The sequence below is a fragment of the Modicisalibacter tunisiensis genome, from assembly GCF_020148005.1.
GTDB classification, from domain to species: domain Bacteria; phylum Pseudomonadota; class Gammaproteobacteria; order Pseudomonadales; family Halomonadaceae; genus Modicisalibacter; species Modicisalibacter tunisiensis.
In genome coordinates, this window is the sequence record NZ_JAGXFD010000001.1 from 1484556 (window position 1) to 1597509 (window position 112954).

The window sequence follows — 112954 nt, forward strand, 5'->3', positions numbered from 1 at the left end:
CCGAGCCCGAGCCCGAGCCCGAGCCCGAGCCCGAGCCCGAGCCCGAGCCCGAGCCCGAGCCCGAGCCCGAGCCCGAGCCCGAGCCCGAGCCGCGGGCGGACAGTGCCACCGCCGGCCGCGAGAAGCCGCGCGGCGAGAAGCGGGGCTGGCTGGCGCGCATCCGCGCCGGGCTCGGCAAGACCCGCGCCAACCTGACCGAGGGGCTGGCCGATCTGTTCCTGGGCAAGAAGCAGATCGACGACGATCTGATGGAGGAGATCGAGACCCAGCTGCTGATGGCGGACGTGGGCATCGAGGCCACCACCGAGATCATCGACAACCTGACCGAGCGCGTCTCGCGCAAGGAGCTCAATGATCCCCAGGCGCTGTATCGCGCCCTGCAGGAAGAGCTCGGCGCGCTGCTGGCGCCGGTGACCACGCCGCTGACCCTGCCGCCCAGGGGCGAGGGGCCGTTCGTCATCCTGATGGTCGGCGTCAACGGCGTGGGCAAGACCACCACCATCGGCAAGCTGACCCAGCGCTTCCAGAACGAGGGGCGCAGCGTGATGCTCGCCGCCGGAGACACCTTCCGCGCCGCGGCGGTGGAGCAGCTCAAGGTCTGGGGCGAGCGCAACTCGGTACCGGTGATCGCCCAGCACACCGGTGCCGACAGCGCCTCGGTGATCTACGATGCGCTGGCCGCCGCCAGGGCGCGGGGCGTCGACGTGCTGATCGCCGATACCGCCGGGCGCCTGCACAACAAGGGCCACCTGATGGAGGAGCTCAAGAAGGTGCAGCGGGTGATGGCCAAGCTCGATGCGCAGGCGCCGCACGAGGTGATGCTGGTGCTGGATGCCGGCACCGGCCAGAACGCCCTGGCCCAGGCCCAGACCTTCAACGAGGCGATCCCGGTCACCGGCATCACCCTGACCAAGCTCGACGGCACCGCCAAGGGCGGCATCATCTTCGCGCTGGCCAAGCAGCTGGCCACGCCGATCCGCTTCATCGGCGTCGGCGAGTCGCTCGACGACCTGCGGCCCTTCGCCGCCGACGACTTCGTGACGGCGCTGTTCGATCGCGACGAGCCGGCGGATTCGTGAACGCATGATCGCCTTCGAGCACGTCGGCAAGCGTTACGGCGGGCGCTACGAGGCGCTCGCCGACATCAACTTCCGCATCGCCCGCGGCGAAATGCTGTTCCTGACCGGCCACTCCGGGGCCGGCAAGAGTTCGCTGCTGCGGCTGATCATGCGCCTCGAGCGGCCGTCCCGGGGGCGGCTGCTGGTGGCCGGGCACGACATCGACCGCCTGCACGCCAGCCAGATCCCCTACTACCGGCGCCAGATCGGCGTGGTCTTCCAGGACCACCAGCTGCTGTTCGATCGCGATGTCTTCGCCAATGTCGCCCTGCCGCTGGCGATCCAGGGGGTCGAGCCGCACGAGTCGGCCCGGCGGGTCCGGGCGGCGCTCGACAAGGTGGGCCTGCTGCACCGCGAGCGGGCCCTGCCCATCGAGCTCTCCACGGGCGAGCAGCAGCGCGTGGGCATCGCCCGGGCGGTGGTCAACAAGCCGCCGCTGCTGCTCGCCGACGAGCCCACCGGCAATCTCGATCCCCAGCTGTCCGCCGATATCATGCGCCTGTTCGAGGAGTTCAATCGCATCGGTACCACGGTGCTGGTGGCCAGTCACGACCTGGCGCTGATCGCGCGGCTGCGGCATCGCGTGCTGCGTCTGCGCGAGGGGCGGCTGGTCAGCGATGAGCAGATCGGCGACGGGGAGGGCGCATGAAGGCATCGGGGTCTCGCCAGTCACCGCCGCGGCGCGGGGCGCGCAGCCGGCGAGCGGGTATCGACAGTCGCACCCGGGCCTGGCTGCGCCATCATCGGGCCGTGGGCCTCGACAGCGCCCGGCGCCTGCTGCGCCGCCCGCTGAGCAGCCTGCTGACCATGCTCGCCATCGGCATCGCCCTGGTGCTGCCGGCCGGACTGTGGCTGGCGCTGTCCGGCGCCGACGACATCGGCCGGCGGCTTCAGGACAGCGCCACGCTGACCGTCTATCTGTCGCCCGCGGTCAGCGAGAGCCGGTCCATGACGATCGCCGACACCCTGAGACGCCATCCGGACGTGGCGAGCGCCCGGCTGATCACCGCCGCCGAGGGGGCGGCCGAGTTCCAGCAGGCGCTGGGGCTCGAGGATGCCCTGGCCGAACTCGACGACAACCCGTTGCCGGCCAGCGTGGTGATCTCGCCCGTCGACACGTCTCCCGCGGCGGTACGCGACCTCGGCGACCAGCTCGAACGCGTCGACGGTGTCGACGAGGTGCGCGTCGACCTGGCCTGGCTCGAGCGCCTGCGGCAGCTGGCGGCGTTCGGCCGTCGGCTGACGCTGGCCCTGGGCGGGCTGTTCGGGCTTGGTGCCCTGCTGGTGGTGGGCAACACCATTCGTCTGGCGGTGGAGAGCCGTCGCCGGGAGATCGAGGTGGTGACGCTGATCGGTGCCACCCATGCCTTCGTGCGTCGGCCCTTCCTCTACAGCGGCGCCTGGTACGGCCTGGGGGGCGGGGTGGTCGCCTGGTTGCTGCTGGCGCTGGGCGGGCGCTGGCTGGCGGCGCCGCTGCATGACCTGGCCCAGAGCTACGGGGCGCACTTCGGCATGCCGGCGCTGGGCTGGCAGGGCTCGGCAATGCTGCTGGCTTCGAGTACACTGGTGGGCTGGCTGGGCGGCTGGATCGCCGTGCATCGTCATCTCGCCGATGCGCGCCCACGCTAGACGCGGATCAAGACACACCCTGTACAGGGGCCTCGGCGGCTTGCACGAAAGTTGAACTTCTTTCTACGCTGAGGGTCCGAGGTCAGGGAATCAAGGTTGGATAACGAAGAGTTACCGGATCGAGGTCATGCGGCATCGGTCCTTCAAGGGCAACATGGAGACATCTTGCATGAGCACCAGTCTTCAGCCTATTGGCCAGCTTTCACCCGGCCATGACCTGAACGGCTACATTCAGGCAGTCAACAGCATTTCGGTCCTGACCGCCGACGAGGAGCGCGAGCTCGCCTTCCGCCTGTACGACGAGAACGATCTCGAGGCGGCGCGTCGACTGGTCATGTCCCACCTGCGCTTCGTCGTGCACATCGCCCGCAGCTATTCCGGCTACGGCCTGCCCCAGGCCGACCTGATCCAGGAAGGCAACGTCGGGCTGATGAAGGCCGTCAAGCGCTTCGATCCCAATCAGGGCGTGCGGCTGGTGTCGTTCGCCGTGCACTGGATCAAGGCCGAGATTCACGAATTCGTGCTGCGCAACTGGCGCATCGTCAAGGTGGCGACCACCAAGGCGCAGCGCAAGCTGTTCTTCAACCTGCGCAGCGCCAAGAAGCGCCTGGCCTGGCTGAACAGCGACGAGGTCGATGCCATCGCCAGGGATCTCGACGTCAAGCCCGAGGTGGTGCGCGAGATGGAAGGCCGCCTGTCCGCGTTCGACGCCGGCTTCGATGCCTCGCCCAGCGAGGAGGAGGAGCAGGGCTACCAGGCGCCTGCCCACTACCTCGACGACGCCAGCTACGACCCGGCGACCCAGCTCGAGGACAGCGACTGGGAGGCCGACTCGACCCGCCGTCTGCAGGACGCGCTGGCCGGCCTCGACGGGCGTTCCCGCGACATCCTCCAGCGCCGCTGGCTGGCCGAGGACAAGGCGACGCTGCACGAGCTGGCGGAGGTCTACGGCGTGTCGGCGGAGCGTATCCGCCAGCTCGAGAAGAACGCCATGAAGAAGATTCGCCAGCAGCTGGGCGAGAGAATGGTGGCCTGATTCCCTGCGGGCCCCTCGCGCATGTTGCCCCTGGACCGAATGACACGACGCCCGGCTCGATGCCGGGCGTCGTCGTCTTCAGCAGGCCTGGGTTTGTGCGACCCCTCTCAGCAGCTCGCGGGACAGGTGGGCCCACTGGGTGTCCCACTGGTCGGTGGGGCGGCGCCGGAAGTCGCTGCGCACGTACTGGCCGATACGCCCCTCGGCATAGGCCAGCAGCAGGTTGGCGGCGGCGGGAACCGGCAGCGACGGGCGCAGCCCCTCGCGCAGCTCGGCTTCGCGCAGCACCTGCTTGAGCTGGGTTTCCAGGCGCTCGAAGAGCTGGCCCATGCGCACCCGCAGCCGGGCGGTCTCGCCGGTCAGGGCGTCGCCGTTGAGCAGTCGACACAGCCCCGGGTTCTTCTCGGCGAACCCCAGCAACAGCATCAGGATATGCTGACAGCGAGGCAGGGCCTCCTGGGTCTCGTCGAGGATCAGCCGGATGCGCTCGAACAGGGTCGACTCGATGAACTCGATCAGCCCCTCGAACATCCGCGCCTTGCTGGGGAAATGGCGGTACAGCGCGGCTTCGCTGACGCCGACCTGACGGGCCAGCGAGGCCGTGGTGATGCGCTTGCCGCTGTCCTCCTCGAGCATCAGCGCCAGCGCCTGGAGGATCTGCTCGCGGCGGTTCTGCTTGGTGGTTACCTGCGTCATGAGGATTCTTCTAATATTTTATGATGTCCCCAATCGTACTGTCGGGCCTGCCTGGTAGCAAACCGCGCTCATTCTATTTCGGCAGGCGCGACCGTCCTGTCGCCGGCCGGAGTCAGGCCGGGTCCTGGGGGGCCGGCTGATTCGAGATCAGCGTGCCGACCCCGGCGTTGGTGAAGATCTCCAGCAGGGTCGCGTGCGGCACGCGGCCGTCGATGATGTGCGAGCTGGCCACGCCGCCCTTCACCGCCTCCAGGGCGCAGCGGATCTTGGGCAGCATGCCGCCGTGGATGGTGCCGTCGGCGATCAGGGCGTCGACCTGCTCGGTGGTGAGCCCGGTGAGTACCTCGCCTCCGGCGTCCATCAGGCCGGCGACGTTGGTCAGCAGCATCAGCTTCTCGGCCTGGAGCGCCTCGGCGACCTTGCCGGCCACCAGGTCGGCGTTGATGTTGTAGCTGCGGCCCTCGGCGTCGACGCCGATCGGCGCGATGACCGGGATGAAGTCGCGGGCGGCGAGCATCTCGATCAGGTCCGTGGACACGTGCTCGACCTCGCCGACGTGGCCGATGTCGATGATTTCCGAGGCGGCCATCTCGGGCGTCTTGTGCTCGACCTTGAGCTGGCGGGCGCGGATCTGGGCGCCGTCCTTGCCGGTCAGGCCGATGGCCTTGCCGCCGCACTGGTTGATCAGGTTGACGATGCTCTTGTTGACCAGCCCGCCGAGCACCATCTCCACCACGTCCATGGTCTCGGCATCGGTGACCCGCATGCCGTTGACGAAGCGTGACTCGATCCGGAGCTTGGCGAGCAGCTCGCCGATCTGCGGGCCGCCGCCGTGGACCACCACCGGATTGATGCCGACTTCCTTCATCAGCACCATGTCGCGGGCGAAGGAGTCGATCAGGGTGTCCTCGGTCATGGCGTTGCCGCCGTACTTGACGACCACGGTCTTGCCGGAGAAGCGCTGGATGTAGGGCAGCGCCTCGGAGAGCACCTCGACGACGAGGCGGGGATCGCGGGGTTGTTCGCTCATGGGCGATCGGTCTCCTCAGGATGGAACGCCGCCGGCGCGAGTGCCGGCGGCGGGGGTGGGGTCAGAACGGCAGTTCGGCGTCCGGGGCGACCTGCTTCAGGGCATCGCGGAAGCGCGCCTGGACGCGCTCGAGCGCCTCCTGGCTCTTGCCCTCGAAGCGCAGCACCAGCACCGGCGTGGTGTTGGAGGCACGGCACAGGCCCCAGCCGTCGGGATAGTCGACGCGGATGCCGTCGAGGGTGGTCTTGACGCCCTCGTCGCCGAAGTCGCCCTCGCGGGCCAGCTTGTCGACGATCGCGAACTTGTTGTCGTCGGTGACCTTGACGTTGAGTTCCGGGGTGCCGAGATCCTGCGGGAAGTGGGCGAAGAAGGCGTCGGCGTCGTCGGCCTGCCTGGAGAGGATCTCCAGCAGCCGTGCGGCGCCGTAGAGGCCATCGTCGAAGCCGTACCAGCGCTCCTTGAAGAAGATGTGGCCGCTCATCTCGCCGGCGAGCTGCGCGCCGGTCTCCTTCATGCGCGCCTTGATCAGCGAGTGACCGGTGCGCCACATCTCCGGCTCGCCGCCAGCGTCATCGATCACCTTGGCGAGATTGCCGGTGCACTTGACGTCGAAGATGACACGGGCGCCGGGGTTGCGGGTGAGCATGTCCTCGGCGAAGGCCATCATCAGCCGGTCGGGATAGATCACTTCCCCCTTGGGGGTGACCACGCCGAGGCGGTCGCCGTCGCCGTCGAAGGCCAGGCCGATGTCGGCGCCGGTTTCCTTGACCGTGCGGATCAGGTCCTCGAGGTTCTCGAGCTTGCCCGGGTCCGGATGGTGGTTGGGGAAGTCGCCGTCGATCTCGTCGAATAGCGTCACGGTCTCGGCGCCGAGCCGCGCGACCAGCTGGGGCCCCAGTTCGCCGGCCACGCCGTTGCCGCAGTCGACCACCGCCTTGATCGGGCCGCCCAGCTTGACGTCGCCGAGGATGCGCTCGAGATAGGCGTCGCGCACGTCATGTTCACTGACCTTGCCCTCGCCGTGGGTCAGGTTGTCGTCGACGATGCGCTGGTACAGGGCGGTGATGGCGTCACCGGAGAGCGTCTCGCCGCCCAGCACGATCTTGAAGCCGTTGTACTCGGGCGGGTTGTGGCTGCCGGTGACCATCACCCCGGAAGTGCTGCCCTCGAGGGTATGCGTGGCGAAATAGAGCACCGGCGTGGGCACCATGCCGATGTCGATGACATCGCGGCCGGCGGCGGTCAGTCCCTTGATCAGTGCGGCCTGCAGGCGCGGCCCCGAGTGGCGGCCGTCGCGGGCGACGATGACGGTCTGCTCGCCGCGTTCGGCGGCCTCGCTGCCGATGGCCCGGCCGATCAGCTCGACATTGGCCTCGGTCAGGGTGTCATCGACGGTGCCGCGGATGTCGTAGGCCCGGAAGATGGATGGGGTGATATCGCTCATGGGTCCCTCCTTGGTCATGGGATGCAAAACGAACGGGGCGGGTGGTCATCCGCCGGTTGTCGGCCGCCGTCGGCGGCCCGTGCTGCTTTCTCAGGCTCGTCCGAAAAGCCGGCAGGCGCGGTCAGTTTTCGGTCGAGCCTGAGTGCTGCCTGAAAAGCCGACGAGCGAAGTCAGGACAAGGCAAAAATCGGTGAAAGAGCGGAGCTTACGGGGTGTAAATGAGCATCTTGAACCGATTTTCAACGTCGTATTGCCGAGCGTAGTCCTTTTCAGGCAGTGCTTAGTGGCGGCCGGAGTGGCCGAAGCCCCCTTCTCCGCGCTGGCTGGCGGCGAAGTCGTCGACGACCTCGATGTCGGCCTGCACCACCGGTACCAGCACGAACTGGGCCAGGCGTTCGCCGGGCTCGAGCACGAAGGGCTCGCGGCCGCGGTTCCAGACCGAGATCATCAGCTCGCCCTGGTAGTCGGAATCGATCAGCCCGACCAGGTTGCCCAGCACGATGCCGTGCCTGTGGCCCAGGCCCGAGCGGGGCAGGATCATGCCGGCGAGCCCGGGGTCGGCGATGTGCACGGCCAGGCCGGTGCGCACCAGCTCGCAGTCGCCCGGCGCCAGCTCGAGCGGCGCGTCGAGCAGGACGCGCAGGTCCATGCCGGCGCTGCCGGTGGTGGCGTAGTGCGGCAGCGGGTAGGCGTGGACGCGCTCGTCGAGCACCTTCACGGCCAGCGGCGGTCGGGTGGCTTGCGGGGTCGGGGAAAGGGTGTCGTTCATCGGCAGTCCTGTCGGGACACGGAAGCGTTCGTGGAAGCGCGCTCGCGAAAGCGCGCGATGACCTGGTCGATCACGGCCTCGGCCAGCGCGCTCTTGGACTGGGCCGGCAGCTCGCGGCGTCCCTCGCCGCCGAGGCCATCCCGCCACAGTACCAGTGCGGCGTTGTCGTCGGCGCCGAAACCCAGCCCGGGGCGCGAGACATCATTGGCGACGATCATGTCGAGGTTCTTGCGGGCGAGCTTGTCGCGGGCATAGGCCTCGAGATCGCGGGTCTCGGCCGCAAAGCCCACCACGAAGGGGCGCGGGGTCTCGGCGGCGATCGTGGCGATGATGTCGGGATTCTTGACCAGCTCCAGGGTCAGGGTGTCGGTCTCGTCGGTCTTCTTGATCTTGTGCTCGGCGGGGCGGGCGGCACGGTAGTCGGCGACCGCCGCGCAGCCGATGAAGACGTCGCTGTCGGCGACGGCCTCGCGGACGGCGGCGAGCATCTCGTCGGCCGAGGTGACGTCGACGCGCTCGACCCCGGCGGGCGTCCCCAGCGCCACCGGGCCGCTGATCAGGCGCACACGGGCGCCGCGGGCGGCGGCGGCGGCGGCCAGCGCATAGCCCATCTTGCCCGAACTGTGGTTCGAGAGATAGCGCACCGGGTCGAGCGCCTCGCGGGTCGGGCCGGCGGTCAGGGTCAGGGTCAGGCCCGCGGCATCGCCGGTGACCGGCTCGTGAGTCGCGGCAGGCGGCGCGGCTTCGGGCGCCCTGTCGGACGCGGCATTGGGTGCCATGAGAAGCTGCTCGACGATCGCCTCGGGCTCGAGCATGCGCCCGGCGCCGATGTCGCCGCAGGCCTGGTCGCCGCTGTCGGGACCCAGCAGGCGCCAGCCGTGGCCCTCGAGGCGGCGGGTATTGTCGCGGGTCGCCGGGTGTGCCCACATCGCCTGGTTCATCGCCGGAGCCAGCACGCACTCGGCGGTGGTGGCCAGGCACAGGGTGGTCAGGAGGTCATCGGCGTGGCCGTGGGCCAGGCGGGCCATCAGGTCGGCGGTGGCCGGGGCGATCAGCACCAGCTCGGCCCAGCGGGCCAGCTCGATGTGGCCCATGCCGGCTTCCGCCTCGGGGTCGAGCAGCGAGGTGCGCACGGCCTCGCCGGTCAGCGCCTGGAGGGTCAGCGGCGTGATGAAGGCCTGCGCGCCCTCGGTCATCACCACGCGCACCTCGGCGCCCGCCTTCTTGAGCAGGCGGGCGAGCATGGCGCTCTTGTAGGCGGCGATGCCGCCGCTGATGCCCAGCAGGATGCGCTTTCCGGCCAGGGGCGGCCCGAAACCCGACATGACGGTTCACCTTCGAGAATGAAAGGGCAACTTTACCATTTCGCGGGGCGCGGTGCGTAATGCCGGCGTCAGCCCGCCCGGCGGATCGCGGCTTCCACGCCGCTCTCGTTCAGTGCGCGGTAGGCATCGAGCACCGCCCCGGAAAAGCGGGCGTCCCCGGCCAGTTCGCGCGGGACGATGGCATCGAGGGCGAGAAAGGCCGCGATCAGTCCGGCCGGCTCCTGATGGGCCTCGTGCAGGGCGGCGAAGGTCTCGGCCATGGGGTCGTCCACCGGGTGGCTCTCGCCCGACAGGTTGCTGCCGGCAGTGTAGCGAATCCAGGCCGCCACGCCGAGCGCCGTGCAGACGAGGTCGCCGCCGGCGTCGAGCCGTGTGCGGGCGCCGGCGAGCCAGCGCTGGGGCAGCTTCTGCGAGCCGTCCATGGCGATCTGCTGCAGGCGGTGGCGCAGGCTGTCGTTGGCGAAGCGCGCGAGCAGGCTCGTGGCGTAGGCGTCGAGGTCGGTGCCCGTGGGCATGGTCAGTGTCGGCGCGGCTTCGTTGCCCATGTAGCGGCACAGCAGCGTGACGAATTCCGGGCGGCCGACGGCTTCCGCCACCGTCTCGATGCCCGCCAGCGCGCCGAGATAGGCGAGCAGCGAGTGGCTGCCGTTGAGCAGACGCAGCTTCATGGCTTCGAAGGGCGCGACGTCGGCGACCATCTGTACGCCGTCGTGTTCCCAGTCGGGGCGGCCCTGGGGGAAGTCATCCTCGACCACCCACTGGCTGAAGGCCTCGCAGACCACCGCCGCCGGGTCGTCGATGCCCAGCGCCGCGAGGCCCGTGACATCGTCGTCGGTCATCGCCGGGACGATGCGGTCGACCATGCTGCAGGGAAAGGCGACGTGCTCGGCGATCCACCCGGCAAGGTGCGCGTCGCGGTGGCACGCCAGCTCGATCACCGCGCGGCGAACGCGTTTGCCGTTGTCCGACACGTTGTCGCAGCTGAGTACCGTGAAGGGCGGCGTGCCGGCGGCACGGCGGCGGGCCAGCGCCTCGACGAGCATCCCCGGGGCGCTGTGCGGTGTGGCGGGTTCGGCGATGTCGTGGGCGATCGGCGGGGCGTCGATGAGCAGGCGGCCATCGGCGGGATTCAGATGGTAGCCCTTCTCGGTGACGGTCAGGGTGACGATGCGCACCCCGGGCTCGCTCATGCGCGCCAGCAGCGCCTCGCGGTCGGCGCCGTCGGGGCCGGCGTAGAGCGTCTCTCGGATCGCGCCGATCTCGCGCAGCGTGACATGCTCGCGGTCGGTGTATTCGACGACATGGTAGCGCCGGCCGCGCTCGCGCAGGCACTCGACGAGGCGGTGGTTGGAGCGGATGTTGGCGCTGACGATGCCCCAGTCGCCGCCGCCGTGGCGCGCCAGGTTGCGCTCCAGATAGACGGCCTGGTGGGCGCGGTGGAAGGCACCCAGGCCGAGGTGGACGATGCCCGGCCTGGCGTCTGCATACTGGCTGCCCACCCTGTGAAGTGCCATCTCCTGACTCCTTGTCGCGTTGGTCGCCGCGTATCCCAAGCCAGGCGATGGCCGTGGGCGGCCTCAGTATAGCGGGCCCGGGCGCCGCAGCAGGCCTGTCGAGCCGCAAAGCCGATACCGTTTCCCCGCAGGGCTATTGCTGATAGCTGCAACATGACTCGGGCTGATCCGTCGGCAGGTTTGCGAAGGGGCGCTGTGAACCCCTCCATGGGCGCTACCTACGCCATCCATGGCGTAGGACCCCTTCTTCAACCTGCCCCCGGCCCCTCGTCAAAACCAACGGTGATTGCCCTACGTTTCCCCGGAGGTCGTCCATTAATGCGTAATTGCTGATATTGTGTGCATGGATGCCGTGAAGAGACCCGAAGCGGGAGTGGGGGAGCCGATGGGAATTCGTGACTGGCCGGAGGGTGAGCGCCCTCGCGAGAAGCTGTTGAGCCTGGGGCCGGATGCGCTCAGCGATGCGGAGCTGCTGGCCATCTTCCTGCGGGTGGGGGTGAAGGGACGCTCGGCGGTGGACCTGGCGCGGGACCTGCTCGGTGCCTTCGGCGGCTTGCGCCCGCTGCTGGAGGCCGATCGCCAGCGCTTCTGCGCCGAGCACGGATTGGGCGAGGCCAAGTACGTGCAGCTGCAGGCGGTGCTCGAGCTGTCCCGCCGGCATCTGGCCAGCCAGCTCGAGCGTGGCGGGGCGCTGACCTCGCCGTCGCTGGTGCGGGCCTATCTCGCGTCGCGATTGCGCCATCTCGGTCACGAGGAATTTGCCGCGCTGTTCCTGGATACCCAGCATCGGGTGATCCGCTTCGAGTCGCTGTTCCGCGGCACGCTGGACAGCGCCTCGGTCTATCCCCGCGAGGTCGCCAGGCGCGCCCTGGCGCTGGGCGCCGGGGCGATCATCTTCGCCCACAATCACCCCTCGGGCGTGGCCGAGCCCAGCGATGCCGATCGGCGTATCACCGATCGGCTCAAGGAGGCGCTGGCGCTGTTCGAGATCCGCGTGCTCGACCATTTCGTGGTCGGCGACGGCGAGGTGGTGTCGTTCGCCGAGCGGGGCTGGCTGTAACCCAGGCGGCGAGGGGGGAGGTCGCCAGGCGTTTTCGTCGCCATTTTCAGTTGCCGGGAGACAGGGTGTCTGGTATAAAGTACGCCCTTTGACTTCCTTGGGTTAATTAAGGGGCGGAAGGCGGTTACCTGCCATTCTCTCTTCTCCCGGTTTGCCCGACAGGTTTTGAACAACTCGCCCAGCGGTTGGAGGCTCTCATGTCCAAAGTATGTCAGGTTACCGGCAAGCGTCCGGTGACTGGTAACAACGTATCCCACTCCCAGCGCAAGACGCGTCGTCGTTTCGTGCCCAACCTGCACACCCACCGTTTCTGGGTGGAAGCCGAGAAGCGCTTCGTCAAGCTGCGTGTTTCCTCCAAGGGCATGCGCATCATCGACAAGAAGGGCATCGAGGCGGTGCTGACCGATATTCGCAAGCGCGGCGAGCGCATCTAAGGGGAGACGAGACTCATGCGTGACAAGATCAAGTTGGTGTCCAGTGCCGGTACCGGCCACTTCTACACCACCGACAAGAACAAGCGGAACACCCCGGACAAGCTTGAATTCAAGAAGTACGATCCGGTGGTCCGCAAGCACGTGATGTACAAGGAAGCCAAGATCAAGTAAGCGTCGCCGTCGAACGCGCTGCCTGCTGTGGTGGCGCGATCCGGAACGTGAATCTGCGCTTCCGCCGCAGGCGTGCCGCCTGCCGTAAAAGACCCGGCCTCGCCGGGTCTTTTCGTCTCTGCACCCTATGAGGCTTGCCCATGCCTCGGTTCGTGACGGAGTCGCTCCATGCCCGAGTTGCCCGAAGTCGAGACCACCCGCCGCGGCATCGCGCCGTATCTGCAAGGCCGCGAGATACGCGAGGTGATCGTGCGCGAGCGCCGTCTGCGCACGCCGGTACCGGCGGACCTCGAGGATGCCCTCGTCGGCCGCCAAGTCGGTGAGCCGGGCCGGCGTGCCAAGTACCTGACGATCCCCGTGGGTACGCGCACCCTGCTGTGGCATCTGGGCATGTCGGGCAGCCTGCGCATCGCCCGGCTGGGCGATGCGCCGAAGAAGCACGATCATGTCGACCTGGTGGTCGACGACGGCGCCATCCTGCGCTATCACGATCCGCGCCGCTTCGGTTTCGTCGACTGGCTGCGCGGCGACGTGGGAGACGACCCGCGCCTGGCGCGGCTGGGACCGGAGCCGCTGTCGCCGGACTTCGACGGCGAGCGGCTGTATCGGCTGTCCCGCGGGCGACGTCTGGCGGTCAAGCCGTTTCTGATGGATAACGCCGTGGTGGTGGGCGTGGGCAACATCTATGCCGCCGAGGCGCTGTTCCTCGCCGGCATCGATCCGCGCCGCCCGGCGGGGCGCATCGCGCGGGAGCGCTACGCGCGGCTGTCCGAGGCCGTCCGCGAGGTGCTCGCCGCGGCCATCACCCAGGGCGGCACCACGCTGCGCGACTTCGTCAGCGGCGTGGGCGAGCCCGGCTACTTCGCCCAGCGCCTCAACGTCTACGGACGCGCGGGCGAGCCCTGCCGTCGCTGTGGCGGCGAGCTGCGCGGCGTCACCCTGGGCCAGCGGGCGAGCGTGTTCTGTCCGCGCTGCCAGACCTGATCCCCCGCTTCGTCACCCCCTTGCGAGACGCTGCACCACGTCTCCGGGCTTTTCCCCGGGGCGCGCGAGCGCGTTAAAATGCCCGCATTCCCGATAACCTGACCCGGAGTTACCGTGACCGAACGCCTGCGCCTGAAGAAGAACGCCGATCGCCGCCTCAAGGCCGGTCATCTCTGGCTCTATTCCAACGAGATCGATATCCAGGCCACGCCGCTCAAGACGGTGGAGCCCGGCAGCCAGGCGATCATCGAGGCCGCCAGCGGCAAGCCGCTGGGCATCGCCTACGTCAATCCGCACTCGCTGATCTGTGCCCGCGTGGTCTCCCGCGATGTCAACGTGAGGCTGGATCGCTCGCTGCTGGTGCACCGCTTCAATCAGGCGCTGGCGCTGCGCGAGCGGCTGTTCGACAAGCCGTTCTATCGCCTGGTGCACGGCGAGGGCGACCTGCTGCCGGGGCTGGTGGTCGACCGTTTCGGCGACGTGCTGGTGGTTCAGCTCAACACCCTGGGCATGGAGCGGCTGGCCGAGGAGGTGATCGCGGCACTCGACAAGGTGTTCTCGCCGCGGGCGATCGTGTTCAAGAACGACACCTCCGGCCGGCGGCAGGAACAGCTCGAGCGCGAGGTGACGGTGGTCCACGGCGAACTGACCGAGCCGGTGCTGCTCGAGGAGAACGGCGTGCGCTTCGTCGCGCCGGTGCTCGACGGCCAGAAGACCGGCTGGTTCTATGACCACCGTGCCAACCGCGCCTGGCTCAACGCCCTGGTGGAGGGCAAGCGGGTGCTGGACCTGTTCAGCTACATCGGTGGCTGGGGCGTCCAGGCGGCGGCGCACGGCGCCAGCGAGGTACTGTGCGTGGACCGTTCCGCCGAGGCCCTGGAACGCGTGGCCGAGAACGCCACGCTCAACGGGGTCGACGACCGGGTGGCGGTGGGCGAGGCCGACGCCTTCGAGGCCCTGGCCGCGCTCAAGGCCGACGGCGAACAGTTCGACGTGGTGGTCCTCGATCCGCCGGCCTTCATCAAGCGGCGCAAGGACATCGCCAACGGCGAGCGCGCCTACGCCCGTCTCAACCGCGAGGCGATGCGCCTGCTGGGGCGCGACGGCCTGCTGCTCTCGGCCTCCTGCTCGATGCACCTGACCACCGAACGGCTGGTGGAATGCGTGCGCGGCGCGGTGCGCCACCAGGACCGCCACGGCCAGATCCTCTATCAGGGCGGTCAGGGGCCGGATCATCCGGTGCACCCGTCGATTCCCGAGACGGCCTATCTCAAGGCGCTGGGCGTGCGCGTGTTCCGCGACTAGCCGAGGTGGCCGGGAGGCAAGGCATGGACTGGGATCTGTCGACCCCCTTCACGATCACGATCGTCGTCGACGCGGCGGCGATCGACCATTACGGTCACGTCAACAATGCCGAATACCTGCGCTGGGTCGAGCAGGCCAGCTGGGCGCACTCCCGCTCGCTGGGCCTGAGCCTCGATGACTATCGGGCGCTGGATCGGGGCATGGTGGTGCATCGCCACGAGCTGGACTACCTGGCACCGGCCTTCGCCGGTGACGACCTGCGCCTGGCGACCTGGATCGTGGCCTGCGACGGCCGCCTGACGCTGACGCGTCGCTTCCAGCTGATCCGCCCGAGCGACGGGGCGACGCTGCTGCGGGCGCGCACCCGCTTCGCCTGCGTGGCGCTGTCCAGCGGTCGCCCCCGTCGCCTGCCGGAGGCCTTTCGCGACCTCTATGGCGGCGCCCTGGTAACGGAGCCTGCCTAGGTCGCGAAAGTTTTTCGTGTGATGGGCTCCTGCCGCGGTTTTTTCTGGCGGCAAAGGCTCGTCCGGGCGAAGTTTTTGTTTTGCGCCGGCTGTCTATCGTGATCCCCCGGAGCTGCTGTACTAATGGCGTGTGAATCCACGGGCTCGCCCCTGTCCAACACGTCCATCGCAGGAGGGTGTCATGAAGATTGCCGTTCCCAAGGAAATCAAGAACCACGAGTATCGCGTCGCGCTGACCCCGACCGGAGTGCGCGAGCTGGTCGAGCGCGGCCATCAGGTCATCGTGCAGACCGGGGCCGGCGATGGCTCCGGTTTCGCCGACAGCGCCTTCGAGGCGGCCGGGGCGAGCCTGGAGTCCGACGTCGAGGCGCTGTGGAGCGCCGCCGAGCTGATCCTCAAGGTCAAGGAGCCGCAGCGCGAGGAAGTCGCGCGTCTCTCGTCGGGCCAGACCCTGTTCACCTACCTGCACCTGGCGGCCGAGGAGTCGCTGACCAAGGGGCTGATGGCCTCCGGGGCGACCTGTATCGCCTACGAGACCATCACCGATGCCCAGGGCGGCCTGCCGCTGCTGGCACCGATGAGCCGGGTCGCCGGTCGCATGGCGGTGCAGGCCGGGGCGCACAGCCTCGAGAAGGCGCAGGGCGGTTCCGGCGTGCTGCTGCCGGGGGTGCCCGGCGTGGCGCCGGCCAAGGTCACGGTGATCGGCGGCGGCGTGGTCGGCGAGAACGCCGCACGCATGGCGCTGGGGCTGGGCGCTGAGGTGACCGTGCTCGACCGGTCGCTGCCGCGCCTGGAGGTGCTCGATCATCGCTACCAGGGACGGCTGCGCACCGTCTATTCCACCGCGGATTCCCTGGAAGAGGCGATTCGCGAATCCGACCTGATCATTGGCGCGGTGCTGGTACCGGGCGCCGCCGCGCCCAAGCTGATCACCCGTGCGCAGCTGGCCGACATGAAGCCGGGCAGCGTGCTGGTCGACGTCGCCATCGATCAGGGCGGCTGCTTCGAGACCAGCAAGGCGACCACCCATGCCGAGCCCACCTACGTGGTCGACGGCGTGGTGCACTACTGCGTGGCCAACATGCCCGGCGCCGTGGCGCGCACCTCCACCCAGGCGCTGACCAACGCCACCCTGCCGTTCATCATCGCCCTGGCGGACAAGGGCTGGAAGCAGGCACTGGCCGATGACCCGCACTTCCTGCCCGGCCTCAACGTCCACGACGGCAAGATCACCTACCGTGCCGTGGCCCAGGCCTTCGGCCTCGACAGCGTCGACCCGGCCAGCCTGGTCGCGAGCTGACGGGCCGGGGTCTTCCCGCCGCACGCCCGGCGTTACCGCCGGGCGTCGGTCGCCTTGGCCGGGGGGGCGCGTTACCATAGCGGGCATTTCCGACAGCAGAGTCCGCTTTCCATGAGTACAGCCGCCAAGACGACCCGCGTGCTCACCGGCATCACCACGACCGGCACGCCCCACCTCGGCAACTACGTCGGCGCGATCAAGCCGGCGATCGCCGAGAGCCAGAACCCCGACGTCCAGTCCTTCTACTTCCTCGCCGACCTGCATGCCCTGATCAAGTGCCAGGACCCCGGGCGCGTCGAGCAGTCGCGTCTGGAGATCGCCGCCACCTGGCTGGCGCTGGGGCTGGATACCGACAACGCCATCTTCTATCGCCAGTCGGATATCCCGGAAATCCCCGAGCTGACCTGGATGCTGTCCTGCGTCTGCGCCAAGGGGCTGATGAACCGCGCGCATGCCTACAAGGCGGCGGTCGCCGAGAACGAGGCGGCCGGCAGCCCGGACCTCGATCGCGGCATCACCATGGGGCTGTTCGGCTACCCGGTGCTGATGGCCGCCGACATCCTGATGTTCAACGCCAACAAGGTGCCGGTGGGGCGCGACCAGATCCAGCACATCGAGATGGCCCGCGACATGGCCGGGCGCTTCAATCACCTCTACAAGAGCCAGTACTTCACGTTGCCCGAGGCCGTGGTCGACGAGAAGGTCGAGGTGCTCGGCGGGCTCGACGGGCGCAAGATGTCCAAGAGCTACAACAACACCATCCCGCTGTTCGTCTCCGAGAAGAAGCTGCTCAAGCTGGTGCGCAAGATCAAGACCAACTCCCTGGAGCCGGGCGAGCCCAAGGACCCGGATACCTGCACCCTGTTCCAGATCTACTCGGCCTTCGCCAGCGCCGAGGAAAGCGCGGCGATGCGCCGGCGCTACGCCGAGGGCATCGGCTGGGGCGAGGCCAAGAACGAGCTGTTCGAGTACCTCAACGCCCACCTGCGCGAGCCCCGCGAGCGCTATCAGGCGCTGATGGAGGACCCGGGGCATATCGAGGACGTGCTGCGCAAGGGCGCCGATCGTGCCCGGGCGGAAGCCGCGCCGCTGATGGACAGGCTGCGTCACGCCGTCGGGCTGGGGCGCTTCATCTAGTGGTGATCTCTCGGCAGGTTGTTCATCCGCAGCCTGCCCGTGGGAGCGACTTCAGTCGCGATGGTTCCGCCACCGGGCCGCCGCTGTCGAGGATGAATCCTCTCCCACAAGCCCTCTTCAGGGCCCGCCTTGCCAAGGATCATCCCTGCCTGCAGGGGGATTCGGGCAGGTAGCGCACGCAGAACCGGCTTCGACACGGGGCGCCGTCGGGCGCCCCGTGTCGTTGCATTCGCTTATAATTATAAGGGATAGCCACGATATCCTTTATGCATTTCACAACTTTCGAGTCTGACGATAGCCTGATAACAATTCACGTAGCCATGTCATGGAGGCTCGAATGTCGCAAGCAATGACAGTCACTCGTTCACCGCTGTCGGCCTGGCTGGCCGGCGTGCTGCTGCTGGCCGGCATCGCCGGTCTGGGGGCGGCCTACGGCGCCCGGCTGGCCGCCCTGCTGGTGGTCGGCGGCGCCTTCGGGGTCGCGCTCTACCATGCCGCCTTTGGCTTCACCGGCGCCTGGCGGGTATTCATCACCGAACGGCGCGGCCGTGGCCTGCGGGCACAGATGCTGATGCTGGCGCTGGCCGTGGTGCTGTTCTTCCCCGCGCTGGGGGCGGGCACGCTGTTCGGCAATCCGGTCAGCGGGTTCGTGGCGCCGATCGGCACTTCCGTGCTGGTGGGGGCCTTCCTGTTCGGTCTGGGCATGCAGCTGGGCAGTGGCTGCGCGTCCGGCACGCTGTACACGGTGGGTGGCGGCAACGCCCGCATGCTGATCACCCTGGCGTTCTTCGTCGTCGGCTCGTTGATCGGCACCGCGCACTTCAGCTGGTGGCAGAGCCTGCCGGCCTTTCAGCCGGTCTCGCTGGTCGACACCCTGGGCGCCGGCGGCGGCATCGCGGTCAGCCTGGTGCTGTTCGCGCTGATCGCCGGCATCACGGTGGTGCTGGAGAAGCGGCGTCACGGCCGGCTCGAGACGCCACCGCAACCCGAGGCGCGACCGGGCTCCCGCTGGCTGCGCGGCCCCTGGCCGCTGCTGGGTGGCGGCGTGGCGCTGGCGCTGCTGAACTTCATCACCCTGGCGCTGGCCGGGCGCCCCTGGGGGGTGACCTCGGCGTTCGCGCTGTGGGGCGCCAAGGGCTACCAGGCGCTGGGCGGCGACGTCGGCCAGTGGGGCTACTGGCAGGCCCCGGGCCATGCCGAGGCGCTGGCCGGCAGTGTCTGGAGCCATGTCACCTCGGTCATGGACATCGGCATCATCCTCGGCGCCATGGTCGCCGCCTCGCTGGCGGGGCGCTTCGCGCCGAACTTCCGGATTCCGCGGCGCTCGGCGCTGGCGGCGGTGCTCGGCGGTCTGCTGCTGGGCTACGGGGCCCGGCTGGCCTTCGGCTGCAACATCGGCGCCTATTTCGGCGGCATCGTCTCCGGCAGCCTGCACGGCTGGCTGTGGCTGGTGGCCGCCTTCGCCGGCAACATGCTGGGCGTCAGACTGCGGCCGTGGTTCTTCGCCCCGTCATCGCGCTGAGGCGTCGCGGGCACGACGATACCTGGCCCATCCGACCCGCCCCCATTCGGCGGCGGCACCGGCGACCAGCCCCCAGAAGGGGCTCAGTGCGACCGTCACCGCGGCGGTCGCGGCGATCACCGGCCAGCAGTCGGGCCGGCTGTCGAACAGCCGCCGGGTGACACCCAGCTGCCAGGCGGCCACCAGCAGCAGGGCGCCCAGCCCGGCGGCGGGAATGGCGGCCAGCAGGGCCAGGCTCCACGGCATCGGCAGGCAGGCCATGATGAGCATGGCCAGGCCCATCAGCAGCGGTGCCGTGCCGGTGCGTGCGCCGAAGCGGTAGTGCGCCGCCAGCCCGCCCGCGCCATGGCACATCGGCAGGGCACCGAACGGCGCGAGCACGAGATTGGCGAGGCCGGTGGAGATCGACAGGCGTGCGGGCGTGACATGGGCCGCGCGTTCACCGAAGTAGTCGCCGGCCACCAGGGCGGTCAGCACGATGGCATTGGTCACCGTCAACGCCAGCTGCGGCAGCACCAGGGTCGTCAGGGAATGCTCGATGGTGCCGATGTCCGGCCAGGCGGCCAGCGCCAGCAGGGAATGCGAGTCGGGCGCGGCGATCGCGCCCCGGTCCCCCCGCAGCAGGCCCAGCCCCGCCGCGACCAGCAGGGTGACCAGCACCGAGGGGCAGCGGGGCAGCCGCATCGTCACCAGCAGCACCACCAGCGTCACGCCGCCCAGCCAGGGTGCCTCGCCCATGAGTGCCAGGCTGGCCTGAGCCAGCATCACGCCCAGTCCCAGCTGCAGCCCGGCGAGCACGGACTGCGGTATCGGGCGGCTCAGGCGATTGATCCAGCCCGTCAGCCCGAGCCCCAGCATCACTCCCCCGATCATCACGCCGCTCAGGGCCACCGCCTGGGGCGTCATGCCCGTGGCCAGCAGCATCGCCGCCACGGCCTTCATGGGCTGTACGGGGATCGGCAGGCGGTAGCAGCAGGCGGTGGCGAGATAGAACGCCGCGAAGCCGAACAGCACCGGCCCGGGGGGCAGGACGCCCAGGGCCAGGATGCCCAGCGTCAGCGGCAGCAGGGTGCCCAGATCCCCCAGGGCGCCGTTGATCTCCTGCCCGTTGATGGCGAATCCGGCGGCCGGCGCTCCGGGGCTCCGACGACGCCTGGGAAGGGCTGGCATGCCGTGTCGTGTCCTGTAATCGCGAGCGTCAAGTGGAGCAAAGCCCTCCCTTCCGGTCAATACGCTTGCTGTCGAAACGCAGGAAAGCACCGCGCTTTCGAGGCGGCCGAGCGGGTGGCTGTGTTATTGTATCCCGTAACATTCCGTGTTCGCCGTGCCGTTTGCCCAACGGCATCCCAGCCCGCGCGAACGTCGTCACACCAACCTCGAGTCGAGAGATGAGCGAGAACGCCAAGCGCCCCCTGTATACCCCCTATGCCGGTCCGTCGCTGCTGGAAATGCCGCTGCTCAACAAGGGCAGTGCCTTCACCCTGAAGGAGCGCATCGACTTCAACCTGATCGGGCTGCTGCCCCAGAACGTCGAGACCATCGAGGAGCAGGCGGAGCGCGCCTATCGCCAGTACCGTCTGTGCAAGACCGATCTGGACAAGCACATCTATCTACGCTCGATCCAGGACGACAACGAGACGCTGTTCTTCCGCCTGCTGGAAGAACACCTCGAGGAGATGATGCCGATCATCTACACGCCGACGGTGGGCGAGGCGTGCGAGGAATTCTCCAACATCTATCGCAATCACCGCGGGATCTTCGTCGCCTATCCCGACCGGGAGCACATGGACGATATCCTGCGCAGTGCCACCAAGGATCGGGTCAAGGTGATCGTGGTCACCGACGGCGAGCGGATCCTGGGGCTCGGCGACCAGGGCATCGGCGGCATGGGCATCCCCATCGGCAAGCTCTCGCTGTACACCGCCTGCGGCGGCATCAGCCCGGCCTACACGCTGCCGATCATGCTCGACGTGGGCACCAACAACCAGCAGCTGCTCGACGACCCGATGTACATGGGCTGGCGCCACAAGCGCATCGGCGACGAGGAGTATGCCGAGTTCATCGACATGTTCGTGCAGGCGGTCAAGCGTCGCTGGCCCAACGCCCTGGTGCAGTTCGAGGACTTCGCCCAGACCAACGCCATGCCGCTGCTCGAGCGTTACCGCGACGAGCTGTGCTGCTTCAACGACGACATCCAGGGCACCGCCGCGGTCTGCGTGGGCACGCTGCTGGCCGCCTGCAAGTCACGCGATGTCGGGCTCGGCGACCAGCGGGTGGCCTTCGTCGGCGCCGGGTCCGCCGGCTGCGGCATCGCCGAGCAGATCATCGTCGCCATGCAGGCCGAGGGGCTCAGCGAGGCCGAGGCGCGCCGGCGGGTCTACATGGTGGACCGTCATGGCCTGCTGACCACCGACATGGACGGGCTGTACGACTTCCAGCAGCGCCTGGCCCACGACCCGCAGGATCTCGAGGGCTGGTCGGACAGCCAGCTGATGGACGTCATCACCCAGGCCCGCCCGACGATCCTGATCGGCGTCTCCGGGCAGAAGGGGCTGTTCAGCGAGGCGGTGATCCGTGCGCTGCACGAGAACTGCCCCAACCCGGTGGTGATGCCGCTGTCCAACCCCACCTCGCGGGTCGAGGCAACCCCCCAGGACATCGCCGACTGGACCGATGGTCAGGCCCTGGTGGCCACCGGCAGCCCCTTCCCGCCGGCCAAGGTCGGCGATCGCGAGATCGCCATCGCCCAGTGCAACAATGCCTACATCTTCCCCGGCGTGGGGCTGGGCGTGGTCGCCGCCAATGCCTCGCGAGTCACCGACGGCATGCTGATGGCGGCCTCCAACGCCCTGGCCAACGGCGCGCCAATCGTCAGGAAGGGCGAGGGCGCGCTGCTGCCTTCCCTCAGGGACATCCGCGAGCTCAGCAAGTCGATCGCCTTCGATGTCGCCAAGCAGGCCCAGGAGGAGGGCGTGGCGCTGTCGTCCAGCGACGAGGTGCTGTGGGAGGCGATCGAGCGCCACTTCTGGTATCCGCGCTATCGCCGCTATCGGCGCCGCGCTTTCTGAGCCGCTCTCCACTCGAAGCTTGCCTGCAAGAAAACGCCCTGCCAGCAAGGCAGGGCGTTTTCATTGGTGCCGAGTGACGGCCGGGGGCGTACCCCGGCACGGCGTCACTTGAGCATGTTGCGCAGCACGAAGTGCAGGATGCCGCCGTGGCGGTAGTATTCCAGCTCGTTGACGGTGTCGATGCGGCACTTGGCGTCGAGGGTCTTCTCGCCCTTGTCGGTACCGATGGTCACCTTGACGGTGCCGCCCGGCTCGAGATCCTTGAGCCCCTCGATGGAGAAGGTCTCGTCGCCGGTCAGCCCCAGCGACTGGCGGCCCTCGCCCTCGGGGAACTGCAGCGGCAGCACGCCCATGCCGATCAGGTTGGAGCGGTGGATGCGCTCGTAGGATTCGGCGATCACCGCGCGCACGCCCAGCAGCCGCGTGCCCTTGGCCGCCCAGTCGCGTGACGAGCCGGTGCCGTACTCCTTGCCGGCGACCACCACCAGCGGCGTATCGTCCTCGACATACTTCATCGCCGCGTCGTAGATCGACAGCTGCTCGCCGGAGGGCACATGCCGGGTGTAGCCGCCCTCGACGTCGTCGAGCATCTCGTTTCTGATGCGCACGTTGGCGAAGGTGCCGCGCATCATCACCTCGTGATTGCCGCGCCGCGAGCCGTAGGAGTTGAAGTCCTTCACCGCCACGCCGTGTTCCTGCAGGTAGCGCCCGGCGGGGCTGTCCGGCTTGATCGCACCGGCCGGCGAGATGTGGTCGGTGGTCACCGAGTCACCGAGCATCGCCAGCACGCGCGCCCCCTTGACGTCCTCGACCGGCTCGGGCTCCTTGCCCATGCCCTCGAAGAACGGCGGGTGCTGGATGTAGGTGGAATCCTTCGACCACTCGTAGACCTTGCTTTCCGGCACCTTGATCGAGCGCCAGGTCTCGTCGCCGTCGAAGACCTCGGCGTACTCCTTGCGGAACATGTCGGTCTTGACCTGCTCCACGGCGGCGGCGATCTCGGCCTGGCTGGGCCAGATATCCTTGAGATAGACCGGCTGGCCGTCCTTGCCGGTGCCCAGCGGCTCCCTGGAGAGATCGACACGCACGTTGCCGGCCAGGGCGTAGGCCACCACCAGGGGCGGCGAGGCCAGCCAGTTGGTGCGGACCAGCGGATGCACGCGGCCCTCGAAGTTGCGGTTGCCGGAGAGCACCGAGGCCACGGTCAGGTCGCCGGCGTCCACCGCCTTCTCGATCGGCTCGGGCAGCGGGCCGGAGTTGCCGATGCAGGTGGTGCAGCCGTAGCCGACCAGATTGAAACCCAGTTCGTTCAGGTCGTCCTGCACGCCGCCGGCGGCGAGGTAGTCGGTCACCACCTTGGAACCCGGTGCCAGCGAGGTCTTGACCCACGGCTTGGTGACGAGCCCCTTCTCCACCGCCTTGCGGGCCAGCAGGCCGGCGGCCAGCATCACGCTGGGGTTGGAGGTGTTGGTGCAGGAGGTGATGGCGGCGATCACCACCGCGCCCGGGTTGAGCGTGAAGGATTCGCCGTCGAACTCGACGTCCTGGCTATCGGCGTGCTGGTAGTGGCGGTGAGTGTCGTGGATCTCGACGTCATCGACCGCATGGCCGCCCTCGGATTGCCACTTGGCCTTTTCCTCATCGGGGGCGTCCGGTGTGCCGTCATCCATCAGTTTTTCGAAGGTCGCCTTCATGTCGGTCAGGGCGACGCGGTCCTGAGGCCGCTTGGGCCCGGCCAGGCTGGCGACGACGTCACCCATGTCGAGCTCCAGGGTGTCCGAGTAGATCGGCTCGTGCCCCGGTTCGCGCCATAGGCCCTGCTCCCGGGCGTAGGCTTCGACCAGCGCGATCTGGGCGTCGTCACGGCCGGATAGGCGCAGGTAGGCGAGGGTCTGCTCGTCGATGGGGAAGAAGCCGCAGGTGGCGCCGTACTCGGGGGCCATGTTGGCGATGGTGGCGCGATCCGCCACCGGCATGTCCTTGAGGCCGTCGCCGTAGAACTCGACGAACTTGCCGACCACGCCCTTCTGGCGCAGCATCTGGGTCACCGTCAGCACCAGATCGGTGGCGGTGATGCCCTCGCGCAGCTTGCCGGTGATCTTGAAGCCGATCACCTCGGGAATCAGCATCGACACCGGCTGGCCGAGCATGGCGGCTTCCGCCTCGATGCCGCCCACGCCCCAGCCGAGCACGCCCAGGCCATTGATCATGGTGGTGTGGGAGTCGGTGCCCACCAGGGTGTCGGGATAGGCGAAGGTCTTGCCGTTGTCTTCCTTGGTCCACACCGCCTTGCCCAGGTACTCCAGGTTGACCTGGTGGCAGATGCCGGTGCCCGGCGGGACCACGCGGAAGTTGTCGAAGGCCTGCTGGCCCCAGCGCAGGAACTCGTAGCGCTCGCGGTTGCGTTCCATCTCGATGGCGACGTTGTCCTTGAACGCCGACGGGTCGCCGAAGTGGTCGACCATCACCGAGTGGTCGATGACCAGGTCCACCGGCGACAGCGGGTTGATGCGCGCCGGGTCGTCGCCGAGGCGGGCCACGGCGTCGCGCATCGAGGCCAGGTCGACCACGCCGGGCACACCGGTGAAGTCCTGCATCAGCACGCGTGCCGGTCGATAGCCGATCTCGCGGTTCGAGCGGCCTGCCTTCTGCCAGTCCACCAGCGCCTGCATGTCCTCGCGCGAGACCGTCTCGTCGTCGGCGAAGCGCAGCTGATTCTCGAGCAGCACCTTGAGGGTGAAGGGCAGACGGTCGATATTGCCCAGTGCCTCGGCGGCCCTGGGCAGGCTGTAGTAATGGTAGGTCGAGCCCCCGGCCTCGAGAGTGCTCAGGGTGGTCGGCGTTTCGTCAGCGCTCATGGACTCCTCCTCATGCCTTGCTTGGGCGTCGACTCGGGCGGCGGAACTGCCGGCTTCAACGGCCTGCCGGTGGTGCCGGGAAGCGCCTCCCGAGTGGTCAGGTTCCTGATTGACTAGGGCTACGATACTACGCCTAGGGGCGGGATTGTCGACACTTGGCCCGCATTGCCTCTTTTCATCACATGGCAATGATAGGCCGAGAATTCAAGCGGGCCCAATCGGCGGTGGGTGTCCGGCGCCGACTCGACTATCCTGAACAGGACCGTCAATTCGCCCCTTGAAAGCCGATGTCGATGCCCCCAAATCCCCTGTCATCACGGCATCGACGCGCCGATCATGGCAGAGTGGGAGTCGATCATGAACGAAGAGATGCTCACCGCGCATGCGACCCACTGCCCCTATTGCGGGGCTGCCTTCGACCTGCTGGTCGATGCCAGCCAGGGCAGTCACGTGACCTGGGAGGATTGTCCGCGCTGCTGTGCCCCGATGCAGGTCGGCGTGGAGGTTTCTTGCGTGCTCGGCGACATCGAACGGGTGACGGTGGCGCGCGACGACGACATCGTGTAGGGCACGGCCGATAGGCATGCCCTATATCGATCATTGGGGTTATCAAATTGGCAGATCGCGGGGGCGATCGTAACCTCGTCCTCGTCATCATTCACAAGCGACCACACTCAACTCTCAAGGAGCGTTACATGAGCGTACTGGTTGGACGTCAGGCACCGGATTTCGAAGCGGCCGCCGTTCTGGGCGATGGCACCATCGTCGACAACTTCAAGCTGTCCGACAGCAACGGCAAGCTGCGCGTGCTGTTCTTCTGGCCGCTGGACTTCACCTTCGTCTGCCCCTCCGAGATCATCGCCCACGACAACCGTCTGGCGCAGTTCAAGGAGCTGGGTGTGGAGGTCATCGGCGCTTCCATCGACTCCCAGTTCACCCACTACGCCTGGCGCAAGACCTCGCCGGACAACGGTGGCATCGGTGAAGTCGGCTTCCCGGTCGTGGCGGACGTCAAGCACGAGATCGTCCAGGCCTACGGCATCGAGCATCCGGAAGCGGGTGTCGCCCTGCGCGCCTCCTTCCTGATCGACGAGGACGGCGTGGTCCAGCACCAGACCGTCAACAACCTGCCGCTGGGCCGCAACGTCGACGAGATGCTGCGCATGGTCAAGGCGCTCAAGCATCACCAGACGCACGGCGAAGTCTGCCCGGCCGGCTGGGACGAAGGCCAGGAAGGCATGAAGGACACCGCCGAGGGTGTCGCCAAGTACCTCGGCGAGCACTCCAAGGAACTGTAACGGTTTCCGGGTGTCATGGGGCGGCCTGCGGGCCGCCCCTTGTCGTCTACGGGAGGTTGTACCCGCGGGCGGCTGTGACCTGGCCTTGGCATCGACCGAGCCCAGCTCACAGCCAATCCGGCCACTTCAGCAGGCAATGTCAACGGAGAGCGCCGTCCCGGGACGGCGCTCGCTGCGCGAGAGGATTCTTTCATGAGTGAAGCGCGTCATCAGCGACTGATCATCCTGGGTTCCGGCCCGGCGGGCTACACGGCGGCGGTCTACGCGGCCCGGGCCAACCTGAGCCCGCTGCTGATCACCGGCATGCAGGCCGGCGGCCAGCTGACCACCACCACCGATGTCGACAACTGGCCCGGCGACGACGCCGGCGTGCAGGGCCCGGAGCTGATGGAGCGCATGAAGCGTCACGCCGAGCGCTTCAACACCGAGGTCCTCTTCGACCACATCGACGAGGTGGAGCTGGGCCGCCGGCCCTTCACCCTCAAGGGCAGCAACGGTCTCTACACCTGCGACGCCCTGATCATCGCCACCGGCGCCAGTGCCCGCTACCTGGGCCTGCCCTCCGAGCAGCAGTTCATGGGGCAGGGGGTGTCCGCCTGCGCGACCTGCGACGGCTTCTTCTACCGCAATCAGGAGGTCGTGGTGGTCGGCGGGGGCAACACCGCCGTGGAGGAGGCGCTGTACCTGTCCAACATCGCCTCGCGGGTGACCCTGGTGCATCGTCGCGACAGCCTGCGGGCCGAGAAGATCCTGCAGGACAAGTTCTTCGAGAAGGTCGACAACGGCAACATCGCCGTCGAGTGGAACCAGACCGTCGACGAGGTGCTCGGCGACGGCTCCGGCGTCACCGGCGTGCGGCTGCGCTCCATGCTGGATGACAGTACCCGCGAGCTGGCGGCCCCGGGCGTGTTCATCGCCATCGGCCACACGCCCAATACCGGTCTGTTCGCGGGCCAGCTGGAGATGAGCGGCGGCTACATCACGGTGCGCTCCGGGCTCGACGGCAACGCCACCGCCACCAGTGTGCCGGGCGTGTTCGCCGCCGGCGACGTCATGGATCACGTCTATCGCCAGGCCATCACTTCCGCCGGCAGCGGCTGCATGGCCGCGCTCGACGCCGAGCGCTACCTGGACGGCCTGGAGTGAACGCCGGCCGGGCTTCGGTCTGACAGCCCTCCGATCGACTCGGGGAGCGCCGCCTGGCGCTCCCCGTTCTTTTTGCGACTTCCCGTCTTGGCCCCCCTTGCCGGGTCTCCCCGCCGTCCAGCGGTGCGTCTGCCGTCTGGCGGCGGCCTCAGTAGTGGGGCGGGCGCTCGTCCGCTGCCCCGAGATCCGGAGACAGGCTTGCCAGGGTCTGATGCTGATCGCGCAGGCGCTGCTGCATCAGTTCGTTCATGCGCTCGAGCTGGCTCAGGCGCTGTTCCTGGCGCACTGCGGCGCGATCCAGCGTGTCCAGCCAGTGCTCCTGATAGGCCAGCCGGCTCTCCAGCGCCTCGATGCGCGCCTCCAGGCGGCTGATAAGCGGGCCATTTTCGATCATGCTAGAATCGCTGCGTTGTGTGTTGCCGTTCATCGCGACACCTTGATTTTTCCTGACATCGCCCGTCGCCTCGGCGACCGGGCCGTTATTGGTTGACAACAAGAGAACCCGAGGTCCATGAATCGAAAGGTATTACTGCGTTGCAGTATCATCAGTCTCCTGCTGGCCGCTCCCGCCCCGCTGCTGATCGCCCTGTTCGCCTCGCTGGCCGACGGCGCGTTGACCGGCGAGCTGGAAAAGGCCCTGGAGCTCGATGGTATCGAGCGTATCTACGTGGCCAGCGCCGTGGCGATCTTCGTGATTCTACTGGTGGCGACCCTGGCCGTTAACATTCTCACCCCACAGCTGGCCAACCTGGCGGACATCGAAAGCGATGATCGCGAGACCGGCGAGGTCAAGTGGTTCAACGTCAACAAGGGCTACGGCTTCATCACGCGCGAGAACGGCGAGGATGTGTTCGTGCACTTTCGCGCCATCCGCGGCAAGGGGCATCGTACCCTGGCCGAGGGGCAGAAGGTGCGCTACCACGTGGTCCAGAACGAGCGTGGGCTGCAGGCCGATGACGTCACCGTCATCACCTGACGCCTGTCAGCGCTTTCCGAAACGACATCGCCCCGGCCTTCGCCGGGGCGATGTCGTTCGGGGCTCGGGCGTTCAGGTTGGATCCTCGCCATGGTCGGGGCGCTCGTCCACGTCGGCGCGTGCCTCGGCCTCGACGAACACCCGCTTGACCGTGGGCACCTCGGCCTTGATGTCCCGGTCCAGCGTGGCGATGGCGCGCTCGATGCGCTCGGCGGGGGTGCCGCGCGCAAAGCGGATGCTGAGCGTGGCGAGGACGAAGTCCGGGCCCATGTGCATGGTCAGCACCTCGTTGACCGACTCCACGGCGTCGGCCTGGCCGGCCAGCCGCCGGAGGGCGTCGACCACGCCGCGATTGGCGCTTTCGCCGATCAGCAGCCCCTTGGTCTCGACCGCCAGCCAGATCGCCGTGCCGCCGAGGATCAGGCCGATGATCACCGAGGCGATGCCATCGAAGAGCGGATTGTGCGTCCATTCGCTCAGCCAGATGCCGCCGAGCGCCACCAGCAGACCGAGCAGGGCGGCGGAGTCCTCGAACACCACCATGAACATGGTCGGGTCCTTGCCACGGCGCACCGCCTGCACATAGCCCCACTTGCCCTTGGTCTTGCGGAAGGCGTTCAGCGCGAAGGCCCAGGACGCGCCCTCGAAGAGGATCCCCAGCCCCAGCACGATGTAGTTGATCAGCGGCGACTGCATCGGCTCGGGGTGAAGGATGTGGTTGATGCCCTCGTAGACCGACACCCCGGCGCCCACGGCGAAGATCAGCAGGGCGACCACGAAGCTCCAGAAGTAGACCTCCTTGCCGTGGCCGAAGGGAAACTGCGCGCTGGGCGGGCGGCTGGCGCGCTTCAGGCCCAGCAGCAGCAGGCCCTGGTTGCCGGTGTCGACCACCGAGTGAATGCCTTCGGAGAGCATCGCCGAACTGCCGGTGAAGGCGGCGGCGACGAACTTGGTGATCGCGATCAGCAGGTTGCCGCCCATGGCGGCATAGATGACCGGCTTGGATTCCGCCATGGCATCGCATCCTTGTCGTCATGGGGAGAGTGGAGAACGGGCAATGTGCCCGCAGCATGGCCTATTGTCCCGAGTCCGGCCAGTCGATGGGGCCCTCGTGGCCGCTCGGGCAGACCTGCCAGAAGCGGTCGGGGTCGTCGCCGGGCTGCCAGCCGCCCAGCGAGCAGCGCACCTCGCAGCCCAGCCGCTGCACGGCCTCCCGGGCGAGATCGATGTCCCGCGGCCAGGGCGTGGCGGCGCTGTCGAGCCACAGGCTGGCGAAGCCGTCGGCCACGCCCTCGACCAGTAGCACCGGAACCGTCTCGCCCGCGCAGTAGCCGCGGCCGCGCCACTTGCGCTTGCCGGCGGGCTGCAGCGGGGCGGCGTCGAGGCGCTCGCCCAGCCAGGCATTGAGGGCCTCGAGGTCGGCACCCGCCAGATAGATTTCGATATCGGGATAGCGTTCCATGGCAGCCTCAGGTGAACAGCCGGACGAGGATCGTCTCGTAGACCCGGCTCAGTGTATCGAGATCCGCCGCGCGCACGCGCTCGTTCACCTTGTGGATGGTGGCGTTGAGCGGGCCGAGTTCCACCACCTGGCAGCCGAGGGTGGCGATGAAGCGCCCGTCCGAGGTGCCGCCGGCGGTGGACAGGGTCGGTGTCAGGCCGGTCACCGACTCGACCCCGGCCACGGTGGCCTCGATGAGCGGGCCGTGGTCGGTGAGGAAGGGCTCGCCGTTGAGCGTCCAGTCGAGGCGGTAGTCGAGCCCGTGGGCGTCGAGGATCGCCTCGGTACGCTGACGCAGTGTCTCGTGGCTGAGCTCGGTGGAGTGGCGGAAGTTGAACACCACTTCCAGCTCGCCGGGAATCACGTTGGTGGCGCCGGTGCCCGAGCGGATGTTGGAGATCTGGAAGCTGGTCGCCGGGAAGAAGGCATTGCCGTCGTCCCAGTGCTCGCGGCACAGGGCATCGAGCGCCGGGGCCGCCTCGTGGATGGGGTTGCGCGCCATGTGGGGATAGGCCACGTGCCCCTGCACGCCGTGCACGTGCAGCACGCCGCCCAGCGAGCCCCGCCGGCCGTTCTTGATGGTGTCGCCGAGGCGCTCGCTCGACGAGGGCTCGCCGACGATGCAGTAGTCGAGTCGCTCGTGGGCCTCGCGCAGGTGCTCGACCACCGCGCGGGTGCCGTCGACCGCGGGCCCTTCCTCGTCGGCGGTGATCAGGAAGGCGAGCTGGCCGGGATGATCCGGATGCGCCGCGACGAAGCGCTCCACGGCGGTGACCATCGCCGCCAGGCTGCCCTTCATGTCGGCGGCGCCGCGCCCGCACAGCTCGCCGGCGGCATTGATGCGCGGCTCGAAGGGCGGGGCGTCCCACTGCGCCGCGGGGCCGCTGGGCACCACATCGGTGTGGCCGGCGAAGGCCAGCACCGGGCCGTGATGCCCGCGCACCGCCCAGAAGTTCTCGACCTCGCCGAACGCCAGGCGCTGGATGCGAAAGCCCAGACGCTCGAGGCGCTCGATCATCAGCGTCTGGCAGCCGGCGTCATCGGGGGTCACCGACGGGCGGCGCATCAGCTCCATGGCCAGGTCGAGCGTCGGCGACAGCGACGCGGGGGAGTCGGACGAAGACATGCGGATTCCTGGTAGTCGGCCGGTGGGGCGCCCGCGTGGCGGGCGCCGTCAGCTCAGTTGTGGGCGTGCAGCGCTTCGTTCAGCGCGACGGCACTCTTGTTGGTCAGGCACTCGATGCGCCCGTTGAGCGAGTTGCGACGCAGCAGCAGGTCGTTCTGGTTGGCCAGCTCGCGGGCCGCCACGGTACGCACTTCCTGGCCCTGGTCGTCGAGCACCACGACCTTGGCGCCGGCGGTGAGGTAGAGGCCGGCCTCGACGGTGCAGCGATCCCCCAGCGGGATGCCGATCCCGGCATTGGCGCCGATCAGGCAGCCCTCGCCGACCTTGATCACGATGTTGCCGCCGCCGGAGAGGGTGCCCATGGTCGAGCAGCCGCCGCCCAGGTCCGAGCCCTTGCCGATCATCACCCCGGCGGAGATGCGGCCCTCGACCATGCCCGGGCCTTCGGTGCCGGCGTTGAAGTTGACGAAGCCCTCGTGCATGACCGTGGTGCCCTCGCCGAGGTGGGCGCCGAGGCGCACGCGGGCGGTGTCGCCGATGCGCACGCCCCGGGGTACCACGTAGTCGGTCATCTTGGGGAACTTGTCGACGCAGTCCACCGACAGCACGCGGCCTTCGAGACGGGCCTTGAGACGACGCTCCGGCAGCTCCTCGACGTCGATCGGGCCTTCGCTGGTCCAGGCGGTGTTGCGCAGCAGGCCGAACATGCCGGTGAGGTCGACGCCGTGGGGCTTGACCAGGCGGTGCGAGAGCAGGTGCAGCTTGAGATAGACCTCCGGGACGCTCTGCGGCGGCTGGTCCACCTCCAGGAAGGTGGCGACCAGCGGGCGCCGGCTGGCGGCGAGGCTGGCGGCCAGCTCGGCCTGGTCGGCATGACCGGCGGCCTTGAGCGCCTCGGCCAGTGCCGCGCAGTGCTCGGGCAGGAAGCTCACTGCGGCGTTGCCGGCCGGGGCGTCGAGCGCCTGGCGGGCGGCCTCGACCAGCGCGGCGTCGGGCTTGAGCAGCGGCGCCGGATAGTAGACGTCCAGCCAGTCGCCTTGGGTGTTCTGATGGCCGATTCCGAGGGCGAAACTCAGCATGTGCAGTCTCCTGAAACGTGGGTGTAGAACAGGTTCAAGTCAGATCGGCGTAGTCGTCGCGTGCTCGGCCGACGATCAGCGTCTCGCCGGTGTCGAGCAGCGGGCGCTTGAGCAGGGTCGGCTGCGCCAGGATCAGGGTGCGGGCGTGGGCGTCGTCGCTGCGTGCGGCCTGGCGGTCGGTGTCATCGAGCCCGCGCCAGGTGGTGCTGCGGGTGTTGAGCAGCGCCTCCAGACCGGCCAGCGCGATGAAGCGGTCCAGTGTGGCGGCGTCGAGCCCGTCGGCGCGCAGGTCGTGGTAGCGATGGGCGATGCCGCGGGCGTCGAGCGCCTTGCGGGCCTTGCGGCAGGTGTCGCAGCTCTTGATGCCGTAGAGCGTCATCATCGGGCGTGGTGTCCTCTCACTGGCGGCGTTCGATGAAGGCACGCAGGCGCCGGGCGGCCTCGGCCGTGGCGTCGGCCTCGGCGACCAGCGCCAGGCGCAGGCGTCCGGCGCCGGGGTTGCCGCTCACGCCGTCGCGGGACATGTAGCGGCCGGGCAGCACGCTGACGTGTTCCTCGGCGAACAGCGCACGGGTGAAGGCCTCGTCGTCGCCGCCCGGGACCGCCGGCCACAGGTAGAAGCTCGCCTGCGGCGCGGGGAAGTCCAGCACCGGCGCGAGGATCTCGGTGACGGCGGCGAACGTCTCGCGGTAGGCGTCGCGGTTGGCGCGCACGTGGCTCTCGTCGTTCCAGGCGACGATCGAGGCCTTCTGCACCTGCAGCGGCATGGCGCAGCCGTGATAGGTGCGGTAGCGCTTGAAGGGCGCGATCAGCTCGGCGTCGCCGGCGACGAAGCCGGAGCGCAGCCCCGGCAGGTTGGAACGCTTGGACAGCGAATGGAAGACGATGCAGCGCCGGTAGTCGTCGCGGCCCAGCGTCCGGCAGGCCTCGAGCAGCCCCGGCGGTGGTGCGGTCTCGTCCAGGTAGAGTTCGGAGTAGCACTCGTCGGAGGCGATCAGGAAGTCATGCTCGTCGGCCAGCGCGATCAGCCGCCGGAAGTCGGCCAGCGGCGTCACCGCGCCGGTGGGGTTGCCCGGCGAGCAGACGAAGACCAGCTGCACCTCGCGCCAGACCTCGGCCGGCACGGCGTCGAGGTCGGGGCGGAAGTCGTTGGCGGCGGTGCAGTCGAGATACAGCGGCGTGCCGCCGGCCAGCAGGGTCGCGCCCTCGTAGATCTGGTAGAAGGGGTTGGGCATCGCCACCTTCGCCGGGCGCGAGCGATCGAGGGCGGCCTGGACGAAGGCGAAGATCGCCTCGCGGGTGCCGTTGACCGGCAGCACGTGGCGCTCTGGGTCGAGGCTGCCCGGCGCCAGGCCGAAGCGCCGCGTTGCCCAGCCGGCGAGGGTCTCGCGCAGCTCGGGCAGCCCGGCGGTGGCCGGGTAGCGGGCGACGTCGCCCTGGTGGCGGGCGAGCGCCTCGAGCACCGCCGCGGGCGGCGCGTGCTGCGGCTCGCCGATGGTCAGCGGAATCGGCGACCGATCGGGAGGCGTCACGCCGGCCTTGAGCGCGGCGAGCTTCTCGAAGGGGTAGGGCTTGAGCGCGTCGAGATTGGGATTCATGGGGTGCCAGCGGCCCGGCGAGCGGGCGAATGTCATTATGAGTGCCGTGCGGCGCGAAGCCACCGATTATAGGGAAGCTGCGGGACCCCCTCAAATGCTTGGGGCCGGTGTCACACGTCGAGGGTCTCGCACAGCCGGCGGCGCAGCTCGGCCTGGCGCTCGGGGTCGGTGAGCGGCTCGCCGTTCTTGTCGGTGATGAAGAACACGTCCTCGACGCGCTCGCCGAGGGTGGCGATCTTGGCCGCCGAGAGGGCGATGTGCTGTTCCATGAAGATCCGCCCCACGCGGGCCAGCAGCCCCGGACGGTCGGGGGCGATCAGCTCCAGCATGGTACGGGCGTTGGTGCCGTCGGGCTCGATCAGCACCTGGGTGGGCACGCGGAAGTGCTTGAGCTGGCGCGGCGTGTGGCGGTTGACGATCTGCGGGTAGTCGTCCGGGTCGTCGAGTTCCTCGATCAGGTGCTCGCGGATGCGCTCGAGACGGGCGGGCTCACGGATCGGCTCGTTGTTGTCGTCGAGCACGATGAAGGTGTTGAGCGTGCGGTTGTTGCTCGAGGTGGCGATGCGCGCGTCGTGGATCGACAGGTCGAGCTGGTCGAGCGCCGCGGCGGTGGCGGCGAACAGGTCGTCCACCGAGGGGGTGTGGATGAATACCTTGGTGCCGCCCTCGCTGGTGCCCTCGGCCGGCGCGCTGACCAGCACCATGGGCAGCTCGGAGCCGCCGTGGGCGAGGATGCCCTGGGTGTGCCAGGCGATCTCGCTGGGGGCGTACTGCACGAAGTAGTCGTCGCCGAGGGTGTCCCAGAGCGCCTCGACGCGGTCCGCGTCGACGCCCAGGGTGCGCAGCAGGGCCAGGGCCTCGGTGCGCGTCTCGCGGATCCAGTCGTCGCGGTCGATGGGGTTTTCCAGGCCGCGCCGCAGGGCGCGCTTGGTCTCGCTGTGCAGCTGACGCAGCAGGGCGGCGCGCCAACCGTTCCACAGCGAGGGGTTGGTGGCGGTGATGTCGGCGACGGTAAGCACGTAGAGGTAGTCGAGGTGCACCTCGTCGCGCATCTGGCCGGCGAACTCGCGGATCACGTCCGGGTCGGAGATGTCGCGCTTCTGCGCGGTCTTCGACATCAGCAGGTGGTGTTCGACCAGCCAGGCGACCAGGCGGGTGTCGCGGGGCGACAGGCCGTGGCGCTCGGCGAAGTCGGTGACCAGGCCGGCGCCGATGTGCGAATGATCGCCGCCCTGGCCCTTGCCGATGTCGTGGAAGAGCCCGGCGATCCACAGCAGTTCCAGCTTGGGCAGCTGGTGGACCAGGGTGGCCGCGACCGGAAAGTCCTGGCGGCCCTCGGGCTCGCGGAAGCGCTGGATGAAGGTCAGCAGGCGCAGGGTGTGGGCGTCCACCGTGTAGAGGTGGAAGAGGTCGTGCTGCATCAGCCCTACCGCCTGGCCGAACTCGGGCAGGTACTTGCCGAGGATGCCGTAGCGGTTCATGCGGCGCAGCTGGCGGGCCACGTTGCCGCCGCTGCGCAGCAGCTCCATGAACAGGCTCTGGTGGCGCAGGTCGTCGCGGAAGCCTTCGTCGATCAGGTGGCGGTGGTCGCGGATCAGGCGAATGGTCGCGGCACGCACGCCCTCGATCTCGGGGTGCTGGGCCATCAGCAGGAACAGCTCGAGCAGCGCGCCGGGGCGGCGCAGGAAGACGCGGGGATGACGCGCCTGGATATAGCCGCCCTTGACCTCGAAGCGGGCGTTGAGCGGCCGGGTCTCGAGCACCTCGGCGGCGCGCAGGATCATCTCGTCGAAATGCTGCAGCAGCATGTCGTTGAGCCCGGCCAGCGCGGTGACGTGGCGATAGTAGCGCTTCATGAACTGCTCGACGCCCAGCCGCCCCGGCGAGTCGTGGTAGCCGAACAGCTCGGCAATGGCCCGCTGGTGGTCGAACAGCAGGCGGTCCTCGGCGCGCCCGGTGAGCATGTGCAGGGCGTAGCGCACCTGCCACAGGAAGGCCTGGCCCTGGCTGAGGATGCGCAGCTCGGCATCGTTCATGAAGCCCTGGGCGACCACCTCCTCGTAGCGCAGCGGGCCGAAGTAGCGCTTGGCAACCCAGCCGATCATCTGGATGTCGCGGAGCCCGCCGGGCGAGCTCTTGAGGTTGGGCTCGAGCTGGTATTCGGAGTTGTTGTGCTTGTAGTGACGGGCGATCTGCTCCTGCCACTTGGCCTCGAAGAACTGATCCGGCGGCCACATGTGCGCGCTCGACAGGCGTTCGCCCATCGCCGTGCGCAGCCGCTCGGGGCCGGCCAGGGTGCGCGTCTCGAGCAGGTTGGTGATCACCGTGACATCGTTGCGGGCCTCGCGTTCGCAGTCAGCCAGCGAGCGCACGCTGTGCCCGATCTCCAGGCCGATGTCCCAGAGGAAGGTGATGAAGGCGGTCAGCGGTTCACGGTAGGGGGTGTCGTCGTCGCGCTCGAGCAGCAGCAGCAGGTCGATGTCGGAGTGTGGATGCAGCTCGCCGCGGCCATAGCCGCCCACCGCCAGCAGGGCCACGCCGTCGTCGGGCCAGGCGTGGTGCTCCCAGGCGATGGCCAGCAGCCGGTCCAGGCACCAGGCGCGCCCGTGGACCAGATCGCGGATGTCGGCGCCGGCCCGGAAGCGGGCGTCCAGGCGCTCCTGGATCTCGCGCAGCGCCTGCTTGTAGACCGGAATCGGCGAGCGGCTGGTGTCGAGCGCGGCGCAGAACGCCGTGGCGTCGAACAGCGTCTCGTCCGGAACGAAGCGGTAGTGGTGCAGCAGCATGCGCGATGGCTCTCCGAAGCTGGCGGCGCGGCGCGTGTGGCGGGTCAGCCCTGAAGGAAGGAGAGGTCTTCCTCGGGGCGGGCGGTCAGCACCTCGACGCCGGTGGCGGTGACCACCAGGGTGTGCTCCCACTGCGCGGATAGGCTCTTGTCGCGGGTCACCGCCGTCCAGCCGTCGCGCAGCACCTTGGTGCGATAGCCGCCGGCGTTGATCATCGGCTCGATGGTAAAGCACATGCCCTCGGCGAGTGCGATGTCGGCCTCGGGGGCGTAGCCGTCGTAGTGCAGTACCTGCGGTTCCTCGTGGAAGACGCTGCCGATGCCGTGGCCGCAGAAGTCGCGCACCACCGAATAGCCGTTGGCTTCGGCATGCTGCTGGATGACGCGACCGATCTCGGAGAGCCGGGTGCCGGGGCGGACCAGTGCCATGCTCTTGTACAGGCACTCCTGGGTGACGCGGCACAGTCGCTCACCCTGGATGCTCTCGCCGATCACGTACATCTTGCTGGAGTCGCCGTGGTAGCCGTCGGCGGTCTTGACGGTGACATCGATGTTCATGATGTCGCCTTTCCTGAGGGTCTTGCCGTCGTCGGGGATGCCGTGACACACCACATGGTTGATCGAGGTGCAGATCGACTTGGGGAAGCCGTGGTAGTTGAGCGGTGCGGGCACCGAGCCCAGCTCGTTGACAATGAAGTCGTGGCACAGGCGGTCAAGTTCGCCGGTGCTGACGCCGGCACGTACGTGCTGGTCGAGCAGCGCGAAGACGGCGGCGGCCTGTCGGCCGGCCTCGCGCATCTTGATGATTTCGTCGGGAGTCTTGATGGAAGCGTTCATGGAATCTCGAATCGGGAGCGTGGGGAAGCCCGCGTGGCGCGGGGCCATCGGCTTCATTCTGGCATCATTCTATGGTATAAAGCCGCGCGCTTGACTGCAATCCGCCCGCCGGCGGAGCGCCGTCAGGCGGCAAGTCCATCAAATGCCTGAAAACACACATGTACCGTCACATGGTCCCGGGTGCCGAGGTCGACGCCGATGCGTGCCGCGGTCGGATCCATGGGGTACATGGAGGCCTAACCCGATTCATCAGGAGACATCCCATGGCGCAAGTCAACATGCGCGACCTGCTCAAGGCGGGCGCCCACTTCGGCCACCAGACCAAGTACTGGAACCCGAAGATGAGCAAGTTCATCTTCGGTGCGCGCAACAAGATTCACATCATCAACCTCGAGCACACCCTGCCGGCGCTGAACGACGCCATCGGCGTGGTCGAGAAGATGGCTGCCGCCAACAACAAGATCCTGTTCGTCGGCACCAAGCGCGCCGCCAGCAAGATCATCAAGGAAGAAGCCACCCGCGCGGGTCAGCCGTTTGTCAACCATCGCTGGCTCGGCGGCATGCTGACCAACTACAAGACCATTCGCGTGTCCATCAAGCGTCTGCGCGAACTGGAAGCGATGCGCGAGGACGGCACCTTCGAGAAGCTGACCAAGAAGGAAGTCCTGATGGCCACCCGCGAGCAGGACAAGCTCGAGCGGTCCATCGGCGGCATCAAGGACATGGGCGGCCTGCCGGATGCGCTGTTCGTGGTCGACGTCGACCATGAGCGGATTGCCATCAACGAAGCCAACAAGCTGGGCATCCCGGTCATCGGTGTGGTCGACACCAACTCCGACCCGGACGGCGTCGACTACGTCATCCCGGGCAACGACGACTCCATTCGCGCCATCCAGATCTACGTCCAGGCGATCGCCGACGCCTGCGCCAAGGCGAAGGAAGGCCGTCCCGACGAGTTCGTCGAGGTGACCGAGAACAACGAAGTCGCCGAGTGATCGCGACGCGCCTATCCTGACTGTCATCCCTGCCGGCCAGACTGGCAGCGCGGACAGCCAGGGCGCGCGAAGGGGGCCGCGGCCCCCTTCGTTGCGCCGCAGCCAGGCGTTTCGCTTCCGGCAGAACTTCTGCCCTTCGTATTATCCGACGTCGAATTTTTCAGAGGTTTACCACCATGGCAGCTATCAGCGCATCTCTGGTCAAGGAACTGCGTGAGCGCACCGGGCTCGGCATGATGGAGTGCAAGAAGGCACTCTCCGAGGCGGACGGTGACATCGAGCAGGCCATCGAGAACCTGCGCAAGAACTCCGGTCTCAAGGCCGCCAAGAAGGCCGGCCGCACCGCCGCCGAAGGCGCGGTCATCACCCGTGTCGCCGAGGACGGCAGCTACGGCGTGATGCTCGAGGTCAACTCCGAGACCGACTTCGTGGCCCGTGACGACAACTTCCGCGCCTTCGCCGAGCGCGTGGTCGGCAAGGTCTTCGAGAGCAAGAGCGAAGACGTCGCCGCCCTGATGGAAGGCGAGCTCGAGGAAGCCCGCGAGCAGCTGGTCCAGAAGATCGGCGAGAACATCAGCGTGCGTCGTGCGGTGGTCGTCGAGGCCCCGGCCGACGGCGTGGTCGGTGCCTACGTCCACGGCAGCCGCATCGGCGTGCTGACCGTCCTCAAGGGCGGCAACGCCGAGGCGGCCAAGGACGTCGCCATGCACGTCGCGGCGATCAACCCGGTCGTGGCCCATCCCGAGGACATGCCGCAGGAAGAGCTCGACAAGGAAAAGGCGATCATCCTGGCCCAGCCGGACATGGCCGGCAAGCCGGAGAACATCGCCGAGAAGATGGTCCAGGGCCGTCTCAAGAAGTACCTGGCCGAGAACAGCCTGACCGAGCAGCCCTTCGTCAAGGACCCCAACGTCACCGTGGCCGACTATGCCAAGTCGCAGGGTGGCGAGGTGGTCGGCTTCACCCGTTTCGAGGTGGGCGAGGGCATCGAGAAGGAAGAAGTCGACTTCGCCAAGGAAGTGATGGAACAGGCTCGCCGTAGCTGAGGTCCTAGCTTCTGGTTGTCGCATGGCGTGCGCCCAGGCGCACGCCATCGTGTATCCGGCCGGTGGATGTCACCGGCAAGCCACATCCCGCCGTTACCAGGAGATTCCCGCATGCCTGTCATTTCCGACCGCAATACGCCGTCACCGGAACGCAACAAGAAGTCGAAGTACAAGCGCATCCTCCTCAAGCTCTCCGGCGAGGCACTGATGGGCGACGGCGAGTTCGGCATCGACCCCAAGGTGCTCGACCGCATGGCGCTGGAGATCGGCCAGCTGGTCGGCATCGGCGTTCAGGTCGGCATGGTGATCGGCGGCGGCAACCTGTTCCGCGGCGCGGCCCTGCACGCCGCCGGCATGGAGCGCGTGACCGGTGACCACATGGGCATGCTCGCCACGGTGATGAACGCCCTGGCGATGCGCGACGCCCTGGAACGCTCCAACATCCGTTCGCGGGTGATGTCGGCGATTCCCATGAGCGGCGTGGTCGAGCATTATGATCGGCGTACGGCGATCCGTTATCTGACCTCGGGCGACGTGGTGATCTTCTCCGCCGGTACCGGGAACCCGTTCTTCACCACCGATTCCGCGGCCTGCCTGCGCGGTATCGAGATCGATGCCGACGTGGTGGTCAAGGCCACCAAGGTCGACGGGGTCTACGACAAGGACCCGGTGCTGCATCCCGATGCCGTCAAGTACGAGCGCCTGGGTTATGACGAGGCCCTCGACCGCAAGCTGGGCGTGATGGATTTGACCGCCATCTGCCTGGTACGGGACCATGACATGCCGGTCCGCGTGTTCGACATGACCAAGCCCGGAGCGTTGCTCAACCTGGTCGTGGGTGGTAAGGAAGGAACGCTGATAGACAGAGGTTGAAACCGTGATCAACGAGATCAAGCAGGATGCGGAAACCCGCATGAAGAAGAGCCTGGAATCGCTGCAGGCCCACTTCCACAAGATTCGTACCGGGCGCGCCCACCCGAGCATCCTGGACGCGGTGACCGTGGAGTACTACGGCTCGCAGATGCCGATCAATCAGGTGGCCAACGTCAACGTCGAGGATGCCCGGACCCTCGCCGTCGTGCCCTGGGAAAAGAGCATGGTGCCCAAGGTCGAGAAGGCGATCATGACCGCCGACCTGGGCCTCAATCCGGCCACGGCCGGCACGGTGATCCGCGTGCCGATGCCGCCGCTGACCGAGGAGACACGCCGCAACTACATCAAGCAGGCGCGCGGCGAGGCCGAAACCGCCCGCGTGGCGGTGCGCAACGTGCGGCGCGATGCCAATGCCGACATCAAGGCGCTGCTCAAGGAAAAGGAAATCACCGAGGATGAAGAGCACCAGGGCGAGGACGCCATCCAGAAGCTGACCGACAAGTACGTCGCCGAGATCGACAAGCTGCTGGAAACCAAGGAACACGACCTGCTGCAGGTGTGAGCCGTGCCCGGGCGGCGTGCCGCCCGGGAGCCCCTTTCCTCCCGCGTGAGAGACCATGAGTTCACCGCAGTCATCCAACCTGCCGCGCCACGTGGCGATCATCATGGACGGCAACAACCGCTGGGCACGCGCGCGGGGCCTGTCCGGCGTGCGCGGGCACCGGGCCGGTGTCGAGTCGGTCCGGGCGGTGATCCGGCGCGCGGCCGAGCGCGGCGTCGAGACGCTGACCCTGTTTGCCTTCTCCAGCGAGAACTGGAAGCGTCCGCCCGCCGAGGTGCGGGCGCTGATGGAGCTGTTCCTGCGGGTACTCAAGCGCGAGGTCGGCAAGCTGCATGAGCATGGCATCCGGTTGAGCGTGATCGGCGAGCGGGAGCGCTTCTCGAACACCATTCAGCAGTACATCGCCCAGGCCGAGTCGCTGACCCACGACAACCGCGGGCTGCACCTGATCATCGCTGCCAACTACGGCGGGCAGCGCGACATCGCCCTGGCGGCGCGGCGCCTGGCCGAGCGGGTCGAGGACGGCGAGCTCGAGGCCGGGCAGATCGACGAGCACGCGCTCGACGAGGAGATCGGTCGGTTCAGCGCGCCGCCGGTCGACCTGTGCATTCGCACCAGCGGCGAACAGCGCATCTCCAATTTCCTGCTCTGGCAACTGGCCTATGCCGAGCTTTTCTTCTCGCCGCGTCTGTGGCCCGACTTCGGGGGGGATGCCTTCGACGAGGCGCTCGATGATTTCGCGCATCGCCAGCGGCGCTTCGGCATGACCCAGGAACAGATTGAGGCACAGGGTGCTTAAGCAACGGATCCTTACCGCCGTCATTCTCGCTCCGCTGATGCTGGCCGGCCTGTTCGGCCTGTCCGGTACGCCCTTCGCGCTGTTCACCGGGGCCGTCGTGCTGCTCGCCGGCTGGGAGTGGGCCAACCTCTCCGGCGTCGCCGCCCCGCTGGGGCGGCTGGGCTATCTGGCGGTGATCGCCGTGCTGATGCTGGCCGGCTGGCAGACCGGCGCGGTGGCGGCGGCCTGGCCGCTGTGGCTGGCGCTCGGCGGCTGGTTGCTGAGCTTCTACTGGGTCGCCGGGTATCCCGAGCGCGGCTGGCAGTGGCGCTCGTCGCCGGCCCGCCTGCTGACTGGGCTCTGGGTGCTGGTGCCCTGCTGGGCGGGGCTCGTGCAGCTGCGCGCCAGCGGTGCCGAGTGGCTGCTCTACGTGCTGCTGCTGGTCTGGCTGGCGGACATCGGTGCCTATTTCGCCGGGCGGCGCTTCGGCCGCCACAAGCTGGCGCCCCGGGTCAGCCCCGGCAAGTCGTGGGAAGGCGTCTACGGCGGCATGGCGGTGACCGTGCTGCTGGCCCTGGGCTATGCCCTGGGGCTGGCGCTGCCGCTCGGCGAGAGCCTGTGGCTGGTGCTGATCACCCTGGTGGTGACGCTGGCCTCGGTGCTCGGCGACCTGCTCGAGAGCCTGTTCAAGCGCTGGCGGGGCATCAAGGATTCCGGGCGCCTGCTGCCGGGGCATGGCGGCATCCTCGATCGCATCGACAGCCTCACCGCGGCCGTGCCGCTGTTCGCGCTGCTCAAGCTGTGGCAGTGAGGAGGCCCTGATGACTGCACATTCCTCCGCCCGCCCCCCGCAGCGCGTCACCGTGCTGGGGGCCACGGGCTCCATCGGCACCAGTACCCTGGATGTCATCGCCCGGCATCCCGAGCGCTACCGCGTTCACGCCCTGACCGCCGGCACCCGGCGCGAGGCGCTTCTCGCGCAGTGCCGGGTGCACCGGCCGGCCGTGGCGGTCCTCGCCCGCGAGGCCGATGCGACCTGGCTGCGCGAGCGTCTGGCCGCGGCGGACATCGCCACCGAGGTGCGCGCCGGCGAGGCGGCACTGGTCGAGGTGGCCGAGGCCGGCGAGGTCGAGGTGGTGATGGCGGCCATCGTCGGCGCGGCGGGGCTGCTGCCGACCCTGGCGGCGGTGCGTGCCGGCAAGCGCGTGCTGCTGGCCAACAAGGAGGCGCTGGTGATGTCCGGGGCGCTGTTCATGGACGCGGTGGCGCGTCATGATGCCGTGCTGCTGCCCATCGATTCCGAGCACAATGCCATCTACCAGTGCCTGCCGCCCGACCGCGGCGACGGCCTGGCCGGGGCCGGTGTGACCCGGCTGCTGCTGACCGCCTCGGGCGGGCCGTTTCGCGGCTGGGCGCCGGACGCCCTGGCCGCGGTCACGCCCGAGCAGGCCTGTGCGCACCCCAACTGGTCGATGGGCCGCAAGATTTCCGTGGACAGTGCCACACTGATGAACAAGGGGCTCGAGCTGATCGAGGCGTGCTGGCTGTTCGCCGCACGGCCCGAGCAGATTCAGGTGGTGGTGCATCCGCAGAGCGTGGTGCATTCCATGGCCGCCTACAGCGACGGCTCGGTGATCGCCCAGCTGGGCAATCCCGACATGCGCACCCCGATCGCCTACGGCCTGGCCTGGCCGGAGCGCATCGCGGCCGGTGTCGAACCGCTCGACCTCTTCCAGGTGGCCCGGCTCGACTTCGAGCCGGCCGACGAGCAAGCCTTTCCCTGCCTGCGCCTGGCGCGCGAGGCGATGCGTGCGGGCGGCACGGCGCCGGCGGTGCTCAACGCCGCCAACGAGGTGGCGGTGGCCGCATTTCTGGACGGGCGGCTGGGCTTCACGGCCATCGCCGAGGTCGTCGAGGCGGTGCTTGACGCCTGCCCGGCGGTGCCGGCCGACAGCCTGGAGCAGGTTCTCGCCGAGGACGCCCGTGCCCGGCGGCTGGCCGACCAGCGCCTGTCGCTGGCGCGTTGATCGAGGAGGGACGAGATGGACGCGATTCAGAACATCCTGGCGGCCATCGTGGTGCTGGGGCTGTTGATCACCTTCCACGAGTTCGGCCATTTCTGGGTCGCGCGCCGTTGCGGCGTCAAGGTGCTGCGCTTCTCGGTGGGCTTCGGCAAGCCGCTGTGGTCGCGTTTCGACCGCCACGGCACCGAGTACGCCATCGCCGCGATCCCGCTGGGTGGCTACGTCAAGATGCTCGACGAGCGCGAGGGCGAGGTGTCCCCGGAGGAACTGCCGCGGGCCTTCAACCGGCAGTCGGTCGGCAAGCGCATCGCCATCGTCGCCGCCGGGCCGCTGGCCAACTTCCTGCTCGCCCTGGTGGTCTACTGGGCCCTGTTCGTGGCCGGCACCACCGCGGTGGCGCCGGTGGTCGGCACGGTGGCGCCCGACTCGCCGGCGGCGCGAGGCGGGCTGGCGGCGGGTCAGGAGATCGTCGCCGTGCAAGGCGAGGACACGCCGACCTGGGAGGCCGTCAACCTGCGCCTGCTGTCGGCCATCGGCACTCGCCAGCCGCTGCACATCGAGACCCGCGACGCCGATCAGGGCGGTCCCGCCCAGCGCCATTCGGTGCCGGTCGATCGCTGGCTGGTCGGGCAGGATCCGCCGCAGCCGCTGGAAACCCTGGGGGTCACTCCCTGGCGGCCGGCGACGCCCGCGGTGCTGGGCAAGGTACTCGATGACGGGGCGGCGGCCGGCGCCGGGCTGGCCTCCGGGGATCGCATCGTCGCGGTCGACGGACGCGCCATCGACGGCTGGACGGCCTTCGTCGAGGCGGTGCGGGCGCATCCCGGGCAGGCCATGACCCTGACGGTGGCCCGCGACGGGCAGACACGGGAGGTATCGCTGACCCCGGCGGTCCACGAGCAGGATGGGGAGCGCATCGGCTACATCGGCGCCGGTGTGGCGCCGGTGTCCTGGCCCGACGCCTATCGTCGCGAGATTCGCTACGGGCCGCTGGCGGCGGTGGGGCAGGCCGTGTCGCGCACCACGGAAATGACCGTGCTGACCCTGGACTCGATCCGCAAGATGCTGCTGGGGCTGATCTCGCCGAGCAACCTGTCGGGGCCGATCACCATCGCCCGCATCGCCGGCGACACGGCCCGCAGCGGTCTGGAGAGCTTCGTGTCCTTCATGGCCTACCTGTCGATCAGTCTCGGGGTGCTCAACCTGCTGCCGATCCCGGTCCTCGACGGCGGCCATCTGCTCTATTACCTCATCGAGGCGGCGCGCGGCCGCCCGGTCTCGGAAGCCGCCCAGGCGGCGGGGCTGCGAATCGGCATGGCGCTGGTCGGCACCCTGATGCTGATGGCGCTGTACTTCGATCTGATGCGGCTGTAGCGTTGGCCGGCGCTGGCGCGCGGCGCGCCAGCCTTGTCAGTGGGCCGAGTAAATGTATAAGGTGCCTGTTCAGCGAGCTGGCGGAAACAACTCGAGCGAAGCGACTGCATGAAACTCAAGACCCTTGGATTGGCGGCACTGCTGCTGTGCGGCACCCCGACGGCCTTCGCGGCCCCCTTCACGGTTTCCGACATTCGCGTGGAGGGCCTGCAGCGCGTCTCCGCCGCGTCGGTCTTCAACGCCTTTCCGGTTTCCGCCAGCGAGCGCGTCGACGACCGGGAGCTGGCCGACGCCGCCAAGAAGCTGTTCGACACCGGTCTGTTCGAGGACGTGCGCCTGGCACGCGACGGTGATGTGCTGGTCATCCACGTCGTCGAGCGGCCGTCGATCGCCGGCATCGACATCGAGGGCAACTCGCAGATTTCCGACGACGATCTCCGCAAGGGGATGAAGGATGCCGGCCTGGCCGAGGGCCAGGTGCTGCAGCGGGCCACCCTCGAGGACGTGCAGCGCCAGCTCGAGCAGCTCTATCATGCCCAGGGGCGTTACAGCGCCCGCATCGAGACCTCGGTGGAGCCCATGGAGCGCAACCGGGTCAAGGTGAACATCAAGGTCAACGAGGGCGCCGTCGCCAAGATCCGCCAGATCAACATCGTCGGCAACGAGGCCTTTTCCGACGACACCCTGCGCGGCCTGCTGCAGCTCGAGGACCGCCCCGGCTGGTTCTTCGGCTGGTTCTCCGACGACGAGTATTCCCGCGAGAAGCTGTCCGGGGACCTCGAGACCCTGCGCTCCTGGTATCTCGATCGCGGCTACGTGAACTTCGCCATCGACTCCACGCAGGTGGCGATCAGCCCCGACAAGTCGAAGATCTTCGTGACCATCAACGTCAACGAAGGCAAGCGCTATCGCATCGACCGGATCAAGTTCGCCGGCGATCTCAAGATCAGCGAGTCGCAGGCCCGCAAGCTCATCACCGCCAGGTCCGGGGAAATCTATTCGCGCAGCACCCTGACCGATTCCGCCGAGGCGCTGCGCCAGAAGCTCGGTGCCGAGGGCTTCGCCTTCGCCAATGTGGAGAGCGTGCCCGAGGTCGACGAGAACGGCGACACCGTCGACGTGACCTTCATGGTCGAGCCGGGGCGGCGTGCCTATGTGCGGCGCATCAACTTCGAGGGCAACACCACCACCCAGGACGAGGTGCTGCGCCGCGAGATGACCCAGATGGAGGGCGCGCCGGCCTCCACCGACAAGATCAGCCAGTCCAAGCAGCGCCTCGAGCGGCTGGGCTTCTTCAAGCAGGTCGACGTCGAGACACGCCCGGTGCCGGGCGAGCCCGATCAGGTCGATGTCACCTACAACGTCGAGGAGCAGCCTTCCGGCTCGATCTCGGCGAGCGTCGGCTTCTCGCAGACCGCCGGGGTGATCTACGGTGCCTCGCTGTCGCAGAAGAACTTCCTGGGCACCGGCAACCGGGTGAACATCGGCGCCCAGCGCAGCGACACCTACACCAAGCTCAACTTCGGCTATACCGACCCCTACTGGACGCTGGACGGCATTTCCCGCGGCTTCAACGTCTTCTATCGCAAGACCGACTACAAGAATTCCGACATCTCGACCTACTCGACCGATGCCTACGGCGGCAACATCAACTTCGGCTATCCGGTCAACGACATCACGCGGCTGAACTTCGGCGTGGGTCTCGAGAATCTGAGCATCAATACCTACAGCGACACGCCGGCCGAGATCATCGAGTACGTCGATGGCCAGGGCAAGGATGCGATTGCCTACAAGCTGACCGCCAGCTGGACGCGCAACAACCTCGACCGTGGCATCCTGCCCACCGACGGCAGCTACCAGCGCCTGTCGCTGGAAACCGCCGTGCCCGGCTCCGACGCCCAGTACTACAAGCTGCGCTATCGCGGCCAGAAGCTCTTCGAGCTCTCGACCGACTGGTCGCTCAAGTTCTCGTCGACGTTCGGCTATGCGGATACCGTCGGCAACGACCCCTACCCGTTCTACGAGAACTTCTACGCCGGCGGACTGGGCTCGGTGCGCGGCTTCTCCGGCAACACCCTGGGGCCGAAGACCACGCGGCGGGGCACCGGCAACAACGACACCCTGGGCGGCAACGTGCTGGTCGAGGGCTCGGCCGAGCTGATCTACCCGTTCCCGTTCGTCGAGGACCATCGCACCCTGCAGACCAGCGTGTTCCTTGATGCCGGCAACACCTACCTCACCGACTGCTACGATGTGCCGTCCGGCTACAGCTCCAGCTGCGAAAGCGGCGTGCAGCTCGACCAGCTGCGCTACAGCGCCGGTCTGGGGCTGTCGTGGCTGACCCCGGTGGGGCCGCTGACCTTCAGCATCGCCCAGCCGCTCAACGACAAGTCGGGCGACGACACTCAGGTCTTCCAATTCTCCCTCGGCCAGACCTTCTGAGGCACCGAGATCGGCAAAGGAGTCATTCATGCGCAAACTGACCGGAGCGCTGTGCCTGCTGGGCGCACTCGCCGCCGCCCCCGCCTACGCCACGGACGTCGTGGTGCTCGACTGGCGCGCCGCCCTGATGCAGTCCGACGCCGCCCAGCGGTCGATGAACGAGCTGCGCAACCAGACCAGCGAGCAGCGCCAGCAGGCGAAGTCCCTGAGCGAAGAGCTGCAGAAACTGCAGCAGCGCCTGCAGAAGGATGGCGCGGTGATGTCCGATGCCGAGCGCAAGAAGCTCCAGCAGGAATTGCGCCAGAAGGGCGGCCGGTTCCAGCAGCTGCGTGCCCAGCTCCAGCAGGAGCAGCAGAAGCAGCAGCAGGCCTTCCTCAAGTCCGCCAAGCCGCGACTGGACAAGGCCATCCAGCAGGCGGCCGAGCGCCACGGGGCCGATCTGGTCGTCGACCGCGATGCGGTCGTGCACATGAATGACGGCCTGGACATCACCCAGGAAGTCACCAAGATTCTCAACGCCAAGTGAGGGATCGGGCGCCGGCCGCCCGTCTCGTCGATGACATGAAACGATCCGAGCCCTTTTCCTGCTCCCTGGCCGAGCTGGCCGACCGACTGGGGGCCACTCTCGTCGGCGACGGCGAGCGCCGGGTCAGCGGCCTGGCGACCCTCAGCGACGCCGGCCCGGACGACATCAGCTTCCTGGCCAACAAGGCCTATCTGAAATACCTGACGCAGACCCGGGCCGCCGCCGTGCTGATTCATCCCGCCCATGGCGGCGAGTGCCCGGTGGCGCGCCTCGAGCTGGACAATCCCTATCTGGCCTATGCCGAGCTGTCGCGCCTGTTCGACCCCATGGCGGCGCCTGACGCCGGTGGCGTGCATCCTTCCGCGGTGGTGGCCGGGGACGCCGTGCTGGGGCGCGACGTGACCATCGCGGCGAACGCGGTGATCGAGAGCGGTGTCGAGCTGGGTGACGGCGTGAGCGTCGGCCCCGGCTGCGTGATCGGCGCGGATTCGGTCGTCGGCGACGGCTCGCGGCTGCATGCCAACGTGACGCTCTACCACGGGGTGGTGGTCGGCAAGCGGGCGATCCTGCACAGTGGCTGCGTGATCGGTGCCGACGGCTTCGGCTTCGCCCATGATGGCCGCGGCTGGCACAAGATCGCCCAGCTCGGCGGCGTCGTGCTGGGCGACGACGTCGAGGTGGGCAGCTGCTCGAGCATCGATCGCGGCGCGCTCGGCGACACCGTGATCGGCGACGACGTCAAGATCGATAGCCAGGTGCAGATCGCCCACAATGTGCAGGTGGGCGATCACAGCGCGCTGGCCGGCTGCGTGGGCATCGCCGGCTCCACCAAGGTGGGGCGTCACTGCCTGCTCGGCGGTGGCGTGGGCCTGTCCGGCCATCTGACGATCTGTGACGGCGTGCAGGTGACCGGCATGAGTCTGGTGACCAACTCGATCACCGAACCGGGTGTCTACTCGTCGGGAACCGGCGCCATGAGCAACGCGCTGTGGCGCAAGAACGCGGTGCGCTTCAAGCAGCTCGACGACATCGCCAAGCGCCTGTCACGCCTCGAGCGGGGTTCGACCGGCTGAGGCGCGACTGACGGCGTGCAGGAACGCTATAATCCCGCGCCAACATCAACGCGGCGGGGCGCCCGACGTCCCGCCTGAGATGCCTGCCTTCCGTGCAGGCATATGTACTTCCAGAGGTCGCATCGATGGTAATGGACATCAACGAAATTCGAGAGTATCTGCCCCACCGCTATCCCTTCCTGCTGGTCGATCGGGTGGTGGAGCTCGAGCTCGGCGAATCCATCGTTGCCCGCAAGAACGTCAGCATCAACGAGCCGTTCTTCAACGGCCATTTTCCCCATCATCCGATCATGCCGGGCGTGCTGATCGTCGAGGCCATGGCCCAGGCCTGTGGCATTCTCGGCTTCAAGACGGTCAACAAGCTGCCGGCCGACGGCTATGTCTACTACCTGGTGGGCAGCGACAACGTGCGCTTCAAGCGTCCGGTGATGCCCGGCGACCAGCTGCGCCTGGAAGCGCGGGTGATCCGCGCCCGGCGCGGCATCTGGAAGTTCCAGTGTTCCGCCACCGTCGACGGTGAAGTGGCCTGCGAGGCCGAGATCACCTGTGCCGAGAGGAAGGTCGCTTGATTCATCCAACCGCCATCGTCGACCCCAGCGCGCGTCTCGCCGATGATGTCGAGGTGGGGCCGTTCAGTGTCATCGGCGCCGACGTCGAGATCGGCGAGGGGTGCCGTATCGGCCCGCACGTCGTGGTGAACGGGCCGACGCGGCTGGGGCGACGCAATCGCATCTTCCAGTTCGCCTCGGTGGGCGAGGCCTGCCAGGACAAGAAGTACGCCGGCGAGCCGACCCGGCTGGAAATGGGCGACGACAACGTGGTGCGCGAGGGCGTGACCCTGCACCGCGGCACCGTCCAGGATCGCGGCGAGACCACCATCGGCAGCCGCAACCTGTTCATGGCCTATTCCCATGTCGGCCATGACTGCGTGATCGGCGACGACTGCATCCTCGCCAACCAGGCGACCCTCGGCGGCCACGTCACCCTGGGCAACTTCGCGATCCTCGGCGGGCTGGCCGCCATCCACCAGTTCTGTCATGTCGGCGAGCATGCCATGTGCGGCGGTGGCTCGATCGTCACCAAGGACATTCCCGCCTACCTGATGGTCAACGGCAATCCGGGCGAGGCGCATGGCCTCAACCTGGTGGGGCTCAAGCGGCGCGGCTTCTCCCGCGAGGCGATCAAGGCCTTGAGCGAGGCCTACCGCATCGTCTATCGCCAGGGGCTGACCGTCGAGCAGGCGCTCGAGAACCTGCACGAGCGCTACGGCGAGATGCCCGAGGTGGCGGTGTTCATCGCCTCCCTCGAGGCTTCCACCCGCGGCATCATCCGTTGAGCCGATGCGCGTCTACCTGATCGCCGGCGAACTCTCCGGGGACCTGCTCGGCGCCGGGCTGATGCGCGCGCTCAAGGCCCGTCATCCCGAGGCCGAGTTCCGCGGCATCGGCGGCCCTCGCATGATCGCCGAGGGCCTGGAGAGCCTCTACCCGCTGGAGACGCTGTCGGTGATGGGGCTGGTCGAGGTGCTCAGGCACCTGCCCGGGCTGGTGAAGGCCCGTCGCCACCTGCGCCACGACGCCCTGGCCTGGCGACCCGACGTGATGGTCGGCATCGACGCCCCCGACTTCAACCTGGGCCTCGAGCGTCAGCTGCGCGAGGCGGGGGTGCCCACCGTGCATTACGTCAGCCCCTCGGTGTGGGCCTGGCGGCAGGGGCGGATCAAGGGTATCGCCCGGGCGGTGGACGCCATGCTCACCTTCCTGCCGTTCGAGGCGAGCTTCTACCGCCAGCATCGGGTGCCGGTGGCCTTCGTCGGTCATCCGCTGGCCGACGAGCTGCCGCTGGTCAACGACCGGGCCGCGGCCCGTGCGGCGCTGGAGCTGCCCACCGAGACGCCGGTGCTGGCCATTCTTCCCGGCTCGCGCGGCAACGAGATCCGCTTCATGGGCCCGACCTTCCTGGCGGCCGCCGAACGGCTGCTGGCCACGGTCGATGGGCTCGAACTGGTGATTCCCGCGGCCTCGCCGGAACGCCGGCGCGAGCTCGAGGCGCTGCTCGCGGCCCATCCCGGCCTGCAGGCACGAACCCGGCTGCTCGACGGCCGCTCGCGGGAGGCGATGGTGGCCAGCGATGCGGTACTGCTGACCTCGGGGACCGCGGCCCTGGAGGCGATGCTCTGTCACCGGCCGATGGTGGTCGCCTACCGCATGGCGCCGACCACCCACTGGCTGGCCCGTCGGCTGGTCAGGACGACGTGGATCTCGCTGCCCAACCTGATCGCCCGCGAGACGCTGGTGCCCGAGCTGATCCAGGAGGCCGCCACGCCGACGGCGATCGGCGAGCACCTGCGTCCCTGGCTGTGCGAGCCGGCCTCGCGCGCGGCGCTGGAGCAGCGCTTTGCCACCCTGCACGCCGGGCTGCAGCGCGGCGCCAGCGAGCGCGCCGCCGAGGCGGTACTGGCGGTGGCCGAGCGCCGGCCGCTGCCCGAGGCGCCGGCGGCGCTGCCCGGGGAGACCTCATGAGCACGGTCGCAGGACGCCATGTCATCGCCGGTTATCGGGGCAGTGCCGAGATCGTCCTCGACTACACCGGCGAGCGGCTGGCCGGGGTCGACGAAGTGGGTCGCGGCCCGCTGGCGGGCGCGGTGGTCGCCGCCGCGGTGATCCTCGACCCGCAGCGGCCGATCGACGGGCTGGGCGACTCCAAGGCGCTCAGCGAGACGCGTCGCCGGGCGCTGGACGCGACGATCCGCGAGCGGGCGCTGGCCTTCGCCGTGGCCGAGGCCACGCCGGCCGAGGTCGACGAGTTCAACATCTACCATGCCACCCACCTGGCGATGCGCCGGGCGATCGACGCCCTGACGCCGGCGGCCGAATACCTGCTGGTGGACGGCAATCGCCTGCCCGGGCATCATGTTCCCGGCCAGGCGGTGGTCAAGGGCGACGCCCGTCATCCGGCCATCGGTGCCGCATCGATCCTCGCCAAGGTGGCTCGCGATGCGCAGATGGTCGCCCTCGATGCGCGCTTCCCCGAGTACGGTTTCGCCCGCCACAAGGGCTACCCGACCCCGGAACACCTGGCGGCGCTGGAGCGCCTCGGGCCGCTGCCCGAGCACCGCCGCTCCTTCGCTCCGGTGAAACGCCAGCTGGATCTCTTCTGACGCGGCGGCCGCTGCCGCCCGACAACCATCACGAGAGCGACATGACGACTCCCTTCGTTCATCTGCGCGTGCACAGCGAATACTCCCTCGTCGATGGCCTGGTGCGCCTCAAGCCGTTGGTGAGCGCGACCGCCGAGGCGGGCATGCCGGCCCTGGCGGTGACCGACGAGGCCAACCTGTTCGGCCTGGTCAAGAGCTACAAGGCGGCGCTGGGCGCCGGTCTCAAGCCGGTCATCGGCGCCGACCTGTGGCTCGAGAACCCGTTCGACGAGAGCCATCCCTACCGGCTGACGCTGCTGGCGATGAACGACGTCGGCTACCGCAACCTCACCGAACTGATCTCGCGGGGCTGGCAGGAAGGCCAGCGCCAGGGCAGCGCGCTGCTCAAGAAGGCCTGGATCTTCGCCCAGAGCGACGGGCTGATCGCGCTGTCCGGCGCCCGGGAAGGGGAGGTCGGCCGCTTCCTGCTCGCCGAGCACGGCGACGAGGCCCGCGAACTGCTCGCCGAGTGGCAGCGCCACTTCCCCGGGCGCTTCTATCTCGAGCTGCAGCGCACCGGTCGCCAGTACGACGAGGAATGTGTTCACCTGTCGGTCGACCTCGCCGCCGAGACCGGCACGCCGGTGGTGGCGACCAACGACGTGCGCTTTCTGACCCGCGAGGACTTCTGGGCCCACGAGACCCGGGTGTCGATCGGCGAGGGCAAGGCGCTCGACGACCCGCGCCGCGAGCGCAAGTACAGCGAGGAGCAGTACCTCAAGAGCCCCCAGGAGATGGCCGAGCTGTTCGCCGACATCCCCGAGGCGCTCGAGAACACGGTGATGATCGCCGCGCGCTGCAGCGTCGACGTGCGCCTCGGCGAGATCTTCCTGCCCGAGTTCCCGGTACCCGAGGGCATGACCCTCGACGAGTTCTTCCGCCAGCTCTCCCACGACGGCCTCGGCGAGCGCCTGACCCAGCTGTTCGACGGCGACGACGCCATCTATCCGGATCGCCGCCGCGCCGATCACGAGGCGGCCTACCGCGAGCGCCTCGACTTCGAGCTCGACATCATCATCAAGATGGGCTTTCCCGGCTACTTCCTGATCGTGATGGACTTCATCCAGTGGGCCAAGGACAACGACATCCCGGTGGGGCCGGGGCGTGGCTCGGGGGCCGGCTCGCTGGTCGCCTATGCGCTCAAGATCACCGATCTGGACCCGCTGGAATACGACCTGCTGTTCGAGCGCTTCCTCAATCCCGAGCGCGTGTCGATGCCCGACTTCGACGTCGACTTCTGCATGGAGAAGCGCGACCGGGTGATCGACTATGTCGCCGAGCGCTACGGCCGCGACGCCGTCTCGCAGATCGTCACCTTCGGCACCATGGCCGCCAAGGCGGTGGTGCGCGACGTGGCGCGTGCCCAGGGCAAGCCCTACTCGCTGGGCGACAAGCTCTCCAAGCTGATTCCCTTCGAGGTCGGCATGACGCTGGCCAAGGCCCACGAGCAGGAGGAGGCGCTGCGCGACTTCCTCGCCGGTGACGAGGAGGCCCAGGAGATCTGGGACATGGCGCTCAAGCTCGAGGGCATCACCCGCGGCACCGGCAAGCACGCCGGCGGGGTGGTGATCGCGCCGACCCGGCTCACCGACTTCTCGCCGCTGCTCTGCGAGCCGGACGGCAGCGGCCTGGTGGTGCAGTTCGACAAGAACGACATCGAGGATGCCGGGCTGGTCAAGTTCGACTTCCTCGGCCTGCGCACCCTGACCATCATCGACTGGGCGCTGGAGATGGTCGATGCGGTGCGCGCGCGCCAGGGGCAGGGCCCGCTCGACATCAACACCATCCCGCTCGACGACGTGCCGACCTTCGACATGCTCAAGAAGGCCGAGACCACGGCGGTGTTCCAGCTCGAATCCCGCGGCATGAAGGAGCTGATCAAGCGCCTGCAGCCCGACTCGCTGGAGGACATGATCGCCCTGGTGGCGCTGTTCCGTCCGGGGCCGCTGCAGTCGGGGATGGTCGATGACTTCATCAACCGCAAGCACGGCCGCGCCGAGCTGGCCTTCCCGCATCCCGACTACCAGCATGAGCTGCTCAAGCCGGTCCTCGAGCCCACCTACGGCGTGATCCTCTACCAGGAGCAGGTCATGCAGATCGCCCAGGTGCTGGCCGGCTACAGCCTGGGGCAGGCCGACATGCTGCGCCGCGCGATGGGCAAGAAGAAGCCCGAGGAGATGGCCAAGCAGCGCGTCGGTTTCATGGAGGGCTGCGCGGCCAACGGCATCGACAAGGATCTGGCGGGCAACCTCTTCGACCTAGTGGAGAAGTTTGCCGGCTACGGCTTCAACAAGTCGCACTCGGCGGCCTACGGCCTGGTCTCGTACCAGACCGCCTGGCTCAAGGCGCATTACCCCGGGCCCTTCATGGCCGCGGTGCTGTCCACCGACATGGACAACCTCGACAAGGTGGTGCCGCTGATCGAGGAATGCCGCAACCTGGGCCTGACGGTGACCCCGCCCGACGTCAACGTCGGTGGCTACAAGTTCACCGTCGACGAACAGGGGCGCGTGGTCTATGGCCTGGGGGCGATCCGCGGCGTCGGCGAGGGGCCGATCGAGGCGATCGTCGAGGCGCGCACCGCGGGCGGCGCCTTCAGCGACCTGTTCGACTTCTGCCGTCGGGTCGACGCCAAGCGCATGAACAAGCGTACCCTCGAGGCTCTGATCCGCTCCGGCGCCGTGGATACCCTGGGGCCGAGCCGGGCGGTGCTGGCCGCCGCGCTGGACGACGCCATCAAGGCGGCGCAGCAGAGTACCACCAACGCCAACCTGGGCATGATGGACATGTTCGGCGAGGCGTTCAGCGAGCCCGAGGCCGGCGATGTCTATGCCGACTACCGTCAGGTTCGCGACTGGAGCGACAAGGAACGCCTGGCCGGCGAGAAGGACACCCTGGGGCTGTATCTCACCGGCCACCCGATCGACGAGTACGAACAGGAGCTGGCGCGCTTCGTGTCGACGCGGATCCGCGATCTCAAGCCGTCGCGCGAGCCGCAGCGGGTCGCCGGGCTGGTGGTGGCCATGCGCACCATGAAGTCGAAGCGCGGCGACACCATGGCCTTCGTCACCCTGGATGACCGCACCGGGCGCATCGAGGCCTCGCTGTTCGGCGAGCTGTTCGACCAGGTGCGCAGTCGGCTGGATACCGATCAGGTACTGATCGTCGAGGGCGAGGTGCAGAGTGACGACTACTCCGGCGGGCTGCGCCTGCGCGGCAAGGACGTGACCGCCATGGTCGACGCGCGCAGCCGCTACGGCGAGGCGGTGGAGCTGTCGGTGGACGGCGCGCGCTGCAACGGCCGCTTCATCGCCACCCTGCGCGACAGCCTCGCGCCGTGGCGCAACGAGACCGGTCTGCCGGTGCGGGTGCGCTATCGCAACGACGCCGCCAGCGGCTGGCTGGAGCTCGGCAGCGAGTGGAAGGTGGCGCCCGCCGACGAGCTGCTCGCCGCGCTGCGCGATGTCGAGGGGCAGGACGGCATCCGGCTCAAGTACCGTGGCTGAGCGGGACGGTGGTCCTGAAGGCCGGCTCGCCCGAGCCGACACCCACCCGGGGCCGGCGTGGCCGGCGCCTTGCGTGCGCTGGCCAAGCTGCGATAATGCCCGGTCATTGCACGCCCATCGTCGCATGACAGCCGTGCCGCCAGGCTGGCCGTGCCTACTTCAAGAAGCTCAAGCGCTATGAATCCCAACTATCTGGACTTCGAACAGCCGATTGCCGAACTGCAGGCCAAGATCGAGGAGCTGCGGCTGGTCGGCAACGACAGCAAGATCAACATCAGCGACGAGATCGCCAAGCTCGAGGAGAAGAGCAAGAAGCTCACCGAGTCGATCTTCCGCGATCTGTCCGCCTGGCAGGTCTCGCAGCTGTCCCGTCACCCGCAGCGACCCTACACCCTCGACTATCTCGAGATGATCTTCGGCGACTTCGACGAGCTGCACGGCGATCGCCATTTCGCCGACGACGCGGCGATCGTCGGCGGGGTCGCCCGGCTCGACGACAAGCCGGTGATGGTCATCGGCCACCAGAAGGGCCGCGACGTCAAGGAGAAGGTGCGCCGCAACTTCGGCATGCCGCGCCCCGAGGGCTACCGCAAGGCCTGCCGCCTGATGGAGATGGCCGAGCGCTTCCGGATGCCGGTGCTGACCTTCATCGACACGCCGGGGGCCTACCCGGGCATCGACGCCGAGGAGCGCGGCCAGAGCGAGGCGATCGCCTACAACCTGGCGGTGATGTCGCGACTCAAGACGCCGATCGTCGCCACCGTGGTCGGCGAGGGCGGCTCCGGTGGCGCGCTGGCGATCGGCGTGTGCGACGAGCTGACCATGCTGCAGTATTCCACCTACTCGGTGATTTCCCCCGAGGGCTGCGCCTCGATCCTGTGGAAGAGCGCCGAGAAGGCCTCCGAGGCCGCCCAGGCCATGGGCATCACCGCCGAGCGCCTCAAGGAACTGGGTTTCGTCGACAACCTGATCGGCGAGCCGCTGGGCGGGGCGCATCGCCATCCGCGGACCACCGCCGAGCGGCTCAAGGAATCGTTGCTCGGGAGTCTCGACCGGCTGGGCAGCATGGACACCGAGGCGCTGCTGGCGCGGCGGTATGAAAGGCTCATGAGCTATGGGGCGCCAGCATAAGGGCCGCATGTCGCTGCAAGCCGTGATCGATGACGCCCTGGCGGAGACCCCGCCGGGGCGTGTCGTCTGGGTGGCGCTGTCCGGCGGTCTCGATTCCTGCCTGCTGCTGGCGCTCGTCGCCGATGCCGCGCGGCGTCATCCGCGCCCCATCCATGCCCTGCACGTCGACCACGGCCTGCAGTCCGCCGCCGCCGATTTCGTGCGTCACTGCCGGTGGTCCTGCTCGCGCCACGGCATCCCGCTGTTCGTCGAGTCGGTCGCGGTCGAATCCGTGGGCCGGGGGCTGGAGGCGGCGGCCCGCGAGGCGCGCTATGCGGCGTTCGCCAAGCGGGTGGCGCCGGGCGAGACGCTGTGGCTGGCCCAGCACGCCGACGACCAGGCCGAGACCTTCCTGCTCGCCGCGTTGCGCGGCAGCGGGGTACGCGGGCTGGCGGCGATGCCCGAGACGCGTGACTGGCGCGATCGGCGGCTGGCGCGGCCGCTGCTGGGCGTGAGCCGGGAGCGGCTCGCGGCGGCCGCCGCCGAGCGCGGCCTGAGCTGGTGCGACGATCCCACCAACCTTGATATCTCGCTCGACCGCAACTATCTGCGCCATCGCGTGCTGCCCGTGCTGGCGGTGCGCTGGCCCGGCGCCGCGCGCTCGCTGGGCGAGGCGGCGCGCCACGCCGGAGAGGCCGATGCCCTGCTCGCCGACCTGGCCGCGATCGACCTGGCCGCTGCCGGCAATGATCCGGCGCGACTCGACGTCGCCGCCCTGGTCGGCCTGTCGCGGCCCCGGCAGCGGCTGCTGGTGCGTCACGCCTGCCGGTGCCTCGAGCTGCCCACGCCACCGGCGGCGCGTCTGGAGAGCCTGCTCGGGCAGCTCGCGGCGCGGGACGATGCCGAAGTGCACGTGAGCTGGCCGGGCGGCGAGGGACGGCGCTGGCGCGGGCAGCTCCATCTGCAGCGACCCGCCGAGCCGCTGCCCGCGGGCTGGCGTGCCGTGTGGGACGGCCGGCCGGGCCGGGTGGTACCCGAGTCGCCCGGCCCGGCCGTGGCCGTGGCCTGGTCGCTGACCCGCGAGACGGGAGAGGATGCCGTGCTGACGCTCACCGCGCGACGGGGCGGCGAGCGCCTGCGTGCCGCCGGGCGTGGCCGGCGCGACGTCAAGCGCCTGCTCCAGGAGGCCGGGGTACCGCCTTGGCGGCGCGAGCACCAGTTGCTGGCCTGGCACGGCGAGGTTCTGGTCGCGGTGCTGGGGGTGGCCGTGGCGGAGGGCTGGCGCCAGATTCCGCGAGCCTGGAATCGCGACTGACGCCGCTCCCGCGGCCAGGCTCCGGATGCCCCCTGTCGAGAGATCACACCTAGATCTCGAGAGTGAGCGGATCCACCGCCAGACGAAAGCCGGCGGCGCGCTGGTAGGCGATCTCCTGCTCGAGGTCGGTCAGCAGCAGCGACTGCTCGGCCAGCGCATCCGGCAGCATCATCAGCAGCGCCTCGCCCTCGGCCTGCAGCTGGAATGTCGTCGGCGGGTGTTCCGGGCGCGAATGGTTGAGCACCACGGCGAGTCTCAGCAGTCGCGCCAGGCGCGCGGCGCGGTCCCGGTAGGCCGGCGGCAGGGCCTCGAGCTCCTTGAGCGCGAACTTGCGCCGATGGGCGCGGACCAGAAACGCCAGCAGCTGCTGTTCGGGGCGCGAGAAGCCGGGCAGGTCGGCGTTTTCCAGCAGGTAGGCGCCGTGGCGATGGAACTGGCTATGGGAGACCGCCAGGCCGATCTCGTGAAGCTCGGCGGCCCACAGCAGGAAGGGGCGTATCATCTCGCCGAGCTGCCAGGCGTCGCAGACCTGATCGAAGGCGCTGGCCGCGCTGGCGGCGACGTTGGTGGCCTGGCGGTGATCCACGCCGTAGCGCCGGGTCAGGCCGGTCAGGGCCGGTAGGCGCGGGTCCTCGGCGGTGTTGCGACCGATCAGGTCGTAGAGCACGCCTTCACGCAGGGCGCCGTCGGCGAAGCGCATGTGCTCGAGTTCGAAGGCTTCGAAGATGGCGCAGAGAATGGCGACGCCCGCCGGGAAGACCCGGGCCCGGTCGGCCTTGAGCCCGGCCATCTCGACCCGGTCGAGATGCTTGCACTTGATCAGTCGCCTGCGCAGCCGGGCCAGGCCCTGGCGGGTGAGGGTGCCCTCGGGGGAGTCGCCGGCGGCGGCGATCACCGAGGCGGCGGCCTTGATGGTACCGCTCGAGCCGATCGGGTCGGACCAGCCCAGGGCGAGGTAGTGGCGGCGGATGTTGGCCAGTTCCGAGAGCGCCGCCAGCTCGGCCTGGCGAAAGCGCTTCTCGGTGATCTGGCCGTCGGGAAAGAAGCGCCGGGTGTAGGCCACGCAGCCCATGTGCAGGCTTTCCAGAGCCTCGGGCTCGAAGCGCTCGCCGATGATGAATTCCGTGGAGCCGCCGCCGATGTCGACGATCAGCCGTCGGCCGTGGATGTCGGCCAGGGCGTGGGCGGCGCCCAGGTAGATCAGGCGGGCTTCCTCGCGGCCGGCGATGATCTCGATCTCGTGACCCAGCACGGCCTCGGCGCGCTCGATGAAGTCGCGGCTGTTGTGGGCCGCGCGCAGGGCGTTGGTACCCACCACGCGCATGGCGTCCGCGGGGATGCCCTCGACGAAGGGCGCGAAGCGCGCCAGGCAGTCCAGGGCACGCTGGATGGCGGGTTCGTCGAGGTGGTCGTCGTCGCCGAGACCGGCGGCCAGCTGGACCTTCTCGCCCTGCTTGGCGACCACCTGCAGATGGTCGCCAAGCCGGTTGGCCACCAGCAGGTGGAAACTGTTGGATCCCAGATCGATGGCGGCCAGGCGCTGAGGGGCCTGGGCAGCGGGCGTCCTGCTCATGGGATTTCCCTGTCGATACACGATTAGCGCAAGGTTGCGTGGGCGCTCATGGCTTGTCAATCGCCGGGCGGGAGCGTCCAATAGGGGAAATCGTCGTCGCAAGACGGCACGAGCCGACAAGGACGGGCCATGGCCGAAACCACCTTCGAAACCCTCTCCGGCGACATGCTCGAGGCGCGTCTCGCCGCTCATGAGACCCTGCTGGTCGCCTTCGTCGCCGACTGGTGTGAACCCTGTGCCGTCCTGCTGCCGCGCCTGGCCCGTGCCCTCGAGCGCCAGCCGGTGCCTCTCGCGACCTATCAGGTGGAGGTCGACGCGGCACCGGAGCTGGCGCGCAAGTACGGTGTGCGCGGCATGCCCACGTCGATCCTCTTCGTCGACGGCGACCTGGTGGCCACCCGGGTCGGAGCACTCGACGACGATCAGCTCCGGCAGCTGCTCGACAGCGCCCGGGAGCGATGAATCCGGCCCCGGCGGGACTTGCGTTTACCGCCGGGCTTCACTAACATCGAGTCGTTCGCCTGTTCCGAAAGCTTCCCGACCGTCGCCCGGTGCCACCGACGCGGTCATGCCAAGTCGTCAGAAAGCCCGCTGTTCATCCCCTGTCATCGGTTGTGTAGATCCCGGGACGATCCCGGTTGCCAGGCAACGTCAGGGACCAAGGAAAGTCAGGAGCATCAACCAGGCGAAGGGAACAGCGCCTCCCTCGATATCGATAGTGTCCATGGTTCTCCGCCAGGAGTCGCCATGCGAGGGTCCTATCCGCGAGAGGCTCGACGGGCACACTGAACGCACCGCGCGGCGCACTGTCTCCGCCTCCTGTCCCATCGGCCCGCAAGCGGCCACGCTGACACGAGCTACTTCTGAACAAACGATGAATCTAACCGAACTCAAGCAAAAGACCGTTCCGGAGCTGCTGGAGATCGCCCAGCAGATGGGCATCGACAATCTGGCCCGCTCCCGCAAGCAGGACATCATCTTCGCCATCCTCAAGAAGCACGCCAAGAGCGGCGAGGACATCTACGGCGATGGTGTCCTGGAAATCCTCCAGGACGGTTTCGGCTTTCTGCGCAGTGCCGACAGCTCCTATCTGGCCGGGCCCGACGACATCTACGTCTCGCCCTCGCAGATTCGCCGCTTCAACCTGCGCAAGGGCGACTCGATCTCGGGCAAGATTCGTCCGCCCAAGGAAGGCGAGCGTTACTTCGCGCTGTTGAAGGTCAACCAGATCAACTTCGACAAGCCGGAAAACGCCAAGCACAAGATCCTCTTCGAGAACCTCACGCCGCTGTTCCCCCAGGAGCGGCTGGTGATGGAGATGGGCAACGGCTCCACCGAGGATCTCACTGCGCGCATCATCGACCTGACCGCGCCCATCGGCAAGGGCCAGCGCGGCCTGATCGTCTCGCCCCCCAAGGCGGGCAAGACGCTGATGCTGCAGAACATCGCCACTTCCATCACCCGCAACAATCCCGAATGCCACCTGATCGTGCTGCTCATCGACGAGCGTCCGGAAGAGGTGACCGAGATGTCGCGCACCGTGCGCGGCGAGGTGGTGGCCTCGACCTTCGACGAGCCGCCCGCGCGTCACGTCCAGGTCGCCGAGATGGTGATCGAGAAGGCCAAGCGCCTGGTCGAGCACAAGAAGGACGTGGTGATCCTGCTCGACTCCATCACCCGCCTGGCGCGCGCCTACAACACCGTGGTGCCGTCCTCCGGCAAGGTGCTCACCGGCGGTGTCGACGCCCATGCCCTGGAGAAGCCCAAGCGCTTCTTCGGCGCGGCGCGCAACATCGAGGAGGGCGGCAGCCTGACCATCATCGCCACGGCGCTGGTCGACACCGGCTCGAAGATGGACGAGGTGATCTTCGAGGAGTTCAAGGGCACCGGCAACATGGAGGCGCACCTCGACCGCAAGCTGGCCGAGAAGCGCGTCTACCCGGCGATCAACATTCGTCGCTCCGGCACCCGCCGCGAGGACCTGATCGCTTCCGAGGACGAGATGCAGCGCATGTGGATCCTGCGCAAGCTGCTCAACCCCATGGAAGACACCGCGGCCACCGAGTTCCTGATCGATCGCCTGAAGGATACCAAGACGAATATCGAGTTCTTCGAGGCCATGAAACGACGTTGATTCTGGCCTGCTGCGCTCGACGATACATCGTTGGAAAACAGTTCAAGCTGCTCATTTACTCAAGTAAACTCCGCGCTTTCGCTGTTTTCCGCCTTGTCTCGTCTTCGCTCGCAACGGCTAGCCCCCAACGTCTCGGTCTTGGTTAGTGCGGGGATCACTCCCCTGGCGTTCGTCACCGCAGCACCTTGGAGGGGCGGCATGCTATGCTGCCCCTTTCGTCGTTCGGGAAACGAGAAACCCCATGAAGTATAGGGACTTGCGCGAATTCATCGCGGCACTCGAGGCGCAGGGCGAACTGCATCGCGTCACCGCCGAGGTCGATCCTTACCTGGAGATCACCGAGATCTGCGATCGCACGCTGCGCGCCGGCGGGCCGGCATTGCTGTTCGAGAACGTCAAGGGTCACGCCATGCCGGTGCTCGGCAACCTGTTCGGCACACCCCGGCGGGTGGCGCTGGGCATGGGGCAGGACTCGGTCGCGGCGCTGCGCGAGGTCGGCGAGCTGCTGGCCTTCCTCAAGGAGCCCGAGCCGCCGAAGGGGTTCCGCGACGCCCTCGACAAGCTGCCGGTGTTCCGCCAGGTGATGAGCATGGGACCGAAGACCGTCCGGCGCGCGCCCTGCCAGGAGGTGGTGCTCGAGGGCGACGACGTCGATCTCGATCGCATCCCCGTGCAGCACTGCTGGCCGGGGGACGCCGCGCCGCTGGTGACCTGGGCCCTGGTGGTCACCAGGGGGCCGCAGAAGACGCGCCAGAACCTGGGGATCTACCGCCAGCAGAAACTCGGCAGCAACCGCCTGATCATGCGCTGGCTTTCCCATCGCGGCGGCGCGCTGGACTTCCAGGAATTCCAGCAGGCGCATCCCGGCGAGCCCTTTCCGGTGGCCGTGGCGCTGGGCGCCGACCCGGCGACGATTCTCGGCGCGGTGACCCCGGTGCCGGACACGCTCTCCGAATACGCCTTCGCCGGGCTGCTGAGAGGCTCGCGCACCGAGCTGGTCAAGTGCGGCCATGCCGACCTGCAGGTGCCGGCCTCCAGCGAGATCGTCCTGGAGGGTTTCATCTATCCCGACGATGTCGCCGAGGAGGGGCCCTACGGCGACCACACCGGCTACTACAACGAGGTCGAGACCTTCCCGGTGTTCACTGTCGAGCGCATCACCCATCGCCGCGAGCCGATCTATCACTCGACCTACACCGGTCGGCCGCCCGACGAGCCGGCGGTGCTGGGGCTGGCCCTCAACGAGGTGTTCGTGCCCATCCTGCGCAAGCAGTTCCCGGAGATCGTCGACTTCTACCTGCCGCCGGAAGGCTGTTCCTACCGCATGGCGGTGGTGACCATGAAGAAGCAGTACCCGGGGCATGCCAAGCGCGTGATGATGGGTGTGTGGAGCTTCCTGCGCCAGTTCATGTACACCAAGTTCGTGGTGGTGCTCGACGACGACGTCGACGCGCGCCGCTGGGAGGACGTGATCTGGGCGATCACCACGCGCATGGACCCGGTGCGTGATACGGTGATGGTCGAGAATACCCCCATCGACTATCTCGACTTCGCCTCGCCGGTCGCCGGGCTGGGCTCGAAGATGGGGCTCGACGCGACCAACAAGTGGCCGGGCGAGACCGATCGCGAGTGGGGGCGGCCGATCGTCATGGACGAGAGCGTCAAGGCGCGCGTCTCGGCGCGCTGGAACGAGCTGGGCATCCCGCTGCCCGATGAGGGTCGCTGAATGCCGGCGCCCGAATTCCACCGACATGAGGACAGCATGACGGCAAGGACCCTGACCTTTCAGGTGGCATCGGTGGAGGATCTCACTCCCGATGTCTTCCGCGTGCGGCTCGAGGGCCGCGCCGAGGCCGTGGCCCACGCGCCGGGGCAGTACCTCGAGCTCAAGCTCGACGACGAGACCTGGGTGCCGTTCTCGATCGCCAACGCCCACCGCGGCGACGGCAGCATCGAGCTGCACATCCAGCACTGGCCGGAGCGCAGCAATTCGCGCCGTCTGCGCGAGCTGATGCAGCACCTCGCCACGCTCACCGTGCGCCTGCCGGGGGGCGAGTGCGTGCTCGATGCCGACAGCCGCCGGCCGCTGCTGCTGATCGCCGCCGGTACCGGCTTCGCCCAGATGAAGGCCCTGCTCGAGGCGGTCTTTGCCGCCGACGACGCCCTGCCGGTCGAATTCTGGTGGGCGGTTCGCGAGCGCCGCGACTTCTACCTCGAGAGCCTGGCCCGCGACTGGGCCGCGCGCTATCCCAACTTCACTTTTCACGCCGTCACCGAGGAACCGCTCGAGCCGGGCTTCGAGAGCGAACGGGTCTTCGCCCACCGCGGGCGCATCGACGAGGCGCTGGCTGCCTCGCTCGACGATGTTTCCGGTCACGACGTCTACCTCTCCGGCTCGCCGGGCATGGTCTACGCCTGCATCGATACCCTGGCCCCGCTCGGCCTCGATCCGGCGCATGTCTACTCCGACGTTTTCGCCTATGCGCCGCGCGACCCGCTGTTTCCCTCGGGCGCCGATGCGTCGGGCGCCGCTGCGTCGGGCGCCTCGCCGCAGCGGCAGCAGGAGTGAGCGGCATGCCGGGGTTGCCAATCCCGGCTGAAGGTGTAGGATAACGACAGAGATATTAGCTATTCCGGAGATGACCCATGAGCCCCAGCCACTCGACCTGCCACGCAGCGACTGCCCGGCCCCTTGCCGGTGAGTTCGCGCGCGTGGGCGGTGGCTTCGGCTATTGGTACTGGTTTACCGGCGGTGCGCCCGCCGGCACGACCGTGTAGGTCGAGCCGCGAGCGCACCCTGTCCGCCAGGGTTGCCTCCCCCAGAACCCCCGTCGGCAACCCGGCGGGGGTTTTTTCTTGGCACCTCGGTGCCATGACATCACGAGGAGACTGACTCATGACCCGCATGCCCTTTGCAGACCACGCGTTCCTGGCCGGTTATTGCAGCGGGGGCTATTGGCGATTTAGCGACGCCCGGTCAGTGCAGTCGGCCACCTCTGACCGGGCAAGCATGGGTGGCCAACGACTGTCCCGATGTCCCCATGCCCGCCTGTAAGGCGGCGCCAACGCTAGAGAGCGCCATGAACGCCCCCATGACCCTGAATACCGCCGACCGTACCGAAAGCCCGTCTCATCTGGCCCTGCCCACGCCCGCCGACCTGCGTCGCGAGCTGCCTGTCGAGCCGCCCCTGGCCGAGCGCATCGCCGCACAGCGCCAGGCGATCCGCGATATCCTCGAAGGCCGTGACGACCGTCTGCTGGTGGTGGTCGGTCCCTGCTCGATCCACGATCCCGCCGCTGCCCTGGCCTATGCCGAGCATCTGGTGGCCCTCAACCGCCGGGTCGAGGACCGCCTGCTGCTGGTGATGCGCGTCTACGTCGAAAAGCCACGCACCACCGTGGGCTGGAAGGGGCTCGCCTACGACCCGCATCTGGACGGCAGCGACGACATGGCCGGCGGGCTCACGATCTCGCGGCGGCTGATGCGTGACATCGCCGCGCTGGGACTGCCGGTGGCCACGGAGCTGCTGCAGCCGATGGCGGCCGCCTACTTCGACGACCTGATCGCCTGGGCGGCGATCGGCGCGCGCACCACCGAGTCGCAGATTCACCGCGAACTGGCCAGCGGTCTCGAGGCGGCGGTGGGCTTCAAGAACGCCACCGACGGCGGCATCGGGGTCGCGATCGACGCCATGCGCTCCGCCGCCCACGCCCATCGCCACTTCGCCATGGATCCCCACGGCGGCCCGGTGATGCGCGAGACCGCCGGCAATCCCCACACCCACCTGGTGCTGCGCGGCGGCCACGCCGGGCCCAACTACGCGACCGACAGCGTCGCCGCCAGCCGCCGGGCACTGGAGGACGCCGGGCTGCCGGCGAGAATGCTGGTGGACTGCAGCCATGCCAACTCCGCCAAGGACCATCGTCGTCAGCCCGAGGTGCTGCGCGACGTGCTGGCCCAGCGCCTGGCCGGGGAGACCGGCCTGGTCGGCGTGATGCTCGAGGGCCATCTCGCCGAGGGCAAGCAGCCGCTGGTGCCCGGTGGGCTGCGTTACGGGGTGTCGATCACCGATGCCTGCCTGGGCTGGGAGGATACCGCCGCGCTGCTCGAGGAGGCCGCCCGACAGCTGCGTGGCTGAGCGTTTCTTTCCAAACTCCCTCTCATGGTGGGTGCCGGTGGCAAGACGAAGTGAGGATCCTTTGCCATGGCCGGAAAATGACCCCTCCATTCCGGCCTTCCCGCCATCCTTGGCGGTCAGATGGCAAAGGTAGCGCCCAAGGATGGGGTTACAGCGCCCTCACCAAGACTTGACACCGGCGGAGCCCACGTTGGCGCTGTTGTCGTTTTCCCGCGCCCTGTGCCGCCCGGCTCAGGGCAGCAGTTCCGGGACCATCCGCCCGTACAGGTTGAAGATGATCCACAGCGTGCCGCCGACCATCAGGACCAGGATCAGCGTCGAGAACAGGATCAGGTGCAGATCCTCGCGCTTCTGCCGGGCCAGCGAGATGTGCAGGAAGAAGCGGAAGTGGACGACGACCTGGACCAGGGCGAAGCCGCCGATCGCCCAGAGTAGCGTCACCCGCGGCCAGCCGCTCCAGGCGACCAGGGCGAAGGGCACCAGGGTCAGCGCCAGCGCTAGGCCGTAGCCCCACAGGTAGCTGCCCAGTTCGTGCCTGCGCTCGTTCTCGTCGATCGTGTCGGATTGGCGTTGCGAGTCGCTCATGCCAGGCCTCCCAGATAGACCAGCGAGAAGATGCCCACCCAGACGATGTCCAGGAAGTGCCACAGCAGCCCCAGGCGCACCAGCCCGGTCTTGACCCCGGTATCCAGGCCGTGGACGCACATCTGCACCATCAGTACCACCATCCACAGGCAGGCACTGGCGACGTGCAGGCCGTGCAGCGGCACCAGGGCGAAGAAGGCCGAGAGGAAGCCGCTGCGGCTGGGCACGCCGCCTTCGCCGGCCATCTTGTGAAAGTCATGCAGTTCGAAGCCGATGAAGGCCAGCCCCAGCAGCAGGGTCACGCCCAGCCAGGCCGTCAGCCAGCCGCGGCCATGGCGATACTTGAGGCAGTAGGACGCCAGGCCGTAGGTGAAGCTGCTGGTCAGTAGCAACAGGGTCTCGAGGAAGGCGCTCTTCATCTCGAAGAGCTCGCCGGGCCCGGGGCCGCCGGCCAGGGCGTCGAGCTGGGTGACGTAGTTGGCGAAGAGCAGCCCGAAGATGATCAGGTCGCTCATCATGAACACCCAGAAGCCGAACACCAGCACCTCGCAGGCGTCGTGGGCTTCCTGGTGGGCACGGCCCAGGTTGAGGCCCGGGTGTCTGGATGGCGTCGCGGTCATTGCACGGCTCCCGACACGGGGGCGGCGGGCCGCCCGCGGTTGCTGGTGTCCTGTTCCTTGTCACGCTTGACGGCCTGGGTCTCGTCGACCTGGCGCAGCCACGCCTCGTGGGTCTCGCGCACCTCCTCGGCGCTGATGACCTTGGTGGTCCGGCGCACGAAGCTGCGCGCGATCAGCGCGCCCACCGAGGCCACGCCGGCGAGGAGTACCAGCCACCATAGGTACCACACCAGGCCGAAGGCCATCAGGAAGCCGGTCACGGTGAGGATCGGCCCCAGGGCGCTGTTGGCCGGCATCGTGATGTCACGGTACTCGGCAGGACGCTGATAGGCCTGGCCGAGATCCTTCTCGCGCATGAAGGCATCGCGGCTGGAGACCTCGGGGGTCACCGGGAAGTTGTACTCCGGTACCGGCGCCGGGGTGGCCCACTCCAGGCTGCGGCCGTCCCAGGGGTCGCCGACGGGAACGCGGTTCTCGTGGCGATGGCGAAGGCTCAGCCAGAACTGCATGACCAGGCTGAACAGGGCGAAGAGCACCACCAGGGCACCGATGCCGGCGATGATCGTCCAGGGCAGATAGGCCGGCTCGATGAAGCCCACGGCCCGGCGCGGCATGCCCAGCAGCCCCAGGGCATAGAGCGGGAAGAAGGCCAGGATGAAGCCGGCGATCCAGGCATAGGCGGCGCGATAGCCCCAGCGCGTCTCGAGCCGGAAGCCGAAGGCCTTGGGGAACCACATCTGATAGCCGGCGAGCATGCCGAACAGCAGGCCCGGCACCAGCATGTTGTGGAAGTGGGCGACCAGGAACAGGGTGTTGTGCACCTGGTAGTCGATGGACGGGTTGGCCAGCAGGATGCCCGTCATCCCGCCGAGCACGAACAGGATGAGAAAGCCCAGCGCATAGACCATGGGGATCGTCAGACGCACCCGGCCCCGGTACATGGTCAGCATCCAGTCGTAGATCTTCACCCCGGTGGGCACGCCGATCAGCATGGTGGCGATGCCGAAGGCGGCGTTGATGCTGGGCGACTGGCCCATGGTGAAGAAGTGGTGCAGCCACACCGTGAACGACAGCACGGCGATGCACATCGTGGCGATGACCAGCCCCTTGTAGCCGTACAGGCGCTTGCCCGAGAAGGTCGAGAACACCTCCGAGAACACCCCGAAGGCGGGCAGGATCAGGATATAGACCTCGGGGTGGCCGAACAGCCAGAACAGGTTGACGTAGTTCATCATGTCGCCGCCGAGATCCTGGGTGAAGAAGTGGAAGTCCAGGTAGCGGTCGAGCGCCAGCATGGCCGTGGCCACGGTCAGCGGCGGCATGGCAAAGATCATCAGGATCGAGGTGCACAGCGCCGTCCAGCAGAACAGCGGCATGCGGAACAGGTGCATGCCCGGCGCCCGCTCCTTGTAGATCGTCACCGCGAAGTTGATGCCGGTCATCGTCGAGCCCAGCGACGACAGCGTCACCGCCCAGATCCAGTAGTCGACCCCGGCACCGGGGTTGAAGGACGCCTCGGTGAAGGGTGGATAGCCGCTCCAGCCACCGGTGGAGAACGGCGTGAGCACCAGCGAGACCATGATCAGCGCCGCGCCGGCCGCGGTCAGGCCCAGGCTGACCGAGTTCATCACCGGAAAGGACAGGTCCCGGGCACCGATCTGCAGCGGCATCACGTAGTTGATCACCCCGGTGAGGAACGGCATGGCCATGAAGAAGACCATGATGGTGCCGTGGGTGGTGAAGAACTCGCCGAAGTGCTCGGCCGAGAGGAAGCCACCGTCCAGGCCGACCGCCTGCTGGGCGCGCATGAACACGGCCTCGATGATCGCCCGCGCCAGCATGACCAGGGCCACGACGATGAACATGATGCCGATGCGCTTGTGGTCGACGCTGGTCAGCCAGTCCGACCACAGCACCCGCCACTTGCCGAAGCGGGTGATCAGCACCACCGTGGCCAGGGCCCCCAGCACCACCAGCGAGGCGGCGGCGGTGACGATCGAGCCATTGACGATGTGCGAGAGGGTGGGCTGCTCGATCATCTCCCAGAAGGGCAGGGCATGCCAGTCGAGCCGGCCGAGGGCGAGGTCGAGGAAGTGATTCAGCGTCACGGCGTGCCTCCCTGCGGCTGATGAAGCGGTGTCTGGCGAGCGCTCGTGACCACGGGGCCGGGCAGCAGGGACTGTATCGGGACCCCCGCGACGATCGCCGAGAACAGGCCGTCCGGGATGGCCGAGAACCGCAGGGCGTCGTCACCCGTGCCGTCCAGCGCCCGGGCCAGCTCGGGCACGGTATTGCGCCCGTCCAGGATCTGGTAGGTCGGGCGGTCAAGTGCACGGCCTTGCCGGCGGACGCGCTCGACGAAGTCGGAGAACGTCGCGTCCGACACCGCCCGGGCGGTGAAGCGCTGTGTGTGGAAGCCCTTGCCGTTGTATTGCGAGTTCTCGCCACGGAAGCGGCCGGGGCCGTCGGCGGCGAGATGCAGGCGTGTGACCATGCCGTTCATGGCATAGACCTGGCTGCCCAGCGAGGGAATGAAGAACGACTGCATCACGGTATCGGAGGTCAGCTCGAGCGCCAGCGGCCGGTCGTCGGGAAAGACCAGCTCGTCGACGGTGGCGATGTGCTGGTCGGGATAGATGAACAGCCATTTCCAGTCGTAGCCCACGACCTGCACGTGCAGTGGCTCGTTGTCCGCCGGCAAGGGGTTGTAGGGATCCAGCGCATAGGTCTGCCGCCAGAGAAAGACGGCGAGGATCCCCACGATCAGGAAGGGAATCCCCCAGATGACGTATTCCAGCCGCCGCGAGAAGCTCCAGCGCGGCCGGTAGGCGGCGCGGCCGCCGTAGCGATAGCGCCACACGATGACCGGCGTGAGCACGAAGACCGGCAGTACCACCACCAGGGTGATGGCGATGACGAGCCAGAAGTGGTCGCGCTGGGCCGCGGCGATCGGCCCCTGGGGGGCGAGAAAGCTCAGGTGGGCATGGCTGCATCCGGCCAGGAGCGGCATGATGGCCAGCCCGGCGGCGAAGCGGCCGAACCGCCGAGGGCACGGCGGGGTGGTGTCGGTCACGGGGGCCTCCCTACATCCCTGTCGGTCTGGACACGTGACGGTATCGATGGTCCGGCCGACCATGAGGTGGCGGCGCGGTCTGGGCCGACCTTTCCATGCCGGCGCGTCATGCCCGAATGACCGGCGGCCATCGGACTTGTCTCGGAGTGTCTTTAAACGTAGAGGATGAACGGGGCGGACTCAAACGCCCCGTGCATGGCGTCAGGCGCGAGCCGCGTAAGCGTAGAGCAGGGTTTCCTGGGCGCTGATCGGCGCGGCCTCGCCCGGCTGCTGCTGACGGTAGCCGCCGTCCTCCTGCAGCACCCAGCTCTGGCAGTTGTCCACCAGGTAGGTTTCCAGGTCCTTGCGGACCCGCTGGGCCAGCTTCTTGTCGAGGATGGGAAAGCCGGTCTCCACCCGATGGAACATGTTGCGCTCCATGAAGTCGGCGCTCGATGCCCAGGTCTCGGGCTTGCCGTCGTTGTGGAAGTGGAACACCCGGGTGTGCTCGAGGAAGCGGCCGATGATCGAGCGTACGCGGATGTTCTCCGAGATGCCGGGCACCCCGGGGCGCAGGCAGCACATGCCGCGGATGATCAGGTCGCACTGTACCCCCGCGCGGGAGGCGCGATACAGGGCGCGAATCAGCTTCGGCTCGGTCAGCGCGTTGCACTTGATGATCAGGTGGGCCTTCCGGCCCTTCTCGGCGACCTTCGCCTCGCGGTCGATCATCGCCACCAGCCGCTCATGGAGCACGAAGGGGGCGTGCAGCAGGCGCTCGATGCGGCGCGGCTTGCCCATCCCGGTGAGCTGCTGGAAGACCATGTGGACATCCTCGCAGAGGGTCTCGTTGGCGGTCAGCAGGCTGTAGTCGGTGTAGAGCCGGGCGGTCTTGGCGTGGTAGTTGCCGGTGCCCAGGTGGGCGTAGTAGCGCAGCTCGCCCTTCTCGCGGCGCACGATGTGCAGCATCTTGGCGTGGGTCTTGTAGGCCATCACGCCGTAGATGACGATCGCCCCGGCCTCCTGCAGCCGCGAGGCCAGTGCCAGGTTGTCGGCCTCGTCGAAGCGGGCGCGCAGCTCGATCACCACCGTGACTTCCTTGCCGTTGCGCGCCGCCTCGACCAGCGCGCCGACGATCGGCGAGTCGGCGCCGGTGCGGTAGAGCGTCTGCTTGATCGCCAGCACGTCGGCATCCCGGGCCGCCTCGCGCAGCAGGTCCTCGATCGGCGTGAAGGACTGGAAGGGATGGTGCAGCAGCACGTCGCCCTGGCGAATGACCTCGAACAGGCTGGTGTCGGCCTTGAGGCTCTTGGGCAGCCCCGGCGTGAAGGGGCGGTAGAGCAGGTCGGGCCGGTCGATGTCCCCCAGCACCGACATCATGCGCGTCAGGTTGACCGGGCCGTTGACCCGGTAGAGATCCTGCGGCTCGAGCTCGAACTGGGTGAGCAGGAAGTTCGCCAGCTCGTCCGGGCAGTTGTCGGCGACCTCCAGGCGCACGCCATCGCCGTAGCGCCGGGCCAGCAGCTCGCCGCGCAGCGCCGAGGCCAGGTCCGAGACCTCCTCGGGGTCGACCGAGAGGTCGGCGTTGCGGGTCAGGCGGAACTGGTAGCAGCCGCGCACCTCCATGCCCGGGAACACCTCCTGGGCGTGGGCATGGATCATCGACGAGAGGAACACGTACTCGGTGTAGCCGGCCTCGGTCAGGGACTCGGGCAGGCGGATCACCCGCGGCAGCGAGCGCGGCGCCGGCAGGATGGCCAGCCCGCCCTCGCGGCCGAAGGCGTCCTTGCCCTCGAGCTCGACGATGAAGTTGAGGCTCTTGTTGACCAGCCGCGGGAAGGGGTGCGACGGGTCCAGCCCGATGGGGCTGATGACCGGCATGATCTCCTCGTCGAAGTACTCGCGGACCCAGCCACGCTGGGCCTCGGTCCACTGCGCGCGGCGCCGGTAGCGGATGCGCTGCTCCTCGAGCGCGGGGATCAGCACGTCGTTGAGGATGTGATACTGGCGATCGACCTGCTCGTGGGCGATGCGCGAGATCTCCGCCAGCACGCGGCGCGGCGCCATGCCGTCGGCGCCGGTGTCCTCGCTGCCCAGCATCACCTGATGCTTGAGGCCGGCGACGCGAATCTCGAAGAACTCGTCGAGGTTCGACGAGAAGATCAGCAGGAACGTCAGCCGGTTGAGCAACGGATGCGACGGGTCCAGCGCCTGCTCGAGCACGCGGATGTTGAACTGCAGGTTGGAGAGCTCGCGATTGAAGTACAGTGACGGATCGTCGAGTTCGGTCTCCGGCGAGGGCGTGGGCTTGGCGTGGATGCCGGTGCGGGTGCGGTTGACCCGCAGCGGCGGGGCCTCGCCGCTGTCGGTCGGGGTGTCGTCGGTGAGCGCTTCGCGGGGCGAGGGGGGGCGGCGCGATGCATTCATCGCAATACTCCTGCACGGCGGGAGGGCCGGCAGCCCTCCCCGGTTACTGATTGAGCAGCTGGGCGGCGCGCTTGGCGAAGTAGGTGAGGATGCCGTCGGCCCCGGCGCGCTTGAAGCACATCAGCGACTCCAGGATGACAGTATCGGCGTCCAGCCAGCCGTTCTCGAACGCCGCCATGTGCATGGCGTACTCGCCGCTGACCTGATAGGCGAAGGTCGGCACCCGCAGTTCCTGCTTGACGCGCTGCACCACGTCCAGATAGGGCATGCCCGGCTTGACCATCACCATGTCCGCCCCTTCGGCGATGTCCAGGGCGGCCTCGTGCAGGGCCTCGTCGCTGTTGGCCGGGTCCATCTGGTAGGTGGTCTTGTCGGCCTTGCCGAGGTTGCCCGCCGAGCCCACGGCGTCGCGGAAAGGGCCGTAGTAGCGCGAGGCGTACTTGGCGGCATAGGCCATGATGCGGGTGTTGTGCAGTGCCTCGCGCTCGAGCACGTCACGGATCGCGCCGATCCGCCCGTCCATCATGTCCGAGGGCGCGACCACGTCGGCGCCGGCCTCGGCGTGGGAGAGCGCCTGCTTGAGCAGGGTCTCGACGGTGCGGTCGTTGAGCACGTAGCCGTGCGCGTCGAGGATGCCGTCCTGGCCGTGGCTGGTGTAGGGGTCGAGCGCCACGTCGGTGATCAGGCCCAGCTCGGGGCAGGCGTCCTTGAGGGCGCGCACGCTGCGCTGGACCAGGCCGCCGGCGTTGAAGGCCTCCTCGGCGAACTCGCTCTTCAGCGCCGGGTCGACCACGGGGAACAGCGCCAGGGCCGGAACGCCCAGCGCCGCGACCTCGCGGGCCTCCTCGATCAGCAGGTCCAGCGACAGGCGCTCGACGCCGGGCATCGAGGGCACGGCCTCGCGCCGGCCCTCGCCCTCGAGCACGAACACCGGCAGGATCAGGTCGTCCGGGGTCAGGGTCGACTCGCGCATCAGGCGCCGCGAGAAGGCGTCCTTGCGCATGCGGCGCATGCGGGTGGTCGGGTACTGGCGTGACGTTAGCTGACTCAACGGAATTCTCCAGTGGTGATGGGATCGCGTCCGCCAAGGGAAGCAGCCTGCCCGAAAGCGATGACAGGAACGTGACGATGGCGGGCATCCCCCGAGTATAACAAGGCCGTGAACGCCGGGGATGCCACCGCCTGTCGCACCCGGCCGAGGGCCGGGCGCGACTCAGGCCGCGTCGTCGGGGGTGTCGTCGCCGTCGGTCGCGCGGCGGCGACGCACCAGGCGGCCGAACAGGATGCCGATCTCGTAGAGCAGCCACATCGGCACGGCCAGCAGGCTCTGCGAGATCACGTCCGGCGGGGTCATCAGCATGCCGATCACGAAGCAGCCCAGCACCACGTAGGGGCGCTTCTTCGACAGGCTCTCGACGCTGGTGGCGCCGGTCCAGATCAGCAGGAAGGTGGCGATGGGAATCTCGAACGCCACGCCGAAGGCGAAGAACAGCTTCAGCACGAAGTTGAGATACTGGTTGATGTCGGTCATCACCGCCACGTTCTGCGGCCCGGTGTGGACGAAGAAGTCGAACAGCAGCGGGAAGACCACGTAGTAGGCGAAGGCCGCGCCGCCGTAGAACAGCGCCACGCTGGAGACCAGCAGCGGCACCGCCAGCACCTTCTCGTTCTCGTAGAGGCCGGGCGCCACGAAGGCCCAGATCTGGTGCAGGACGAAGGGGATGGCGACGAACACCGCCACCACCAGGGTCAGCTTGAAGGGCGCCAGGAAGGGCGAGGCCACCTCGGTGGCGATCATCTGCGACCCTTCGGGCAGCAGCGCCATCAGCGGGTCGGCGACGAAGGTGTAGATGTCGTTGGAAAAGGCGTACAGCGCCAGGAAGATCACGCCGATGGCGATCACCGACCGCATCAGCCGCGAGCGCAGCTCGATCAGGTGCTCGATCAGCGGGGCCTGGGGCGTGTCGTCCTGGCGCTTGTCGTCGTCACGCGGGGAAGAGGTTTCGCTCATCGCGGCGTGGAATCCTTGTCGGCGGAAGCGGGCGGCGCCGACTCGGGGGCGGTCGACGCCTCGACCGGCTCGTGGGCGGCCGGGTCGGCGGTGTCAGCGGGTGACGGCGAGGCGGCCTCACGACGCGACGGCTCGCCCTCGACGCTGCGCTCGACATCGCGCCGCGCCTTGTCGAGCCCCGCGTTGAGCTTGCGGTCCTGCTCGGCGAGCTTCTGGCGCAGCTCCTCGGCCTCGAGCTGGGCGCTGATCTCGCGCTGCATGCCGGACACGCTGCGCTTGATGCGACCCACCCACAGGCCCACCGTGCGGGCCGCCCGGGGCAAGCGCTCCGGGCCCAGCACCAGCAGGCCGACTACGCCGATCAGCAGCAGTTCGAGAAAGCCGATGTCGAACATGGGCGCTTACTTCTGCTCTTCCTTGTGGCTGTCGCGCCGGGCGTCGCCGTGCTGCTCGGCCTTGACGTCATAGGTGTTGCCGTCGTCGTCATGACGCACCTGACGCTGGCTATCGTCGGGCTTGTCCTTGTCGGCGCCGTCCTCCTCGTGCATGGCCTTCTTGAAGCCCTTGACGGCCCCGCCGAGGTCGCCGCCGATGTTGCGCAGCTTCTTGGTGCCGAAGATCAGGATGATGATGCCGAGAACGATCAGCAGTTGCCAGATACTGATTCCACCTAACATGAACTTTCTCCCCTCGGGTCTCGCCCGGATTTATTCGTTGCTGCGGGCGGCCTTCTCGTCCAGCCCGGAGATGCCGAAGCGGCGTGCCAGTTCATCGAGCACCGCCTGCGACTCGATGCCCAGGTGCGACAGCATCACCAGACTATGAAACCACAGGTCGGCGGTTTCGGCGACTACTGCCTGACGCTGCGTGTCAACGCCATCCGCGGCGTCCTTGGCGGCGATGATGGTCTCGGTGGCCTCCTCGCCGACCTTCTCGAGAATCTTGTTGAGCCCCTTGTGATGCAGGGATGCCACATAGGAGGAGTCGGGGGCGGCCTGCCGGCGTTGCGCGAGTACCGCATCGAGCTGTTGGAGAATATCGCTCATCGATGACAATCCTGAGTCAGTGGTCGAAAGGGTCTGATGAATCAGTCGCCTAGCGCCAGGCCAAGAGTATGGCGCCGAGCGCCGCGGCGGTCAGCACCGGCCAGGGCTGCTCCAGGGCCCAGGCCTGCAGGGGCTGCCAGGCCAGCGCCAGGGCCAGCACCAGCGCCCCGACGCGCAGCCGCCGCGAGCGGCGTGTCTCCTGGGCCATGTCGTCGTGGATGCGGGTCAGCGAGTCGACCTGCCGGCGCCGCTGGCGCTGCTCGCTTTCCACCCGGGCCAGCGCCTGGTGGGCCAGCACCGGCAGCTCCGGCAGCTGGCGGCTGAGCTCGGGGGCCTGTTTCTGCAGCGAGGCCCACAGCCCGCGCGGGCCGGCGCGTTCCTTCATCCAGCGCTCGAGATAGGGCTTGGCGGTCTGCCACAGGTCGAGATCGGGATAGAGCTGGCGGCCCAGCCCCTCGATGTTGAGCAGGGTCTTCTGCAGCAGCACCAGCTGCGGCTGGACCTCCATGTTGAAGCGCCGGGCGGTCTGGAACAGCCCCAGCAGCACCTGGCCGAAGGAGATGTCCTTGAGCGGCTTCTCGAGGATCGGCTCGCACACCGCGCGGATCGCCGCGGCGAACTCGTTGGCGCGGGTGCCCTCGCCGACCCAGCCGGACTCGATGTGCAGCACGGCGACTTCGTAGTAGTCCTGATGGAAGAAGGCCAGCAGGTTGCGCGCCAGGTAGTCCTGGTCCTCGCGGGTCAGGCTGCCGACGATGCCGCAGTCGATGGCGATGTACTGCGGGTCGCGGGGCCTGCCGCGGGCGACGAAGATGTTGCCCGGGTGCATGTCGGCATGGAAGAAGTTGTCGCGGAACACCTGGGTGAAGAAGATCTCCACGCCGCGTTCGGCGAGCCGCTTGAGGTCGGTGTCCTGGGCCTGGAGCGCTTCCAGGTCGGCCACCGGGATGCCGTGGATGCGTTCCTGGACCAGCATCCGCCGACGGGTCAGCGGCCAGTGGATCGACGGCACGTAGAGCAGCGGCGAGTTCTTGAAGTTGCGCTTGAGCTGCGAGGTGTTGGCGGCTTCCTTGTGCAGGTCGAGCTCGTCGAACAGCGTCGCCTCATAGTCGGAGACCACCTCCACCGGGCGCAGCCGGCGCGCCTCGGGCACGCGCCGCAGCAGCCGCGCCAGGGCGTACATCAGGGCGATGTCCTGGCGCATCACGCGGTCGATGCCCGGGCGGATCACCTTGACCACCACGTCCTCGCCGCTGTGCAGCCGGGCGGCATGGACCTGGGCCACCGAGGCGGAGGCCATGGGGGTGGCGTCGAAGTGCGCGAAGGCGGTCTGCACGCTGCACTCGAGCTCTTCCTCGATCACCGCGCGCGCCCGCTCGCCGGGAAAGGGCGGTACCTGGTCCTGCAGGCGCCGGAGCTCGTCGGCGATGTCCGGCGGCAGCAGGTCGCGGCGGGTCGAGAGCATCTGGCCGAACTTGACGAAGATCGGGCCCAGCGATTCCAGCGCCAGCCGCAGTCGCCGTGCCCGCGAGTGGGAGCCGGTGGGCAGCAGGCGCAGCGGCGACAGCCTGACCGCCAGCCGCAGCAGGGGCGGCAGGCGGTCGAGCGGAATCAGGGTGTCCAGGCGGTAGCGGGCGACGACCCAGAGAATCCGCAGCGCTCGCAGGTTCACGTCATCGGCTCCCGGCGTCGGGCATCCAGCTTGCGCTGCAGGCGCGCCAGGCGGGCCTCGAGCCGGTCGGTGGCGACTTCCAGCTCGGTGAGATGATCGCGCAGCACCTCGCGCTGGGCCTGGCCGGGCAGCAGCCGGGCCTCCTCGAAGACATACTCGGCCAGGTCGGCGCGCAGCTCGTGCTGGCTGCGCAGGCCGAAGCGGGCGAAGCGTCGCAGGCCCTCGGCGAGGCTGTGGGCGGGCACGTCGCCGAACCACTCGGCCAGCGCCGCCTCCCAGTCGAGGTCGAGATCCATCAGCAGCTCGCGGGTCGCCTCGAGCAGGTGGGTCTGGCCGCGCAGCGACAGCCGGCCGCTGAACATCAGCTGCTCCAGGGACTCGCCGGCGAGCAGCGAACCCAGCGCCTCGCAGTCGGCCTCGACGACCGCGTCGGCATCGGTCTCCTCGGCCTGGGGGGCGTGAAGCAGGCCGAGGCCCTGGGTGTGGAAGGTTACCAGCAGGGCCAGGCTCGGGCGCTCCAGGCGCAGCAGCAGGCGCTTGCCGGCAAGCCGGCGCAGGCGGCCGGGCGCGGCGGGGTCGCGGGCCAGCAGGGAATTGAAGGTCTTTTCCGCGCAGGCCAGCAGCAGGACGGGGGTCAGTGCCATCGGAACCTCAGAGCTTGATGCCGCGATGCAGGGCGACGATGCCGCCGGTCAGGTTGGTGTACTCGACACGCTCGAGCCCGGCGCGTTCCATCATCCCCTTGAGGGTTTCCTGATCGGGATGCATGCGGATGGATTCGGCCAGGTAGCGGTAGCTGTCGGCGTCGTTGGCGACGAGCTCGCCCATCTTCGGCAGCAGGCGGAAGGAATACTCGTCGTAGACCTTCGACAGCAGCTGATGGGGGGGCTTGGAGAATTCCAGCACCAGCAGCCGGCCGCCGGGCTTGAGTACCCGGGCCATGGAGGCCAGGGCGGCATCCTTGTCGGTGACGTTGCGCAGCCCGAAGGCGATGGTGATGCAGTCGAAGGTGTTGTCGGCGAACGGCAGGCACTCGGCGTTGGCCTGCACGTATTCGACGTTGCCGCCGACGCCGTGGTCGAGCAGCTTGTCGCGGCCCACGTTGAGCATCGAGGCGTTGATGTCGGCGAGCACCACGCGGCCGCTGGGGCCCACCAGACGGGAGAACTTGAGGGTCAGGTCGCCGGTGCCGCCGGCGATGTCGAGGACCGACTGGCCGCGACGCACCCCGGCACGCTCCAGGGTCAGGCGCTTCCACAGCCGGTGGATACCCAGCGACATCAGGTCGTTCATCAGGTCGTAGCGGCTGGCCACGGAGTGAAAGACATCGGCCACCCGGGCGGCTTTTTCCTCCACGGGCACTTCCTGATAGCCGAAGTGGGTCGTGCGCTTGGTCATGGGCTTCCCTTGTCTGTGGCGGCGAACCGCCCGCCGGGCCCGGCATGGTGCACCGGGCCCGGCGGGGGACGGCCGTGCGGGCCGCTGTCGTTGCGAAGTGGGCGCCATTGTAGCGTCGCCGGGCGTGGCTTGTCTGCGTCGCCTTGCCGCCGCCTTACAGCTGCCGGACGGGGATGCCCAGTGGTTCGCGCGAGGCGCCGGCGGCCTCGAGCCGCTTGAGGTAGTCGGCCCAGTAGGCGTCCTGGTGGACGGCCAGGTCGTGCAGGTAGTCCCAGCTGTAGAGGCCGGTGTCGTGGCCGTCGTCGAAGTGCAGCTTGAGGGCATAGCGCCCGGCCTGGGTGATGTTCGTCAGGCCCACGTGCTTCATGCCGGTCTGCAGCTTGGCGGTGTCGGGGCCGTGGCCGCGCACCTCGGCCGAGGGGGAGTAGACGCGCAGGTACTCGGCGGACAGGCGATAGGTGGTGCCGTCGGCGTAGCCGAGCTCGAGTTCGCGCGTCTGACGGTGGTAGTGCACGCGGGTGGGGATCGGGGCGGTCATGGTATGCCTCCGCTTCTGGCGTGATGGAGGAGCGCGGCTATCCCGGTGACAGGTCGTCGTGGAGGCACTGTGAACCCGTCCCTGGGCGTTACCGATGCCATCCATGGCATCGGACCTCCACTTTGACCTGTCCCCGGCGCCGCGCGGTCCGCATTCTGGAACGTGCCGCTTGTGGCGCGCTGCCAGGCTTAGAGGATATACCGCGACAGATCCTCGTCCTTGGCCAGCTCGCCGAGCTGCGAGTCGACGTAGGTGGCGTCGATGACCAGCGGCCCCTGCAGGTCGCCGCCCTGGTAGGAGGCTTCCTCGAGCAGACGCTCCATCACCGTGTGCAGGCGGCGCGCGCCGATGTTCTCGGTGCCCTCGTTGACCTGCCAGGCGATCTCGGCGATGCGCGCGATGCCGTCCTCGGCGAACCGGATCTCCAGCCCCTCGGTGGCCATCAGCGCCTGGTACTGCTTGGTCAGCGAGGCGGAGGGCTCGGTGAGGATGCGCTTGAAGTCCTCGGGGGAGAGCGCCGAGAGTTCGACCCGGATCGGCAGGCGACCCTGCAGCTCGGGAATCAGGTCCGAGGGCTTGGACAGGTGGAAGGCGCCCGAGGCGACGAACAGGATGTGGTCGGTACGCACCATGCCGTGCTTGGTGGAGACCGTCGAGCCCTCGATCAGCGGCAGCAGGTCGCGCTGCACGCCCTCGCGGGAGACCTCGCCACCGCTGGACTGGCCACTGCCCTTGGCGACCTTGTCGATCTCGTCGAGGAAGACGATGCCGTTCTGCTCCACCGCCTCGACGGCGCGACGCTTGATGTCCTCCTCGTTGACCAGCTTGGCGGCCTCCTCGTCGCGCAGCAGCTGCCAGGCATCCTTGACCTTGACCCGCTTGGTCTCGGTCTTCTGCTTGTTCATGCTCGAGAAGAGGTTCTGCAGCTGGCTGGTCATCTCCTCCATGCCCGGCGGGGTCATGATGTCGACGCCGGCGCCCTGGGGCGTGACCTCGATGTCGATCTCCTTGTCGTCGAGCTGGCCCTCGCGCAGCTTCTTGCGGAAGGCCTGGCGGGCGGCGGAGTCGTCGCGACCGTGGTCGTACTCGCTGCCCCGCGGGCGCGGCAGCAGGGCGTCGAGGATGCGGTCCTCGGCGGCGTCCTCGGCGCGGTGGCCGACCTCTTCCTTGGCCTGTTCGCGGACCATCTTGATCGCCATCTCGACCAGGTCGCGGATGATCGACTCGACATCGCGGCCGACGTAGCCGACCTCGGTGAACTTGGTCGCCTCGACCTTGATGAACGGCGCCCGGGCCAGCTTGGCCAGACGGCGGGCGATCTCGGTCTTGCCCACCCCGGTGGGGCCGATCATCAGGATGTTCTTGGGCGTGACCTCGGGACGCAGCTCGTCGTCGAGCTGCATGCGCCGCCAGCGGTTGCGTAGGGCGATCGCCACCGCCCGCTTGGCGTCGTGCTGGCCGATGATGAACTGGTCGAGCGCGTGAACGATCTCGCGGGGGGTCATCTGGGACATGGTCAGGCGAGCTCCTCGAGGACGACGTTGTGGTTGGTGAAGACGCAGATGTCGGCGGCGATATCCAGTGACTTGGCGGTGATCTCCTTCGCCGAGAGCTCGGTGTTGCCGAGCATCGCCCGGGCGGCGGCCAGGGCGTAGTTGCCGCCGGAGCCAATGGCGATCACGCCGTACTCCGGTTCCACCACGTCGCCGTTGCCGGTGATGATCAGCGAGGCGGTCCTGTCGGCCACCACCAGCATCGCCTCGAGACGGCGCAGCGCCCGGTCGGTGCGCCACTCCTTGGCCAGCTCGACGGCGGCCTTGGTGAGATGGCCCTGGTACTTCTCGAGCTGGGCCTCGAAGCGCTCGAACAGCGTGAAGGCGTCGGCGGTGCCGCCGGCGAAGCCCGCCAGCACCTGGCCGCGGTAGAGGCGGCGCACCTTGCTGGCATTGCCCTTGAGAACCGTGTTGCCCAGGGACACCTGGCCGTCGCCGGCCAGGGCGACCTGGTCATTGCGGCGCACGGAAACGATGGTGGTCATAGCGCGGAAAACTCCGTTGCTGGGCGACGCCGACGCCGGCGGGTCGCCCGATGACGAATGGCGCATCGGGTCGGGGCCGATGCTCGATCAAAGGGGTGACAGGGGAGATGTGGGCGGCAGGGCCTGAAATCAAGCACGGCTGGTCAAGCACGGCTGGTCAAGCACGGCCGGTTAGGTGCGGCCGGCCAGGCACGGCTGGCCAGCCGCGATCTCTTCGGCAGGCTGGTCATCCCGAGCCTGGCCGTGGGAGCGACTTCAGTCGCGAGGAATCGGCCACCGGGCCGCGCCGTCGGGGAGCATCCGGCGGCCGCCCGCCGAGACGGGCGGACGGCGCCTGGCCGGGTCACTGCTGCAGGCGGATCATCAGCGGCTCGATGCCCTGGGTGACCATCAGATCCTTGGCGCGGCTGAGCTCGCGGGTGTCGTCGTAGGGACCGACCTGCACACGATGCCAGGTCTGGTTGCCGTTGGCCTTGACGTCGGAGATCTTGGCCTTGAGGCCCAGGTCGCTGAGGCGGCCGGCGAGCCGCCTGGCGTCGGGCATGTCGCGGAAGGAGGCGGCCTGGAGCATGTAGCTGGCGTCCTTGGCCGGGGTCTTGTCGTCCGCCTTCGACGAGGCGCCGGGGCGCGGCGTGGACTTGTAGGCCTCGACCTTGGGGGCCACGACCTCGGATTCCGGCAGCAGGGTGTAGAACTCGAAGGTCGGCATGGCCGGCTCGTGGCTGCCGGCCTCGGCGGTGCCCTTGTCGGCGGCGTTGCCTCCGGCCGGTGCGGCCGCCGTGCCCCCGGCCTGCTGGGGCGTCGGCTTGGGCATCAGGGCCGCCACCGGCGGCGCGCTCTGCTGGAAGTACTGCGCGAGCGCGAAACCGGCGACCAGGCCGATCAGGCCGCACAGCCAGCCGGGTACACGCAGCCCCCGGCTGGACGGCGCCGAGGACGCCGGCTTCTGGCGGCGGGTCGTCGCGCCCTTGCGGGGCGTGGCGTTGCTGCGGCGATTGCCGCTGGCGGCGGCGCTGCGAGCCATGGCTTACATCTCCTCGGGTGCGCTCACGCCCAGCAGGTCGAGGCCGTTGCGCAGCACCTGGCGCGTTGCCAGGCCCAGCGCCAGGCGCGCATTGCGCAGCGCCGCGTCGTCGACCATGACCTTGACGGCGTTGTAGCAGGTGTGGAAGTCGGCGGCGAGGTCCTGCAGGTACTGGGCGATCTGCTGCGGTTCGCGGTTGGCGGCGGCATGCGCGATCACTTCCGGGTAGCGCGCCAGCCGGTTCATCAGTGCCTTTTCCTGGTCGCTCTCGAGCCGCACCAGGTTGTCCATCGCCAGGTCGTGGTCGAAGGGCCGCTCGTCGGCCTCGGCCTTGCGCATCACGCTGCACAGACGCGCGTGGGCGTACTGCACGTAGTAGACCGGGTTGTCGTTGGACTGCGAACGGGCCAGGTCGATGTCGAAGGTCAGCTGCGAATCGGCGCGGCGTGCGGCGAGGAAGTAGCGGGTGGCGTCGCGGCCGACCTCGTCGATCAGGTCGCGCAGGGTGACGTAGCTGCCGGCGCGCTTGGAGAGCTTGACCTCTTCCCCGGAGCGGGTGACCAGCACCATCTGGTGCAGCACGTAGTCGGGCCAGCCCGGCGGGATGCCGGCTTCCAGCGCCTGCAGCCCGGCGCGCACGCGGGTCACCGTGGAGTGGTGGTCGGCGCCCTGCTCGTTGATCACGGTGGTAAAGCCGCGCTGCCACTTGTCCAGGTGATAGGCCACGTCAGGCAGGAAGTAGGTGTAGTCGCCGTCACGCTTGCGCATCACCCGGTCCTTGTCGTCGCCGAAGTCGGTGGTGCGTAGCCAGGTGGCGCCGTCCTGTTCGTAGGTGTGGCCCTTGTCGGCGAGGCGCTCGGCGGTGGCCGCGACCTTGCCGTCGCGGTACAGCGAGGACTCGAGGAAGTAGACGTCGAACTCGACGCCGAAGGCCTTGAGGTCCAGGTCCTGCTCGCGACGCAGATAGGCCACGGCGAAGCGGCGGATGGCGTCGAGGTCGTCCGGATCGGCGGCGGCGGTGACGTGCTGGTCGTCGGCGTCGACGGTGTCGCCGGCCAGGTAGCTCTCGGCCACGTCGATGATGTAGCCGCCGCGGTAGCCGTCCTCGGGCCAACTGGGGTGGTCAGGGCTGAGCCCCCGGGCGCGAGCCTGGACCGACAGCGCCAGATTCTGGATCTGGGCGCCGGCGTCGTTGTAGTAGAACTCGCGGGTCACGTCATAGCCGGTGGCCTCGAGCAGACGGCACAGGCAGTCGCCGATCGCCGCGCCGCGGCCGTGGCCGACGTGCAGGGGCCCGGTGGGGTTGGCGGAGACGAACTCGACCTGCACCTTCTCGCCGGCCCCGACCAGGCTGCGCCCGTAGGTGTCGCCGGTCTCGAGCACCGTCTTCACCACCTGGGCCACGGCGTCGGTGGCGGCGAAGAAGTTGAGAAAGCCCGGGCCGGCGATCTCCACGTGGCGTACCGCCGGGCTTTCCGGCAGGGCGTCGACGAGCGCCTGGGCGATCTCGCGGGGCGGCTTGCCCGCCGGCTTGGCCAGGGTCATCGCCAGGTTGCTGGCATAGTCGCCGTGGGCCTTGTCCTTGGTCGGATCGACCTTGTATCGGGGGGCGGTGTCGGCGGGCACGAGGCCCTGCTGCTTGAGCGCGGCCAGCGCCTCGTCGAGCAGCGCGATGATGGTCTCTTTCATGTGGCTTGCGTGCAGTGTCCTGTGGCCCGGGTGATCGGCGCGGTCGACAGCATGGGCGTGACGCGCGGCACCGGCGTGGAAAGCGTCGCTCGTTCAGGGGATTCCTGGAGCCTGGGCGCTCATTATCGGCAATTGCGGGTCGGCTTTAAACCCACAACATCGGCTTCGGGCTTCGGGCTTCGGGCTTCGGGCTTCGGGCTTCGGGCTTCGGGCTTCGGGCTTCGGGCTTCGGCTAGTCTGATGCTCGTGGCTCGTGGCTCGTGGCTCGTGGCTCGTGGCTCGTGGCTCGTGGCTCGTGGCTCGTGGCTCGTGGCTCGTGGCTCGTGGCTCGTGGCACTCAGCTCAGTGTCTGCGGGTCCACGTCCAGCGACCAGCGCACCCGGCGCGCCCCGGGCTGCGCCTCGAGCCAGCGGACCAGCCAGGCGCAGGCATCGTGCAGGGGGCCGCGACGTTCGCTGCGCAGCATCGTCTGCACATGGTAGCGGTTCTGGCGGCGCTCCATGGGGGCCGGGACCGGGCCCAGGCAGTCCACCGCCAGGGCATGCGAGGCCAGCCAGTCGCGCAGCGCCTCGGCGGCCTCGCCGGCGAGCTGCGTGGCGTCGGCCTCGCGGGGGCTCTCCAGGCGCAGCAGGGCCAGGTGGCGGTAGGGCGGCAGGCCGGCCGCGCGGCGTTCCTCCAGCAGCTGCTCGGCCAGGGCCTCGTAGCCGCGCTCGGCGAGCAGGCGCAGGTGCGGGTCTTCCGGGTGCAGGGTCTGGACCAGCACCCGGCCGGGGCGCTCGGCGCGTCCGGCACGCCCGGCGACCTGCACCAGCAGCTGGGCGCTGTGTTCCAGGGCGCGGAAGTCGCTGGCATAGAGCCCGGCGTCGGCATTGACCACCACGACCAGAGTGACGTGGGGCAGGTGATGGCCCTTGGCGATCATCTGGGTGCCCACCAGCAGGGCCGGCTCGCCGCGACGGATCTCCGCCAGGGTCTGCTCGAGGGCGTCCTTGCGCCGGGTGCTGTCGCGGTCGATGCGATGCACGGCGACGTCGGGGAACAGTGCCGCCAGGGTTTCCTCGCTGCGTTCGGTGCCGGTGCCCAGCGGGCGCAGGTCGGCGCTGCCGCAGTCGGGGCAGGCGTCCGGCAGCGGGCGCTGGCGCTCGCAGTGGTGGCAGGTCAGCTGCGACGGCTGGCGGTGCAGGGTCAGGCGGGCGTCGCAGTGGTCGCATTCGGCCAGCCAGCCGCAGGCGTGGCAGGCCAGGGTGGGCGCGAAGCCGCGACGGTTGATGAACACCAGCACCTGGTTGCCGGCGGCGAGCGCCTGGCGAATGGCGTCGATCACCGGCGGGACCAGCCCGCCCTGGCGGCGACGGCCGCGCAGGTCGACGAGTTCCAGCCGGGCCGGGGCGTGGTGGCTGGCGCGGCGGGTCAGCTGCAGGTGGCGATAATGGCCGGCACGGGCCTGGACCAGGCTCTCGAGCGACGGCGTGGCGCTGCCCAGCACTACCGGAATGCCCTCGCGGTGGGCGCGGATGATCGCCAGGTCGCGGGCGTGATAGCGCAGGCCGTCCTGCTGCTTGAACGAGCCGTCGTGCTCCTCGTCGACGATGATCGCCCCGGGGCGGGCCAGCGGGGTGAAGATCGCCGAGCGGGTGCCGATGACGATCGGCGCGCGCCCGGCGCGGGCGGCCTCCCAGGCGTCCAGGCGCTCGGCATCGGTGAGCTGCGAGTGCAGCGCCACCACCGGCACGCGAAAGCGCCGCCGGAAGCGGGCCAGGGTCTGCGGGGTCAGGCCGATCTCGGGCACCAGCACCAGTGCCTGGCGGTCGTGGGCCACCACCGCCTCGATCAGCTGAAGATACACTTCGGTCTTGCCGCTGCCGGTGACACCCTGCAGCAGGCAGGGGTGATAGCGCTCGAGCCCCTCGTGGAGCGCCGCCAGCGCCGCGGCCTGTTCGCGGTTCAGCGTCAGCGCCGGTTCGGCGAGCAGGCCGCCCTGGCGCGGGGCCGGCGCGGCGGTCAACGGCTCCTCGGTGGCGCTGGCCAGTCCCTTGTCGGCCAGCCCCTGCAGCTGGGCTCGGGCGAACCCCTGGGCGCTAATCACCGAATGCACCACGCCGCGCGGATGCTGGCGCAGCAGCTCGAGCAGCTCGGCCTGGCGACGGGCCCGGCCGAGCTGCGCGGCGCTCGTGTCGCGGCCGGCGGCGGTCAGCTGCCAGCGCTCGCGGGTACGCGCCTCCAGCGGCCGCCCCTGGCGCAGCAGCACCGGCATGGCCTGATGCAGGGTGTCGCCCAGCGCGTGCTGGTAGTAGCGGGCGGTGAAGCGGCACAGCCACAGCCAGTCCGCCGGCAGCGGCTGGGTGTCCAGGCAGGCGGAGACCGGCTTGAGGGTGTCGAGCGGCAGTTCGCTGTGGGCTCGGCATTCCACGACTACACCCACCACCTCGCGGCGTCCCAGCGGCACCCGCACGCGCAGCCCCGGCTGCCAGCCGCCCTCGGGGGCCGCCGCACCGGGGCGATAGTCGAACAGGCGGCGCAGCGGCGTGGGCACGGCCACGCCGAGCACGGCGACGCCGCTGCCGGGAGAAGGGCTGGACAATTGGCCTCCACTGATGTCTCTGCTATGATGCGTCGCCTTCTTGCGCCCCGTCGCCGACGCGGCCCGGGGTGGCGAGAACGATAACCGGTTATCTCAACCCGTGTGCGGTGCCCGACGCCAGAGCGATCGGGTGGCGGCACACCGTTTAACGAGGCTCACGATGAAACAAGGTATCCACCCGGAATACAAGACGGTTACCGCGACCTGCTCCTGCGGTGCCACCCACACCTTCGGCTCCACCGCCGGCGAGGACTTCTCCCTGGACGTCTGCTCCAACTGCCACCCGTTCTACACCGGCAAGCAGAAGCAGGCGACCACCGGTGGCCGCGTCGAGCGCTTCAACAAGCGCTTCGGTGCCGCGCTCAGCCGCAAGTAAGCGGACGCCGGCCCGGCTTCCGGGCAGCCAGAAACCCCCGTGCCATCCGGCCGGGGGTTTTTTCATGGGCGCAGGCTACGCAGTACTCAGTTGGCGCCGGCCAGCGAACCGCCGGCCACCACGAACAGCCCGCCGGTGAGGCGGTTGAAGCGGCGTACCCGGCGGCGGGTGCCCAGCCAGCGGCCCAGGCGCTCGCCGAGGGAGGAGTAGAGCGTCATCAGGCCGCCGTCGATGACCAGCCAGGTCAGCGCGAGGAGCGCGAACTGCGGCGCCTGGGGGGCACCGAGGTCGATGAAGCCCGGGAACAGCGCGGCAAAGAACAGCAGGTCCTTGGGGTTGCTGATGCCCACCGTGAAGCCGCGCCGGAACAGCCGCCAGACGCTGACCGGCATGGCGTCCCGTGTCTCCTGCGTCGCCACGACCGGAGGCTCCGGCGGCGCGCGCCAGGCCTGCACGCCCAGGTAGACCAGGTAGGCCGCGCCCAGGTACTTGAGCAGCGTGAAGGCGGTTTCCGAGGTGGCCAGCACCGCTCCCAGTCCCATCGCCGAGAGCGACATCATCACCAGCGCCGCGACGATGCCGCCGGCAATGGTGAACAGGGCCCGGCGTCGGCCGTGACGCAGCCCCTGACTGGTGCAGAGCAGGGCCACCGGCCCGGGAAAGGCGATCAGCGCGGTGATCACGCCCACATAGGTCAACCAGAGCATCGGGTCCATCGCGGCGCTTCCTTGTCCTTGTCGTGACGGCTTGGCGTACCGCCCCGGGGTGTTCCGGGGCCGTTACTCGAGGCTACCCGTTTGGCGCGGGAAGCGCACGTGGGGCGGGAGACTCGTCGTCGCGGGGTAATTTGAACGTTCGATCAAAATACAGCATGATAAATGGCGACGATTTCCATAAAAAACCAATATGCAAGGGAGTCCTGCCATGAACGGACGCTTTTCGATGCTTTCCCGCCCGGTGTGGGTCGGGCTGGCCCTGGGCCTGCTTGCCGCGAGTGCCCAGGCGCAGGTCAGCGTGACCCGCGGCGCCACGCCGATTCCCGACGGCGAGGCGACTGCCGCCGAGGACATCACCGTGGCCAACGATCATCTGGCCTTCTCGATCGCCGTGGCCTCCCAGCCGCCCTGGGGCGTGCCGCGCGGCACCCTGGTCGACCTGGCGGCGGTCAAGGGCGGCAAGATCGACCTCGATCGCATCGCCTTCGCCGACTTCATCCCCAACAACTGGTCGGCGTGGCCCAACGACGGCAAGACGATCAGGGTCGTCGAGCGCTCTCCCGAGCGGGCGGTGATCGAGATCGCCCGCAACTTCGGCGAGGCGATGGTCACCACCACCTACACCCTGGAAGCGGGCAGCGACCGGGTGCATCTCGAGACGACCCTCGACAACCGCGGTGACACGCCCCTGAAAAAGCTGCGTTCGGGCTTCACCCTGTGGCCGGATACCGGCTACCGCTTCGGCGTGCCGGGCCTCGGCGGTGCCAAGGAGACCCCGGCCGACGACGCCCTGACCGACCGCTTCGTGGGCTATGACCGCGACTGGGCGATCGCCCTGCACGCGCCCTATTTCGACCGCATCAACTACGGCGGGCGCGATCTCTACCTCGAGCACAGCCTGGCGCCGGGCGAGTCGCGGACCTTCGAGGGCTGGCTGCAGGTGGTGCCCGAGGGCGACCTGGCACCGGTGGTGGCCAACGAGATCGCCCGCAAGGGGCTCGCCAGCGGCCATGTCGCGGGCACCCTCGAGGGGCGCGACGGCGGGGTGCCGGCCAGCGGCCTGGTGATGGTCGAGAAGGCCGGCAGCCCCTATGCCTGGACGCTTGCCGACGACAAGGGGCATTTCGCCATCGACCTGCCGGTCGGCGACTACGCGCTCTACGCGACGGGCGAAGGCTATGCCAACAGCGACAGGGTCGAGGTCTCGCTGGCCAAGGGGGCGCAGCGCTCGCTGACCTTCGACGACCTGGCCGGGCCGGGCACGCTGTCGCTCGACGTGGCGGAAACGGGCAGCGGCACGCCGCGCGATGCGCGCATCACGATCGAGGAGGGCCATCAGCCGCCGGTGGAGTTCCTCGGCAAGCAGACCTTCTTCACCCGGCTCGACCCGGTCGGCCATGCCGAGCTGTCGCTGGCCCCCGGCGACTATCGGCTGGCGGTCAACGCCGGTGCGGGCTTCACCGCTCGCTCGCAGACTCTGGCCGTGAGCCTCGACGCCGGCCAGACGCTCGAGCGGGACGTCGGGATCGAGCGCCTGGCCGAGCCCAACCAGCGCCACTGGTACGGCGCCGACCTGCACCATCACGCCAACATGCTCGAGGGGGTGACGCCGCCCGAGATGGTGGTGCGCGCGCAGCTGGCCACCGACCTCGACCTGACCTTCGTCAGCGACCACGACTCGACCGCCAACCTCGACACCATGGCGACGCTGTCGAAGCAGCGTGGAGTGCCGTTCATTCCGTCGGTCGAGATCTCGCCGTCGTGGGGGCACATGAATCCCTTCCCGATCGCTCTCGACAGCCAGTTGCAGGTCGATCCCGGCACCGCCGATGTCCAGACGATCATCGCCGATGCACGGCGCATGGGCGCCGAGGTGGTACCCACCAACCATCCCTACAACGGCTACGGCTACCTGGGCAACCTGGCCGAGGACAAGGTGCCCGGCGGCTTCACGCCGGCCTTCGACCTGGTCGAGCTCAACGCCGAGGTCGACAACGCCAGGACGCTCGAGAGCGTCCACCGCTTCTGGGACCAGGGGCTGCAAATGTACCTGACCGCCGGCACCGACACCCATGACGTCTGGAACCAGCTGACCGGGCGCATGCGGATGATGGCGCACGTGCCGGGCGAACTGAGCGTCGACGGCTTCGCGCGGGCGCTGAAGGACGGCCATGCCTACGCCACCCAGGGGCCGCTGCTGTTCCCCGTCGAGCGGCTGTTCGGCGACACCCTGCGCCTGGCCGGCGATGCCGAGGGCCACTGGTCGGTCAAGGTACAGGCGGTCGACGGCCTGGCCGAGGCGCGGCTGATCGGCCGGGGCGGCAAGGTGCTCGAGACCCGCCAGCTCGACGGTCACGAGACAACCCTGGACTTCACCATCCCCGGCGATGCCGACGGCTGGGTGGCGCTGGAGGTCGACGACGCCGACGGCGACACTGCCTGGAGCGATCCGCTGTGGATCCGCCGTCCGGTGAAGGCCGACTACGTGCTGGACGAGACCGAAAGCGAGAGCTGAGATAAGCGTCCGTTTCCCGAGCCACGGGCCACGCCATCGCGTGGCCCGTTTTCGTTGACGGCGGGGTCAGCCCAGCCGGGCGTCGAGGTGATCGGCCAGGCGTACCGCCAGCTGCACCAGGGTCAGGGTCGGGTTGGCGTGGCCGCTCGACGGGAAGACGCTGGAGCCGCCGATGTAGAGGTTGTCCTGGCCGAACACCCGGCAGTCGCGATCGACGATGCCGTGCTCGGGGGTGTCGGCCATGCGCGTGCCGCCCATGTGGTGGCGCCCGGCCAGTTCGCCATCCTCGGGAAACTGCAGGGTGTCGTCGGCCAGCCACGGCTCGAGCTGGACACGGCCGATGTCGCGGCGACGCAGGTAGTCGTTCAGGGTCAGCACGCACTCGCGCACCGTGTGATGGTCCAGGGCGGTCTTGCGCCAGACCAGGCGCGAGCGGGGCATGCCCAGGGCGTCGCGGTCATCGTCGTCGAGCTCGACCCGGCTCTCGGGATGCGGTTGCTGTTCCCAGGCGGCACGCAGCACCACGCCGCAGCGCGAGCCGGGTGGCTGCCGGCGCAGCCGTTCGCCGAGGCGGGGCGCGATGAGGGCCAGATGGGTGGCCAGCGCCTCGCCGTCCTCGGGGCTCATGCGATGCAGGCGCAGGCCGCAGTTGAGAACGCCCCGGGTGGCGAGCATCGCCGGGATGGGGGCCAGGAACACGCTCTGGCTGGCATCGAGCCCCAGGGCCGCCGGGGCGAAGACGAGGGCCCGGCCCAGGGTGGCGTGCGGGTGATCCATCCAGTAGCGACCCAGCGTCGCCGGCTGCCGGATCACCCGGCCGCCGCTTTGCCGATTGCACCACAGCAGCAGCCGCGAGTTCTCGATGCCGCCGCAGGCGAGCACGACGTATCGCGCCCGGAGGCGATACGTGCCGCCCGTGTAGTTCCTGACCACAGCACCGGTGATGCGGCCGTCGCGGGTCTCCAGGCCGAACAGGTTGGTGTTCCGGCTATAGTGCAGGTGCGGTGAGCGGGCGACCTCATCGGCGTACTTGTCCTTGAGCCGGGTGGCGGGGCCGATCGAGAAGTGCACGCGCTTGAGCGCCAGCCCGGGAATAGCGGTGTCCGGCGGAATCGGCGAGACCTCGAGGATGTCGGCGGCCGCCGGGTAGGCCGGGGCCAGGTCGTCACGGTCGATCGGCCAGGCGGTGCGCGGGTCCGCCGGCTTGGCGGTGAAGTCGTAGGCATCCAGGGGCCGGCACATGCCGCCCCAGTGGTTGGTCGAGCCGCCGAAGAAGCGCAGTCGCGCGGCGTCCAGCGGAATGTAGGGATCGCCGACGCTCTCGCCGCGATAGAGCGCCTGGGAGCGCTCGGTGAACACCTGATCGCCGCCCTCGCACAGCAGCACGTGCCGCCCGCGCCGGGCCAGCCGGGTGGCCAGGGTCAGCCCCGCCGCGCCGCTGCCGATTATGCAGACATCCGCCAGCGGATCCCGGGCGGCGTAGCTCGCCAGGTCGATGTGCATCAGCGATCCCCGGGGGCGAGCAGCCAGCCGTCAAGCCGCACCGGCATGGCATTGGTCGTCGCGGATCGCGCCGGCGGGCCGAACACGGGAAGCAGGCCGAGGGCGAGCAGGGCGGCCAGCAGGCGACGGCGGGTCAACCTCGGGGCGAATGTCTCGTCGAACGGGGCAGGGGAAAGCGACATGGCGGCGTACTCCACGACATCGCGCCGGTGGTGCCTGGATGCCACGCCGCCGAGCCGGCCGTCACATCATCACCGCCAGCAGCACCGGCAGATAGACAAACGACAACAGTGTTGAGCATAGCACCAGGCCGGCGACGAACTCGGGTTCACGGCGGGCACGCTGGGCGAACAGGTAGTTGAACACCGCCACCGGCATGCTCATCTGCAGCACCAGCACGCTCTGGGCCAGGGGCTGCAGGCCCAGCAGGTGGCCGACGGCATAGGCCAGCAGCGCCGCCGCCGGGATGCGCAGCAGGCTGAAGTGGACGCCGGCGGCCAGGTTGCGAACACGGATCCGCCCCAGCGAGACGCCGAGGGTGATCAGCATCAGCGGCACGCTGAAGCCGGAGATCAGCTCCACGGTGTTGGCCAGCCAGGCCGGCAGGGTGGTGCCGGTGAGCAGCATTACCGTGGCGATCAGGATGGCGTAGACCACCGGCGTGCGGGCCAGCGAGCGCAGCGGGCGGCCGCTGCGGCTCGACAGCAGGGTGCCGAAGGTGAACTGGACCAGCGAGACCGACACCATCACCGTGATGGCATAGGCGAAGCCGGCATTGCCGAAGGCATAAAGGGTGACCGGCAGGCCCATGTTGCCGGTGTTGGGAAACATCGTCGGCAGGATCACGGTGCGCCACGGCTTGCCCAGCACCCGGGCGATCGCCAGGCTGGCCAGCCCCATCACGGTGATGACCAGCAGCGTGCCGAGCAGGGTGCGGCCGAAGCTGCCGGGGTCGATGTCGGCGCCGTTGAGCGAGGCCAGGATCAGCGTCGGCGTGCCGATGTTGAAGACCAGCCGGGTGATGAACTCGACCGGGTAGTCGTGGCCCAGCCGCACCCAGCCGAAGCCCAGGCTGGCGCCGAAGAAGACGGGGGCCATCACCGCGAAGAGTTCGCCGAGCATGCGTGATCCTTTTCTTCCTGTGTCGTGACGAGGCGGGCGCGGGCGGCTGGCGCAGCCCGCGAGGGAGCCATTGTCGGCAACCGGGTGCCCCGGCCGCAACTCGCATTCCCCTGGCGCGGGCGTCGAGCTCCTCCCCGAGCGTCTACCCCACGCACCCTGGCCGGCAGCACCTCGTCGAGCCCCGGCGGGTCGAATCGTGGCCGATCGAGCCGTGGTCGGCGTCCCCTTCCCATGCCCCATGGACAGGCCGCTTTCACCGTCATTACAGCCGCTTGCGGATCGCCCCGAACGGGCCGCCCGCGGCCCATTTGCGAACGCAAATGGGCGCATTTGGACTAGTCATTTGCCGGCTTCGCCCGGGCTGTCGATAGTCGTAATACACGCATGGCGAGGCGGCCGAGATGAAAGTCTGGAAACTCATGTTCAGGGCGAAATCCCTCCCGCAAGCGGACCTGATGCCGGCAGGTCTTCGCAAGGACATGGCCCTGATTGGCAGACTCACTCGCTGTTATGTCGTCGATGTCTTCGGCACCCGGTTCCTGGGGTTCGAGTTCGAGACGGACAGCGAGGATTTCAATCATGTCTGTCGCCTGATCAAGATTCTCGAGGTGCGTTACACGATGCGCGTCTTCGAGTTTTCGGAAAAGTCCTCTTCACCGGAAGCCGCTGACCTGCTGGTGAAGATCGACAGCCGACCCACCCTGAAAGTCGCTTGAAAGACACAAGGAGAACAAGATGCAACTCCCTTCGCTGATTTCCATCCCCAATGGTGACAAGGTCGTTCCCACCTTTTCCGACGAGGAGATGCAGGGCCGCCTGAGCCGTCTGCGGGACTACATGGCCCAGCAGTCCGTCGATGCGGTGGTACTGACCTCCTATCACAACATCAACTACTTCAGTGACTTCGTCTATTGCAAGTTCGGTCGTGATTACGGCCTGGTGGTGACCCAGGACACCTTCACCACCGTCACCGCCAACATCGACGGGGGGCAGCCCTATCGCCGCAATCGCCTGGGCGACAACATCGTCTACACCGACTGGCAGAAGGACAACTTCTTCAAGGCCGTCAAGCAGCTGTGCGAAGGTCGTCGGCGCGTCGGTGTCGAATTCGACCACCTGACCCTGCAGAACAAGCAGAAACTGGTGGATGCGCTGGGCGATGTCGAGCTGGTCGATATCGGCGTGCCGACGATGAAGATGCGCATGATCAAGTCCGCCGAGGAGATCGCGCTGATTCGCCAGGGCGCGCGTATCGCCGATGTGGGGGGCGTGGCCGTGCGCGACGCCATCGCCGCCGGGGTGCCGGAGTATGAGGTGTCGCTGGCCGGGCAGGCCGCCATGGTGCGTGAGATCGCCAGGACCTACCCGAACAGCGAGCTGATGGACACCTGGGTGTGGTTCCAGTCCGGCATCAACACCGACGGCGCGCACAACCCGGTCACCAGCCGCCGCGTCCAGCCCGGCGACATCCTGAGCCTCAACACCTTCCCGATGATCTCCGGCTACTACACGGCGCTGGAACGCACCCTGTTCTGCGAGCATGCCTCCGACGAGCACCTGCGGCTCTGGCAGGCCAACTGCGAGGTCCATCGCCGCGGTCAGGAGCTGATCAAGCCCGGCGTGCGCTGCTGCGACATCGCCCACGAGCTCAACGAGATCTTCGCCCGACATGGCCTGCTCAAGTATCGCACCTTCGGCTACGGCCACTCCTTCGGTACGCTGAGCCACTACTACGGCCGCGAGGCGGGCCTCGAGCTGCGCGAGGATATCGAGACCGTGCTCGAGCCCAACATGGTAGTGTCCATGGAGCCGATGATCATGATCCCGGAAGGCCAGCCCGGCGCCGGCGGCTACCGCGAGCACGACATCCTGGTGGTCAACGAGCACGGGGCCGAGAATATCACCGGATTCCCGTACGGTCCGGAGCACAATATCATCAAGTGAACGATTAAAAGGGGAGCCGGGCTCCCCTTTTTTCCAATGGTGTTGGAGTGAAAGCCATGAGTGATAACAAGAAATATAGTGAATATGGGTTGGAAAAAATAAGTACCGATAAAAGAACCTATGGATTCGTGGATACCGTCTGGACATGGTTCGGTTCAGGGATCAATACCGGTTCCTGGTTTTTTGGCGGGATGGCCGCCGCGCTGGGCATGAGCTTCGTGCTTCAGTACAGCCTGCTCTGGCTGCCGCTGATGATGATCCCCTGGGCGGCAATCGGTTATATCGGGTATCGCTACGGGGCCACTACCGTGGCGGTCTCCAGGCCGTGTCTGGGGGCAAAAGGCGGCAGGATGACCGGCCTGGCCCAGTTCATGGTGCTGATCGGCTGGCCCAGCGTTAACAGCTATATTGCTGCCATTTCGCTGACATTCGTGTTTTCGCACGCCTGGGGGTGGCCTGCCTATGGCGAGCCGGGTGATACCTGGCCACTGGTGATCGGCATCCTGCTGACCGCGGTCGTACAGGGCGTCATCACCCTGGTGGGGCATGAGGCCATCCGCTATCTCGAGCGGATCTCGGGCATCCTGCTTCTCATCCTGGGGAGCTGGGAAACCTATATCGTGTTCACGCAATGGGACCTCGGCGAGGTCATGTCATTCTCCATCGACGACCCCGGCCATACGTGGGCCTTCTATATCGACCTGGCCTTCGGCTTCAGCTGGACCTGGGCGCAGATTGCCGACTTCTCGCGCTTCTCCAAGACATCGAAGGGGGCGACCGTGGGTACCTGGCTGGGGATCAATATCGGCCAGGGCTGGTTCATGGTGATCGGTGCCCTGGGGGTGATCGGGGTGGCCCTGCAGACAGGCAATTTCGACGCCAACAATTCGGACCCCAGCTCGACCATGGCCGCCCTGGGCCTGGGCCTGGTCTCCTTCCTGGTGCTCATCTTCGCCACCATCAGCACGAATGTGACCGTTCTCTACGGTGCCGGCATGGGGGTCGTGGGCAGCCTTAACGTCAGGAACCCCAAGAAGGCCCTGCTGTTCGTGGCTCTGGTTCAGCTGGCGCTCTGCTTTGCGCCCATCTTCTACTCGTCCTTCCTGGGGTACTTCGAGGCCTTCCTGAATGTTATCGGTGGCCTGTTCATTCCCCTGTGGACGGTGATCCTGGTCGACTACCTTCTGATCCGCAGAGGGCGACTCAACGAACAGGATCTGTTCAGGGAGCAGGGTGGCGTCTACAGCTACGGCAATGGATGGAACATGGTCGGCGTGACCAGCCTGGCACTGGGGCTGTGCGTGTACTTTGGCCTGTCCTACGGCTTCCCCGGGATTGCGGCGGTCACGACGGCCAGTCTGCCGACCATCCTGGTCTCCGGTGTGGCATATTACCTGCTGGGAAATTCACGGGTGAATCCGGTGGAAAGTCGGGCGGCGCTGTCGAAGGTCTGAGGAATCCGTGGCCGTGGTGCTTGTCTCCATGGGGCCAGTGAACACGCGGCCCCATGGAGGGAAGCATGACCTGATCGTTCAATGCATGGGGTATGCCGGAGGCGAAAACAATGAAGTGCAAGGTCGAGAACCTGGATTGGGTTTCCTACGAAAGACTGGTGTCGAACGGTGACAGGAAAATCATCATCCCCGTGGGGGCCATCGAGCAGCATGGCCCCCACATGTCGCTCAACCCGGACGTGCTGATACCTGACTACATTGCCTGCCGGGTCGCCGAGAGCGCGCAGAACATGCTGGTGTCGCCGCCGATCGCCTATGGGTACAAGTCCCAGGTGAAATCGGGTGGCGGCAACTTCTTCCCGGGAACCACCTGTGTCAGCAGCCAGTCGCTCGAGAATTACGTTCATGACGTCATCCTGGCCTTCGTCGAGCACGGGAATCGGGAGTTCCTGTTGATCAACGGGCATTTCGAGAACTCCATGTGCCTGGTCGAGGCCGCCGATAGAGCCGTCCGGCAGGCCAGGCTCGCGGGAATCGACATCAAGGTGATCCTGCTTTCCTACTGGGACTTCATCAGCGAGGAAACGATCGGCAAGGTCTTTCCCGACGGGTTTTCGGGATGGGCCGTGGAGCATGGCGGGGTGCTGGAAACCTCGATCATGCTCAAGATTCATCCGGAGCTCGTGGACATGTCCCGGGCCGTGGATATCCCGCCGGCGGAATTTCCGCCCTACGATGTCTTCCCGCCCGATCCCAGCTGGGTGCCGGAGTCGGGGACCCTGTCGTCACCGCTCAAGGCCACCGCCGAGAAGGGGGAGTGGATCCTGGAGGAATGCATCAGCCGGATAGCCGCCACCTTCCGCTGACACGGCGGGCCTTTCCGGACGCCCGACGGCGTGGAAAGGCCCTGCCAGGGCTACATGTTGCCAAGGCCGGAGCGCAGGAAGTCGAGGACATGGCGGCTCGCCACACTCATTTCCCGTTCCTTGTAGTAGAGCCCGATGCATACCTGGCCCAGGTCGGGGAGGCAGTTGCTTCTGGCCTGTTTCAGGTGGTCGGGGATGACCGAGCTGGCCATGGCCGAAATCCCCAGCCCCTCCTCGATGGCCGAGAAGATGCCGAGAAGGCTGGTGCTGGTGTAGGTGAACCGATACGGGGCCTGCTGGCGCTGTAGCCCTTCTTCCATGATGGCGCGATAGATGCACCCCTGGGGATAGGCGATCAGGGGTAGCGGCCCTTCATGCGGGTCGAGAAGCTGGCGCTCCTTGTAGACCCATTCGAGCTTGTCCACCCGGTAGTCTCGAGAATCCCGGTCCTCGTCCTCCCGTACCCGCTCCATGGCCAGGGCAATGTCATAGCAGCCCTTCTGGTATCGCTGCAGGATGACCTTGCTGATCTCGCAGTCCACTTCAATGACGATATTGGGATAGACCCTCGAGAGGTTCCTCAGCGCCCTGGGCAGAAAGGCCAGTTCGAAGTCGTTGGGTATACCCAGACGGACCTTCCCCGAGATGCTTTCCCCTCTGACCTTGGCGATGACCTGGTCATTGATTTCCAGGATTTGTCGGGCCGCCCGATACAGATATTCTCCGTCCTCGGTCAGCTCGAGGCTGGAGCCACGCAGGAATATCCGGGTGTCGAGGAGTTCCTCCAGCTTCTTGATCTGAAGGCTGATGGCGGGCTGGGAGCGGCCCAGCAACTCGCCGGCGCTGGTGAACCCGCCCAGGTCCTTTATCGTGACGAAGGTCCTGAGAAGGTCGGTGGGTATGTTTGTCATCTTTTTTCGACCACGCGAATACTGAGTGTCATTGTTGGAAGTCGCCTTCCGCACGGCATGTCGTTCGGTGCTGTCCTGTCGTGTGCTTCCGTGCCACGCGGCCGGATGGCAGGATAGGACGATCGGTCGGCCCGCCTCGGGCCGCGGGACACCGCACCATGCTGCCAGGAGCGACGATGAGCCTCTCTTCCCGGGATGAACCCCTGTCGGTTGGCTTCGTCCTGCTGCACCGCTTCACGCTGATGCCCTTCGCCGCCTTCGCCGACTGCCTGCGCCTGGCCGCCGACGAGGGCGACCGCTCGCGCCAGCTGCGCTGCCACTGGACCTTCATGACCAGCACCGGCGGGCCGGCCGTGTCCAGCTGCGGCGCGGCCGTCTCGCCCTGCGAGACGTTCCGCGACCCGGCCGAGTTCGACTATATCGTGGTCATCGGCGGCGTGCAGGACGAGAAGGCCCGCACGGATACCACGGCGCTGGCCTATCTGCGCCGGGCGGCGGCGGCCCGGGTTCCGCTGGTGGGCGTGTGCACCGGGGTCTTCGCCCTGATTCAGGCCGGCCTGATGACCGGGCGGCGCTGCTGTGTCAGCTGGTATCATCACCGTGACATGATCCAGCGCTTTCCCGCCATCGAGCCGGTGGCCGACCGGCTGTTCGTCGACGACGGCGACCGCATCACCTGTGCCGGCGGTGCGGCCTCGGCGGATCTGGCGGCCTACCTGATCGAGCGCCACCTGGGCAAGGCGTGGGCCATGAAGAGCCTGCACATCATGCTGCTCGAGGAGGCGCGGGCCGGTTCCCAGCCGCAGCCCCAGCCGGTGGTCTTCGGCAAGGTCGAGGACCGCCTGGTGCGTCGCGCCCTGGCGGTGCTCGAGCAGCACCTGGGGGAGGCCATGTCGATGGACGTGCTGGCCGAGCGGGTGGGAACCTCTCGACGCAACCTGGAGCGCCGCTTCCGCGAGACGCTGGGCGTCGGCCCGCAGAAGTTCGCCCGCGACCTGCGCCTGCGCTACGGGCTCTGGCTGCTGCACTACACCGGCAAGAGCATCACCGAGATCGGCGAGCGCTGCGGCTTCGCCGATACCGCGCATTTTTCCCGCCGCTTTCGTAGTACATTCGGCGCGACCCCGTCGGAAATGCGCAAGCGCGCCAGCGAAACCGGCCGCGAGCGGGTCGACCCCTTCTTCCTGCACGTCGAGGGCCGTCCGGCACTCTGAGGCGTATCGTCCCTTCGCCACGGCTCATGCGGGCCAGGGCGTATCGGCGCCGGTCCGGCGTCGACGGCCGGCCGCGCCCGTGGGCGGATGCCGGCGCGGCTGGGATATTCAGCAAGCCTGTCGCATTTATTCAATCCTTGACGGGGCGGCTCCCCTTTAATCGAGACATGGATCGGCGACGCCGGACGGCGGTTATCCGGGCATAAGGATTTCAAATTTTTACCGCCCGCCGGTTGCCGATAGATTCAAGAAGACGTCTGACCACCACCACAACAATGAGGAGTCCGTCATGAACCAGGTCGGTCTTGCCGCTTTCGATTCCCAGGTCGCCGCCGCCATCGCCGATGAAGTGGCGCGTCAGGAAGCCCACATCGAGCTGATCGCTTCCGAGAACTACGCCAGCCGGGCCGTGATGGAGGCCCAGGGCACGCAGCTGACCAACAAGTATGCCGAGGGCTATCCGGGCCGTCGCTACTACGGCGGCTGCGAGCATGTCGATGTGGTCGAGCAGCTGGCCATCGACCGTGCCTGCGACCTGTTCGGCGCCGACTACGCCAACGTGCAGCCGCACTCCGGCGCCCAGGCCAACGCGGCGGCGTTCATGGCACTGGTCAAGCCGGGCGATACCGTGCTGGGCATGAGCCTGGCCCATGGCGGGCACTTGACCCACGGCGCCGCGCCCAACTTCTCCGGCAAGCACTATCACGCCGTGCAGTACGGCCTGAATCCGGAGACCGGCGAGATCGACTACGACGAGGTCGAGCGCCTGGCGCGCAGCCACAAGCCCAAGATGATCATCGCCGGCTTCTCGGCCTACGCGCGGGTGGTGGACTGGCGGCGCTTCCGCAGCATCGCCGACGAGGTGGGGGCCTGGCTGATGGTCGACATGGCCCACGTCGCCGGCCTGGTCGCCGCCGGTCTCTACCCGAGCCCGCTGCCCCATGCCCACGTGGTGACCACCACCACCCACAAGACGCTGCGCGGCCCGCGTGGCGGCCTGATCCTGTCCGCCAACGCCGACGAGACGCTGGTCAAGAAGCTCAACGCGGCGGTGTTCCCCGGGCAGCAGGGCGGCCCGCTGATGCACGTGATCGCCGCCAAGGCGGTGGCCTTCAAGGAGGCGATGAGCCAGGCGTTCGTCCAGTACCAGCAGCGGGTGCTCGACAACGCCCGCGCCATGGCCGCGGTGTTCCTCGAGCGCGGCTACGACGTGGTCTCGGGCGGTACCGACGACCATCTGTTCCTGGTGTCGCTGATCAAGCAGGGCGTCACCGGCAAGGACGCCGATGCGGCGCTGGGTCGGGCCCACATCACCGTCAACAAGAATGCCGTGCCCAACGACCCGGAAAGCCCGTTCGTGACATCCGGCCTGCGCATCGGCACCCCGGCGGTGACCAGCCGCGGCTTCGACGAGTCGGAGTGCGCCGAGCTGGCCGACTGGATCTGCGACATCCTCGACGTGCTGGCCGAGCGCGGCAACACCCAGGCCGTGGAAGCCGAGGTGCGCGACAAGGTCGCCGCCGTGTGCGCGCGCCACCCGGTCTACGAGGCGCCGGTCGCCGCGGCGTCGCGCGAGACCGAGTCGGCTCTCTAACCGCCTTCACCAGCAGGAGTAGAATCCATGCAACGCTATTCGGGTTTCGGGCTGGTCAAGCACGCGCTCAGCCATCACGAGAACTGGCAGCGCCAGTGGCGCAATCCCACGCCCAAGAAGGAATACGACGTGATCATCGTCGGTGGCGGCGGGCACGGCCTGGCGACCGCCTACTACCTGGCCAAGGAGCACGGCATCACCAATGTCGCGGTGATCGAGAAGGGCTGGCTGGGCGGCGGCAACACCGCGCGCAACACCACCATCGTGCGCTCCAACTACCTGTGGGACGAGTCCGCGGCGCTCTACGAGCATGCCATGAAGCTGTGGGAAGGGCTCTCCCAGGACATCAACTACAACGTGATGTTCTCGCAGCGCGGGGTGCTCAACCTCGGCCACACCCTGCAGGACATGCGCGACATCCAGCGCCGGGTCAACGCCAACCGCCTCAACGGCATCGACAGCGAGGTGCTGGATGCCAGGGGCGTGCAGGAACTGGTGCCGATCATGGACTGCTCGAAGAACGCCCGCTATCCGGTGATGGGGGCCTCCTGGCAGCCGCGCGCCGGGGTGGCGCGTCACGATGCGGTGGCCTGGGGCTATGCCCGCGGTGCCGACAGCCTCGGAGTCGACCTGCTGCAGAACACCGAGGTCACCGGCTTCAAGATCCTCGACGGCCGCGTGGTCGGCGTGCACACCAACCGCGGTGATATCGGCGCCAAGACCGTGGGCTGCGTCACCGCCGGCAACTCCGGGGTGATGGCGAAGATGGCCGGCTTCCAGCTGCCGCTGGAATCGCACCCGCTGCAGGCGCTGGTCTCCGAGCCGCTCAAGCCGATTCTCGACACCGTGGTGATGTCCAATCACGTCCACGGCTACATCAGCCAGTCCGACAAGGGTGACCTGGTGATCGGCGCCGGCATCGACGGCTACAACGGCTACGGCCAGCGCGGCAGCTACCCGACCGTCGAGCACACCCTGCAGGCGATCGTCGAGATGTTCCCGATGTTCTCGCGGGTGCGCATGAACCGCCAGTGGGGCGGCATCGTCGACACCTGCCCGGACGCCTGCCCGATCCTCTCGCGCACGCCGGTCAAGGGGCTCTACTTCAACTGCGGCTGGGGCACCGGCGGCTTCAAGGCCACGCCCGGCTCCGGGCACGTGTTCGCCTGGTCGCTGGCCAAGGGCCAGATGCACAAGCTGGCCGCGCCGTTTTCCATCGATCGGTTCCGGACCGGCGCACTGATCGACGAGCATGGTGCCGCCGGCGTCGCCCACTAAGTTCTGCGAGCTGCGCCGCGCGATGGCGTCGTTGTCCGCCTCTTCGGAGTCCTCATGTACGGCCTCGAACACTCCGGCTCCTCAATCGGCGGACGCCTGGCCCTCACCCGGCTCGCTGGCGCAGAACACCCTGGTACGTTCATTCGGCTGCATTGAAGTCGAGTGAGGGAGGAAAACAAGATGTTTCATATCTACTGCCCCTACTGCGAGGAGCACCGCGAGGAAGAGGAGTTCCATCCCAAGGGCCAGGCGCACATCGCCCGCCCGGCGGACCCGGACGCCTGCTCGGACGCCGAGTGGGGCGACTACCTGTTCTTCCGTGACAACCCGCGCGGCATCCACCACGAGCTGTGGGTGCATGCGGTGGGCTGCCGCAAGTTCTTCAACATCACCCGCCATACGGTGACCTACGCCATCCTCGAGACCTACAGGATGGGCGAGCAGCCGACGATCACCGCCGAAAGCCTGGCGAGTGGAGAGAAAGCCGGCAACGTGCAGGCCGCCAGCGGCGGCCAGCAGACCGTGGGCGCCAGCGACGCCGCCGTGGCCTCAGTCAAGGGAGCGCAGGCATGAGCCAGTCATCATCACAGCCCAACCGTCTGGCGCAGGGCGGTCGGGTCGACCGCACGCGCAAGCTGACCTTCACCTTCAACGGCAAGCGCTATACCGGCCATCCCGGCGACACCCTGGCCTCGGCGCTGCTCGCCAACGGGGTCGACGTGGTCAACCGCAGCTTCAAGTACTCGCGGCCGCGCGGCATCGTCGCCGCCGGCGCCGAGGAACCCAACGCCGTGGTCCAGCTGGGCGCCTCCGAGGCTGCCCAGGTGCCCAACGTGCGCGCCACCCAGCAGGCGCTCTACGACGGCCTGGAGGCGCGCAGCACCAACGGCTGGCCCAACGTCCAGCGCGACCTGATGGGCTCGGTCGGCAAGCTGGGCGGCTCCTTCATGCCGCCGGGCTTCTACTACAAGACCTTCATGGCCCCGGCCTCGATGTGGATGACCTACGAGAAATACATCCGCAAGTCGGCCGGGCTGGGGCGCAGCCCCGTCGAGTCCGACCCGGACATCTACGATCACCTGAACCAGCACTGCGATGTGCTGGTGATCGGCGCCGGCCCCGCCGGGCTGTCGGCGGCGCTGGCCGCGGCCTACAGCGGCGCGCGGGTGATCCTGTGCGACGAGCAGGAGACGATGGGCGGCTCGCTGCTCGACAGCCGCGAGACCCTCGACGACGCTGAGGCCACCCGCTGGGCGGATGCCGTGATCGACGAGCTGGCCTCGCTGGACAACGTCACATTGCTGGCCCGCACCACCGCCAACGGCTATCACGACCACAACTTCGTGACGCTGCACGAGCGGCGCACCGAGCACCTCGCCGATGTCGCGCCGCGCGTCGACGGCCGCCGCCAGTCGCGCTCGCGCCTGCATCGGGTGCGTGCCGCCCAGGTGGTGCTGGCCACCGGCGCCCACGAGCGGCCGCTGGTCTACGCCAACAACGACGTGCCGGGCAACCTGCTGGCCGGCGCGGTGTCGACCTACATTCGCCGCTACGGCGTGGCCCCGGGCCAGAAGCTGGTGCTCTCCACCAGCAACGATCACGGCTACCGGGCCGCGCTCGACTGGCACGAGGCCGGTCGCGAGGTGGTGGCGATCGCCGATGCCCGCGACAACCCCGACGGCGAGTGGGTCGAGCAGGCCCGCGCCGCCGGCATCCGTATCATCACCGGCAGCGCGGTGATCGAGGCCAAGGGCGACAAGCGCGTCAGCGCCGCCCGCGTGGCGCGCATCGACATCGACGGCTTCCGCGTCGCCGGCAAGGCCGAGGAGCTGGCCTGCGATACCATTGCCAGCTCCGGCGGCTACAGCCCGGTGGTCCATCTGTCCTCGCATACCGGCACGCGGCCCGTGTGGCGCGACGACATCCTCGGCTTCGTGCCCGGCGACGTGACGGGCCTGACCCCGGCGGGCGGGGCCCACGGCGTCTACGCGCTGGACGCGGTGCTCGAGGACGGCGTCGCCGCCGGCAACCGCGCCGCCGAGGCGGGCGGCTTCCCCGCGGCCTCTGTCAACCTGCCGCGGGCGAGTGCCCATCGCGAGTCGCCGGCCGTGGCGCTCTACCAGGTGCCCCACGAGAAGCCCACGCTGCGTGCGCCCAAGCAGTTCGTCGACCTGCAGAACGACGTCACCGCCGCCGGCATCGACGTCGCCACCCGCGAGGGCTTCGAGTCGATCGAGCACGTCAAGCGCTACACCGCCATGGGCTTCGGCACCGACCAGGGCAAGCTGGGCAACATCAACGGCATGGCGATCGCCGCGCGCTGCCTCGGCCAGACCATCCCCGAGACCGGCACCACGGTGTTCCGCCCCAACTACACGCCGGTGACCTTCGGCGCCATCGTCGGTCGCCACTGCCGCGAGCTGTTCGATCCCGAGCGCTATACCGCGCTGCATCAGTGGCACGTCGAGCACGGCGCCGAGTTCGAGGACGTCGGCCAGTGGAAGCGCCCGTGGTACTTCCCGCGTACGGTCAACGGCAAGAAGGAGAGCATGCACGAGGCGGTGGCCCGCGAGTGCCTGGCGGTTCGCCAGGGCGTGGGCATCCTCGACGCCTCGACACTGGGCAAGATCGACATCCAGGGGCCGGATGCCCGCGAGTTCCTGGGCCGCATCTACACCAACAAGTGGGCCAAGCTGGCCCCGGGTCGCGTCCGCTACGGCCTGATGTGCAAGGACGACGGCATGCTGATGGACGACGGCACCACCAGCTGCCTGGGCGACAACCACTTCCTGATGACCACCACCACCGGCGGCGCCGCGGGCGTGCTGGAGTGGCTGGAGATCTGGCACCAGACCGAGTGGCCGGAACTCGAGGTCTACTTCAACTCGGTGACCGACCATTGGGCGACGATGACCGTCACCGGTCCCGAGGCGCGCCAGCTGCTGGCCGAGATCACCGACATCGATCTCGACAAGGAAGCCTTCAAGTTCATGGACTGGAAGGAAGGCAACGTGGCCGGTGTGCCGGCGCGGGTCTTCCGCATCTCGTTCACCGGCGAGCTGGCCTTCGAGATCAACGTCCAGGCCAACTACGCCATGCACGTCTGGAAGACGCTGTTCGAGCACGGCGAGAAGTACGACCTGACGCCCTACGGCACCGAGACCATGCACGTGCTGCGCGCCGAGAAGGGGCTGATCATCGTCGGCCAGGACACCGACGGCTCGGTGACCCCCGAGGACCTGGGCATGTACTGGGCGATCGGCTACGACAAGCCGTTCCCGTGGATCGGCAAGCGCGCCCTGAGCCGCCCCGACACCCGGCGCGTCGACCGCAAGCAGCTGGTCGGCCTGCGTCCGCATGATCCCGGGGTGGTGCTGGAAGAGGGCGCGCAGATCGTCTTCGACCCCGAGCAGTCGATCCCCATGACCATGGTCGGCCACGTCACCTCCAGCTACTACAGCCCGGTACTCGACAGCGGTTTTGCCCTGGCGGTGGTCAAGGGAGGCCACCATCGCATGGGCGAGACCGTCTACCTGCCGATGGTCGACGGCAAGGTGCATGCCGCCGAGATCGTCAGCACCGTCTTCTATGATCCCAAGGGAGAGCGCCAGCATGTCTGATGTGCGTATGTTCGACAGCCGCCCGGCCACCGCCGTCGACGCCGAGTCGCCGCTGGCCGTCAGCAACCTGGCCGAGCGCGCCCGGCGCTCGGCCGCCGACCCCGGCGTGACGCTGCGCGAGCGCGCCTTCCTGGGCCACCTGATCCTGCGCGGCGGGGCCATCGTCCTCGACGAGGCGGTGCGCGAGGTGCTGGGTGTCAGCCTGCCGGCACGTCCCGGCGCGCTGGTCCACGATGCCGACGGCGAGCGCTCGATCCAGTGGCTGTCGCCGGACGAGTGGCTCCTCATCGTCCCCGAAGGCGAGGCGTACACGCTGGAGAAGCGCCTGCGCGATGCCCTGGGCGATGCCCACTTCGCCATCGTCGACGTCAGCGGCGGGCAGACGCTCGTCGAGCTCTCCGGGCCCAGGGCCCGCGAGGTGCTGATGAAGTCCACGCCCTATGACGTCCACCCGCGGCATTTCCCGGCCGGCAAGGGGGTGACCACGACCTTCGCCAAGGCCACCGCCATCGTGCGGCGGCCGGACGAGGAGCTCTGGGAGCTGGTCCTGCGCCGCAGCTTCGCCGACTACTGCTACCGCTGGCTGGTGGATGCCGGCGAGGAGTACGGCCTGGCGGTCGAGGAATCCGGTCGCTGATACATCGGCCCGCCAGGCAGCACCTCGAGAGGGCGCCGCGGCGCCCTCTCGTGCTTTCGACGAATCGACGGGTCGACGGGTCGACGGGTCGACGGATCGTCGATGACGCGACGGCCGCCGTCGGCGTATCGTCGCAATATGGGCCACCAACAACCACCAGCAGGAGGCGCCATGAGCCGCACCCCCGATACCTGGATCCTTGCCGCCCAGTGCCCCAGCCGGCTGGGCACCGTGGATGTGGTCACGCGCTTTCTCAAGGAACAACGCTGCTACATCACCGAGCTGCAATCCTTCGACGAGCGCCTGGGCGAGCGTTTCTTCATCCGTGCCGAATTCCGTCCCGAGCATGCCGGCTTCGACGCCGGGGCCTTCGAGGCGGCCTTCGTGCCGCGGGCCGGCGAATTCGACATGACCTTCGAACTCACCGCACCGGGTACCCGGCCGCGCACGGTGATTCTGGTCTCCAGGGCCGATCACTGCCTCAACGACCTGCTGTATCGCTACCGCATCGGCCAGCTGCCGATCGACATCCGCGCGGTGGTCTCCAACCATCCCGATCTCGAGCCGCTGGCCGCCTGGCACGACCTGCCGTACCACCACTTCCCGGTCAGCCCCGAGACCAAGCCGCAGCAGGAGGCGCAGATCCGCGCGGTGATCGAGGAGACCGGCGCCGAACTGGTGATCCTGGCCCGCTACATGCAGGTGCTCTCGCCCGAGATGTGCGAGCTGCTCAGCGGCCGGGCGATCAACATTCACCACTCGCTGCTGCCCGGCTTCAAGGGGGCGAGGCCCTACCACCAGGCCTACGAGAAGGGCGTCAAGCTGGTCGGCGCCACCGCCCACTACATCAACAACGACCTCGACGAGGGGCCGATCATCACCCAGGACGTCGCGTCGGTCGATCACACCCACTATCCGGAAGACCTGGTCGCCAAGGGTCGCGACATCGAGTGCCTGACGCTGGCGCGGGCGATCGACTATCACATCGAGCGACGGGTATTCCTGCACCAGGGGCGCACGGTGGTGTTTGCGCGCTGAGTCGTCGAGCAAGACTGAGCGTCGCCGGTTCCCCCGGCTGATGCCCGCCGGGGGCCGGGAACGGTTCAGTTCATCGCCTGGGGCAGGTAGAGCGCGATCCCCGGGAAGAGTCGCATCAGCGCGATGGCGACGATCATCAGCAGGAAGAAGGGGATCGTGGCCCGGGTGATGGTGAGGATGTCCTTGCCGGTCATGCCCTGGATGACGAACAGGTTGAAGCCCACCGGCGGGGTGATCTGCGACATCTCGACGACGATCACCAGGTAGATGCCGAACCAGATCAGGTCGAAGCCGGCGGCCTCGATCAGCGGCATGATGATCGAGGTCACCAGCAGGATCAGCGAGATGCCGTCGAGGAAGCAGCCCAGCACCAGCAGGAACAGGGTCAGGATCACCAGCAGCGCGGTGGGCGAGAGCCCCAGGGTGGCGATGGCGTTGGCCAGGTTCATCGGCAGTTGGGTGAAGCTCATCGCCGAGGAAAGGAAGGACGCACCGGCGATGATGAAGGCGATCATGCAGGCGGTGCGGATCGCCGCGAACAGTGAATCGAGGAAGATCGCCCTGTCGAAGTGGCCGTTGGCGCGGGCGATCAGCATCGACAGCACCACGCCGGCGGAGGCCGCCTCGGTGGGCGAGGCGAAGCCGCCGTAGATGCTGCCGAGGATGCCGCCGATCAGGATCAGCAGCGGAATCAGCTGGAGGCTGCCGCGCAGCTTCTCGCCGAAGCTGGTGGCGGCCTCGCGCCGGCCGGCGCGGCCCTGACGCTCGCCGACCAGCAGCGACCAGCCGACCAGGTAGGTCATGAACAGGGCGAGCAGCAGCAGGCCCGGCCCGATGCCGGCGATGAACAGCCGCGAGATCGACTGCTCGGTGACCACGCCGTAGACGATCATCATGATCGATGGCGGAATCAGCAGCCCCAGCGTCGAGGCGCTGGCCAGGGTGCCGATCGCCAGGTCGGGATCGTAGCCGCGGCGCTCGAGCTCCGGCAGGGTCATCTTGCCGACGGTCGCGCAGGTGGCCGCCGAGGAACCGCACACCGCGGCGAACAACCCGCTGCCGATGATGTTGGAATGCAGCAGCCGGCCGGGAATACGGTTGAGCCAGGGGGCCAGGGCCCGGAACATGTTGTCGGCCAGCCCCGAGCGGAAGAGGATTTCACCCATCCACACGAACATGGGCAGGGCGGTCAGGTCCCAGCCGTAGCTGGCGCCCCAGAAGTCGGAGGCCAGGATCGGCCCGGGGTCGAAGCTGGAAAAGAACGACAGCGCGATCCAGCCGGTGCCCAGCAGGGCGAAGGCGATCCACACGCCGCCGCCCAGCAGCAGGGCCAGGGCGGCGATCGTGGCAAGGCTCAGGGTCAGCACGGAAGCGGTCTCCTCGTTGTGGGTGGGCGTGCGAGCCGTGGGCGAGGTGGCCGGCCTATTCGCCGCCGGCCTCTTCGTGCTGCTCGGGCGCGACGTAGTGACGAGGGGCCGTGAGCGCCGTGTGCAGCGTGGCGATGAGCGCTTCGGTCAGCGCCAGGCACAGCAGGCCGACGCCGAGGGCGAGCACGGTCTGCGGGATCCACAAGGGGATGGCGAGCAGGCCGGAGGACAGGTCGCCGTACTCCAGGCTCTCGCCGATCAGCGTGATCAGGCCGCGGCCGAGGACGACGGCCAGGGTCAGGGCCACGGCCAGGCAGGCCGACTCGACCCAGACGCGCGCGAGCGCCGGCAGGCGCGAGATGACCAGCGTGACGCGGATGTGGGCATGGTGGACGAAGGTATAGGCCAGGCTCAGGAAGGTGGCGCCGACCAGCAGATAGGCGGCGATCTCCGAGACGCCGCCGATTTCCCAGCCGGTCCGCTCGGCGCCGGCCAGGACCAGCAGGCCATCCAGGCAGCGCAGCACGACCTGGACGGTGACCAGGCCGCAGATGGCCAGCATGCAGACCGCGGCGCCCCAGGCGCCCAGGGTGTAGAGTTTGGCGAGTCGGAACGTCATGACGTGGGCCTCGTGTCGATGGCAGGCGGGACGACACGGAACGCGTCGTGCGAGGCAGAGGGGGGCGGCGCGGGGCGCCGCCCCGGCGCATCACTCGGAGGGCTGCTGGCGCTGACGGTAGTCGGCGACCAGTTGCTTGGCCTGCTCGCCGGCCCGTTCCTGCCAGCTCTTGAAGAGCTTGTCGCCGGCCGCCTGCAGCTGTTTCTTGAGGTCGCCCTGCGGCTTGCTGATGGTGATGCCGTGGGCCTCGAGCGCCTTGACGCTCTCGGCACGGTCGTCGCGGCTCATCTGCCAGCCGCGGCGTTCCGCCTGTTTGGCGGCATCGAGCACGGCCTTCTGTTCGGTATCATCAAGCCGGTCGAAGGCTCGCTTGTTGACGAAGACGATGTTCTTGGGGAACCACAGGTTGGCGTCGCTGAAGTTCGAGACATAGTCCCAGGCGGCCATCGACTTGCCGGTGGAGACCGAGGTGATCATGGCATCGACGCGCCCGGTGCTGAAGGCGGTGGGGATGTCGGCTTCCTCGGTCTCGGTGGGGATGCCGCCGAGGTTCTTGACGAAGCGCTGGGTGTTGATGTTCGGCGCCCTCACGCGCAGCCCCTGGAACTGGTCGGCGTCGGTCAGCTTGAAGTCGGTGTAGATCCCCTGCGATGGCCAGGGCACGGCGTACAGGGGCATCAGGCCCTGCTCGGCGAACAGCTTGGTGATGATCGGCTTGGAGGCCTGCCACAGGGCGTAGGCGTCGTCGTAGCTGTTGGCCAGGCCCGGCAGGGTATCGACCTCGTAGATCGGCGATTCGTTGGACAGCGTGGAGAGGAAGATCTCCCCGGCCTGGACGGTGCCCCGGCGTACCGAGGGCTTGATCTCGGCATGCGAAATCAGCGAACCGCCGCTGTGCATGGTGATGTCCAGTTCGCCATCGGTGGCCTTCCTGACGTCCTCGGCGAACTGCTTGGTGTTCTGGGTGTGAAAGCTGGCATCGCCGTAGGGCGTGGCCAGGTTCCATTGATCGGCGGCAAGGGCGGATGTCGTGGCGGACAGGGCGCCGGCGGCCAGCAGAATGGCCAGCGGAGACAGCGAATGGCGCATGACAGAGACCTCATGTTGTTGTTGATCAGAGTGCCGATTCATTCTTCCGGCGCCCGCGGTCGAGCGTCAAATCGTTAATTCTTATTTTCAGTATCGGCCCAGGCTTTCACCTGCGGCAAGGTACTATCGTCGGCGTGGTCACGGTCGTAGCGGTCGGCGCACTGCCGAGCCAGATGCGCCACGCTGCGGCTGAAACGGGGGTAGTTCGCGCTGCGCCAGATGGTTTCGTAGATCATGGCCGGCAAGGGACGCGGCAGGGCCAGCCGCACGAGCTCGCCTCGACGCACGCTGTCGGCGACGGTGGACACCGGCAGCACGCCGATGCCCAGCCCCTCGATGCTCATGCGGGCGATGGTCATGAGCGTGCTGGCACAGTGAATCTTGGGGGCGTCCAGGCCCTGCTCGGCAAGGTAGGCGACCAGCTCCGTGTAGGGTCTGGCCTGCTTGGAGAAGGAGATGAACGGCAGGGCGCCCAGCCCCTCGGCGCGCCACCGATCGATGTGCTGCGGTGCGATGAACATGCCCATCGCGTAGGTGCACAGCGGCGTCTCCTCCACGGCCAGGCCCGGCGCTGCCCCGTCCATGGCGAACAGCATGTCGAGGTCATTGTCGGCCAGGCGCTGATGCAGTTGCGGGGAAATGTCGACGGTCAGTTCCAGCGTCAGTTGCGGATAACGCTCGGCCAGACGGCGCATGAAGTCGGGGAACCAGCTGTTGGCGATGGTCTCGATGATGCCCAGCCGCAGCGTGCCGGAGAAGGCCTCCTCGTTCTGGAACAGCCGCAAGGCTTCCTCGCGGTTTTCCAGCAGACGCTCGGCATGGGCGAAGAATTCGCGGCCGCGCAGCGTGGGCTGGATGGGGCGTGCGCTGCGCTCGAGCAAGGTTTCGCCGACCGCTGCCTCCAGGCGATTGATGCGATCGGAGATCGAGGGCTGGGTCAGGTGCAGCCGGGTGGCCACCTTGCGAAACGATCCCAATCGCACGACCCAGACGAAGGCTTCGAGCTCCTTGAAATCGACCATGCGACGCCCGTTCAGGCCTTCCTGAACAGCTGACCGTCGCGGTCCTTGAAGGCCTTGAACTCCAGGGCGTTGCCGGAAGGATCGTAGAAGAACATGGTGGCCTGTTCGCCGGGTTCACCCTGGAAGCGCACGTAGGGCTCGATCTCGAATTCGATGCCGTGCGCGCGCAGCTTGTCGGCCAGCGTCTGCCAGGCGTCCATCTCCAGCACGATGCCGAAGTGCGGCACCGGCACGCCGTGGCCGTCGACCGGGTTCTTGTGGCTGCTCTCGCGGGCATCCTTCATGGCCGGGTTGAGGTGGCAGACGAACTGGTGTCCGTAGAGGTTGAAGTCGACCCACTGCTCCGAGGACCGGCCCTCGGGACAGCCCAGGAACTCGCCGTAGAAGCGGCGGGCTTCCTCGATATCATGGACTTGAATGGCCAGGTGGAACGGGTCGCTGACGGGCATGGTCGGCTCCTTGCGGATGATGGATGGGAGAACGCGTGTCTGGGATTCTTCCCCCGGCCGTTCCGTGGCGTCAACGATTTTTGTCCTGTCCGCGTGGATGAAAAATTCCCTCGATACTCGGCATCACGAAAAACGATTGGACCCGGCCATGCCGGGATTTCTAAAGTGGAAGGCCGGCGTGGCCGATACCGGCCGGGCCGCTCCGGCCGCCAATACAACAATCACGTGAGGACATCGCATGCCCGTCCCGCTACTCAACTGTGACATGGGGGAGAGCTTCGGCAACTGGACGATGGGGCTCGACGAGGAGGTCATGCCCTATGTGGACTGCGCCAACATCGCCTGCGGCTTCCATGCCTCCGATCCCGACATCATGCGCCGTACCGTGGCCCTGGCGGTCGCCAGCGGCGTGCGCATCGGCGCGCACCCCGCCTATCCCGACCTGCAGGGGTTCGGCCGCCGCTCGCTGGCCTGCTCGCCCGAGGAGGTCGAGGCGATGCTGCTCTACCAGATCGGGGCGCTGGATGGCATCTGCCGCGCCGAGGGCGGTCGGGTCGCCTACGTCAAGCCCCATGGCGCGCTCTACAACGACATGGCCCGCGACCCCGAATTGCTGCGCGGCGTGATGCGCGCGATCCGCGCCTACGACCCGGCACTGCCGCTGCTGGCGATGGCCACCGCCGATCCCGCCCCGACCCGCGCGCTGGCCGAGGAGATGGGCGTCACGCTGTGGTTCGAGGCCTTCGCCGATCGTGCCTACGACGCCGGCGGCCATCTGGTCTCGCGCCGGCGTCCCGGCGCGGTGCACCACGACCCCGACGTGATCGTCGCCCAGGCGGTGACGCTGGCCCGTGGCGAGCCGCTGATCGCCGAGGACGGCAGCCAGTTGCGACTGAGTGCCGATACCCTGTGCGTGCACGGCGACAACGCCGAGTCGATCGCCGCGGTGCGCGCCATCCGCGAGGCCTTCCGGACGCTGGAGACCGCATGACACCGCGACTCGAGACGGTGGGCATGGACAGCCTGATCGTGCGCCTCTTCGAGACCATCGACGAGGCCA

The 112954-nt window shown here is 68.1% G+C and carries 103 protein-coding genes (1 of these 103 running past the window's edge); 56 read left to right on the forward strand and 47 right to left on the reverse strand.

Annotated elements, in window-relative coordinates; all coding sequences use genetic code 11:
* The 4 genes from ftsY to rpoH form a co-directional block, all read left to right on the forward strand.
* Positions 1–1079 (forward strand): signal recognition particle-docking protein FtsY (gene ftsY, locus KGQ91_RS06930; RefSeq protein WP_224420615.1); only part of this gene is annotated, 1079 nt, incomplete at its 5' end.
* A 4-nt stretch (positions 1080–1083) separates the two neighbouring features.
* Positions 1084–1767 carry a cell division ATP-binding protein FtsE gene (gene ftsE / locus KGQ91_RS06935; protein WP_224415752.1) on the forward strand — a complete coding sequence of 228 codons (684 nt, stop codon included), beginning with the start codon at positions 1084–1086 and terminating at the stop codon, positions 1765–1767.
* The gene (gene ftsX / locus KGQ91_RS06940) at positions 1764–2747 is read left to right on the forward strand and encodes a permease-like cell division protein FtsX (RefSeq protein WP_224415751.1); all 984 of its coding nucleotides are present in this window, start codon (positions 1764–1766) and stop codon (positions 2745–2747) included. Before ftsE ends, ftsX begins: the two co-directional genes overlap by 4 nt.
* Positions 2748–2916: 169 nt before the next feature.
* On the forward strand, positions 2917–3783 hold the full coding sequence (gene rpoH, locus KGQ91_RS06945) for an RNA polymerase sigma factor RpoH (protein WP_224415750.1): 867 nt from the start codon (positions 2917–2919) through the stop codon (positions 3781–3783).
* A 78-nt stretch (positions 3784–3861) separates the two neighbouring features.
* Here the strand turns inward: rpoH and slmA are convergent, their stop codons facing one another.
* From slmA to KGQ91_RS06975, 6 genes are all read right to left on the reverse strand, one after another.
* A complete protein-coding gene (gene slmA, locus KGQ91_RS06950) occupies positions 3862–4479 on the reverse strand; it encodes a nucleoid occlusion factor SlmA (protein ID WP_224415749.1) in 618 nt (205 codons plus the stop codon).
* 112 nt (positions 4480–4591) lie between these two features.
* Complete coding sequence (gene argB, locus KGQ91_RS06955; RefSeq protein ID WP_224415748.1) at positions 4592–5509, reverse strand: acetylglutamate kinase; 918 nt, start codon at positions 5507–5509, stop codon at positions 4592–4594.
* 61 nt (positions 5510–5570) lie between these two features.
* Positions 5571–6953 (reverse strand): phosphomannomutase/phosphoglucomutase, encoded by a 1383-nt coding sequence (locus KGQ91_RS06960; protein WP_224420616.1) that lies wholly within the window; start codon positions 6951–6953, stop codon positions 5571–5573.
* A 280-nt stretch (positions 6954–7233) separates the two neighbouring features.
* On the reverse strand, positions 7234–7722 hold the full coding sequence (gene dut, locus KGQ91_RS06965) for a dUTP diphosphatase (protein WP_224420617.1): 489 nt from the start codon (positions 7720–7722) through the stop codon (positions 7234–7236).
* Positions 7719–9047: a bifunctional phosphopantothenoylcysteine decarboxylase/phosphopantothenate--cysteine ligase CoaBC gene (gene coaBC, locus KGQ91_RS06970; RefSeq protein WP_224420618.1), complete on the reverse strand. Its 1329-nt coding sequence runs from the start codon at positions 9045–9047 to the stop codon at positions 7719–7721. The genes dut and coaBC overlap by 4 nt, the downstream gene beginning before the upstream one ends.
* A gap of 68 nt (positions 9048–9115) precedes the next feature.
* Positions 9116–10561, reverse strand: a complete 1446-nt coding sequence (locus KGQ91_RS06975; RefSeq protein ID WP_224420619.1) for a mannitol dehydrogenase family protein — start codon at positions 10559–10561, stop codon at positions 9116–9118.
* A gap of 385 nt (positions 10562–10946) precedes the next feature.
* On the opposite strand from KGQ91_RS06975, the gene radC reads away from it, so the two are divergent.
* From radC to KGQ91_RS07020, 9 genes are all read left to right on the forward strand, one after another.
* Positions 10947–11621 carry a RadC family protein gene (radC, locus tag KGQ91_RS06980; protein WP_224420620.1) on the forward strand — a complete coding sequence of 225 codons (675 nt, stop codon included), beginning with the start codon at positions 10947–10949 and terminating at the stop codon, positions 11619–11621.
* Positions 11622–11818: 197 nt separating this feature from the next.
* Entirely contained in the window at positions 11819–12055 is a 237-nt protein-coding gene (rpmB, locus tag KGQ91_RS06985; RefSeq protein ID WP_163649979.1) for a 50S ribosomal protein L28, read from the forward strand.
* Between the two features lie 15 nt (positions 12056–12070).
* Entirely contained in the window at positions 12071–12226 is a 156-nt protein-coding gene (gene rpmG / locus KGQ91_RS06990; protein WP_016417370.1) for a 50S ribosomal protein L33, read from the forward strand.
* 168 nt (positions 12227–12394) lie between these two features.
* Entirely contained in the window at positions 12395–13210 is an 816-nt protein-coding gene (gene mutM, locus KGQ91_RS06995) for a bifunctional DNA-formamidopyrimidine glycosylase/DNA-(apurinic or apyrimidinic site) lyase (protein WP_224420621.1), read from the forward strand.
* A gap of 114 nt (positions 13211–13324) precedes the next feature.
* Positions 13325–14515 carry a class I SAM-dependent rRNA methyltransferase gene (locus KGQ91_RS07000; protein WP_224420622.1) on the forward strand — a complete coding sequence of 397 codons (1191 nt, stop codon included), beginning with the start codon at positions 13325–13327 and terminating at the stop codon, positions 14513–14515.
* A gap of 23 nt (positions 14516–14538) precedes the next feature.
* Positions 14539–14979: an acyl-CoA thioesterase gene (locus tag KGQ91_RS07005; RefSeq protein WP_163649982.1), complete on the forward strand. Its 441-nt coding sequence runs from the start codon at positions 14539–14541 to the stop codon at positions 14977–14979.
* A 181-nt stretch (positions 14980–15160) separates the two neighbouring features.
* Positions 15161–16279 carry an alanine dehydrogenase gene (gene ald, locus KGQ91_RS07010; protein WP_163649983.1) on the forward strand — a complete coding sequence of 373 codons (1119 nt, stop codon included), beginning with the start codon at positions 15161–15163 and terminating at the stop codon, positions 16277–16279.
* Between the two features lie 111 nt (positions 16280–16390).
* On the forward strand, positions 16391–17416 hold the full coding sequence (locus tag KGQ91_RS07015) for a tryptophan--tRNA ligase (protein WP_224420623.1): 1026 nt from the start codon (positions 16391–16393) through the stop codon (positions 17414–17416).
* 337 nt (positions 17417–17753) lie between these two features.
* Positions 17754–18938, forward strand: coding sequence for a YeeE/YedE family protein (locus KGQ91_RS07020; protein WP_224420624.1), 1185 nt, complete (start codon positions 17754–17756; stop codon positions 18936–18938).
* Here the strand turns inward: KGQ91_RS07020 and KGQ91_RS07025 are convergent.
* Positions 18927–20108 carry a putative sulfate/molybdate transporter gene (locus KGQ91_RS07025; RefSeq protein ID WP_224420625.1) on the reverse strand — a complete coding sequence of 394 codons (1182 nt, stop codon included), beginning with the start codon at positions 20106–20108 and terminating at the stop codon, positions 18927–18929. The genes KGQ91_RS07020 and KGQ91_RS07025 overlap by 12 nt on opposite strands.
* A gap of 218 nt (positions 20109–20326) precedes the next feature.
* Here KGQ91_RS07025 and KGQ91_RS07030 point away from each other — a divergent pair, with 218 nt between their 5' ends.
* Entirely contained in the window at positions 20327–22006 is a 1680-nt protein-coding gene (locus KGQ91_RS07030) for an NAD-dependent malic enzyme (RefSeq protein ID WP_163649987.1), read from the forward strand.
* 104 nt (positions 22007–22110) lie between these two features.
* Here KGQ91_RS07030 and acnA read toward each other — a convergent pair whose 3' ends face one another.
* Positions 22111–24864: an aconitate hydratase AcnA gene (gene acnA, locus KGQ91_RS07035; protein WP_224420626.1), complete on the reverse strand. Its 2754-nt coding sequence runs from the start codon at positions 24862–24864 to the stop codon at positions 22111–22113.
* Positions 24865–25221: 357 nt separating this feature from the next.
* Between acnA and KGQ91_RS07040 the strand changes: the two genes are divergently transcribed.
* The 3 genes from KGQ91_RS07040 (at position 25222) to trxB (ending at position 27308) form a co-directional block, all read left to right on the forward strand.
* The gene (locus KGQ91_RS07040) at positions 25222–25431 is read left to right on the forward strand and encodes a zinc ribbon domain-containing protein (protein WP_224420627.1); all 210 of its coding nucleotides are present in this window, start codon (positions 25222–25224) and stop codon (positions 25429–25431) included.
* 128 nt (positions 25432–25559) lie between these two features.
* Positions 25560–26162, forward strand: a complete 603-nt coding sequence (locus tag KGQ91_RS07045; RefSeq protein WP_163649990.1) for a peroxiredoxin — start codon at positions 25560–25562, stop codon at positions 26160–26162.
* Between the two features lie 192 nt (positions 26163–26354).
* Positions 26355–27308, forward strand: coding sequence for a thioredoxin-disulfide reductase (trxB, locus tag KGQ91_RS07050; protein WP_224420628.1), 954 nt, complete (start codon positions 26355–26357; stop codon positions 27306–27308).
* 148 nt (positions 27309–27456) lie between these two features.
* Here the strand turns inward: trxB and KGQ91_RS07055 are convergent, their stop codons facing one another.
* Complete coding sequence (locus KGQ91_RS07055) at positions 27457–27702, reverse strand: SlyX family protein (protein WP_224420629.1); 246 nt, start codon at positions 27700–27702, stop codon at positions 27457–27459.
* A 117-nt stretch (positions 27703–27819) separates the two neighbouring features.
* Between KGQ91_RS07055 and KGQ91_RS16795 the strand changes: the two genes are divergently transcribed.
* Positions 27820–28284, forward strand: a complete 465-nt coding sequence (locus tag KGQ91_RS16795; RefSeq protein WP_163649993.1) for a cold-shock protein — start codon at positions 27820–27822, stop codon at positions 28282–28284.
* A 72-nt stretch (positions 28285–28356) separates the two neighbouring features.
* Here the strand turns inward: KGQ91_RS16795 and KGQ91_RS07065 are convergent, their stop codons facing one another.
* The 8 genes from KGQ91_RS07065 to map all read right to left on the reverse strand — a co-directional run bounded on the left by KGQ91_RS07065 (position 28357) and on the right by map (position 37210).
* Positions 28357–29298 (reverse strand): cation diffusion facilitator family transporter, encoded by a 942-nt coding sequence (locus KGQ91_RS07065; RefSeq protein ID WP_224420630.1) that lies wholly within the window; start codon positions 29296–29298, stop codon positions 28357–28359.
* Positions 29299–29359: 61 nt separating this feature from the next.
* Positions 29360–29746, reverse strand: coding sequence for a hypothetical protein (locus KGQ91_RS07070; protein ID WP_163649995.1), 387 nt, complete (start codon positions 29744–29746; stop codon positions 29360–29362).
* Between the two features lie 7 nt (positions 29747–29753).
* Positions 29754–30911 carry a succinyl-diaminopimelate desuccinylase gene (gene dapE / locus KGQ91_RS07075; RefSeq protein ID WP_224420631.1) on the reverse strand — a complete coding sequence of 386 codons (1158 nt, stop codon included), beginning with the start codon at positions 30909–30911 and terminating at the stop codon, positions 29754–29756.
* A gap of 53 nt (positions 30912–30964) precedes the next feature.
* Positions 30965–31990: a 2,3,4,5-tetrahydropyridine-2,6-dicarboxylate N-succinyltransferase gene (gene dapD / locus KGQ91_RS07080; protein ID WP_224420632.1), complete on the reverse strand. Its 1026-nt coding sequence runs from the start codon at positions 31988–31990 to the stop codon at positions 30965–30967.
* A gap of 34 nt (positions 31991–32024) precedes the next feature.
* Positions 32025–32372: an ArsC family reductase gene (locus KGQ91_RS07085; protein WP_224420633.1), complete on the reverse strand. Its 348-nt coding sequence runs from the start codon at positions 32370–32372 to the stop codon at positions 32025–32027.
* Positions 32373–32388: 16 nt separating this feature from the next.
* The gene (gene dapC, locus KGQ91_RS07090) at positions 32389–33588 is read right to left on the reverse strand and encodes a succinyldiaminopimelate transaminase (protein WP_224421394.1); all 1200 of its coding nucleotides are present in this window, start codon (positions 33586–33588) and stop codon (positions 32389–32391) included.
* Between the two features lie 110 nt (positions 33589–33698).
* Positions 33699–36374, reverse strand: a complete 2676-nt coding sequence (locus KGQ91_RS07095) for a [protein-PII] uridylyltransferase (RefSeq protein WP_224420634.1) — start codon at positions 36372–36374, stop codon at positions 33699–33701.
* A 44-nt stretch (positions 36375–36418) separates the two neighbouring features.
* A complete protein-coding gene (gene map, locus KGQ91_RS07100; RefSeq protein ID WP_224415725.1) occupies positions 36419–37210 on the reverse strand; it encodes a type I methionyl aminopeptidase in 792 nt (263 codons plus the stop codon).
* Positions 37211–37473: 263 nt separating this feature from the next.
* Between map and rpsB the strand changes: the two genes are divergently transcribed.
* The 18 genes from rpsB (at position 37474) to tilS (ending at position 58033) form a co-directional block, all read left to right on the forward strand.
* Entirely contained in the window at positions 37474–38205 is a 732-nt protein-coding gene (rpsB, locus tag KGQ91_RS07105) for a 30S ribosomal protein S2 (RefSeq protein ID WP_224415724.1), read from the forward strand.
* A gap of 176 nt (positions 38206–38381) precedes the next feature.
* Entirely contained in the window at positions 38382–39251 is an 870-nt protein-coding gene (gene tsf, locus KGQ91_RS07110; RefSeq protein ID WP_163650003.1) for a translation elongation factor Ts, read from the forward strand.
* Between the two features lie 111 nt (positions 39252–39362).
* Entirely contained in the window at positions 39363–40124 is a 762-nt protein-coding gene (gene pyrH / locus KGQ91_RS07115) for a UMP kinase (protein ID WP_163650004.1), read from the forward strand.
* Positions 40125–40128: 4 nt separating this feature from the next.
* On the forward strand, positions 40129–40686 hold the full coding sequence (gene frr / locus KGQ91_RS07120) for a ribosome recycling factor (RefSeq protein ID WP_163650005.1): 558 nt from the start codon (positions 40129–40131) through the stop codon (positions 40684–40686).
* A gap of 55 nt (positions 40687–40741) precedes the next feature.
* On the forward strand, positions 40742–41485 hold the full coding sequence (gene uppS / locus KGQ91_RS07125) for a polyprenyl diphosphate synthase (RefSeq protein ID WP_224420635.1): 744 nt from the start codon (positions 40742–40744) through the stop codon (positions 41483–41485).
* Positions 41478–42275 (forward strand): phosphatidate cytidylyltransferase, encoded by a 798-nt coding sequence (locus KGQ91_RS07130; protein ID WP_224420636.1) that lies wholly within the window; start codon positions 41478–41480, stop codon positions 42273–42275. Before uppS ends, KGQ91_RS07130 begins: the two co-directional genes overlap by 8 nt.
* Positions 42276–42285: 10 nt before the next feature.
* Positions 42286–43491, forward strand: a complete 1206-nt coding sequence (ispC, locus tag KGQ91_RS07135; RefSeq protein WP_224420637.1) for a 1-deoxy-D-xylulose-5-phosphate reductoisomerase — start codon at positions 42286–42288, stop codon at positions 43489–43491.
* Positions 43492–43506: 15 nt separating this feature from the next.
* Entirely contained in the window at positions 43507–44862 is a 1356-nt protein-coding gene (rseP, locus tag KGQ91_RS07140; protein WP_224420638.1) for an RIP metalloprotease RseP, read from the forward strand.
* A 108-nt stretch (positions 44863–44970) separates the two neighbouring features.
* Entirely contained in the window at positions 44971–47304 is a 2334-nt protein-coding gene (bamA, locus tag KGQ91_RS07145; protein WP_224420639.1) for an outer membrane protein assembly factor BamA, read from the forward strand.
* A gap of 28 nt (positions 47305–47332) precedes the next feature.
* Positions 47333–47830 carry an OmpH/Skp family outer membrane protein gene (locus KGQ91_RS07150; RefSeq protein ID WP_224420640.1) on the forward strand — a complete coding sequence of 166 codons (498 nt, stop codon included), beginning with the start codon at positions 47333–47335 and terminating at the stop codon, positions 47828–47830.
* 35 nt (positions 47831–47865) lie between these two features.
* A complete protein-coding gene (gene lpxD, locus KGQ91_RS07155; protein ID WP_163650011.1) occupies positions 47866–48903 on the forward strand; it encodes a UDP-3-O-(3-hydroxymyristoyl)glucosamine N-acyltransferase in 1038 nt (345 codons plus the stop codon).
* 125 nt (positions 48904–49028) lie between these two features.
* On the forward strand, positions 49029–49472 hold the full coding sequence (gene fabZ, locus KGQ91_RS07160) for a 3-hydroxyacyl-ACP dehydratase FabZ (protein ID WP_163650012.1): 444 nt from the start codon (positions 49029–49031) through the stop codon (positions 49470–49472).
* Positions 49469–50239 carry an acyl-ACP--UDP-N-acetylglucosamine O-acyltransferase gene (lpxA, locus tag KGQ91_RS07165; protein ID WP_163650013.1) on the forward strand — a complete coding sequence of 257 codons (771 nt, stop codon included), beginning with the start codon at positions 49469–49471 and terminating at the stop codon, positions 50237–50239. The genes fabZ and lpxA overlap by 4 nt, the downstream gene beginning before the upstream one ends.
* Before the next feature lie 4 nt (positions 50240–50243).
* Positions 50244–51425, forward strand: coding sequence for a lipid-A-disaccharide synthase (lpxB, locus tag KGQ91_RS07170; protein WP_224420641.1), 1182 nt, complete (start codon positions 50244–50246; stop codon positions 51423–51425).
* A complete protein-coding gene (rnhB, locus tag KGQ91_RS07175) occupies positions 51422–52063 on the forward strand; it encodes a ribonuclease HII (protein ID WP_163650015.1) in 642 nt (213 codons plus the stop codon). The genes lpxB and rnhB overlap by 4 nt, the downstream gene beginning before the upstream one ends.
* Positions 52064–52104: 41 nt before the next feature.
* Positions 52105–55608: a DNA polymerase III subunit alpha gene (gene dnaE / locus KGQ91_RS07180; RefSeq protein WP_224420642.1), complete on the forward strand. Its 3504-nt coding sequence runs from the start codon at positions 52105–52107 to the stop codon at positions 55606–55608.
* Between the two features lie 177 nt (positions 55609–55785).
* Positions 55786–56739: an acetyl-CoA carboxylase carboxyl transferase subunit alpha gene (gene accA / locus KGQ91_RS07185; RefSeq protein WP_224415709.1), complete on the forward strand. Its 954-nt coding sequence runs from the start codon at positions 55786–55788 to the stop codon at positions 56737–56739.
* A gap of 7 nt (positions 56740–56746) precedes the next feature.
* Positions 56747–58033, forward strand: a complete 1287-nt coding sequence (gene tilS, locus KGQ91_RS07190; RefSeq protein ID WP_224420643.1) for a tRNA lysidine(34) synthetase TilS — start codon at positions 56747–56749, stop codon at positions 58031–58033.
* Between the two features lie 49 nt (positions 58034–58082).
* On the opposite strand, the gene ppx is transcribed toward tilS, so the two are convergent.
* Positions 58083–59606, reverse strand: a complete 1524-nt coding sequence (ppx, locus tag KGQ91_RS07195) for an exopolyphosphatase (protein WP_224420644.1) — start codon at positions 59604–59606, stop codon at positions 58083–58085.
* A 129-nt stretch (positions 59607–59735) separates the two neighbouring features.
* Here ppx and KGQ91_RS07200 point away from each other — a divergent pair, with 129 nt between their 5' ends.
* From KGQ91_RS07200 to KGQ91_RS07220, 5 genes are all read left to right on the forward strand, one after another.
* Positions 59736–60068 carry a thioredoxin family protein gene (locus KGQ91_RS07200; RefSeq protein WP_224420645.1) on the forward strand — a complete coding sequence of 111 codons (333 nt, stop codon included), beginning with the start codon at positions 59736–59738 and terminating at the stop codon, positions 60066–60068.
* A 412-nt stretch (positions 60069–60480) separates the two neighbouring features.
* Positions 60481–61740, forward strand: a complete 1260-nt coding sequence (gene rho / locus KGQ91_RS07205) for a transcription termination factor Rho (protein WP_224420646.1) — start codon at positions 60481–60483, stop codon at positions 61738–61740.
* A 241-nt stretch (positions 61741–61981) separates the two neighbouring features.
* A complete protein-coding gene (gene ubiD, locus KGQ91_RS07210) occupies positions 61982–63466 on the forward strand; it encodes a 4-hydroxy-3-polyprenylbenzoate decarboxylase (RefSeq protein WP_224420647.1) in 1485 nt (494 codons plus the stop codon).
* 36 nt (positions 63467–63502) lie between these two features.
* Positions 63503–64309: an NAD(P)H-flavin reductase gene (locus KGQ91_RS07215; RefSeq protein ID WP_224420648.1), complete on the forward strand. Its 807-nt coding sequence runs from the start codon at positions 63503–63505 to the stop codon at positions 64307–64309.
* Between the two features lie 511 nt (positions 64310–64820).
* A complete protein-coding gene (locus KGQ91_RS07220; RefSeq protein WP_224420649.1) occupies positions 64821–65879 on the forward strand; it encodes a 3-deoxy-7-phosphoheptulonate synthase in 1059 nt (352 codons plus the stop codon).
* Positions 65880–66110: 231 nt separating this feature from the next.
* Here the strand turns inward: KGQ91_RS07220 and cyoD are convergent, their stop codons facing one another.
* The 19 genes from cyoD to KGQ91_RS07315 all read right to left on the reverse strand — a co-directional run bounded on the left by cyoD (position 66111) and on the right by KGQ91_RS07315 (position 86560).
* Positions 66111–66464, reverse strand: a complete 354-nt coding sequence (cyoD, locus tag KGQ91_RS07225) for a cytochrome o ubiquinol oxidase subunit IV (protein WP_224420650.1) — start codon at positions 66462–66464, stop codon at positions 66111–66113.
* The gene (locus KGQ91_RS07230; protein ID WP_163650026.1) at positions 66461–67084 is read right to left on the reverse strand and encodes a cytochrome c oxidase subunit 3; all 624 of its coding nucleotides are present in this window, start codon (positions 67082–67084) and stop codon (positions 66461–66463) included. Before KGQ91_RS07230 ends, cyoD begins: the two co-directional genes overlap by 4 nt.
* Positions 67081–69192 (reverse strand): cbb3-type cytochrome c oxidase subunit I, encoded by a 2112-nt coding sequence (locus tag KGQ91_RS07235; protein WP_224420651.1) that lies wholly within the window; start codon positions 69190–69192, stop codon positions 67081–67083. The genes KGQ91_RS07230 and KGQ91_RS07235 overlap by 4 nt, the downstream gene beginning before the upstream one ends.
* Positions 69189–70157, reverse strand: coding sequence for a cytochrome ubiquinol oxidase subunit II family protein (locus KGQ91_RS07240; RefSeq protein ID WP_224420652.1), 969 nt, complete (start codon positions 70155–70157; stop codon positions 69189–69191). Before KGQ91_RS07240 ends, KGQ91_RS07235 begins: the two co-directional genes overlap by 4 nt.
* 201 nt (positions 70158–70358) lie before the next feature.
* Positions 70359–72563 carry a polyphosphate kinase 1 gene (gene ppk1, locus KGQ91_RS07245; RefSeq protein WP_224420653.1) on the reverse strand — a complete coding sequence of 735 codons (2205 nt, stop codon included), beginning with the start codon at positions 72561–72563 and terminating at the stop codon, positions 70359–70361.
* A gap of 43 nt (positions 72564–72606) precedes the next feature.
* Positions 72607–73614, reverse strand: coding sequence for a porphobilinogen synthase (hemB, locus tag KGQ91_RS07250; RefSeq protein WP_163650029.1), 1008 nt, complete (start codon positions 73612–73614; stop codon positions 72607–72609).
* Positions 73615–73776: 162 nt separating this feature from the next.
* The gene (tatC, locus tag KGQ91_RS07255; protein ID WP_163650030.1) at positions 73777–74574 is read right to left on the reverse strand and encodes a twin-arginine translocase subunit TatC; all 798 of its coding nucleotides are present in this window, start codon (positions 74572–74574) and stop codon (positions 73777–73779) included.
* Entirely contained in the window at positions 74571–74969 is a 399-nt protein-coding gene (gene tatB, locus KGQ91_RS07260; protein ID WP_163650031.1) for a Sec-independent protein translocase protein TatB, read from the reverse strand. The genes tatC and tatB overlap by 4 nt, the downstream gene beginning before the upstream one ends.
* A 6-nt stretch (positions 74970–74975) precedes the next feature.
* Positions 74976–75251 (reverse strand): Sec-independent protein translocase subunit TatA, encoded by a 276-nt coding sequence (gene tatA / locus KGQ91_RS07265; RefSeq protein WP_163650032.1) that lies wholly within the window; start codon positions 75249–75251, stop codon positions 74976–74978.
* Positions 75252–75281: 30 nt separating this feature from the next.
* A complete protein-coding gene (locus KGQ91_RS07270) occupies positions 75282–75620 on the reverse strand; it encodes a phosphoribosyl-ATP diphosphatase (RefSeq protein ID WP_163650033.1) in 339 nt (112 codons plus the stop codon).
* Between the two features lie 49 nt (positions 75621–75669).
* On the reverse strand, positions 75670–77292 hold the full coding sequence (gene ubiB, locus KGQ91_RS07275; RefSeq protein ID WP_224420654.1) for a ubiquinone biosynthesis regulatory protein kinase UbiB: 1623 nt from the start codon (positions 77290–77292) through the stop codon (positions 75670–75672).
* Positions 77289–77936, reverse strand: coding sequence for a ubiquinone biosynthesis accessory factor UbiJ (locus KGQ91_RS07280; protein ID WP_224420655.1), 648 nt, complete (start codon positions 77934–77936; stop codon positions 77289–77291). The genes ubiB and KGQ91_RS07280 overlap by 4 nt, the downstream gene beginning before the upstream one ends.
* Positions 77937–77943: 7 nt before the next feature.
* Positions 77944–78690 (reverse strand): bifunctional demethylmenaquinone methyltransferase/2-methoxy-6-polyprenyl-1,4-benzoquinol methylase UbiE, encoded by a 747-nt coding sequence (gene ubiE / locus KGQ91_RS07285; protein ID WP_163650036.1) that lies wholly within the window; start codon positions 78688–78690, stop codon positions 77944–77946.
* 154 nt (positions 78691–78844) lie between these two features.
* Entirely contained in the window at positions 78845–79228 is a 384-nt protein-coding gene (locus KGQ91_RS07290) for a gamma-butyrobetaine hydroxylase family protein (RefSeq protein ID WP_224420656.1), read from the reverse strand.
* Positions 79229–79416: 188 nt separating this feature from the next.
* Entirely contained in the window at positions 79417–80742 is a 1326-nt protein-coding gene (hslU, locus tag KGQ91_RS07295; protein WP_163650038.1) for an ATP-dependent protease ATPase subunit HslU, read from the reverse strand.
* Positions 80743–80744: 2 nt separating this feature from the next.
* Positions 80745–81266 (reverse strand): ATP-dependent protease subunit HslV, encoded by a 522-nt coding sequence (hslV, locus tag KGQ91_RS07300; protein WP_224420657.1) that lies wholly within the window; start codon positions 81264–81266, stop codon positions 80745–80747.
* Between the two features lie 343 nt (positions 81267–81609).
* Positions 81610–82290 carry an SPOR domain-containing protein gene (locus tag KGQ91_RS07305; protein ID WP_224420658.1) on the reverse strand — a complete coding sequence of 227 codons (681 nt, stop codon included), beginning with the start codon at positions 82288–82290 and terminating at the stop codon, positions 81610–81612.
* Positions 82291–82293: 3 nt separating this feature from the next.
* Positions 82294–83979, reverse strand: a complete 1686-nt coding sequence (gene argS, locus KGQ91_RS07310; RefSeq protein WP_224420659.1) for an arginine--tRNA ligase — start codon at positions 83977–83979, stop codon at positions 82294–82296.
* A gap of 337 nt (positions 83980–84316) precedes the next feature.
* Positions 84317–86560 (reverse strand): primosomal protein N', encoded by a 2244-nt coding sequence (locus tag KGQ91_RS07315; RefSeq protein ID WP_224420660.1) that lies wholly within the window; start codon positions 86558–86560, stop codon positions 84317–84319.
* A gap of 160 nt (positions 86561–86720) precedes the next feature.
* Here KGQ91_RS07315 and rpmE point away from each other — a divergent pair, with 160 nt between their 5' ends.
* Entirely contained in the window at positions 86721–86936 is a 216-nt protein-coding gene (gene rpmE / locus KGQ91_RS07320; protein WP_163650042.1) for a 50S ribosomal protein L31, read from the forward strand.
* 86 nt (positions 86937–87022) lie between these two features.
* Here the strand turns inward: rpmE and KGQ91_RS07325 are convergent, their stop codons facing one another.
* Entirely contained in the window at positions 87023–87652 is a 630-nt protein-coding gene (locus KGQ91_RS07325) for a LysE family translocator (RefSeq protein ID WP_163650043.1), read from the reverse strand.
* A 208-nt stretch (positions 87653–87860) separates the two neighbouring features.
* On the opposite strand from KGQ91_RS07325, the gene KGQ91_RS07330 reads away from it, so the two are divergent.
* Positions 87861–90167: a CehA/McbA family metallohydrolase gene (locus KGQ91_RS07330; RefSeq protein WP_224420661.1), complete on the forward strand. Its 2307-nt coding sequence runs from the start codon at positions 87861–87863 to the stop codon at positions 90165–90167.
* A 66-nt stretch (positions 90168–90233) separates the two neighbouring features.
* Here the strand turns inward: KGQ91_RS07330 and KGQ91_RS07335 are convergent, their stop codons facing one another.
* The 3 genes from KGQ91_RS07335 to KGQ91_RS07345 all read right to left on the reverse strand — a co-directional run bounded on the left by KGQ91_RS07335 (position 90234) and on the right by KGQ91_RS07345 (position 92792).
* The gene (locus KGQ91_RS07335) at positions 90234–91670 is read right to left on the reverse strand and encodes an FAD-dependent oxidoreductase (protein ID WP_224415683.1); all 1437 of its coding nucleotides are present in this window, start codon (positions 91668–91670) and stop codon (positions 90234–90236) included.
* Positions 91670–91852 carry a hypothetical protein gene (locus tag KGQ91_RS07340; RefSeq protein WP_224415682.1) on the reverse strand — a complete coding sequence of 61 codons (183 nt, stop codon included), beginning with the start codon at positions 91850–91852 and terminating at the stop codon, positions 91670–91672. The genes KGQ91_RS07335 and KGQ91_RS07340 overlap by 1 nt, the downstream gene beginning before the upstream one ends.
* Before the next feature lie 61 nt (positions 91853–91913).
* The gene (locus KGQ91_RS07345; RefSeq protein ID WP_224415681.1) at positions 91914–92792 is read right to left on the reverse strand and encodes an AEC family transporter; all 879 of its coding nucleotides are present in this window, start codon (positions 92790–92792) and stop codon (positions 91914–91916) included.
* A gap of 401 nt (positions 92793–93193) precedes the next feature.
* Between KGQ91_RS07345 and KGQ91_RS07350 the strand changes: the two genes are divergently transcribed.
* From KGQ91_RS07350 to KGQ91_RS07365, 4 genes are all read left to right on the forward strand, one after another.
* The gene (locus KGQ91_RS07350) at positions 93194–93508 is read left to right on the forward strand and encodes a hypothetical protein (protein ID WP_163650046.1); all 315 of its coding nucleotides are present in this window, start codon (positions 93194–93196) and stop codon (positions 93506–93508) included.
* Between the two features lie 19 nt (positions 93509–93527).
* The gene (locus KGQ91_RS07355) at positions 93528–94736 is read left to right on the forward strand and encodes a M24 family metallopeptidase (protein ID WP_163650047.1); all 1209 of its coding nucleotides are present in this window, start codon (positions 93528–93530) and stop codon (positions 94734–94736) included.
* A gap of 56 nt (positions 94737–94792) precedes the next feature.
* Positions 94793–96190 carry a purine-cytosine permease family protein gene (locus KGQ91_RS07360; protein ID WP_224420662.1) on the forward strand — a complete coding sequence of 466 codons (1398 nt, stop codon included), beginning with the start codon at positions 94793–94795 and terminating at the stop codon, positions 96188–96190.
* A 110-nt stretch (positions 96191–96300) separates the two neighbouring features.
* Positions 96301–97056: a creatininase gene (locus tag KGQ91_RS07365; RefSeq protein ID WP_163650049.1), complete on the forward strand. Its 756-nt coding sequence runs from the start codon at positions 96301–96303 to the stop codon at positions 97054–97056.
* Between the two features lie 50 nt (positions 97057–97106).
* On the opposite strand, the gene KGQ91_RS07370 is transcribed toward KGQ91_RS07365, so the two are convergent.
* Complete coding sequence (locus KGQ91_RS07370) at positions 97107–97967, reverse strand: LysR family transcriptional regulator (RefSeq protein WP_163650050.1); 861 nt, start codon at positions 97965–97967, stop codon at positions 97107–97109.
* A 176-nt stretch (positions 97968–98143) separates the two neighbouring features.
* Between KGQ91_RS07370 and KGQ91_RS07375 the strand changes: the two genes are divergently transcribed.
* The 7 genes from KGQ91_RS07375 to purU all read left to right on the forward strand — a co-directional run bounded on the left by KGQ91_RS07375 (position 98144) and on the right by purU (position 107348).
* Entirely contained in the window at positions 98144–99181 is a 1038-nt protein-coding gene (locus tag KGQ91_RS07375) for a GlxA family transcriptional regulator (RefSeq protein ID WP_224420663.1), read from the forward strand.
* A gap of 289 nt (positions 99182–99470) precedes the next feature.
* Positions 99471–100775 carry a serine hydroxymethyltransferase gene (gene glyA / locus KGQ91_RS07380; RefSeq protein ID WP_163650052.1) on the forward strand — a complete coding sequence of 435 codons (1305 nt, stop codon included), beginning with the start codon at positions 99471–99473 and terminating at the stop codon, positions 100773–100775.
* A gap of 27 nt (positions 100776–100802) precedes the next feature.
* Positions 100803–102053, forward strand: a complete 1251-nt coding sequence (locus KGQ91_RS07385; RefSeq protein ID WP_163650053.1) for a sarcosine oxidase subunit beta family protein — start codon at positions 100803–100805, stop codon at positions 102051–102053.
* A gap of 180 nt (positions 102054–102233) precedes the next feature.
* On the forward strand, positions 102234–102626 hold the full coding sequence (locus KGQ91_RS07390) for a sarcosine oxidase subunit delta (protein WP_163650054.1): 393 nt from the start codon (positions 102234–102236) through the stop codon (positions 102624–102626).
* Positions 102623–105673, forward strand: a complete 3051-nt coding sequence (locus tag KGQ91_RS07395) for a sarcosine oxidase subunit alpha (protein ID WP_224420664.1) — start codon at positions 102623–102625, stop codon at positions 105671–105673. Before KGQ91_RS07390 ends, KGQ91_RS07395 begins: the two co-directional genes overlap by 4 nt.
* Positions 105666–106310: a sarcosine oxidase subunit gamma gene (locus tag KGQ91_RS07400; RefSeq protein ID WP_224420665.1), complete on the forward strand. Its 645-nt coding sequence runs from the start codon at positions 105666–105668 to the stop codon at positions 106308–106310. The genes KGQ91_RS07395 and KGQ91_RS07400 overlap by 8 nt, the downstream gene beginning before the upstream one ends.
* A gap of 171 nt (positions 106311–106481) precedes the next feature.
* Entirely contained in the window at positions 106482–107348 is an 867-nt protein-coding gene (purU, locus tag KGQ91_RS07405; protein ID WP_224420666.1) for a formyltetrahydrofolate deformylase, read from the forward strand.
* Positions 107349–107413: 65 nt separating this feature from the next.
* Here purU and KGQ91_RS07410 read toward each other — a convergent pair whose 3' ends face one another.
* The 5 genes from KGQ91_RS07410 to KGQ91_RS07430 all read right to left on the reverse strand — a co-directional run bounded on the left by KGQ91_RS07410 (position 107414) and on the right by KGQ91_RS07430 (position 111894).
* The gene (locus tag KGQ91_RS07410; RefSeq protein WP_224415665.1) at positions 107414–108715 is read right to left on the reverse strand and encodes a TRAP transporter large permease; all 1302 of its coding nucleotides are present in this window, start codon (positions 108713–108715) and stop codon (positions 107414–107416) included.
* A 55-nt stretch (positions 108716–108770) separates the two neighbouring features.
* Positions 108771–109334, reverse strand: coding sequence for a TRAP transporter small permease (locus tag KGQ91_RS07415; protein ID WP_224415664.1), 564 nt, complete (start codon positions 109332–109334; stop codon positions 108771–108773).
* 90 nt (positions 109335–109424) lie between these two features.
* Positions 109425–110423 (reverse strand): TRAP transporter substrate-binding protein, encoded by a 999-nt coding sequence (locus tag KGQ91_RS07420; protein ID WP_224420667.1) that lies wholly within the window; start codon positions 110421–110423, stop codon positions 109425–109427.
* 74 nt (positions 110424–110497) lie between these two features.
* A complete protein-coding gene (locus KGQ91_RS07425; RefSeq protein ID WP_224420668.1) occupies positions 110498–111445 on the reverse strand; it encodes a LysR family transcriptional regulator in 948 nt (315 codons plus the stop codon).
* An 11-nt stretch (positions 111446–111456) separates the two neighbouring features.
* Entirely contained in the window at positions 111457–111894 is a 438-nt protein-coding gene (locus tag KGQ91_RS07430) for a VOC family protein (protein WP_224420669.1), read from the reverse strand.
* Positions 111895–112132: 238 nt separating this feature from the next.
* On the opposite strand from KGQ91_RS07430, the gene KGQ91_RS07435 reads away from it, so the two are divergent.
* Entirely contained in the window at positions 112133–112885 is a 753-nt protein-coding gene (locus KGQ91_RS07435; RefSeq protein WP_224420670.1) for a 5-oxoprolinase subunit PxpA, read from the forward strand.
* Positions 112882–112954 carry the beginning of a 5-oxoprolinase subunit PxpB gene (gene pxpB / locus KGQ91_RS07440; protein WP_224420671.1) on the forward strand. The gene runs 641 nt beyond the window's last position, so 73 of the gene's 714 nt are visible here — the first part of the coding sequence; the start codon lies at positions 112882–112884; its stop codon lies off the right edge, out of view. The genes KGQ91_RS07435 and pxpB overlap by 4 nt, the downstream gene beginning before the upstream one ends.

Excerpts from the sequence above, each read along its gene's own strand:
- ftsE (WP_224415752.1), top strand. The coding sequence starts at position 1,084 with ATGATCGCCTTCGAGCACGTCGGCAAGCGTTACGGCGGGCGCTACGAG.
- ftsX (WP_224415751.1), top strand. The coding sequence starts at position 1,764 with ATGAAGGCATCGGGGTCTCGCCAGTCACCGCCGCGGCGCGGGGCGCGC.
- rpoH (WP_224415750.1), top strand. The coding sequence starts at position 2,917 with ATGAGCACCAGTCTTCAGCCTATTGGCCAGCTTTCACCCGGCCATGAC.
- slmA (WP_224415749.1), bottom strand. The coding sequence starts at position 4,479 with ATGACGCAGGTAACCACCAAGCAGAACCGCCGCGAGCAGATCCTCCAG.
- argB (WP_224415748.1), bottom strand. The coding sequence starts at position 5,509 with ATGAGCGAACAACCCCGCGATCCCCGCCTCGTCGTCGAGGTGCTCTCC.
- KGQ91_RS06960 (WP_224420616.1), bottom strand. The coding sequence starts at position 6,953 with ATGAGCGATATCACCCCATCCATCTTCCGGGCCTACGACATCCGCGGC.
- dut (WP_224420617.1), bottom strand. The coding sequence starts at position 7,722 with ATGAACGACACCCTTTCCCCGACCCCGCAAGCCACCCGACCGCCGCTG.
- coaBC (WP_224420618.1), bottom strand. The coding sequence starts at position 9,047 with ATGTCGGGTTTCGGGCCGCCCCTGGCCGGAAAGCGCATCCTGCTGGGC.
- KGQ91_RS06975 (WP_224420619.1), bottom strand. The coding sequence starts at position 10,561 with ATGGCACTTCACAGGGTGGGCAGCCAGTATGCAGACGCCAGGCCGGGC.
- radC (WP_224420620.1), top strand. The coding sequence starts at position 10,947 with ATGGGAATTCGTGACTGGCCGGAGGGTGAGCGCCCTCGCGAGAAGCTG.
- rpmB (WP_163649979.1), top strand. The coding sequence starts at position 11,819 with ATGTCCAAAGTATGTCAGGTTACCGGCAAGCGTCCGGTGACTGGTAAC.
- rpmG (WP_016417370.1), top strand. The coding sequence starts at position 12,071 with ATGCGTGACAAGATCAAGTTGGTGTCCAGTGCCGGTACCGGCCACTTC.
- mutM (WP_224420621.1), top strand. The coding sequence starts at position 12,395 with ATGCCCGAGTTGCCCGAAGTCGAGACCACCCGCCGCGGCATCGCGCCG.
- KGQ91_RS07005 (WP_163649982.1), top strand. The coding sequence starts at position 14,539 with ATGGACTGGGATCTGTCGACCCCCTTCACGATCACGATCGTCGTCGAC.
- ald (WP_163649983.1), top strand. The coding sequence starts at position 15,161 with ATGAAGATTGCCGTTCCCAAGGAAATCAAGAACCACGAGTATCGCGTC.
- KGQ91_RS07015 (WP_224420623.1), top strand. The coding sequence starts at position 16,391 with ATGAGTACAGCCGCCAAGACGACCCGCGTGCTCACCGGCATCACCACG.
- KGQ91_RS07020 (WP_224420624.1), top strand. The coding sequence starts at position 17,754 with ATGTCGCAAGCAATGACAGTCACTCGTTCACCGCTGTCGGCCTGGCTG.
- KGQ91_RS07025 (WP_224420625.1), bottom strand. The coding sequence starts at position 20,108 with ATGCCAGCCCTTCCCAGGCGTCGTCGGAGCCCCGGAGCGCCGGCCGCC.
- KGQ91_RS07030 (WP_163649987.1), top strand. The coding sequence starts at position 20,327 with ATGAGCGAGAACGCCAAGCGCCCCCTGTATACCCCCTATGCCGGTCCG.
- acnA (WP_224420626.1), bottom strand. The coding sequence starts at position 24,864 with ATGAGCGCTGACGAAACGCCGACCACCCTGAGCACTCTCGAGGCCGGG.
- KGQ91_RS07040 (WP_224420627.1), top strand. The coding sequence starts at position 25,222 with ATGAACGAAGAGATGCTCACCGCGCATGCGACCCACTGCCCCTATTGC.
- KGQ91_RS07045 (WP_163649990.1), top strand. The coding sequence starts at position 25,560 with ATGAGCGTACTGGTTGGACGTCAGGCACCGGATTTCGAAGCGGCCGCC.
- trxB (WP_224420628.1), top strand. The coding sequence starts at position 26,355 with ATGAGTGAAGCGCGTCATCAGCGACTGATCATCCTGGGTTCCGGCCCG.
- KGQ91_RS07055 (WP_224420629.1), bottom strand. The coding sequence starts at position 27,702 with ATGATCGAAAATGGCCCGCTTATCAGCCGCCTGGAGGCGCGCATCGAG.
- KGQ91_RS16795 (WP_163649993.1), top strand. The coding sequence starts at position 27,820 with ATGAATCGAAAGGTATTACTGCGTTGCAGTATCATCAGTCTCCTGCTG.
- KGQ91_RS07065 (WP_224420630.1), bottom strand. The coding sequence starts at position 29,298 with ATGGCGGAATCCAAGCCGGTCATCTATGCCGCCATGGGCGGCAACCTG.
- KGQ91_RS07070 (WP_163649995.1), bottom strand. The coding sequence starts at position 29,746 with ATGGAACGCTATCCCGATATCGAAATCTATCTGGCGGGTGCCGACCTC.
- dapE (WP_224420631.1), bottom strand. The coding sequence starts at position 30,911 with ATGTCTTCGTCCGACTCCCCCGCGTCGCTGTCGCCGACGCTCGACCTG.
- dapD (WP_224420632.1), bottom strand. The coding sequence starts at position 31,990 with ATGCTGAGTTTCGCCCTCGGAATCGGCCATCAGAACACCCAAGGCGAC.
- KGQ91_RS07085 (WP_224420633.1), bottom strand. The coding sequence starts at position 32,372 with ATGATGACGCTCTACGGCATCAAGAGCTGCGACACCTGCCGCAAGGCC.
- dapC (WP_224421394.1), bottom strand. The coding sequence starts at position 33,588 with ATGAATCCCAATCTCGACGCGCTCAAGCCCTACCCCTTCGAGAAGCTC.
- KGQ91_RS07095 (WP_224420634.1), bottom strand. The coding sequence starts at position 36,374 with ATGCTGCTGCACCACTACCGCTTCGTTCCGGACGAGACGCTGTTCGAC.
- map (WP_224415725.1), bottom strand. The coding sequence starts at position 37,210 with ATGAACGCTTCCATCAAGACTCCCGACGAAATCATCAAGATGCGCGAG.
- rpsB (WP_224415724.1), top strand. The coding sequence starts at position 37,474 with ATGGCGCAAGTCAACATGCGCGACCTGCTCAAGGCGGGCGCCCACTTC.
- tsf (WP_163650003.1), top strand. The coding sequence starts at position 38,382 with ATGGCAGCTATCAGCGCATCTCTGGTCAAGGAACTGCGTGAGCGCACC.
- pyrH (WP_163650004.1), top strand. The coding sequence starts at position 39,363 with ATGCCTGTCATTTCCGACCGCAATACGCCGTCACCGGAACGCAACAAG.
- uppS (WP_224420635.1), top strand. The coding sequence starts at position 40,742 with ATGAGTTCACCGCAGTCATCCAACCTGCCGCGCCACGTGGCGATCATC.
- ispC (WP_224420637.1), top strand. The coding sequence starts at position 42,286 with ATGACTGCACATTCCTCCGCCCGCCCCCCGCAGCGCGTCACCGTGCTG.
- rseP (WP_224420638.1), top strand. The coding sequence starts at position 43,507 with ATGGACGCGATTCAGAACATCCTGGCGGCCATCGTGGTGCTGGGGCTG.
- bamA (WP_224420639.1), top strand. The coding sequence starts at position 44,971 with ATGAAACTCAAGACCCTTGGATTGGCGGCACTGCTGCTGTGCGGCACC.
- KGQ91_RS07150 (WP_224420640.1), top strand. The coding sequence starts at position 47,333 with ATGCGCAAACTGACCGGAGCGCTGTGCCTGCTGGGCGCACTCGCCGCC.
- lpxD (WP_163650011.1), top strand. The coding sequence starts at position 47,866 with ATGAAACGATCCGAGCCCTTTTCCTGCTCCCTGGCCGAGCTGGCCGAC.
- fabZ (WP_163650012.1), top strand. The coding sequence starts at position 49,029 with ATGGTAATGGACATCAACGAAATTCGAGAGTATCTGCCCCACCGCTAT.
- lpxB (WP_224420641.1), top strand. The coding sequence starts at position 50,244 with ATGCGCGTCTACCTGATCGCCGGCGAACTCTCCGGGGACCTGCTCGGC.
- rnhB (WP_163650015.1), top strand. The coding sequence starts at position 51,422 with ATGAGCACGGTCGCAGGACGCCATGTCATCGCCGGTTATCGGGGCAGT.
- dnaE (WP_224420642.1), top strand. The coding sequence starts at position 52,105 with ATGACGACTCCCTTCGTTCATCTGCGCGTGCACAGCGAATACTCCCTC.
- accA (WP_224415709.1), top strand. The coding sequence starts at position 55,786 with ATGAATCCCAACTATCTGGACTTCGAACAGCCGATTGCCGAACTGCAG.
- tilS (WP_224420643.1), top strand. The coding sequence starts at position 56,747 with ATGTCGCTGCAAGCCGTGATCGATGACGCCCTGGCGGAGACCCCGCCG.
- ppx (WP_224420644.1), bottom strand. The coding sequence starts at position 59,606 with ATGAGCAGGACGCCCGCTGCCCAGGCCCCTCAGCGCCTGGCCGCCATC.
- KGQ91_RS07200 (WP_224420645.1), top strand. The coding sequence starts at position 59,736 with ATGGCCGAAACCACCTTCGAAACCCTCTCCGGCGACATGCTCGAGGCG.
- rho (WP_224420646.1), top strand. The coding sequence starts at position 60,481 with ATGAATCTAACCGAACTCAAGCAAAAGACCGTTCCGGAGCTGCTGGAG.
- ubiD (WP_224420647.1), top strand. The coding sequence starts at position 61,982 with ATGAAGTATAGGGACTTGCGCGAATTCATCGCGGCACTCGAGGCGCAG.
- KGQ91_RS07215 (WP_224420648.1), top strand. The coding sequence starts at position 63,503 with ATGACGGCAAGGACCCTGACCTTTCAGGTGGCATCGGTGGAGGATCTC.
- KGQ91_RS07220 (WP_224420649.1), top strand. The coding sequence starts at position 64,821 with ATGAACGCCCCCATGACCCTGAATACCGCCGACCGTACCGAAAGCCCG.
- cyoD (WP_224420650.1), bottom strand. The coding sequence starts at position 66,464 with ATGAGCGACTCGCAACGCCAATCCGACACGATCGACGAGAACGAGCGC.
- KGQ91_RS07230 (WP_163650026.1), bottom strand. The coding sequence starts at position 67,084 with ATGACCGCGACGCCATCCAGACACCCGGGCCTCAACCTGGGCCGTGCC.
- ppk1 (WP_224420653.1), bottom strand. The coding sequence starts at position 72,563 with ATGAATGCATCGCGCCGCCCCCCCTCGCCCCGCGAAGCGCTCACCGAC.
- tatC (WP_163650030.1), bottom strand. The coding sequence starts at position 74,574 with ATGAGCGAAACCTCTTCCCCGCGTGACGACGACAAGCGCCAGGACGAC.
- tatB (WP_163650031.1), bottom strand. The coding sequence starts at position 74,969 with ATGTTCGACATCGGCTTTCTCGAACTGCTGCTGATCGGCGTAGTCGGC.
- tatA (WP_163650032.1), bottom strand. The coding sequence starts at position 75,251 with ATGTTAGGTGGAATCAGTATCTGGCAACTGCTGATCGTTCTCGGCATC.
- KGQ91_RS07270 (WP_163650033.1), bottom strand. The coding sequence starts at position 75,620 with ATGAGCGATATTCTCCAACAGCTCGATGCGGTACTCGCGCAACGCCGG.
- KGQ91_RS07280 (WP_224420655.1), bottom strand. The coding sequence starts at position 77,936 with ATGGCACTGACCCCCGTCCTGCTGCTGGCCTGCGCGGAAAAGACCTTC.
- ubiE (WP_163650036.1), bottom strand. The coding sequence starts at position 78,690 with ATGACCAAGCGCACGACCCACTTCGGCTATCAGGAAGTGCCCGTGGAG.
- KGQ91_RS07290 (WP_224420656.1), bottom strand. The coding sequence starts at position 79,228 with ATGACCGCCCCGATCCCCACCCGCGTGCACTACCACCGTCAGACGCGC.
- hslU (WP_163650038.1), bottom strand. The coding sequence starts at position 80,742 with ATGTCCCAGATGACCCCCCGCGAGATCGTTCACGCGCTCGACCAGTTC.
- hslV (WP_224420657.1), bottom strand. The coding sequence starts at position 81,266 with ATGACCACCATCGTTTCCGTGCGCCGCAATGACCAGGTCGCCCTGGCC.
- KGQ91_RS07305 (WP_224420658.1), bottom strand. The coding sequence starts at position 82,290 with ATGGCTCGCAGCGCCGCCGCCAGCGGCAATCGCCGCAGCAACGCCACG.
- argS (WP_224420659.1), bottom strand. The coding sequence starts at position 83,979 with ATGAAAGAGACCATCATCGCGCTGCTCGACGAGGCGCTGGCCGCGCTC.
- rpmE (WP_163650042.1), top strand. The coding sequence starts at position 86,721 with ATGAAACAAGGTATCCACCCGGAATACAAGACGGTTACCGCGACCTGC.
- KGQ91_RS07325 (WP_163650043.1), bottom strand. The coding sequence starts at position 87,652 with ATGGACCCGATGCTCTGGTTGACCTATGTGGGCGTGATCACCGCGCTG.
- KGQ91_RS07330 (WP_224420661.1), top strand. The coding sequence starts at position 87,861 with ATGAACGGACGCTTTTCGATGCTTTCCCGCCCGGTGTGGGTCGGGCTG.
- KGQ91_RS07335 (WP_224415683.1), bottom strand. The coding sequence starts at position 91,670 with ATGCACATCGACCTGGCGAGCTACGCCGCCCGGGATCCGCTGGCGGAT.
- KGQ91_RS07340 (WP_224415682.1), bottom strand. The coding sequence starts at position 91,852 with ATGTCGCTTTCCCCTGCCCCGTTCGACGAGACATTCGCCCCGAGGTTG.
- KGQ91_RS07345 (WP_224415681.1), bottom strand. The coding sequence starts at position 92,792 with ATGCTCGGCGAACTCTTCGCGGTGATGGCCCCCGTCTTCTTCGGCGCC.
- KGQ91_RS07350 (WP_163650046.1), top strand. The coding sequence starts at position 93,194 with ATGAAAGTCTGGAAACTCATGTTCAGGGCGAAATCCCTCCCGCAAGCG.
- KGQ91_RS07355 (WP_163650047.1), top strand. The coding sequence starts at position 93,528 with ATGCAACTCCCTTCGCTGATTTCCATCCCCAATGGTGACAAGGTCGTT.
- KGQ91_RS07360 (WP_224420662.1), top strand. The coding sequence starts at position 94,793 with ATGAGTGATAACAAGAAATATAGTGAATATGGGTTGGAAAAAATAAGT.
- KGQ91_RS07365 (WP_163650049.1), top strand. The coding sequence starts at position 96,301 with ATGAAGTGCAAGGTCGAGAACCTGGATTGGGTTTCCTACGAAAGACTG.
- KGQ91_RS07370 (WP_163650050.1), bottom strand. The coding sequence starts at position 97,967 with ATGACAAACATACCCACCGACCTTCTCAGGACCTTCGTCACGATAAAG.
- KGQ91_RS07375 (WP_224420663.1), top strand. The coding sequence starts at position 98,144 with ATGAGCCTCTCTTCCCGGGATGAACCCCTGTCGGTTGGCTTCGTCCTG.
- glyA (WP_163650052.1), top strand. The coding sequence starts at position 99,471 with ATGAACCAGGTCGGTCTTGCCGCTTTCGATTCCCAGGTCGCCGCCGCC.
- KGQ91_RS07385 (WP_163650053.1), top strand. The coding sequence starts at position 100,803 with ATGCAACGCTATTCGGGTTTCGGGCTGGTCAAGCACGCGCTCAGCCAT.
- KGQ91_RS07390 (WP_163650054.1), top strand. The coding sequence starts at position 102,234 with ATGTTTCATATCTACTGCCCCTACTGCGAGGAGCACCGCGAGGAAGAG.
- KGQ91_RS07395 (WP_224420664.1), top strand. The coding sequence starts at position 102,623 with ATGAGCCAGTCATCATCACAGCCCAACCGTCTGGCGCAGGGCGGTCGG.
- KGQ91_RS07400 (WP_224420665.1), top strand. The coding sequence starts at position 105,666 with ATGTCTGATGTGCGTATGTTCGACAGCCGCCCGGCCACCGCCGTCGAC.
- purU (WP_224420666.1), top strand. The coding sequence starts at position 106,482 with ATGAGCCGCACCCCCGATACCTGGATCCTTGCCGCCCAGTGCCCCAGC.
- KGQ91_RS07415 (WP_224415664.1), bottom strand. The coding sequence starts at position 109,334 with ATGACGTTCCGACTCGCCAAACTCTACACCCTGGGCGCCTGGGGCGCC.
- KGQ91_RS07420 (WP_224420667.1), bottom strand. The coding sequence starts at position 110,423 with ATGCGCCATTCGCTGTCTCCGCTGGCCATTCTGCTGGCCGCCGGCGCC.
- KGQ91_RS07425 (WP_224420668.1), bottom strand. The coding sequence starts at position 111,445 with ATGGTCGATTTCAAGGAGCTCGAAGCCTTCGTCTGGGTCGTGCGATTG.
- KGQ91_RS07430 (WP_224420669.1), bottom strand. The coding sequence starts at position 111,894 with ATGCCCGTCAGCGACCCGTTCCACCTGGCCATTCAAGTCCATGATATC.
- KGQ91_RS07435 (WP_224420670.1), top strand. The coding sequence starts at position 112,133 with ATGCCCGTCCCGCTACTCAACTGTGACATGGGGGAGAGCTTCGGCAAC.